Source organism: Actinomycetospora sp. TBRC 11914 (assembly GCF_012933465.1).
In the GTDB taxonomy this organism is placed as follows: Bacteria; Actinomycetota; Actinomycetes; order Mycobacteriales; family Pseudonocardiaceae; genus Actinomycetospora.
On the sequence record NZ_JABBND010000009.1, the window covers coordinates 113,992 to 228,211 of the forward strand.

The 114,220-nt window shown below is 74.4% G+C and carries 111 protein-coding genes and 1 tRNA gene (2 of these 112 running past the window's edge); 49 read left to right on the forward strand and 63 right to left on the reverse strand.

Annotation, left to right across the window (positions count from 1 at the left end; all coding sequences use genetic code 11):
• The 5 genes from HH311_RS15745 to HH311_RS15765 all read right to left on the reverse strand — a co-directional run.
• Positions 1-242, reverse strand: the start of a protein-coding gene (locus HH311_RS15745) for an MFS transporter (protein ID WP_169184620.1). The gene continues 1,396 nt to the left of window position 1, outside the view; only the first 242 of its 1,638 coding nucleotides appear in the window; it begins with the start codon at positions 240-242; its stop codon lies beyond the left edge, outside the window.
• A gap of 88 nt (positions 243-330) precedes the next feature.
• On the reverse strand, positions 331-1,533 hold the full coding sequence (locus HH311_RS15750; protein WP_169184621.1) for a THUMP-like domain-containing protein: 1,203 nt from the start codon (positions 1,531-1,533) through the stop codon (positions 331-333).
• A 70-nt stretch (positions 1,534-1,603) separates the two neighbouring features.
• Complete coding sequence (locus tag HH311_RS15755) at positions 1,604-2,551, reverse strand: class I SAM-dependent methyltransferase (protein WP_169184622.1); 948 nt, start codon at positions 2,549-2,551, stop codon at positions 1,604-1,606.
• A gap of 2 nt (positions 2,552-2,553) precedes the next feature.
• Positions 2,554-3,333, reverse strand: coding sequence for an enoyl-CoA hydratase/isomerase family protein (locus HH311_RS15760; protein WP_169184623.1), 780 nt, complete (start codon positions 3,331-3,333; stop codon positions 2,554-2,556).
• A gap of 26 nt (positions 3,334-3,359) precedes the next feature.
• Positions 3,360-4,136, reverse strand: coding sequence for an ABC transporter ATP-binding protein (locus HH311_RS15765; protein ID WP_169184722.1), 777 nt, complete (start codon positions 4,134-4,136; stop codon positions 3,360-3,362).
• A gap of 156 nt (positions 4,137-4,292) precedes the next feature.
• Between HH311_RS15765 and glgX the strand changes: the two genes are divergently transcribed.
• Both glgX and HH311_RS33355 read left to right on the forward strand, forming a co-directional pair.
• Positions 4,293-6,371 (forward strand): glycogen debranching protein GlgX, encoded by a 2,079-nt coding sequence (gene glgX / locus HH311_RS15770; protein ID WP_169184624.1) that lies wholly within the window; start codon positions 4,293-4,295, stop codon positions 6,369-6,371.
• Between the two features lie 302 nt (positions 6,372-6,673).
• Positions 6,674-7,414 carry a DUF559 domain-containing protein gene (locus tag HH311_RS33355; RefSeq protein WP_312030179.1) on the forward strand — a complete coding sequence of 247 codons (741 nt, stop codon included), beginning with the start codon at positions 6,674-6,676 and terminating at the stop codon, positions 7,412-7,414.
• Between the two features lie 59 nt (positions 7,415-7,473).
• On the opposite strand, the gene glgP is transcribed toward HH311_RS33355, so the two are convergent.
• Positions 7,474-10,011, reverse strand: coding sequence for an alpha-glucan family phosphorylase (gene glgP, locus HH311_RS15780; protein WP_169184625.1), 2,538 nt, complete (start codon positions 10,009-10,011; stop codon positions 7,474-7,476).
• 1,598 nt (positions 10,012-11,609) lie between these two features.
• Between glgP and HH311_RS15790 the strand changes: the two genes are divergently transcribed.
• From HH311_RS15790 to HH311_RS15820, 7 genes are all read left to right on the forward strand, one after another.
• Entirely contained in the window at positions 11,610-13,721 is a 2,112-nt protein-coding gene (locus HH311_RS15790; RefSeq protein ID WP_312030193.1) for an alpha-1,4-glucan--maltose-1-phosphate maltosyltransferase, read from the forward strand.
• Positions 13,722-14,048: 327 nt separating this feature from the next.
• Positions 14,049-14,594 carry an FxsA family protein gene (locus HH311_RS15795; protein WP_211190321.1) on the forward strand — a complete coding sequence of 182 codons (546 nt, stop codon included), beginning with the start codon at positions 14,049-14,051 and terminating at the stop codon, positions 14,592-14,594.
• An 18-nt stretch (positions 14,595-14,612) separates the two neighbouring features.
• Positions 14,613-16,427, forward strand: a complete 1,815-nt coding sequence (gene treS, locus HH311_RS15800; RefSeq protein ID WP_248292639.1) for a maltose alpha-D-glucosyltransferase — start codon at positions 14,613-14,615, stop codon at positions 16,425-16,427.
• On the forward strand, positions 16,424-17,851 hold the full coding sequence (locus HH311_RS15805; protein WP_169184627.1) for a maltokinase N-terminal cap-like domain-containing protein: 1,428 nt from the start codon (positions 16,424-16,426) through the stop codon (positions 17,849-17,851). Before treS ends, HH311_RS15805 begins: the two co-directional genes overlap by 4 nt.
• A 103-nt stretch (positions 17,852-17,954) precedes the next feature.
• The gene (gene glgB / locus HH311_RS15810; RefSeq protein ID WP_169184628.1) at positions 17,955-20,237 is read left to right on the forward strand and encodes a 1,4-alpha-glucan branching protein GlgB; all 2,283 of its coding nucleotides are present in this window, start codon (positions 17,955-17,957) and stop codon (positions 20,235-20,237) included.
• A 66-nt stretch (positions 20,238-20,303) separates the two neighbouring features.
• On the forward strand, positions 20,304-21,662 hold the full coding sequence (locus HH311_RS15815; RefSeq protein ID WP_169184629.1) for a neutral zinc metallopeptidase: 1,359 nt from the start codon (positions 20,304-20,306) through the stop codon (positions 21,660-21,662).
• A gap of 6 nt (positions 21,663-21,668) precedes the next feature.
• Positions 21,669-22,376: a YoaK family protein gene (locus HH311_RS15820; RefSeq protein WP_169184630.1), complete on the forward strand. Its 708-nt coding sequence runs from the start codon at positions 21,669-21,671 to the stop codon at positions 22,374-22,376.
• 20 nt (positions 22,377-22,396) lie between these two features.
• Here HH311_RS15820 and HH311_RS15825 read toward each other — a convergent pair whose 3' ends face one another.
• Together HH311_RS15825 and HH311_RS15830 are read right to left on the reverse strand one after the other, a co-directional pair.
• On the reverse strand, positions 22,397-23,389 hold the full coding sequence (locus tag HH311_RS15825) for a tetratricopeptide repeat protein (RefSeq protein WP_169184725.1): 993 nt from the start codon (positions 23,387-23,389) through the stop codon (positions 22,397-22,399).
• A gap of 86 nt (positions 23,390-23,475) precedes the next feature.
• Complete coding sequence (locus HH311_RS15830; protein ID WP_169184631.1) at positions 23,476-23,811, reverse strand: thiamine-binding protein; 336 nt, start codon at positions 23,809-23,811, stop codon at positions 23,476-23,478.
• Positions 23,812-23,867: 56 nt separating this feature from the next.
• Between HH311_RS15830 and HH311_RS15835 the strand changes: the two genes are divergently transcribed.
• Positions 23,868-24,371: a MarR family winged helix-turn-helix transcriptional regulator gene (locus HH311_RS15835; RefSeq protein WP_169184632.1), complete on the forward strand. Its 504-nt coding sequence runs from the start codon at positions 23,868-23,870 to the stop codon at positions 24,369-24,371.
• A 94-nt stretch (positions 24,372-24,465) separates the two neighbouring features.
• Here the strand turns inward: HH311_RS15835 and cydC are convergent, their stop codons facing one another.
• The 3 genes from cydC to HH311_RS15850 are packed head-to-tail and all read right to left on the reverse strand — an operon-like array spanning position 24,466 to position 30,145.
• Positions 24,466-27,696: a thiol reductant ABC exporter subunit CydC gene (gene cydC, locus HH311_RS15840; protein WP_169184633.1), complete on the reverse strand. Its 3,231-nt coding sequence runs from the start codon at positions 27,694-27,696 to the stop codon at positions 24,466-24,468.
• The gene (gene cydB / locus HH311_RS15845) at positions 27,693-28,679 is read right to left on the reverse strand and encodes a cytochrome d ubiquinol oxidase subunit II (RefSeq protein WP_169184634.1); all 987 of its coding nucleotides are present in this window, start codon (positions 28,677-28,679) and stop codon (positions 27,693-27,695) included. The genes cydC and cydB overlap by 4 nt, the downstream gene beginning before the upstream one ends.
• A gap of 14 nt (positions 28,680-28,693) precedes the next feature.
• Positions 28,694-30,145 carry a cytochrome ubiquinol oxidase subunit I gene (locus HH311_RS15850; RefSeq protein ID WP_169184635.1) on the reverse strand — a complete coding sequence of 484 codons (1,452 nt, stop codon included), beginning with the start codon at positions 30,143-30,145 and terminating at the stop codon, positions 28,694-28,696.
• Positions 30,146-30,253: 108 nt separating this feature from the next.
• On the opposite strand from HH311_RS15850, the gene HH311_RS15855 reads away from it, so the two are divergent.
• Both HH311_RS15855 and HH311_RS15860 read left to right on the forward strand, forming a co-directional pair.
• Positions 30,254-30,640: a BlaI/MecI/CopY family transcriptional regulator gene (locus tag HH311_RS15855; RefSeq protein WP_312030180.1), complete on the forward strand. Its 387-nt coding sequence runs from the start codon at positions 30,254-30,256 to the stop codon at positions 30,638-30,640.
• A 32-nt stretch (positions 30,641-30,672) separates the two neighbouring features.
• Positions 30,673-31,596 (forward strand): M56 family metallopeptidase, encoded by a 924-nt coding sequence (locus HH311_RS15860; RefSeq protein ID WP_169184636.1) that lies wholly within the window; start codon positions 30,673-30,675, stop codon positions 31,594-31,596.
• Positions 31,597-31,644: 48 nt separating this feature from the next.
• On the opposite strand, the gene HH311_RS15865 is transcribed toward HH311_RS15860, so the two are convergent.
• Positions 31,645-31,791 carry a hypothetical protein gene (locus HH311_RS15865; RefSeq protein ID WP_169184637.1) on the reverse strand — a complete coding sequence of 49 codons (147 nt, stop codon included), beginning with the start codon at positions 31,789-31,791 and terminating at the stop codon, positions 31,645-31,647.
• A gap of 75 nt (positions 31,792-31,866) precedes the next feature.
• Positions 31,867-32,838 carry a methylmalonyl Co-A mutase-associated GTPase MeaB gene (gene meaB, locus HH311_RS15870; protein WP_169184638.1) on the reverse strand — a complete coding sequence of 324 codons (972 nt, stop codon included), beginning with the start codon at positions 32,836-32,838 and terminating at the stop codon, positions 31,867-31,869.
• A 123-nt stretch (positions 32,839-32,961) separates the two neighbouring features.
• Between meaB and mce the strand changes: the two genes are divergently transcribed.
• The 3 genes from mce (at position 32,962) to HH311_RS15885 (ending at position 36,153) form a co-directional block, all read left to right on the forward strand.
• Positions 32,962-33,414, forward strand: a complete 453-nt coding sequence (mce, locus tag HH311_RS15875) for a methylmalonyl-CoA epimerase (protein WP_169184639.1) — start codon at positions 32,962-32,964, stop codon at positions 33,412-33,414.
• An 88-nt stretch (positions 33,415-33,502) separates the two neighbouring features.
• Positions 33,503-34,834 (forward strand): crotonyl-CoA carboxylase/reductase, encoded by a 1,332-nt coding sequence (gene ccrA, locus HH311_RS15880; protein ID WP_312030194.1) that lies wholly within the window; start codon positions 33,503-33,505, stop codon positions 34,832-34,834.
• A gap of 206 nt (positions 34,835-35,040) precedes the next feature.
• A complete protein-coding gene (locus HH311_RS15885; RefSeq protein WP_169184641.1) occupies positions 35,041-36,153 on the forward strand; it encodes a DivIVA domain-containing protein in 1,113 nt (370 codons plus the stop codon).
• Positions 36,154-36,157: 4 nt separating this feature from the next.
• On the opposite strand, the gene HH311_RS15890 is transcribed toward HH311_RS15885, so the two are convergent.
• The 7 genes from HH311_RS15890 to HH311_RS15920 form a co-directional block, all read right to left on the reverse strand.
• The gene (locus HH311_RS15890; RefSeq protein WP_169184642.1) at positions 36,158-36,418 is read right to left on the reverse strand and encodes a hypothetical protein; all 261 of its coding nucleotides are present in this window, start codon (positions 36,416-36,418) and stop codon (positions 36,158-36,160) included.
• 76 nt (positions 36,419-36,494) lie between these two features.
• On the reverse strand, positions 36,495-38,273 hold the full coding sequence (locus tag HH311_RS15895) for a 3-hydroxyacyl-CoA dehydrogenase family protein (RefSeq protein ID WP_169184643.1): 1,779 nt from the start codon (positions 38,271-38,273) through the stop codon (positions 36,495-36,497).
• A 100-nt stretch (positions 38,274-38,373) separates the two neighbouring features.
• Positions 38,374-39,903 carry an aldehyde dehydrogenase family protein gene (locus tag HH311_RS15900; protein WP_169184644.1) on the reverse strand — a complete coding sequence of 510 codons (1,530 nt, stop codon included), beginning with the start codon at positions 39,901-39,903 and terminating at the stop codon, positions 38,374-38,376.
• A 27-nt stretch (positions 39,904-39,930) separates the two neighbouring features.
• Entirely contained in the window at positions 39,931-40,389 is a 459-nt protein-coding gene (locus tag HH311_RS15905; RefSeq protein WP_169184645.1) for an HIT family protein, read from the reverse strand.
• 92 nt (positions 40,390-40,481) lie between these two features.
• Entirely contained in the window at positions 40,482-41,141 is a 660-nt protein-coding gene (nucS, locus tag HH311_RS15910; RefSeq protein ID WP_169184646.1) for an endonuclease NucS, read from the reverse strand.
• Between the two features lie 16 nt (positions 41,142-41,157).
• Complete coding sequence (gene atpF / locus HH311_RS15915; protein WP_169184647.1) at positions 41,158-41,646, reverse strand: F0F1 ATP synthase subunit B; 489 nt, start codon at positions 41,644-41,646, stop codon at positions 41,158-41,160.
• A 56-nt stretch (positions 41,647-41,702) separates the two neighbouring features.
• The gene (locus tag HH311_RS15920; protein WP_169184648.1) at positions 41,703-42,776 is read right to left on the reverse strand and encodes a hypothetical protein; all 1,074 of its coding nucleotides are present in this window, start codon (positions 42,774-42,776) and stop codon (positions 41,703-41,705) included.
• A gap of 211 nt (positions 42,777-42,987) precedes the next feature.
• On the opposite strand from HH311_RS15920, the gene HH311_RS31005 reads away from it, so the two are divergent.
• Genes HH311_RS31005 through HH311_RS15935 form a run of 4 tightly spaced genes read left to right on the forward strand, consistent with a single transcriptional unit; the run spans position 42,988 to position 47,521 of the window.
• Complete coding sequence (locus HH311_RS31005; RefSeq protein ID WP_211190322.1) at positions 42,988-43,770, forward strand: hypothetical protein; 783 nt, start codon at positions 42,988-42,990, stop codon at positions 43,768-43,770.
• Between the two features lies 1 nt (position 43,771).
• On the forward strand, positions 43,772-46,096 hold the full coding sequence (locus HH311_RS15925) for a bifunctional polysaccharide deacetylase/glycosyltransferase family 2 protein (RefSeq protein WP_312030181.1): 2,325 nt from the start codon (positions 43,772-43,774) through the stop codon (positions 46,094-46,096).
• Positions 46,041-46,580: an NUDIX domain-containing protein gene (locus tag HH311_RS15930; RefSeq protein ID WP_396027445.1), complete on the forward strand. Its 540-nt coding sequence runs from the start codon at positions 46,041-46,043 to the stop codon at positions 46,578-46,580. The genes HH311_RS15925 and HH311_RS15930 overlap by 56 nt, the downstream gene beginning before the upstream one ends.
• A 53-nt stretch (positions 46,581-46,633) precedes the next feature.
• Positions 46,634-47,521 (forward strand): hypothetical protein, encoded by an 888-nt coding sequence (locus tag HH311_RS15935; RefSeq protein WP_169184649.1) that lies wholly within the window; start codon positions 46,634-46,636, stop codon positions 47,519-47,521.
• 89 nt (positions 47,522-47,610) lie between these two features.
• Here the strand turns inward: HH311_RS15935 and HH311_RS15940 are convergent, their stop codons facing one another.
• Positions 47,611-49,674: a protein meaA gene (locus HH311_RS15940; RefSeq protein WP_169184650.1), complete on the reverse strand. Its 2,064-nt coding sequence runs from the start codon at positions 49,672-49,674 to the stop codon at positions 47,611-47,613.
• Positions 49,675-49,794: 120 nt separating this feature from the next.
• Here HH311_RS15940 and HH311_RS15945 point away from each other — a divergent pair, with 120 nt between their 5' ends.
• The gene (locus tag HH311_RS15945; protein ID WP_312030182.1) at positions 49,795-50,079 is read left to right on the forward strand and encodes a hypothetical protein; all 285 of its coding nucleotides are present in this window, start codon (positions 49,795-49,797) and stop codon (positions 50,077-50,079) included.
• Position 50,080: 1 nt separating this feature from the next.
• Here the strand turns inward: HH311_RS15945 and murA are convergent, their stop codons facing one another.
• Positions 50,081-51,388 (reverse strand): UDP-N-acetylglucosamine 1-carboxyvinyltransferase, encoded by a 1,308-nt coding sequence (murA, locus tag HH311_RS15950; protein WP_169184652.1) that lies wholly within the window; start codon positions 51,386-51,388, stop codon positions 50,081-50,083.
• A gap of 97 nt (positions 51,389-51,485) precedes the next feature.
• On the opposite strand from murA, the gene HH311_RS15955 reads away from it, so the two are divergent.
• Positions 51,486-52,070 (forward strand): cob(I)yrinic acid a,c-diamide adenosyltransferase, encoded by a 585-nt coding sequence (locus HH311_RS15955; protein ID WP_169184653.1) that lies wholly within the window; start codon positions 51,486-51,488, stop codon positions 52,068-52,070.
• Positions 52,071-52,233: 163 nt separating this feature from the next.
• On the opposite strand, the gene HH311_RS15960 is transcribed toward HH311_RS15955, so the two are convergent.
• From HH311_RS15960 to argS, 26 genes are all read right to left on the reverse strand, one after another.
• Positions 52,234-52,704 carry a DUF2550 domain-containing protein gene (locus HH311_RS15960; protein WP_312030183.1) on the reverse strand — a complete coding sequence of 157 codons (471 nt, stop codon included), beginning with the start codon at positions 52,702-52,704 and terminating at the stop codon, positions 52,234-52,236.
• 39 nt (positions 52,705-52,743) lie between these two features.
• Positions 52,744-53,130, reverse strand: a complete 387-nt coding sequence (locus HH311_RS15965; protein ID WP_169184654.1) for a F0F1 ATP synthase subunit epsilon — start codon at positions 53,128-53,130, stop codon at positions 52,744-52,746.
• A 73-nt stretch (positions 53,131-53,203) separates the two neighbouring features.
• The gene (atpD, locus tag HH311_RS15970) at positions 53,204-54,634 is read right to left on the reverse strand and encodes a F0F1 ATP synthase subunit beta (protein ID WP_169184655.1); all 1,431 of its coding nucleotides are present in this window, start codon (positions 54,632-54,634) and stop codon (positions 53,204-53,206) included.
• A 6-nt stretch (positions 54,635-54,640) separates the two neighbouring features.
• On the reverse strand, positions 54,641-55,630 hold the full coding sequence (locus HH311_RS15975) for a F0F1 ATP synthase subunit gamma (protein ID WP_169184656.1): 990 nt from the start codon (positions 55,628-55,630) through the stop codon (positions 54,641-54,643).
• A gap of 8 nt (positions 55,631-55,638) precedes the next feature.
• Positions 55,639-57,321, reverse strand: a complete 1,683-nt coding sequence (atpA, locus tag HH311_RS15980; RefSeq protein ID WP_169184657.1) for a F0F1 ATP synthase subunit alpha — start codon at positions 57,319-57,321, stop codon at positions 55,639-55,641.
• Positions 57,322-57,417: 96 nt separating this feature from the next.
• On the reverse strand, positions 57,418-58,245 hold the full coding sequence (locus tag HH311_RS15985) for a F0F1 ATP synthase subunit delta (protein WP_169184658.1): 828 nt from the start codon (positions 58,243-58,245) through the stop codon (positions 57,418-57,420).
• Positions 58,245-58,853 carry a F0F1 ATP synthase subunit B gene (locus HH311_RS15990; protein ID WP_169184659.1) on the reverse strand — a complete coding sequence of 203 codons (609 nt, stop codon included), beginning with the start codon at positions 58,851-58,853 and terminating at the stop codon, positions 58,245-58,247. Before HH311_RS15990 ends, HH311_RS15985 begins: the two co-directional genes overlap by 1 nt.
• Positions 58,854-58,885: 32 nt before the next feature.
• Positions 58,886-59,173 (reverse strand): F0F1 ATP synthase subunit C, encoded by a 288-nt coding sequence (locus tag HH311_RS15995; protein ID WP_169184660.1) that lies wholly within the window; start codon positions 59,171-59,173, stop codon positions 58,886-58,888.
• A 77-nt stretch (positions 59,174-59,250) separates the two neighbouring features.
• On the reverse strand, positions 59,251-59,985 hold the full coding sequence (gene atpB / locus HH311_RS16000) for a F0F1 ATP synthase subunit A (protein WP_312030184.1): 735 nt from the start codon (positions 59,983-59,985) through the stop codon (positions 59,251-59,253).
• The gene (locus HH311_RS16005) at positions 59,982-60,395 is read right to left on the reverse strand and encodes a hypothetical protein (protein ID WP_169184661.1); all 414 of its coding nucleotides are present in this window, start codon (positions 60,393-60,395) and stop codon (positions 59,982-59,984) included. Before HH311_RS16005 ends, atpB begins: the two co-directional genes overlap by 4 nt.
• 1 nt (position 60,396) lies before the next feature.
• Positions 60,397-60,603, reverse strand: coding sequence for an AtpZ/AtpI family protein (locus HH311_RS16010; RefSeq protein WP_169184662.1), 207 nt, complete (start codon positions 60,601-60,603; stop codon positions 60,397-60,399).
• Between the two features lie 269 nt (positions 60,604-60,872).
• Positions 60,873-62,018, reverse strand: coding sequence for a glycosyltransferase family 4 protein (locus tag HH311_RS16015; RefSeq protein WP_211190356.1), 1,146 nt, complete (start codon positions 62,016-62,018; stop codon positions 60,873-60,875).
• Positions 62,019-62,117: 99 nt separating this feature from the next.
• On the reverse strand, positions 62,118-63,407 hold the full coding sequence (glyA, locus tag HH311_RS16020; protein WP_169184664.1) for a serine hydroxymethyltransferase: 1,290 nt from the start codon (positions 63,405-63,407) through the stop codon (positions 62,118-62,120).
• Positions 63,408-63,553: 146 nt separating this feature from the next.
• Complete coding sequence (gene tsaD / locus HH311_RS16025; RefSeq protein ID WP_169184665.1) at positions 63,554-64,564, reverse strand: tRNA (adenosine(37)-N6)-threonylcarbamoyltransferase complex transferase subunit TsaD; 1,011 nt, start codon at positions 64,562-64,564, stop codon at positions 63,554-63,556.
• Positions 64,561-65,805: an L-threonylcarbamoyladenylate synthase gene (locus HH311_RS16030; protein WP_169184666.1), complete on the reverse strand. Its 1,245-nt coding sequence runs from the start codon at positions 65,803-65,805 to the stop codon at positions 64,561-64,563. The genes tsaD and HH311_RS16030 overlap by 4 nt, the downstream gene beginning before the upstream one ends.
• A gap of 42 nt (positions 65,806-65,847) precedes the next feature.
• On the reverse strand, positions 65,848-66,342 hold the full coding sequence (gene tsaE, locus HH311_RS16035) for a tRNA (adenosine(37)-N6)-threonylcarbamoyltransferase complex ATPase subunit type 1 TsaE (protein ID WP_169184667.1): 495 nt from the start codon (positions 66,340-66,342) through the stop codon (positions 65,848-65,850).
• A gap of 38 nt (positions 66,343-66,380) precedes the next feature.
• A complete protein-coding gene (locus HH311_RS16040) occupies positions 66,381-67,025 on the reverse strand; it encodes an L-threonylcarbamoyladenylate synthase (protein WP_169184668.1) in 645 nt (214 codons plus the stop codon).
• Positions 67,026-67,364: 339 nt separating this feature from the next.
• Positions 67,365-68,207, reverse strand: coding sequence for a peptide chain release factor N(5)-glutamine methyltransferase (gene prmC, locus HH311_RS16045; RefSeq protein WP_169184669.1), 843 nt, complete (start codon positions 68,205-68,207; stop codon positions 67,365-67,367).
• On the reverse strand, positions 68,204-69,322 hold the full coding sequence (prfA, locus tag HH311_RS16050; protein WP_169184670.1) for a peptide chain release factor 1: 1,119 nt from the start codon (positions 69,320-69,322) through the stop codon (positions 68,204-68,206). The genes prmC and prfA overlap by 4 nt, the downstream gene beginning before the upstream one ends.
• 141 nt (positions 69,323-69,463) lie before the next feature.
• A complete protein-coding gene (gene rpmE, locus HH311_RS16055) occupies positions 69,464-69,682 on the reverse strand; it encodes a 50S ribosomal protein L31 (protein WP_169184671.1) in 219 nt (72 codons plus the stop codon).
• A 161-nt stretch (positions 69,683-69,843) separates the two neighbouring features.
• Positions 69,844-72,066: a transcription termination factor Rho gene (gene rho / locus HH311_RS16060; RefSeq protein WP_169184672.1), complete on the reverse strand. Its 2,223-nt coding sequence runs from the start codon at positions 72,064-72,066 to the stop codon at positions 69,844-69,846.
• Positions 72,067-72,432: 366 nt separating this feature from the next.
• The gene (gene thrB, locus HH311_RS16065; protein WP_169184673.1) at positions 72,433-73,350 is read right to left on the reverse strand and encodes a homoserine kinase; all 918 of its coding nucleotides are present in this window, start codon (positions 73,348-73,350) and stop codon (positions 72,433-72,435) included.
• Between the two features lie 13 nt (positions 73,351-73,363).
• Positions 73,364-74,380 carry a threonine synthase gene (thrC, locus tag HH311_RS16070; protein ID WP_211190358.1) on the reverse strand — a complete coding sequence of 339 codons (1,017 nt, stop codon included), beginning with the start codon at positions 74,378-74,380 and terminating at the stop codon, positions 73,364-73,366.
• 80 nt (positions 74,381-74,460) lie between these two features.
• A complete protein-coding gene (locus HH311_RS16075; protein WP_169184674.1) occupies positions 74,461-75,876 on the reverse strand; it encodes a homoserine dehydrogenase in 1,416 nt (471 codons plus the stop codon).
• Positions 75,877-77,334: a diaminopimelate decarboxylase gene (gene lysA / locus HH311_RS16080; protein ID WP_169184675.1), complete on the reverse strand. Its 1,458-nt coding sequence runs from the start codon at positions 77,332-77,334 to the stop codon at positions 75,877-75,879. It lies immediately after the preceding gene.
• 7 nt (positions 77,335-77,341) lie between these two features.
• Positions 77,342-78,994 carry an arginine--tRNA ligase gene (gene argS, locus HH311_RS16085; protein WP_169184676.1) on the reverse strand — a complete coding sequence of 551 codons (1,653 nt, stop codon included), beginning with the start codon at positions 78,992-78,994 and terminating at the stop codon, positions 77,342-77,344.
• A gap of 302 nt (positions 78,995-79,296) precedes the next feature.
• On the opposite strand from argS, the gene HH311_RS16090 reads away from it, so the two are divergent.
• From HH311_RS16090 to HH311_RS16115, 6 genes are all read left to right on the forward strand, one after another.
• Positions 79,297-79,989, forward strand: a complete 693-nt coding sequence (locus tag HH311_RS16090) for a DUF3105 domain-containing protein (RefSeq protein WP_312030185.1) — start codon at positions 79,297-79,299, stop codon at positions 79,987-79,989.
• Positions 79,986-80,714: a DUF305 domain-containing protein gene (locus HH311_RS16095; protein WP_312030186.1), complete on the forward strand. Its 729-nt coding sequence runs from the start codon at positions 79,986-79,988 to the stop codon at positions 80,712-80,714. The genes HH311_RS16090 and HH311_RS16095 overlap by 4 nt, the downstream gene beginning before the upstream one ends.
• Positions 80,715-80,893: 179 nt before the next feature.
• Positions 80,894-80,968, forward strand: a tRNA-Arg gene (locus tag HH311_RS16100).
• Positions 80,969-81,173: 205 nt separating this feature from the next.
• Positions 81,174-81,344 (forward strand): hypothetical protein, encoded by a 171-nt coding sequence (locus tag HH311_RS16105; RefSeq protein ID WP_169184678.1) that lies wholly within the window; start codon positions 81,174-81,176, stop codon positions 81,342-81,344.
• A 38-nt stretch (positions 81,345-81,382) separates the two neighbouring features.
• On the forward strand, positions 81,383-81,850 hold the full coding sequence (locus HH311_RS16110; protein WP_169184679.1) for a DUF6328 family protein: 468 nt from the start codon (positions 81,383-81,385) through the stop codon (positions 81,848-81,850).
• 111 nt (positions 81,851-81,961) lie between these two features.
• Positions 81,962-82,441 carry a hypothetical protein gene (locus HH311_RS16115; protein WP_169184680.1) on the forward strand — a complete coding sequence of 160 codons (480 nt, stop codon included), beginning with the start codon at positions 81,962-81,964 and terminating at the stop codon, positions 82,439-82,441.
• A 7-nt stretch (positions 82,442-82,448) separates the two neighbouring features.
• Here HH311_RS16115 and HH311_RS16120 read toward each other — a convergent pair whose 3' ends face one another.
• Positions 82,449-82,784: an STAS domain-containing protein gene (locus tag HH311_RS16120; RefSeq protein ID WP_169184681.1), complete on the reverse strand. Its 336-nt coding sequence runs from the start codon at positions 82,782-82,784 to the stop codon at positions 82,449-82,451.
• Positions 82,781-84,382: a SpoIIE family protein phosphatase gene (locus HH311_RS16125; RefSeq protein WP_169184682.1), complete on the reverse strand. Its 1,602-nt coding sequence runs from the start codon at positions 84,380-84,382 to the stop codon at positions 82,781-82,783. Before HH311_RS16125 ends, HH311_RS16120 begins: the two co-directional genes overlap by 4 nt.
• A gap of 192 nt (positions 84,383-84,574) precedes the next feature.
• Here HH311_RS16125 and HH311_RS16130 point away from each other — a divergent pair, with 192 nt between their 5' ends.
• Positions 84,575-85,003 (forward strand): DUF805 domain-containing protein, encoded by a 429-nt coding sequence (locus HH311_RS16130; protein WP_169184683.1) that lies wholly within the window; start codon positions 84,575-84,577, stop codon positions 85,001-85,003.
• Between the two features lie 88 nt (positions 85,004-85,091).
• On the opposite strand, the gene HH311_RS16135 is transcribed toward HH311_RS16130, so the two are convergent.
• Together HH311_RS16135 and HH311_RS16140 are read right to left on the reverse strand one after the other, a co-directional pair.
• Complete coding sequence (locus HH311_RS16135) at positions 85,092-86,660, reverse strand: hypothetical protein (protein WP_169184684.1); 1,569 nt, start codon at positions 86,658-86,660, stop codon at positions 85,092-85,094.
• Between the two features lie 168 nt (positions 86,661-86,828).
• Entirely contained in the window at positions 86,829-87,122 is a 294-nt protein-coding gene (locus HH311_RS16140; protein ID WP_169184685.1) for an STAS domain-containing protein, read from the reverse strand.
• Positions 87,123-87,550: 428 nt separating this feature from the next.
• Here HH311_RS16140 and HH311_RS16145 point away from each other — a divergent pair, with 428 nt between their 5' ends.
• The 14 genes from HH311_RS16145 to hypE all read left to right on the forward strand — a co-directional run bounded on the left by HH311_RS16145 (position 87,551) and on the right by hypE (position 99,144).
• Complete coding sequence (locus HH311_RS16145) at positions 87,551-88,030, forward strand: MarR family winged helix-turn-helix transcriptional regulator (RefSeq protein ID WP_169184686.1); 480 nt, start codon at positions 87,551-87,553, stop codon at positions 88,028-88,030.
• Complete coding sequence (locus HH311_RS16150) at positions 88,027-89,415, forward strand: chloride channel protein (RefSeq protein WP_312030187.1); 1,389 nt, start codon at positions 88,027-88,029, stop codon at positions 89,413-89,415. Before HH311_RS16145 ends, HH311_RS16150 begins: the two co-directional genes overlap by 4 nt.
• A gap of 167 nt (positions 89,416-89,582) precedes the next feature.
• The gene (locus HH311_RS16155; protein WP_169184734.1) at positions 89,583-90,590 is read left to right on the forward strand and encodes a hydrogenase expression protein HypE; all 1,008 of its coding nucleotides are present in this window, start codon (positions 89,583-89,585) and stop codon (positions 90,588-90,590) included.
• A 14-nt stretch (positions 90,591-90,604) separates the two neighbouring features.
• Positions 90,605-92,407: a nickel-dependent hydrogenase large subunit gene (locus HH311_RS16160; RefSeq protein ID WP_169184687.1), complete on the forward strand. Its 1,803-nt coding sequence runs from the start codon at positions 90,605-90,607 to the stop codon at positions 92,405-92,407.
• Positions 92,404-92,943, forward strand: a complete 540-nt coding sequence (locus HH311_RS16165; RefSeq protein WP_211190326.1) for a NifU family protein — start codon at positions 92,404-92,406, stop codon at positions 92,941-92,943. The genes HH311_RS16160 and HH311_RS16165 overlap by 4 nt, the downstream gene beginning before the upstream one ends.
• The gene (locus tag HH311_RS16170; protein ID WP_169184688.1) at positions 92,940-93,590 is read left to right on the forward strand and encodes a DUF5947 family protein; all 651 of its coding nucleotides are present in this window, start codon (positions 92,940-92,942) and stop codon (positions 93,588-93,590) included. The genes HH311_RS16165 and HH311_RS16170 overlap by 4 nt, the downstream gene beginning before the upstream one ends.
• Complete coding sequence (locus HH311_RS16175; RefSeq protein WP_169184689.1) at positions 93,587-94,255, forward strand: DUF6084 family protein; 669 nt, start codon at positions 93,587-93,589, stop codon at positions 94,253-94,255. The genes HH311_RS16170 and HH311_RS16175 overlap by 4 nt, the downstream gene beginning before the upstream one ends.
• The gene (locus HH311_RS16180; RefSeq protein ID WP_312030188.1) at positions 94,252-95,583 is read left to right on the forward strand and encodes a hypothetical protein; all 1,332 of its coding nucleotides are present in this window, start codon (positions 94,252-94,254) and stop codon (positions 95,581-95,583) included. The genes HH311_RS16175 and HH311_RS16180 overlap by 4 nt, the downstream gene beginning before the upstream one ends.
• Positions 95,580-96,113 carry a hydrogenase maturation protease gene (locus HH311_RS16185; protein ID WP_169184690.1) on the forward strand — a complete coding sequence of 178 codons (534 nt, stop codon included), beginning with the start codon at positions 95,580-95,582 and terminating at the stop codon, positions 96,111-96,113. Before HH311_RS16180 ends, HH311_RS16185 begins: the two co-directional genes overlap by 4 nt.
• Complete coding sequence (locus HH311_RS33730) at positions 96,110-96,211, forward strand: DUF6893 family small protein (RefSeq protein WP_396027446.1); 102 nt, start codon at positions 96,110-96,112, stop codon at positions 96,209-96,211. Before HH311_RS16185 ends, HH311_RS33730 begins: the two co-directional genes overlap by 4 nt.
• Positions 96,212-96,218: 7 nt before the next feature.
• Positions 96,219-96,575: a hydrogenase maturation nickel metallochaperone HypA gene (locus HH311_RS16190; protein WP_169184691.1), complete on the forward strand. Its 357-nt coding sequence runs from the start codon at positions 96,219-96,221 to the stop codon at positions 96,573-96,575.
• Entirely contained in the window at positions 96,576-96,851 is a 276-nt protein-coding gene (locus tag HH311_RS16195) for a HypC/HybG/HupF family hydrogenase formation chaperone (RefSeq protein WP_169184692.1), read from the forward strand.
• A 5-nt stretch (positions 96,852-96,856) separates the two neighbouring features.
• Complete coding sequence (hypD, locus tag HH311_RS16200) at positions 96,857-98,005, forward strand: hydrogenase formation protein HypD (protein WP_169184693.1); 1,149 nt, start codon at positions 96,857-96,859, stop codon at positions 98,003-98,005.
• Positions 98,006-98,070: 65 nt separating this feature from the next.
• The gene (hypE, locus tag HH311_RS16205) at positions 98,071-99,144 is read left to right on the forward strand and encodes a hydrogenase expression/formation protein HypE (protein ID WP_248292678.1); all 1,074 of its coding nucleotides are present in this window, start codon (positions 98,071-98,073) and stop codon (positions 99,142-99,144) included.
• 44 nt (positions 99,145-99,188) lie between these two features.
• Here the strand turns inward: hypE and HH311_RS16210 are convergent, their stop codons facing one another.
• Genes HH311_RS16210 through HH311_RS16230 form a run of 5 tightly spaced genes read right to left on the reverse strand, consistent with a single transcriptional unit; the run spans position 99,189 to position 103,356 of the window.
• Positions 99,189-99,851 carry an SIS domain-containing protein gene (locus tag HH311_RS16210; protein ID WP_169184695.1) on the reverse strand — a complete coding sequence of 221 codons (663 nt, stop codon included), beginning with the start codon at positions 99,849-99,851 and terminating at the stop codon, positions 99,189-99,191.
• Complete coding sequence (locus tag HH311_RS16215; protein ID WP_169184696.1) at positions 99,848-100,459, reverse strand: SIS domain-containing protein; 612 nt, start codon at positions 100,457-100,459, stop codon at positions 99,848-99,850. Before HH311_RS16215 ends, HH311_RS16210 begins: the two co-directional genes overlap by 4 nt.
• A complete protein-coding gene (hypF, locus tag HH311_RS16220) occupies positions 100,452-102,731 on the reverse strand; it encodes a carbamoyltransferase HypF (protein WP_169184697.1) in 2,280 nt (759 codons plus the stop codon). The genes HH311_RS16215 and hypF overlap by 8 nt, the downstream gene beginning before the upstream one ends.
• Positions 102,728-102,943, reverse strand: a complete 216-nt coding sequence (locus HH311_RS31855; RefSeq protein ID WP_169184737.1) for a HypC/HybG/HupF family hydrogenase formation chaperone — start codon at positions 102,941-102,943, stop codon at positions 102,728-102,730. The genes hypF and HH311_RS31855 overlap by 4 nt, the downstream gene beginning before the upstream one ends.
• 32 nt (positions 102,944-102,975) lie before the next feature.
• A complete protein-coding gene (locus HH311_RS16230; RefSeq protein WP_169184698.1) occupies positions 102,976-103,356 on the reverse strand; it encodes a helix-turn-helix transcriptional regulator in 381 nt (126 codons plus the stop codon).
• A gap of 193 nt (positions 103,357-103,549) precedes the next feature.
• Between HH311_RS16230 and HH311_RS16235 the strand changes: the two genes are divergently transcribed.
• Positions 103,550-104,764, forward strand: a complete 1,215-nt coding sequence (locus HH311_RS16235; protein WP_169184699.1) for a S1C family serine protease — start codon at positions 103,550-103,552, stop codon at positions 104,762-104,764.
• 130 nt (positions 104,765-104,894) lie between these two features.
• Positions 104,895-105,248 carry a hypothetical protein gene (locus tag HH311_RS16240; RefSeq protein ID WP_169184700.1) on the forward strand — a complete coding sequence of 118 codons (354 nt, stop codon included), beginning with the start codon at positions 104,895-104,897 and terminating at the stop codon, positions 105,246-105,248.
• Here HH311_RS16240 and HH311_RS16245 read toward each other — a convergent pair.
• Positions 105,245-106,102 carry a CbtA family protein gene (locus HH311_RS16245; protein WP_169184701.1) on the reverse strand — a complete coding sequence of 286 codons (858 nt, stop codon included), beginning with the start codon at positions 106,100-106,102 and terminating at the stop codon, positions 105,245-105,247. The genes HH311_RS16240 and HH311_RS16245 overlap by 4 nt on opposite strands.
• A complete protein-coding gene (locus tag HH311_RS33360) occupies positions 106,102-106,314 on the reverse strand; it encodes a CbtB domain-containing protein (protein WP_169184702.1) in 213 nt (70 codons plus the stop codon). Before HH311_RS33360 ends, HH311_RS16245 begins: the two co-directional genes overlap by 1 nt.
• A 265-nt stretch (positions 106,315-106,579) precedes the next feature.
• Between HH311_RS33360 and HH311_RS16255 the strand changes: the two genes are divergently transcribed.
• Complete coding sequence (locus HH311_RS16255) at positions 106,580-107,287, forward strand: DUF5134 domain-containing protein (RefSeq protein WP_169184703.1); 708 nt, start codon at positions 106,580-106,582, stop codon at positions 107,285-107,287.
• 4 nt (positions 107,288-107,291) lie between these two features.
• Here HH311_RS16255 and HH311_RS16260 read toward each other — a convergent pair whose 3' ends face one another.
• The 4 genes from HH311_RS16260 to HH311_RS16275 are packed head-to-tail and all read right to left on the reverse strand — an operon-like array spanning position 107,292 to position 111,158.
• Positions 107,292-107,918, reverse strand: coding sequence for a DNA-3-methyladenine glycosylase (locus tag HH311_RS16260; RefSeq protein ID WP_169184704.1), 627 nt, complete (start codon positions 107,916-107,918; stop codon positions 107,292-107,294).
• Positions 107,915-108,535, reverse strand: coding sequence for a response regulator transcription factor (locus HH311_RS16265; RefSeq protein WP_312030189.1), 621 nt, complete (start codon positions 108,533-108,535; stop codon positions 107,915-107,917). Before HH311_RS16265 ends, HH311_RS16260 begins: the two co-directional genes overlap by 4 nt.
• Positions 108,514-109,641, reverse strand: a complete 1,128-nt coding sequence (locus HH311_RS16270) for an ATP-binding protein (protein WP_312030190.1) — start codon at positions 109,639-109,641, stop codon at positions 108,514-108,516. The genes HH311_RS16265 and HH311_RS16270 overlap by 22 nt, the downstream gene beginning before the upstream one ends.
• Entirely contained in the window at positions 109,638-111,158 is a 1,521-nt protein-coding gene (locus tag HH311_RS16275) for an AMP-binding protein (RefSeq protein WP_211190327.1), read from the reverse strand. Before HH311_RS16275 ends, HH311_RS16270 begins: the two co-directional genes overlap by 4 nt.
• Before the next feature lie 106 nt (positions 111,159-111,264).
• Between HH311_RS16275 and HH311_RS16280 the strand changes: the two genes are divergently transcribed.
• The 4 genes in view from HH311_RS16280 to HH311_RS16295 are tightly spaced (at most 42 nt apart) and all read left to right on the forward strand, a layout consistent with a single transcriptional unit that may run on beyond the window.
• Complete coding sequence (locus HH311_RS16280) at positions 111,265-112,746, forward strand: hypothetical protein (protein WP_169184706.1); 1,482 nt, start codon at positions 111,265-111,267, stop codon at positions 112,744-112,746.
• Positions 112,743-113,267 (forward strand): SCO family protein, encoded by a 525-nt coding sequence (locus HH311_RS16285; RefSeq protein ID WP_169184707.1) that lies wholly within the window; start codon positions 112,743-112,745, stop codon positions 113,265-113,267. Before HH311_RS16280 ends, HH311_RS16285 begins: the two co-directional genes overlap by 4 nt.
• A 41-nt stretch (positions 113,268-113,308) precedes the next feature.
• On the forward strand, positions 113,309-113,791 hold the full coding sequence (locus HH311_RS16290) for a MarR family winged helix-turn-helix transcriptional regulator (RefSeq protein WP_312030191.1): 483 nt from the start codon (positions 113,309-113,311) through the stop codon (positions 113,789-113,791).
• A gap of 42 nt (positions 113,792-113,833) precedes the next feature.
• A protein-coding gene (locus HH311_RS16295) for an alcohol dehydrogenase catalytic domain-containing protein (protein WP_169184708.1) crosses the window boundary here: on the forward strand, positions 113,834-114,220 show its beginning. The gene runs 516 nt beyond the window's last position; the window shows 387 of its 903 coding nt (coding positions 1-387); its start codon is at positions 113,834-113,836; its stop codon lies beyond the right edge, outside the window.

Genomic DNA, 114,220 nt, shown 5'->3' on the forward strand with positions numbered 1-114,220 from the left:
AGGTCGCCGAGCACGCCGAAGGTCAGCTCGAGCAGCGTCACCGGCACGAGGAACGCGTCGGAGATCCACGTCAGTTGCGACGAGGTGGTGTGCAGGTCCTCCTGGAAGAGCCCGTTGAGCACGGCCGGGATGGCGAGGCCGACCTGGGCGACGAGCACGGCGAAGGTGGTCGCGACGCGGGTGCCCGTCGTCAGGGACGGGGTGTGGACGGCGACCCGGGCCGGGGCGGTGGGCGCGGACATGGTGAGCAGTGTCACGATCGGGTGGGTGGCGGCCCACGGCCCTTCCGGTGACCGGAAGCACTATCCGGGATCCTGATCGTTGCAGACGCTATGCGGGCTCGCAGACGTACGCCCGGGCGCCCCGACCCACGCGGGCGAGCACGACCGTGGCGGCGCGGGGGCCGGCGAGCTTGAGGCTCGGCCGGAGCCGGTCGGGGTCGACGTCGAGGCCGCGGACGAGGATCTCGACGCGGCCGACCCCGCGGCGGCGCAGCGCCCGGCGGAGCTGCTTCTCGCCGTACGGCCCGTGCTCGAGCACCCGGAACGCGCGGCCGACGTCAGGCGGGTGGTCGCCGGTGAGGTAGGCCAGGTGCGGGTCGAGCTGCCCGAGGCCGTGGCGGGCGGCGAACTGGCGGACGAGCCCGGCGCGCACGACGGCCCCGTCGGGGTCGACGAGCCACTCCCCGACCTCGCGGGTGGGGCAGGTGTCGTCGTCGAGGTCGGTCAGCCCGTAGCCGGCGCCGTCGGTGCGCAGCACGGTGGCCCGGCGCCGGGGCCCATCGGGGTCGAGGAGGCCGGCCGACCACAGCGCCGCCTCGCGCACCCGGCCGTCGAGGGAGACGAGCTCGACCTCGCGGGCCCACGGGACGAGCGCGGGGTCGAGGCCGGGTGCGGTGGAGACGACGAGGTCGGTGTCAGCGGTGTCGCATCGCAGGCGTTCAGTGTCCGGAAATCCACACTCACGCCTCCGCGCCAGCACGTCCAACGGCGGCGTCATCTCCTCCGGACGGCGTACGCGACGGCCGCTCGGCGTCCGGCGGGCCGGGTCGGCCACGAGCACGGCGCCGGGCGGCAGGGGCGGGGCCAGCGCGTCCGCCCGGATCAGCCGCGCCCCCGGCACGTTGGCCCGCGCCATGGCCAGCCGGACCGGGTCGAGGTCGGCGCCGACCACCCGGTCCAGGGCCGCCGACAGTACCGCCGTCTCCACGCCCACCGAGCAGGTCACGTCGGCCACCACGCGGTCGGCCGCCACCGCCGCCAGCCGCGCCGCCCGGTGCTCCGCGACCGGGAGCGCCGTCGCCTGCTCCAGCGCGTCCGCGGTCCAGAGCCAGCCGTCGGGGAAGCGGCCGGCCGCCCGGGCCCGCAGCAGCGCCGTCTCCAGGAGCGCGCCCGCGTGCTCCTCCCCGGCCAGCCGACGCGCCGCCGCCACGTCGCGCAGCCGGTCCCCGCTCGGGGCGAACGCCGTGAGGGCCGCGACCCCGGCACCCGACGTCAGGAACCCGACGTCGGGAACCGTGAAGGAGAACGCCACCCGGCCCTCCGCGACGGTGTGCCGATACGGACACTGAACGTCAGCGATGCGACACCGCTGACACCGGGCCCTACAGCGCCACCGGCGGCGCCGGCTTCACCCCGGTGACCAGTGCGTTGTAGAAGAGCCCGCGCGGGACGACCTTCGAGAGCACCGTCTCGTCGAGCCACGACAGCCGCTGCCAGGACCGGTAGGCGAACATGGCCCACGGGAAGCCGAGCTTCTCCGGGGGCACGGCCGCCTCGAACGTCCGCACCGGCCAGCCGAACAGCGCCGCGGCGAGCTCCTCGGTCACGCACCGCACGTCGACGGCGCCCGCCGCGAGCGCGAACCGCTCCAGGCGCTCGGGGGTGAACGTGTGCTGGTCGACGACCGCCTCCAGCGCCGCCGCCCGGGACGACTCGTCGAGCTCGGCCTGCGGGCGCCGCCAGGACCGCAGCGGGCCGAGCCGGGTCAGGTTCGTCGTCGCCCACCACGTGGCCTGGCCGAGCTTGCGGGCGTACCAGTCGCCGAGCGTCGTCGGCTCGCCCGCGAACACGAACCGCCCGCCGGGCCGCAGCACCCGGAGGATCTCGCGGAACGCCTGGTCGAGGTCGGGGATGTGGTGCAGGACGGCGTGCCCGACGACGAGGTCGACCGACGCGTCGGGCATCGGGATCGTCTCGGCGTCGGCGACGCGGCCCTCGACGTCCAGACCCAGCCCCTCGGCGTTGCGGACGGCCACCTCGACCATGCCGGGCGAGAGGTCGGTGACGGTGCCCTTCTTCGCGACGCCGCCCTGCATGAGGTTGAGCAGGAAGAACCCGGTGCCGCAGCCGAGCTCGAGGGCGTGCTCGAAGGGGCCGGGGTCCGGGGACACCGCGCGGAAGCGGTCGACCGCGAAGGTGATGCAGCGCTCGTCGTACGAGATCGACCACTTCTCGTCGTACGTGCCCGCCTCCCAGTCGTGGTAGAGCACGTTGGCGAGCTTGGGGTCGTCGAAGGCCGCGTCCACCTCGGCCTGCGTGGGGTTCACCATCGTCAGCGCCCCAGGAACTGGGCCTTGCCGGGCCCGTTCTCGACGAAGCTGCGCATCCCGATGACCTGGTCCTCGGTGCCGAAGAGCGCTGCGAACACCTCGGACTCGAAGTCGAGGCCGTCGCGCAGATCCATGCCCAGCCCGCGGTCGACGGCGTTCTTGGCGGCGGCGAGCGCCCGGGTGGGGCCGTTCGCGAACTGCTCGGCCCAGGCGCGGGCCCGAGTGTAGACCTCGTCCGGCGGCACGATCTCGTCGACGATCCCCAGCTCCAGGGCCTCCGGCGCCTTGACGAAGCGGCCCGAGAAGATCAGGTCCTTGGCCTTGGCCGGGCCGATGAGCCGCGCGAGCCGCTGGGTGCCGCCGCCGCCGGGGATGATGCCGAGCAGGATCTCGGGCAGGCCGACGGTGGCGTTGTCGCCGGCGATCCGGCGGTCGCAGGAGAGCGCGATCTCGAACCCGCCGCCCAGCGCGTAGCCGGTCAGCGCGCAGACGGTGGGCTTGGGGATCTCCGAGACGGCGCCGAAGCCGTGGGAGAGCTCGCGGGAGCGGGCCGCCATCTGGGAGTAGGAGAGGTCGGCCATCTCCTTGACGTCGGCGCCCGCCGCGAGGACCTTCTCGCCGCCGTAGACGACGACGGAGCGCACGTCCTCGCGCTGCGCCGCCTCCGACGCGATCTGCGCCAGCTCCACGTTCACCTGCCGGTTGACCGCGTTCATGGGCGGCCGGTCCAGGCGGATGGTGCCGACGCCGCCGTCGACCTCGAGGCGCACGAACTCCGTCACTGTGTCTCCTTCGTCGCCGTGTGCGGCTAGTACTTGCGGTAGGCGGTGAACCGGCCGCGTCGGCTGAGCAGCTCGAGCGGCTGGTCGAACGCCACGGAGAGGTTCTCCGAGGTCATGACGTCGTCCAGGAGCCCCTGGGCGACGATCCGGCCCTCGCGCAGCAGCATGGCGTGCGTGAAGCCCGGCGGGATCTCCTCGACGTGGTGGGTGACCATCACCATCGTCGGGCCGTCCGGGTCGGCGGCGAGCGCGGTCAGCCCGGCGACCAGGTCCTCCCGGCCGCCGAGGTCGAGGCCCGCGGCGGGCTCGTCGAGCAGCAGCAGTTCCGGATCGGTCATCAGCGCCCGCGCGAGCAGCGTCCGCTGGCGCTCGCCGGAGGACAGCGTCCCGTACTCGCGGTCGGCGAGCTGGAGGGCGCCGAGCACCTCGAGCATGGCCTCGGCGCGCTCCTCGTCGATCGCCTCGTAGCTCTCGCGCCAGCTCCCGAGGACGCCGTAGCCCGCGCTGCGGACGACGTCGCGCACCGGTTCGTCGGACGGCACGCGCCCCGCGAGGCTCGACGACGCGAGCCCGATCCGTTCCCGCAGGTCGAACACGTTGACCCGGCCCATCCGCTCGCCGAGCAGGTCGACGGTGCCGGTGGTGGCGTGCATCTCGGCGGCGGCCAGCCGCAGCAGCGTCGTCTTGCCCGCCCCGTTCGGGCCGATGACGACCCAGCGCTCGTCGAGCTCCACCGACCACGTGATGTCCGCGAGCAGCGTGTTCCCTCCGCGACGCACCGAGACGTCGCGCATCCGGACCATCTCGTCGGCGTGCGGGCGGTCGTCCGGCGGGGTCGTCGGGGCGAGTTCGAGGTGCGCGGGCGGCACCGGACGCGGGGCACTCACGTGGCCATCCTCTCCGATCCGTTCCGTCGCGGGCCGTGTGGGCCGGGTACGGATCCGGCACGATCGATCGTCATGCGCCCCACCAGCCAGGGGACCGTCGAGCCTGCGGCGGCCCTCCCGACCGACACGCCCGCCGGCGCCGTCCTGCGCGCCGACGGGGTCCTCGCCGTCGCCGTCCCCGCCGCCGCGAGCGCCGAGGCGGTGGAGCTCTGCCTGCTCGCCGGCGAGGGCGGCGAACGTCGGGTCGAGCTGGCCCGCGACGCCGCCGACGGCTGGTGGCGCGGGTCGATCCCGGGCGTCGCCGCTGGTCAGGGCTACGGGCTGCGGGTCCACGGGCCGTGGTCGCCGCGGACGGGTGTGCGCACCGACCCGGCCAAGCTGCTGGTCGACCCGTGGGCGAAGCGGGTCGGCGGCCGGTTCACCGACCTGTCCGCGGCCCTCGCACACGCCGGCGACGACCCGTTCGGGCCGCGCTCGGGGGTCGACTCGGCGGGCTCGGTCCCCTTCGCGGTGGCGACGGGGCCGGTGGCGCCCGCGGCGGTGGAGCGGCCGGCCGTGCCGTGGCGCGACACCGTCCTCTACGAGACCCACGTGCGCGATCTCACGATGCGCCACCCCGAGGTCCCCCCGGAGCTGCGCGGGACCTACGGGGGCGTCGCGCACCCGGCCGTCGTCGACCACCTGCGCCGCCTCGGCGTCACCACCGTCGAGCTGCTGCCGGTGTTCGCCAACGCCCCCGAGCCGTCGCTGATGACCCGCGGGCGGCGCAACCACTGGGGCTACTCGACGCTGGCCTACCTGGCCCCGGAGCCGCGGTACGCCGCGGTTCCCGGACAGGAGGTCGCCGAGGTCCGGGCGATGGTCGACGCGCTGCACGCCGCCGGGCTCGAGGTGGTGCTCGACGTCGTGTTCAACCACACCTGCGAGGGCGGGGTCGGCGGGCCGTCGCTGTCGTGGCGAGGGCTGGACGCCCCGTCGTGGTACCAGCTCTCGGCCGACGGCCGGGACATCGACCTCACCGGCTGCGGCAACACCCTCGACGCCGGGTCGCCGCTGGTGGCACGGCTCGTCCTCGACTGCCTGCGGTACTGGGTCACGACGATGGGCGTGGACGGGTTCCGCTTCGACCTCGCCTCGACGCTGGGGCGCCCGGGCGGGTCGGCGTTCTCCCCGCACGCGCCGCTGCTCACGGCGATCGCCGAGGACCCGGTGCTCGCGTCGGTCAAGCTGATCGCCGAGCCGTGGGACGCGACCGGGGAGGGCTACCAGGTCGGCGGGTTCGGGCCGGCGTGGGCGGAGTGGAACGGGCGCTACCGCGACGGCGTGCGCGACTTCTGGCGGGGCCACGGGCCGGTGAGCGAGATCGTCACCCGGTTCGCGGGCTCGTCGGACCTGTACTGGCCGGCGCGGGGCCCGGCGGCGTCGGTCGACTTCGTGACCGCCCACGACGGCTTCACCCTGCGCGACCTCGTCTCCTACGACCACAAGCACAACGCGGCCCACGGCGAGGACAACCGCGACGGCACCGACGACAACCGCTCGTGGAACAGCGGGGTCGAGGGGCCGTCGTCCGATGCGGCCGTCGAGGCTCTGCGCGGGCGCCGGATGCGCAACCTGCTCGCGACCCTCGGGCTCTCGGCCGGCACGCCGATGCTGCTCGGCGGTGACGAGCTCGGGCACACCCAGCTCGGCGACAACAACGCCTACTGCATGGACGACGAGACGTCGTGGCGGGACTGGTCCGACCGGTCGATGGTGCCCTTCGTGGAGCGGGTGTTCGCGCTGCGCCGGTCGGTCCCGGAGCTGCGCCGCGACGACTTCTACTACGGCCACTCCGGGCTCGCCGAGGGCGAGGTGCCCGACATCGTGTGGCTCTCCGAGACCGCCCGGGAGCTCGGGCCGACGGACTGGGCCGACCCGCGGCGCACGCTCGTGGTCCGGGTCCGCTCGGCGTCGTCGCTGCTGGTGGTGCTGCACGCGGGGCACGAGCCGGTCGACGTGGTGCTGCCGTCCCGGTTCGGGGACACGGCGTGGACGCCGGTGCTCGACTCCCGCTCCCCCGACGGCGAGCCCGCCGACCCCGCCGCGCTGGCCGCCGGCTCGCGGACCGTGGTCCCGCCGCACACGTTCCTGGCGTTCCGCTCGACGTAGGTGGAGCCGGGCGCCGCCGGAGTCAGCGGCACCGCGCACGCCCGGGTGCGCGCCGTGCCACTGACATCGTGGCCGGTGCAGGACGTGGGAGCCGCCGCGGCCCGCGGGGCGTCGAACCCCCGTGAGCACCCTCCCCGCCGGCGCCGCACGGCTCCGGGCGCAGATGCTGGACCAGGACGGCGTGGCGACCGTCCGGCAGGCGAAGGACGCGGGCTAACTCCCGCGCCGCGATCGCCGGGAAGGTCCGGCGCGGCGAGTGGGAACGCCCGGCCCACGGCGTCCTGCGCACGACCGAGCACCCGGTGACGCCACGGTCGCGCATCCGCGTCGCCATGCTCTCGATCGGACCGGACGCGACGCTCGTCGGGCGGTCGGCCGCGTACTGGTGGCAGATGACGGACACCGCACCCGTCGACGTGGAGATCGCGGTGCCGCAGCGGAACCAGCCACGTCCGCGCCCGGGCGTAACGGTGACGCGGCGGGCCGTCCCCGACCGGGACCGCGTCGCCGTCGACGGGCTCCTCGTCACCAAGAAGGCCGCCACCGTGCTCGCCACCGTCGCCGCCCTCGGCGTGGTCGCCGGGGCGAAGCTGATGGACCGGGTCCTGCAGCGCGGGATGGTCGCGCTCGACGCCCTGCGGGAGGTGCACGAGCGGACGCGGCACCGCTACGGCGCGGTGGTCGGCGGCGTCCTGCTGGCCCTGGCGGCGGGCGGGGCGCGCTCCGAGGCCGAACGGCTGGCGCACCGGGCCCTGCGCGGGGCGGGCATCACCGGGTGGCTCGCCGACCACCGCGTGGTGCTCCCCCGCCACGGACCGGCCCTGCTCGACCTCGCGTTCCTCGAGCAGCGGGTCCTCGTGGAGATCGACGGCTGGGCCTACCACCGCGATCTCCGGGCCTTCCTGCACGACTCCGCCCGCCAGAACGCCCTCGTGCTCGCCGGGTGGGTGGTGATCCGCACGAACTGGCACGAGCTGACGGAGCGCCCCGAACGGTTCGTCGGCACCGTGCGGGATGCGCTGGCCGAGCGCGCCCGCTCCTGATGTCAGTGGCAGCCCGCACGGGCGGTGCAGCGCCGTGCCACTGACTCCGCGGACCGGCCCTACGCGGGGAGGACCACCTTCCCCAGCTCCACCGGCGAGGCCAGCAGCCCGTTCGAGGGCAGCACCCGCACCGTGTAGCCGAGCACCCCCGCGTGCGGGAGCGGCATCGTCGCCTCGAACCGCTCCTGGCCGCCCGAGCCGCCCACGTGCGCCATCGGCGACACCACGGTCCCGGTGAGCTCGTCGGCGTCGTCGGCGCGCCCGACCACGGCCTGCACGAGCACGTCGGAGGTGTCCAGCCCCCCGAGCTCGACCGAGGCGCGCACCGTCATCGGCGCGCCCAGCACCGGCGTGTCCGCGGCCCCTGAGGCGTCGACCTCGGCCACCCGGACCGACGGCCAGGCCGCGTCCAGCCGGGCCCGGAACTCCGCGAGCTCCTTGGCGCCCGCGAACCCGTCGCCGGAGACCTGACGGGCCGCGGCCGCCGCCGGCGCGTACCAGTCCTGGACGTAGTCCTTGACCATCCGCGAGGCCTGGACCTTCGGCGAGAGCGTCGCGAGGGTGTGGCGCACCAGGGCCGTCCAGCGGTCCGGGACCCCGTCGGCGCCCCGGTCGTAGAACAGCGGCGCCACCTGGGTGGTGAGCAGGTCGTAGAGCGCGTTCGCCTCGATGTCGTCGCGGCGGTCGGGGTCGTCGACGCCGTCCGCCGTCGGGATGGCCCAGCCGTTGCGGCCGTCGTAGAGCTCGTCCCACCAGCCGTCGCGCACCGAGAGGTTGAGCCCGCCGTTGAGCGCCGACTTCATCCCCGAGGTGCCGCACGCCTCGAGCGGGCGCAGCGGGTTGTTCAGCCAGACGTCGCAGCCCCAGTAGAGGTAGCGGGCCATCGACATGTCGTAGTCGGGCAGGAAGACGATGCGGTGGCGGACGGCCGGGTCGTCGGCGAAGCGGACCATCTGCTGGATGAGGCTCTTGCCGGACTCGTCCGCGGGGTGCGACTTGCCGGCGATCACCAGCTGCACCGGCCGCTCGGGGTCGAGCAGCAGGGCGCGCAGCCGCTCCGGGTCGCGGAGCATCAGCGTGAGCCGCTTGTAGGTCGGGACGCGGCGGGCGAAGCCGATGGTGAGCACCGACGGGTCGAACACCCGCTCGGTCCAGCCCAGCTCCGGCTCGGACGCGCCGCGCTCGAGCCAGGACGCCCGCACCCGCCGCCGGACCTCCTCGACCAGCCGCGCCCGCAGGGTGCCGCGCATCTCCCAGAGCAGGGAGTCGGACACCCCGAACAGCTCCGGACCCGCGCCCGCCGCCGCGGCACCCGCCGTCAGGCCCGCGATCTCCCGGGCGGTCCAGGTCGGGCCGTGCACACCGTTGGTCACCGAGCCGATCGGCACCTCCGGCGCGTCGAACCCGCCCCACAGCGACGAGAACATCCCGCGGGAGACCTCGCCGTGCAGCTGCGAGACGCCGTTGGAGCGCTGGGCGAGGCGCAGGCCCATGTGGGCCATGTTGAACATGTCGGTGTCGGGCTCCCGGCCCAGCGCGAGCACCCGCTCGGTGGAGATCCCCGGCAGCAGGTCGGCGTCGAAGTAGTGCTTGACGAGCCCGATCGGGAAGCGGTCGATCCCGGCGGGCACCGGGGTGTGGGTGGTGAAGACGGTCCCGGCGCGCACCGCCGCCAGCGCCTGGTCGACGTCGAGGCCCGCGGTGGTCACGAGCTCACGCATCCGCTCGAGCCCGAGGAACCCGGCGTGGCCCTCGTTGGTGTGGAAGACCTCCGGCGCCGGGTGACCGGTCACCGAGCAGTACGCGCGCACCGCCCGCACGCCACCGACCCCGACGAGGATCTCCTGGCGGATGCGGTGCTCGGCGTCGCCGCCGTAGAGCCGGTCGGTGATCTGGCGCAGGTCGGCGTCGTTGTCCTCGATGTCGGCGTCGAGCAGCAGCAGCGGGACGCGCCCGACCGCCGCGACCCACACCCGCGCCCGCAGCACCCGGCCCTCGGGCATCGCGACGTGCACGAGGATCGGCGCCCCGTCCGCGTCGGCCAGCAGGTGCAGCGGCAGGCCCTGCGGGTCGAGGGCGGGGTAGTGCTCCTGCTGCCAGCCGTCGAGCGAGAGCGACTGCCGGAAGTAGCCGGAGCGGTAGAGCAGCCCGACCGCGATGAGCGGGACGCCGAGGTCGGAGGCCGCCTTGAGGTGGTCGCCGGCGAGGATGCCGAGGCCACCGGAGTAGTTCGGCAGCACCTCGGAGACGCCGAACTCCATGGAGAAGTAGCCGATCCCGGCGGGCAGCCCGGAGCCGCCCTTCTCCTGGTACCAGCGGGCGCCCGTGAGGTAGTCGCGCAGGTCGTCCGCGGCCTCGCGCACCCGCCCGACGAACGCCTCGTCGGCGGCGAGCTCGGACAGGCGCGACGGCGGCACCTCCCCGAGCAGGCGCACGGGGTCCCCGCCGGAGGCGCGCCAGGCCCCCTCGTCCACCGCCGCGAAGAGGTCCTGCGTGGGCCCGTGCCAGGTCCAGCGCAGGTTCGTCGCGAGGTCCTGCAGCGGCGCCAGCGGGGCCGGCAGCTGGGCTCGGACGGAGAATCGGCGCAGAGCTCTCACGCCGCACAAGCCTAGGCACACCCTCCCGACGCGCCGTCATCGCCCGTCCCCCCTGGATCGATTCCACCACTACGCTGCGTCGCGTGAGCGTGCTGGGGAAGTGGTGGGGGTCCGGACGACGCGCCGAGGACGCCCCGGACGGAGATCTCGAGGACCAGGGCGAGCCGACGACGGGCCCCGCGAGCGGCGGATTCGACCTCCTGCCGCACGGGTCAGAGGAGGCCTCCCGACGGCGGACCGGCCCCTGGAGCGGACGCTTCCGGGCCGTCCTGACCGGCCAGCGCGACGAGGGTCCCGACGACGCCGGGCGCAGCCCGGCCGCCGAGCCGGCAGGCGGTCCCGCCGAGGCTCCCGCGGCTCCGCGCGCCGGGGACCTCCCGCCGCGCTACGACCCGCGCCAGCCCGCCCACCGGGGCCCGCTGCCGGGGTGGGGCTCGGCGCGCGACGTCGAGCTCGGCCCGCCCCCGCCGCCCGACGCCCCGGTGAACCCGGGCTCGCCGTCGGGACCCATCCCCGTCATCGGGCGCACCTCCCGGTCGTCGGTGGCGTTCGCCGACGACGCGGCGGCGCCGGACCGCCCCGACCTCGAGGCCTCCATCGCGGCCGGCCCGACGATCCCCTCCGCGCCGATCCCGCCGGTCGCCCGCCAGACCCCGCGCCCGGCGCGCCCGACCTCCCCCGCGGGCCCGGCCGGCCAGGGCCCCGCGAACCGCTCCGCCGGCACGTCCGACGCCTCCGGGCCCGCCGCGCCGGCCTGGTCGCGGTCGAGCCCGACCGGCGGCTTCCGCGCCGTCGTCCCGCCGTGGCGCCGGCCCGTGGTGCCGCAGTCCGCGGCCGAGCCGCCCACCGCGCAGGCCCGGACCACCGCCGTGGAACGGCCCTCCCCCGAGGACGCGCCGACCGCGCTCACCGGTCGTCCGAGCGCTCGGTCGGCATCGAACACGGCCACATCGGGTAGGGCGCCCGACATGACCTCGTCCGCTGACCGGCCGACCGACGACCACGGGACGTCCACGCCGGACGGTCCCGCGGCCGACTCGTCCCACGAGGCGCCGACGGCGACCACGGCGACCACGGCGGCCGCCGGGCGGCACGCGCGCTCCGCCACCGCGCTCGGCGCGGTGGAGCCGGTCGCCCCCGTGGCCCCGGTGCGCGCCGCCGACCCGGTGGAGCCGGTTCGCGCGGCCGACCCCGTGGAGCCGGCGCGCGCGGCCGACCCCGTGGAGCCGGTGCGCGCCGCCGACCCCGTGGAGCCGGTGCGCGCCGCCGACCCCGTGGAGCCGGTGCGCGACCCCGACCCGCTGGACCCGTCGACCCCGGCCCCCACCAGCACCTGGGAGCCGTTCCCCCCGGCCTCGTCCGCTCTCTCCCCCGAGCCGGTGGAGGACGCCCCCGTCACCGCCGACGAGCCCGCCCCGGCCGCGGAGGACACCCCGGCGGTCGAGGAGCCCGAGGTGGCCACCCCGACCGTCGACGAGACCGGCACCGCCACCCCCGCCCCCGGCACCCCGCCGGCGTCCACCACGGCGGCGGCGCTCGCCCAGACCGACCCCACACCGAACGCCGACCGGCCGACGCCCAGCCCCGCCACCGAGCCGATCGCCTCCGAGCGCGCCCGGCTCGCCCAGGGCCGCCTCGGCATCGACGACGTCACGCCCGAGGTGTCGGGCGGGCGGTTCCCGTCGAAGGCCGTCGTCGGGGAGGTCGTCCCGGTGCAGGCCACGGTGTGGCGCGAGGGGCACGACGCCGTCGCCGCGACGCTGGTCTACCAGCGCTGCGCCGACGTCGACCACGCCGACGCCCAGGCCGTCGCGATCGCGCCCACGGTCGGCGAGGAGCGCACCGTGCGCATGGCCGGCCTCGGGCCGGAGACCGACCGGTTCGCCGCGAGCCTGGTCGCCGACACCGAGGGCCTCTGGCGCTTCCGGGTGGACGCCTGGAGCGACCCGTGGGCGACGTGGCGCCACGCCGTCGAGGTCAAGGTCGCGGCCGGCCAGGGTCCGGCCGAGCTCGCGAACGACCTCGAGACCGGGGCGCGCCTGCTCGAGCGCGGCGCGGCCCAGATCGAGGACCGGGCGAGCGCGTCCGACGTCGCGGAGCAGCGGGTCACCGACTCGACCACCCCGATCGACATGCCGCCCACGCTGGTGTTCGCGACGGAGCTGCGGGACGCCGCGGGCGCGCTGCGCGACACCGACAAGGGCCTGCCCGAGCGGCTCGCCAAGGCGCTCTCGGAGCCGGTGGGGCGCACGATGGTCGAGCGCCCGGTGCGCGACCTCGTGACCCGCGGCGCCGACCACCACGTGCTCGTCGAGCGGGCCCGGGCCCTCGACGGGGCCTGGTACGAGTTCTTCCCGCGCTCGACCGGCGGATGGGACGACGAGGGCCGTCCGGTGCACGGCACGTTCGCCACCGCGCAGCGCGAGCTCGAGCGGGCCGCGGCGATGGGCTTCGACGTCGCGTACCTGCCGCCGATCCACCCCATCGGCGTGGTGAACCGCAAGGGGCCGAACAACACGCTGACCCCGGGTCCCGACGACGTCGGGTCCCCCTGGGCGATCGGCTCGGCCGACGGCGGGCACGACGCGGTGCACCCGCAGCTGGGGACGATCGACGACTTCGACGCGTTCGTCGCACGGGCGACCGAGCTCGGGCTCGAGGTAGCGCTGGACTTCGCGCTGCAGTGCGCCCCAGACCACCCCTGGGCGGCATCGCACCCGGAGTGGTTCACGGTGCGCCCCGACGGGACGATCGCCTACGCCGAGAACCCGCCGAAGCGCTACCAGGACATCTACCCGGTCAACTTCGACACCGACCCCGAGGGCATCTACCGCGAGTCGCTGCGGATCGTCCTCTACTGGCTCTCGCACGGCGTGCGGATCTTCCGGGTGGACAACCCGCACACCAAGCCGGCCGACTTCTGGTCCTGGCTGATCGCCAAGGTCCACGAGGTCGACCCCGGCGTGGTGTTCCTCGCCGAGGCGTTCACCCGCCCGGCGCGGCTGTTCGGCCTGGCCAAGGCCGGGTTCAGCCAGTCCTACACGTACTTCACGTGGCGGACCGGCAAGGACGAGATCCGCGAGTTCTTCGAGATGCACCGCGACCGGCTCGACGAGTGCCGGCCGAACTGCTTCGTCAACACCCCGGACATCCTCCACGAGTCGCTGCAGGTCGGGGGCCCGGGCATGTTCGCGATCCGGGCGACGCTGGCCGCGACGCTGGCGCCGTCGTGGGGGGTCTACTCGGGGTTCGAGCTGTTCGAGTGGCAGCCGGTGCGCTCGGGCAGCGAGGAGTACCTGGACTCGGAGAAGTACCAGCTGCGCCCGCGCGACTTCGACCGTGCGCTCGCCGAGGGCCGCAGCCTGCAGCCCTGGATCACGCGGCTCAACGAGATCCGGCGGGCGCACCCGTCGCTGCGCCAGCTGCGGACGCTGCGGTTCCACGACGTCGACAACGACGCGCTGCTCGCGTACTCCAAGACCGACCCGGTCACGGGCGACACGACGCTGTGCGTGGTGACGCTCAACCCGTTCGGCGCCGAGGAGGGCACGGTGCGCCTCGACATGGCCGCGCTCGGCCTCGACCCGTTCGCGCGGTTCGGCGCGTTCGACGAGGTCAGCGGCCAGGTCTTCGACTGGGGCCAGGCCAACTACGTGCGCCTCGAGCCGTGGCGGGACGTCGCGCACGTGATCTCGGTTCAGAAGCGGTAGTTCGGACCCTCCGGCACCGTACGAACGGCCGGTTCGTGACCTTCGAAGGTCATGGACCGGCCGTTCGTGCGTTCGGGGGAGGCGCCCGCTCACGCCGGGGCCGGGCCACCACGGGCGAACGGCGCCGTCCTCGCATCCAGCGCGAGCAAGGTGCCATTGCCGGCACGAGACGGCGCCGGCCCGCCATGGGTGAACGGCGCCGTCCTCGCATCCAGCGCGAGCAAGGTGCCATTGCCGGCACGACCACGACCGCGACCACGACGGCGGCCGCGGGCACTTTCCCGGCCGCCCGCGCGTTGGAGAGGGTGAGACACCCTGGAGGTCCCCGTGCCCGTCCTGCTCGCCCTGCTGGCCTACGTCGCCCTCGAGATCTGGGTCCTGGTCCTCGTCGGCCAGGCCGTCGGGTTCCTCGGGCTGCTGGGCCTGCTCGTCGCCTCCGCGCTCGTCGGCGCGTGGGCCCTCAAGCGGGAGGGCCGCCGCTCGGTCGCCGACCTCGGCCGGGCCGTGCGCTCGGGCCGCCCGGCCGAGGCCGAGGTGGCCGGCGGGATGTACCTCGCGCTCGCGGGGGTCCTGCTCGTCGTGCCGGGCCTGCTCTCCACCCTCGCCGCGCTGGTCCTGCTGGTGCCCCCGGTCCGCCGCGCCCTCGCCCGCCGGGCCGCGGCGCGGGCGGTCCGCGCGGGCAGCGCGCGGATGGGTCCGTCGATCACCGTGGTGGGCGCGGGAGCACCCGGCGGGTACGGCCCCCGGGGCCCGGCCGGCCCGCGGGATCCGTGGCACGGAAGGGTCATCGAGGGGCACGTCATCGACGCCCCCGCACCCGACGACGACCGTCCGGACGGGGAGGGCCCCGGTCGCGCGCGCCACGGGGGCTGACCACTAGCGTGACGCCTGATGAACGAGGGGATCGGGGCGGTCCGCACTGGCGCGACCGACACCAGCACGACCGGCAACGCCCCCGCGCCACGGGGACCCGAGGAGACCGTGGAACCGCTGGTCGAGCCCTCGTCCGACGACTTCCGCAGCGCCCGCCAGCTCCCGGTCGAGGAGGGCTGGTACAAGCGGGCGGTCTTCTACGAGGTGCTGGTCCGCGCGTTCGCGGACTCCAACCGTGACGGCTTCGGGGACCTGCGCGGCCTCACCGACAAGCTCGACTACCTGGCCTGGCTCGGGGTCGACTGCCTGTGGCTGCCGCCGTTCTACGACTCCCCGCTGCGCGACGGCGGCTACGACATCCGGGACTACCGCAAGGTGCTCGGCGAGTTCGGCACCGTCGAGGACTTCGTGGAGTTCCTCGACCAGGCGCACGCGCGGGGCATCCGCGTGATCACCGACCTCGTCATGAACCACACCTCGGACTCCCACCACTGGTTCCAGGAGTCGCGCCGCGACCCGGAGGGGCCCTACGGCGACTTCTACGTCTGGTCCGACGACGACACCCGCTGGTCGGAGGCCCGGGTCATCTTCGTCGACACCGAGTCGTCCAACTGGACCTACGACACGGTCCGCGGCCAGTTCTACTGGCACCGCTTCTTCTCCCACCAGCCGGACCTGAACTTCGACAACCCGGCCGTGTGCGAGGCGATGATCGACGCGCTGCGCTTCTGGCTGGACCTCGGGATCGACGGCTTCCGGCTCGACGCGGTGCCCTACCTCTTCGAGCGCGACGGCACCAACGGCGAGAACCTGCCCGAGACCCACGCGTTCCTGCGCCGCGTGCGCAAGGTCGTCGAGGACGAGTACCCGGGCCGGGTCCTGCTCGCCGAGGCGAACCAGTGGCCGGCGGACGTCGTCGAGTACTTCGGCGACGCCGAGGTCGGCGGGGACGAGTGCCACATGGCGTTCCACTTCCCGCTGATGCCACGCATCTTCATGGCGGTGCGGCGCGAGTCCCGCTTCCCGATCTCGGAGATCCTGGCCCAGACCCCGGAGATCCCCGAGAACGCGCAGTGGGGCATCTTCCTGCGCAACCACGACGAGCTCACGCTCGAGATGGTCACCGACGACGAGCGCGACTACATGTACGCGGAGTACGCCAAGGACCCGCGCATGAAGGCCAACATCGGCATCCGCCGGCGCCTGGCCCCGCTGCTCGACAACGACCGCAACCAGCTCGAGCTCTTCACCGCGCTGCTGCTCTCCCTGCCCGGCTCCCCCGTCATCTACTACGGCGACGAGATCGGGATGGGCGACAACATCTGGCTGGGCGACCGCGACGGCGTCCGCAGCCCGATGCAGTGGACCCCGGACCGCAACGCCGGGTTCTCCACCTGCGACCCCGGGAGGCTCAACCTGCCGGTGGTGATGGACCCGGTCTACGGGTACCAGGCGGTCAATGTCGAAGCCCAGTCGAACTCCACGGCCAGCCTGTTGCACTGGAACCGTAGGATGATCGAGATTCGCAAGCAGCACCCGGCGTTCGGGCTCGGCGACTTCCACGAGCTCGGCGGCTCGAACTCCAGTGTGCTGGCCTACGTGCGCGAGTTCGTCGACGAGGAGGGCACCCGGGACGTCGTCCTGTGCGTCAACAACATGTCTCGCTTCCCCCAGCCCGTGGAGCTCGACCTCATCGCCTGGAAGGACTGGACCCCCACCGAGCTGACCGGGGGCGTCCCGTTCCCGGCGATCGGTGAGCTGCCCTACCTGTTGACGCTTCCCGGCCACGGCTTCTACTGGTTCTCGATCCACCCGGCCCAGGAGCGGGGATGACGGGGCCGCAGGGAACGCCGACCGGGACCGCCCCGGCGCTGGAGGCCCTGCTGCCGGGGATGGTCGACTGGCTGCCCACCCAGCGGTGGTTCGCCGCGAAGGGGCGCGACGTCGCCGGGGTGCGCCTCGTCGGCCACCAGGACGTCACCGCGCCGGACGCCGAGCCCGCGGTCGCGCACGCCGTGATCGCCGTGGAGTTCGCCGACGGCGGCCCGGAGGACTGGTTCCAGCTGCTGCTCGGGTCGCGGACCCGGGTGTCCGGGGACCTCGAGTACGCGGTGATCGGCACGTCCGGGGACCGGACGGTGTACGACGGGCTGGCCGACGGCGAGATCAGCCGGCTGCTGCTGTCGATGATCGTCTCCGACACGTCGGTCGGGTCGCTGCGCTTCGTCCCGGAGCCGGGCACCGAGCCGCCGATCGTCGGGCCGGGGCGCCCGCTGCTCGGCGAGCAGTCGAACTCGTCGGTCATCTACGGCGAGCGCGCCATCCTCAAGCTGTTCCGCCGTGCCACCGCCGGCCTGAACCCGGACCTCGAGCTGCACCGGGCCCTGGGCTCGCAGCACTCGCGGGAGGTGGCCCCGCTGCTCGGGGCGATCGAGGGTGAGCTGTCGGACGGCGCCGGGGGCACCGTCCCGATGACGGTCGCGATGCTGCAGGACTACGCGTCGAACTCCGCCGACGGCTGGTCGATGGCCCTGACCAGCGTGCGCGACCTGCTGGCCGAGGGCGACCTGCGTCCCGACGAGGTCGGGGGCGACTTCGCGGGTGAGGCCACCCGGCTCGGCCGCACGGTGGCCGCGGTGCACACCGAGCTCGCCCGCGCGCTGGGCACGGCCCTCCTCGACGCCGACGGCGTCGCCGCCGTCGCGGACTGGATGCTCGCCCGGCTCGACCACGCCGCCGAGGCCGTCCCCGAGGTCGCCGAGCGCCGTGCCGCCATCGCCGAGGTGCTCCGCGGCGTCACGTCCGCCGACGGCCTGCTCGTCCACCGCATCCACGGCGACCTGCACCTCGGCCAGGAGCTGCGCACCCCGCGCGGCTGGCTGGTCATCGACTTCGAGGGCGAGCCCTCGCGGCCGCTGACCGACCGGGTGCGCCCCGACTCGCCGCTGCGCGACGTGGCCGCGATGCTGCGCTCGTTCGACTACGCCGCGTTTCACCAGCTCGCCGAGTGGGAGACCGGCAGCGAGGCCCCGGGCTACCTGCAGCGCCGCGCGCAGGAGTGGGCCGACCGCAACCGGTCCGCGTTCTGCGACGGCTACACCGAGATCGCGGGACACGACCCCCGCGCGGACCTCGCGGTGCTGCGGGCCTACGAGCTCGACAAGGCCGTCTACGAGGTGCTCTACGAGACCCGCAACCGGCCGAACTGGTTGCCCATCCCGCTCCGCTCGATGGAGCGTCTCCTCCGGAGCGTCTGAGCCCGTGTGACCCGCCCCGCCGACGGGGTAGGAGACTCGTACTGCAGTCGAGCGTCTAGCCCGGACGCTGGACGACACCCCCGATCCCGGAGTCGTACCGCCGATGACCCGCTCCACCCCGTCGCCGTCGAAGGGCCCGCTCCCGGTCGCGCCCGGGGAGCTCGACACCTACCTGCTGCTCGAGGGCTCGCACCGCGACCCCCACGGCGTCCTGGGCCCGCACCGCCGGCCGGACTCGCCGGGCACCGTCGTCGTCCGGACCCTGCAGCCCGGCGCCGACGAGGTGGACGTCGTCATCGAGCAGGGCCCGACGGCGGGGCGCTACCCGCTCTCGCCGGTCGGCTCGGACGGGCTGTTCGCCGGGACCGTGCCCGGCCCGCTCCCGCACTACCGGCTCGCGGTCCGCCACGGCGCCGACCTGGGCGGGGAGACGACCGAGACGATCGTCGACGACCCGTACCGCTTCTCCCCCGTGCTCGGCCCGGTCGACCTGCACCTCATCGGCGAGGGGCGCCACGAGCGGCTGTGGGAGGCCCTCGGGGCCCACTTCCGGTCCTGGCCGACGCCGTCGGGGCCCGTCGAGGGCACCTCGTTCACGGTGTGGGCGCCGAACGCCCGCGGCGTGCGCGTCGTCGGCGACTGGGCGCCCGAGCGGGGCAGCTGGGACGGCGTCGCCACGCCGATGCGTGCCCTGGGCTCCGGCGTCTGGGAGATCTTCCTGCCCGGGGTCGGCGTCGGGACCCGGTACGGCTTCCGCATCCTGACCCCCGACGGGCACTGGCTGGACAAGGCCGACCCGATGGCCTTCGCCGCGGACCTCCCCCCGACGCCCGCGTCCGTCGTCACCACCTCCACCCACGAGTGGGCCGACGCCGCGTGGATGACGCGGCGCGCGTCCTCGCACCCGCACGCCGAGCCGATGAGCGTGTACGAGCTGCACCTCGGCTCCTGGCGGTACGGCGCCACCTACCGGGAGCTGGCCGACGAGCTCGTCGACTACCTCACCGCGCGGGGCTTCACCCACGTCGAGCTGCTCCCGGTCGCCGAGCACCCCTTCGGCGGCTCCTGGGGCTACCAGGTCAGCTCCTACTACGCGCCGACCTCCCGGTTCGGCACCCCGGACGACTTCCGCTACTTCGTCGACACCCTGCACGCCGCGGGCATCGGCGTGATCGTCGACTGGGTGCCCGCGCACTTCCCGCGCGACGACTGGGCGCTCGCCCGCTTCGACGGCACGCCCTGCTACGAGCACGGCGACCCGCGCCGCGGCGAGCAGCACGACTGGGGCACGCTCGTCTTCGACTTCGGTCGCTCCCAGGTCCGCAACTTCCTCGTCGCGAACGCGCTCTACTGGCTCGAGGAGTTCCACGTCGACGGGCTGCGCGTCGACGCCGTCGCCTCGATGCTCTACCTGGACTACTCGCGCTCGGACGGCGGCTGGGTGCCCAACAAGTACGGCGGGCGGGAGAACCTCGAGGCGGTGTCGTTCCTCCAGGAGGTCAACGCCACCGTCTACAAGAACCACCCCGGCGTCGTCACCATCGCCGAGGAGTCCACCGCCTGGCCCGGCGTCACCCGGCCCACCCACCTCGGCGGCCTCGGGTTCGGCATGAAGTGGAACATGGGCTGGATGCACGACACGCTCGACTACGTCATGCGTGACCCCGTGCACCGCGGCTACCACCACAACCAGATGACGTTCTCGCTGACCTACGCGTGGTCGGAGAACTACGTGCTGCCCTTCAGCCACGACGAGGTGGTGCACGGCAAGGGCTCGCTGTGGACCCGCATGCCCGACATGGGCCGCGGCGACCACGGCAAGGCCGCCGGGCTGCGCGCGCTGCTGGCCTACATGTGGGCCCACCCCGGCAAACAGCTGCTGTTCATGGGGCAGGAGTTCGGGCAGGTCCGCGAGTGGTCCGAGGAGCGCTCGCTGGACTGGGAGCTCCTCGACGACCCGCGCCACGCCGGCCTCGCCCGGCTGGTCACCGACCTCAACGCGGTCTACCGCGACCACCCCGCCCTGTGGACGCTCGACACCGACCCGGCCGGGTTCTCCTGGATCGACGCGAACGACGCGGTCGGCAACGTCTTCTCGTTCGTGCGCTCCGGTCCCCCCGGCACGCCGGACCTGGTGTGCGTGGCCAACTTCGCCGGGATCGTGCACGACCGCTACCGCGTGGGGATGCCCCGCGCCGGCCGGTGGCGCGAGGTCGTCAACACCGACGCGGAGATCTACGGCGGCGACGGGGCCGGCAACTACGGCTCGGTGTTCGCCGCGTCGGTCTCGACCCACGGACGGCCCGCGTCGGCGGAGATGACGCTGCCGGCCTCGGGCGTGCTGTGGCTGGTGCACGACGGCGGGGAGCCGCTGCCCGGGGAGTGAGCCCGGGCGGGGCGGAATCCCCGCGTTCGGCCACCACACGCCGCGCCGGTCCACCACACTGGACGGGTGCACAGGACGGCGCTGGTGGTGGCGGTGTGCGCGGTCGTGGCGCTGCTCGCCTCCGGGTGCGCCGCGTCCGTCGACGGGCAGGCGTTCGCGTCGGCCACGGTGACCGCGGGGATCGACCCCGGCTTCGTGCACGGCACCGACGGCGGCGACGACGACCGGCTGGCGGCCGCCGTGCTGCGCGACCTCGAGACGTGGTGGGGCGGGCAGTTCCCGGCGCTCGCGGGCGGTGCCCGCTTCACCCCGCTCAAGGGCTACTTCTCGGTGGACTCCTCGCGCGACGGCCCCGGCCCGCCGTGCACCGACTCGGCGTCGGACGTCGAGGGCAACGCGTTCTACTGCCCGCGCGCGGACATCATCGCTTACGACCGCGCGGCCCTGCTGCCGGTGCTGCGCCAGAAGTTCGGGGACTCGGCGGTCGTCGTCGTGCTCGCCCACGAGTTCGGCCACTCGGTGCAGCAGCGCCTGGAGTCGACGTCGCGGACCTCGGCCGGCCTCGACTCCGGCGCGCCGACGATCCTCTCGGAGGGCCAGGCCGACTGCTACGCGGGCACCTTCCTGCGCGCGGTGCACGACGGCGACCTGCCCGACCTGCGCACCGACGACCGCGGGATCGACGGCGCGATGAGCGCGCTGATCACCTTCCGGGACCCGGTGGGCACCGACGCCGCGGACGACCGCGCGCACGGCAACGCCTTCGACCGCGTCTCCTCGTTCCAGGACGGCTACGACGGCGGCCCCCCGGCGTGCGCCGGCATGACGCTGCAGAACCGCAGCTTCACCCAGCAGTCCTTCGCCAGCCTCTCCGACGCGCAGAGCGGCGGGAACCTCCCCCTGCCCGACCTGCTCAAGGCCATCGGCACCGACCTCGACCGCTACTTCGGTGGGCTCGTCCGCCAGCGGGGCGGGCAGTGGACCCCGCCCGCGATCCGCGAGAACGCCGCCGGGTGCGGGAAGGACGCCGTCGACCTGTGCGCGGGGACGCCCCCCACGCTCGCGGTGGACGACCGGGCGCTGGCCCGCGTCCACGACGGCATCGGCGACTACGCCAGCGGCACCGTCGTCGCCTCCCGCTACGCGCTGGCCGCGATGGCCGCGCTCGGGCTCCCGACGACGGGCGCGCAGGCCGGCACGACGGCGCTGTGCCTCGCCGGGGCCTACACCGGCGACGTCGGGAAGCCCGGGTCCGACTTCACCCTCTCCCCCGGCGACCTCGACGAGGCCGTCGGACTGCTCGAGCGCGACGACTCGGCCGCGCGCAGCACCGACGGTGCCGCCCCGGCGGGCGGCGCCTACGCGCGCATCGAGGACTTCCGGCGCGGCGTCGGCGGCGGCGCGACGAGGTGCCTGGCAGGCTGACCGGGGGTGGCGGTCAGCCTCCGCAACCGGCCCGAGACGGTCCCGGTCGGCCTCCTGCTCTCCGCGGTCGGCGGGTTCCTCGACGCCTACACCTACGTCGGCCACGGCGAGGTGTTCGCCAACGCGCAGACCGGCAACGTCGTCCTGCTCGGGGTCGGGCTGGTCCGGGGCGACGTCGGCGGGGCCCTGCGCCACCTGCCGCCGCTGCTCGCGTTCCTGGTCGGGCTCGGGGCCGCCGAGTCGCTGGCCCGGGTCCCGCGGCGCCCACCCACGCCGCGGCCGCTGCGGCGCCCGACGCGGGTGGTGCTCGCCGTCGAGGCGCTCGTGCTGGCGCTGTGCGCGGCGGTGCCGCTGCCCGACGTCGTCGTGACCGTCGCGGTCGCGTTCGTCGTGGCGCTGCAGGTCTCGACCTTCAAGTCCGTCGGCGACGTCCCCTACAACGCGACGGTGACCACCGGCAACCTGCGCAGCCTGGTCGCCGAGATCGCGCGCTGGGCCGGCGACCGGGCACCCGACGCGGGACGCCGCGCCGGGGTCCTCGGCGGCATCGTGCTGTCGTTCGCCGCCGGAGCCGCGGTGGGGGCCGCGCTCACGGTGACGACCGGCCGCTACGCCGCGGTGGTGGCGGCCGCGGCGGTCGTCGTCGTGCTGGTCGCGATCGTCGTCGAGACCCGGCGCCGCGACCGCGCGCAGCCCGACGCGACGGCTCAGTAGACGACTCAGTAGAGGACGACTCAGTAAAGGGCGCGGGCGAGGGCTCGCCGGGCGCTGGTGACCCGCGGGTCGTCGGCCGCGAACAGCTCGAACAGCCCGACGAGGTGCTCGCGGGCGGCGTCGCGGTCGTCGCCGCCGGTGCGCTGGACCGTCTTCACGAGCCGGTCGAAGGCCGCCTCGACCCGCCCTGCCGCGAGCTCGGCGTCGGCGGCCGCCTTCTGGGCGTCGACGTCGTCGGGGGCGGCGTCGGCGCGCGAGACCGCCGTCGGGTCGGCCTGCTCGGCCCGCGACATGAAGCGGACCTGGGCGAGCGCCGCCGCCGCCTCGGTGTTCGCGGGCTCCTCGGCGAGGATGCGCTCGTAGGCGGCCACCGCGGCGTCGTAGTCGCCCTGCTCGAGGGCCTCCTCGGCGGCGGTGAAGCGCGGGTCGTCCGGCTCCGGCGCGGGCTCGGCGCCGTCCTCGGAGCCCCCTGCGGCGGCGCGGGCCTCGGCCTCGGCGATGCCCGGCATCCGGTCGCGGAGCGCGTCGAGGATCTGCCCGATCCAGCCGCGGAGCTCGTTCTCCGGCTGGACCCCCGAGAACGACGTGACCGGCTGCTGCGCCACCACCACGTACACCGTCGGGATCGACTGCACCTGGAACATCTGGGCGATGCGCGGGTTCGCGTCGACGTCGACCTTGGCGAGGATCCACGCCCCGCCGCCCTCGTTCGCCAGCTTCTCCAGCGTCGGCGAGAGCTGCTTGCAGGGCTGGCACCAGTCGGCCCAGAGGTCGACGACGACGGGCACCGTCATCGACCGCTCGAGGACCTCGGTCTGGAAGGTGTCCTCGGTGACGTCGATGACGTACGCACCGGCCGGCGGGGGTGCCCCCTCGACCACCGGCGCGCCGTCACCCCCCGCGGGCGCCTGCGGGGCGCCACCGGCGGGCGGGCCACCGGCGGGACCGCGCTGGGCGGAGCCGCGCTGCTCCGCGCGGGCCTTCAGCCCGGACAGGTCGACGGCGCCGGCCATGGCCGAGGACAAGGCCGCCTGCGCGGCCTGCTGACGGGGATCGGGACGTGCCACGACCCCAATCCTGCCAGCCGTCGGGGAACCCGTCAGGCCAGGTCCCGGCCCAGGTGCTCCTCCACGCGCGCCACCTTCGCGGCCAGCTGTCCGGTCCACCCCGGGCGGATGTCGGCCTTGAGGACGAGCGACACCCGCGAGCCGTAGCGACCGGCGGCCTCGGTGGCCCGCTTGACCACGTCCATGACCTCGTCCCACTCCCCCTCGACCGAGGTGAACATCGACGACGTCTCGTGCGGCAGCCCCGACTCGCGGACCACCCGGACCGCGGCGGCGACGGCCTCGCTCACGGAGTCGGACACCTGGCCCGGGGACTCGTGGCTGTCGGGGGCGGGGCCCGAGGGCGCGACGCTGAAGGCGACGATCATCGTCCCAGCCTGCCAGGGCCCCTCCCCCGGCCGCGGCTTGCTAGATTCCGGGCCTGATGGCCGCGTCCGATCCTCTCCCGTTCGACCCGATCGCGCGGGCCGCGGACATCTGGTCGGCCAAGATCGGTCCGTCGTCGGCGATGGCAGCGGTGACCAGCGTGTTCCGGGTCCAGCAGGTCCTGCAGCAGGCCGTCGACGCCGCGCTGCGCCCCCACGAGCTCACCTTCGCCCGCTACGAGGCGCTCGTGCTGCTGCGGTTCTCGCGCTCGGGGGCGCTGCCGATGAGCCTCATGGGGCAGCGGCTGCAGCTGCACCCGACGTCGATCACCAACATCGTCGACCGCCTCGAGGGCGCCGAGCTGGTCCGTCGCCGGCCCCACCCCACCGACAAGCGCACCACCCTCGTCGAGATCACCGAGGCGGGGCGCCGCCGGGGCGAGGAGGCGACGGCGTCGGTGACGGCGGTCGACTTCGGCCTGGTCGGGCTCTCCGACGACGAGGTCACCGCGCTCACGGCGCTGCTCGCGAAGGTCCGCCGCGCCGCCGGCGACTTCAGCTGACCGCTCCCCCACCCGCGCGAGGGGAACCCTCGTGCGGATAGAGCGACCGGATCCTCCCCTCGCGCCGCCCGCCCTCGCACCGCGAGGGGAGGATTCAGCCCACGAGAGCGACCGAGGGTTCCCCTCGTGCGGTGTCGACGAGCCGGCCGTCCTCGAGGTGCAGGACGCGGTCCACGCGGTCGAGCCCCTCGGGCCGGTGGGTCAGGAGCAGGACGGTCGCCGGGGTGTCGAGCAGGTCGGCCATCAGCGCCTCCGCGGTCTCGACGTCGAGGCCCTCGGTGGGCTCGTCGAGCACCCGGACCGCGGGGTCGGCGAGCAGGAGCCGGGCCGCCGTGAGACGCCGCCGTTCCCCACCGGAGACCGTGTCCGGGCCGATCACGGTGTCCAGCCCGTCCTCGAGCCCGGAGACCCACCCGGCGAGCCGGACCCGGCGCAGCGCGTCGAGCAGGCGGGCGTCGTCGGCGTCGGGCGCGGCCAGGAGCAGGTTGGCGCGCACGCTCGCGGTGAAGACGTGGTCGTGGTCGCCGAGCAGGCCGATCCGGCGCCGGACGTCGTCGCCGGAGAGCTCGCCGAGCGGCACCCCGCCGAGGGTCACGCTCCCCGCCGCCGGGTCGAGCAGCCGCAGCAGCACCGCCGCGAGGGTCGACTTGCCCGACCCCGACGCGCCGGTCACCGCGACCCGGGCGCCCGCGGGCAGGTCGAGGTCGACGCCCTGCAGCGCCGCCGAGCCCGCCCAGCCGGCGGTGAGCCCGCTGGCCCGCAGGTCGCTGCCCGCGGGCAGGGGCCGGGGCCGGGCCGGTTCGACGGCGGGTTCCGGGGCCTCGGCGAGCACGGCGAGCCGGCGCCGGGCCTGACCGCCCCGCACGGCCGCCCGGGCGGCCCCCGGCAGGGCCAGCACCGTCGCGGCCAGGGCGGTCGGGAGGAGGACGACGATCCCGACGAGCCCCGGCGCCGCCCCGCGCAGCCCGGCGGCGGCGAGCGCGGCGCCGAGGGTGGCGACGGCCAGCGCGAGGTGGGCGGCGGCGTCGGCGAGTCCCTCGTGGCGGGCGGCCCGCCGGCGGGCGGCGCCGAGCGCGGCGGCGCGGTCCCGCACGACGGCGAGGGCGACGTCGCGGTCGCGGGCGGCGAGCTCCTCGCGGGCGGCGAGGGTCTCGCCGACCGCGGCCCCGAGCCGCTCGCCCGCGGTGTCGAGCGCCGTGCCGTCGCGTCGGGCGGCGCGGGCCGCCAGCGCGGGGACGACGAGCACCGCCGCGCCGAGCCCGCCGGCGAGCGCGGGCAGCGTCGTCGGGACCGCCGAGAAGGCGACGGCGAGCACCACCGGCACGACGACCGCCGCCACGAGCAGCGGCTGCCGGCCCCGGACCAGGCCGTCGAGGCGGGTGTCGACGTCGTCGACCGCGCGGGCGAGCAGCTCGCCCCGCCGCCCGGCGACCGCGCCCGGGACCCGGTCGACGAGCACGGCGACGAGCGCGCGGCGCCAGCCCGCCACCCGGGCGAGCGCCCCGTCGTGCACCACGAGCCGCTCGAGGTGGCGCAGCAGCGGCCGCAGGATGGCCGTGGCCCGCACGAGCACGACCGCGATCGAGAGGGTGAGCACCGGGGGCCGGGCGTCGGCGCGCACGATCAGCCAGGTCGAGACCGCGGTGAGCAGGAGCCCGGCGAGCACCGCGCCCGCGCCCAGCGCGACCCCGGCCGCCGTCGTGCCCCTGCGGGGCTCCGCGGGCGCCGCGGCGTCCGCGCTCGGCCGCGGCTCGACGGGCCGCTCGCTCGCGTCGGTGGGCGGGCGCCGCAGGGTGACGACCCGGTCCGCCGCCGCGAGGGCGGCCGGGCGGTGGGCGACGAGCAGGACGGCCGCGCCGCGGTCGGCGGCCGCGCGCAGCAGCCCCAGCACCCGCGTCTCGGTGGCGGGGTCGAGGTGGGCGGTGGGCTCGTCGAGGAGCACCGTCGCGTGCGGCGCGTCGGAGAGGGCGAGCAGGACGCGGGCGAGCGCGAGCCGTTCCCGCTGCCCCGCCGAGACCGAGCCGCCCTCCTCGGCCAGCGCATCGTCGGGGTCGAGGGGCAGGTCGAGGGCGGCGAGGACGGCCCGCATCCGGGCGCGCGGGACCTCGCCGAGGGCGTCGGCGACGCTGCGGGCGTGCGGCAGCGTCGGGCGCTGCGGCAGCACGAGCACGGGGTCTCCGACGGCGACGGTGCCCGCGTCGGCCCGGACGGCACCGGAGAGCACCCGCAGCAGCGTCGTCTTGCCCGCGCCGGACTCCCCGGCCAGCGCGACGAGCTCGCCGGGCGCGACGGCGAGGTGGTCCAGCGCGAGCGCGTCGGCGCGGCGGCCCGGGTAGCGGACGCGGACACCCGAGGCGCGCGCGCCAGGTGAACGAACGTGGTCGCCGGGACGACCGAATCCGTTCACGTGGTCGGCGACCACGCCGGCCTCGGCCGTGTCGTGGAACCGCGCACCGACCTCGCGGATCGGGCGGTACGCCTCGGGCGCGAGCAGGATCGCGACGAGCGCCGGCGCCAGCCCGAGCGACCCGTCGACCACCCGCAGCCCGGCCGACACCGCGACGAGCCCGACCGACACCGTCGCGACGAGATCGAGCGCCGTCGTCGACAGGAACGCCACCCGCAGCACCGAGCCGGTCGCGCGCCGGTGGGCCTCCCCGACGCGGGCCACCTCGTCGACCTGCCGCCGCGCCCGGCCGAACAGCCGCAGCGTGGCGAGGCCGGTGACGACGTCGAGCACGTGGCCGGCCAGCCGCTCCCCCGCCGCCCACTGCCGGGCCGCGCGGGCCCGCGTCGCCCAGCCGACCAGCGCCGCGAACACCGGCAGCAGCGGCAGGGTCAGCAGCACGATGAGCGCGGAGGTCGGGTCGGCGACCGCGAGCCCGACCAGGACGAGCGGCGGCAGCACGACGGCGAGGACCAGGGCCGGCAGGTAGGCGGTGAACCACGCCCGCAGGTCGTCGATCCCGCCGGAGGCGAGCGCGCGCCGCACCCGGGCCCCCGGGTCCCGGCGCTCGGCGTCGGGGTCCCGCGCGTCCAGCAGCCGCTCCCGCAGCGGCTCGACCACGCGGTCCGCGGTCCCCGCGGCGACCCGCGGCGCCACGCCCGCGACCAGGGCCCGCACGACGAGGGCCGCGGCCAGCGCGGCGAGGGTGGCGCGCGGCGACGTGCCGTCCACCAGCGCGGCGACCAGGAGGCCGGCCGCGACGAGGGCGGTGGCGTCGGCGAGGGCCCCGACGACGCCGAGCACGACCTGGCCGGCGACCCGCGGCAGCGCCGGACGGGCGAGGCGGAGCAGGCGGGGGTCGACCGGGCCGGCACTCATGCCGTGACCTCCCGCCCACTCGCCACCCGCCGCCGGAACACCCAGTACGAGAACGCCTGGTAGGCGAGGACGCCGGGCAGGATGACGATCCCGCCGATCGTGATCACCTCCAGCGCCACCGGCGACGCGGCCGCCCCGGCCACGGTGAGCGACCACGCCGGGTCGAGGGTCGAGCGCAGCACCACGGGCAGGTGCGCCGTGAACGCCGCGACCACGCCGCCCAGCACGGCCAGCGAGGCCGCCGCGAACGCGAGGGCCTCCCGACGACGGGCCGCGGCGAGTCCGGCGCCGACGGCGAGCACCGCGACCGGCGCCGCCGCGGGCGTGGTCGTCCCGGCCGTCACCGCGGCGCCGACCGCCACCAGCCCCGCCGTCGTGACCGCCACCCACCGCGCCCGGACCCGCACCGGCCCCGTCGTGCGCAGCCCGAGGAACGCCGCGCCCTGCAGCAGGGCGGCCAGCACCCCGGCCAGCGCCCCGGCGAGGGCGGGCCAGGTGGCCAGCGGCGCCAGCGAGCGGGTCAGGCCCGAGCCGGCCACGGCCGCGTCGGGACCCAGCGCGAGACCCGTCGTCGCCAGCGCGACCACCGCCCCGAAGCCCGCCGCGCTCACCAGCGACGACACCCCGAGCACGAGGTCGCAGCGCCGCCGCCAGGCCGCGGTGTCGACCTTCCCGCGGAACTCGAGCGCGACGCCGCGCGCCGCGAGCGCGAGCAGGACGACGACCACGGGGAGGTAGAGCCCCGAGAGGAGCGCGGCGTACCAGGCGGGGAAGGCCGCGAACGTCACGCCGATCGCGGCGACCAGCCACACCTCGTTGCCGTCCCACACCGGGCCGACGGTGCGGACGGCGGCGCCGCGCTCGTGCTCGTCGCGGCCGAGGAGGCCGGCGAGCATGCCGACCCCGAAGTCGAAGCCCTCGAGCACGGCGAAGAGCACCCAGCAGAGCACGACGAGGGCGAACCAGAGCATCGCGAGATCCATGACCGGCCTCCGAATCAGTAGCTGGGCTCGGGGACGGCGAGGTCCTCGTCGGACGCGGCGGGCCCCGGGACGTGCAGGTCGACGAGGTCGGCCCGGGACACGTGGAGCACCAGGCGCACCCAGACGACCGCGAGCACGCCGTAGACCAGCGCGAAGCCGGCGAGGGACGCGACGAGCTCGACGGGGGTGAGCGTCGGGGACACGCCGTCCGCGGTGCGGAAGAGCCCGAAGACCAGCCAGGGCTGGCGCGCGGTCTCGGTGAAGAGCCACCCGACGGTCGCCGCGAGCGCGGGCAGCGCCGGGACGACGGGCAGGAAGCGGACGAGCCAGCGGTCGGCGAGAGCGAACCACCCGCGGCCGGCCGGGTCGAGGTCGCGGCCCTTCCGCGTCCGCCACAGCACCCACGCCGCGACCGCGGTCGCGAGCACGCCGAACCCGATCATCAGGCGGAACGTCCAGTAGGCCACCGGGATCCACGGGGTGTAGTCCCCGGCACCGAACTGCGTCGCGTACTGGGCCTGCAGGTCGTCGATGCCCCGCACCGTCGCGGTCGGGTCGCCGGTGGCGAGGAAGGAGAGCAACCACGGGATGTCGAGCGAGACCGGCTGGGCCTGCCCGGGCAGCTGCACGGCGAAGATCGAGAACGGGGCGTGGGACGTCGTCTCGTAGAGCGCCTCGGCCGCGGCCATCTTCATCGGCTGGACCTCGGTCATCACCTTGCCCAGCACGTCCCCGCTCAGCGCGACCGCGACGCCGCCGACGAGCGTGGTCCACGCCCCGACCCGGGCGACCAGCCGCCACACCGGGCCCTCGTCGCCGGCGTCGGCCTTCCACCGCCGCCACACGCCGAGCGCCAGGAGCAGCGCGCCGCCGGCCATGAACGCGCCCGCGATGGTGTGCGGGAAGGACGCGACGACGACCTCGTTGCTCATCAGCGCGCCGAAGCTGCCCAGCCGCGCCCGGCCCGTCGTCGGGTCCAGGGCGACCCCGACCGGGTGCTGCATGAACGCGTTGGCCGCGAGGATCACGTAGGCCGAGATCAGGGTCCCCACGGCGACGACCCAGATCGTCGCGAGGTGCACCGCCGGGCGCAGCCGGTCGCGGCCGAACCACCACAGCCCGAGGAAGGTCGCCTCGAGGAAGAACGCGAGCATGCCCTCGATCGCGAGGGTCGGCCCGAAGACGTCGCCGTAGTACTGCGCGAAGGCCGACCAGGAGAGCCCGAACTGGAACTCCTGGACCAGGCCGGTCACGACGCCGACCGCGAACGTCGCCAGGAGCAGCTTCCCGACGAGCAGCGTCGCGCGGCCGAGCCGGGCGTCCTCGCGCCCCGCGCGGCGGCGGCGCCACCACGCCGTCTGCAGGCCCGCCGCGAGCGCCGAGAGCGAGATCGACAGCGGGACGAACAGGTAGTGGTAGACGGTGACGACGGCGAACTGCAGTCGTGAGAGCTCCAGTGCGGTCACGACGCCTCCCTTCGCGGGGCGAGGTCCACGACGCCTCGTAGTACCTACGACAAAGGGTAGTACGACATTCTTCGTTGACACACCGTGTCGCTGGGTACACTCACCCGCGTGGCCCTCGGAGAGCTCGAACGCGCGGTCATGGCACAGCTGTGGTCGGCCGACGCGCCGCTCACCGTGCGGGACGTCCACGACCGGCTCGAGCGCGAGCTCGCCTACACCACCGTCATGACGGTGCTGGGGCGGCTGGCGAAGAAGGGCCTGGTCCGGCAGGAGCGCGACGGCAAGGCATACCGCTACGCCGCCGCCTCCAGCCGTGAGCAGATGGCCGCCGAGCTCATGCTCGACGCCCTGGGCGACGTCGGCGAGGACCGGACGGCCGCGCTGGTCGCGTTCGTCGACCGCGTGGGCCCCGAGGAGGCCGAGGCCCTGCGCCGCGCGCTGGACAACCCGGCCGAGATCTCCCCGCCCACCACGCCGCGATCACCCGAGTCGTGAGAAGGGCCATAGACGCGCCACACTGACCTGTCATGGCGTCGGTGTGGTTGACGGGGCTCGCCCTCGTGCTCGCCGGGCCCGTGCCTGCCCTGCTCGCGCGCGCCCGGTGGCCCCGCGCCGTGCCCCGGGCCGCCATCGTCCTCTGGCAGGCCGTCGCGGTCGCCGCCGTCCTCGCCGCCGTCGGGAGCGCGCTGGCCGCCCCCGAGGCCCTGCTGACCCTCCTGACCCACCCCCAGGAGCGCACCGGCGTGCCGCTGGTGATCGCCGTCGGGGTCGCCGCCCTGCTCGCGTCGCTGATCGTCGCCCGACTGCTCGGCGTGCTCGTGCTGCTCGCCGTCCGCACCCGCGTGCGCCGGGCCCGCCACCGCGACATGGTCGACCTGCTCGCGCGGGCCGAGCAGAACGACGCCGTCGGGTCGCTGCGCTCCGGGACGGTGCTCCGCGTGCTCGACGGAGCCGTGCCGTTCGCCTACTGCGTGCCGGGCCGGGTCGGGCGCGAGGGCCGGGTGGTGGTCACCGGCGCGACGCTGGACACCCTCTGCCCGGACGAGCTCAGCGCGGTCATCGCCCACGAGCAGGCCCACCTCGCCGCGCGCCACGACCTCGTCCGCGAGGGCTTCACCGCCCTGCACAAGGCCTTCCCCGTGGTGGCGCGCAGCCGCGAGGCCCGCGACGCGGTCGCGCTGCTGCTGGAGATGCTCGCCGACGACGCCGGGCGCCGGCGCCACGGCGACGACGCCATGGCCGGCGCGCTGGACGCGTTCGCCTCGAGCGCCGCGCCGGGCGAGGGCGACGACGTGGTGCAGCGCCGCGACCGCATCCGCGCCCACGTGCGCGGCACGCCGGCCCTCGCCGTCGGGACCTACCTCGCCGCGGTCGCGCTCGTCGTCGTCCCGACCGTCACGATCGTCATCCCGTGGCTGGTCGACGCCCTCCCGGTGGTGGGGGTCCGGTAGGCCGGAGGCCATGTGAACGAATCTGGTCGTCCCGACGACCACGTCCGTTCACATGGGCGTGTCCCCCGGCCAGTCCCGCATCGCCCCGCCCTCGCGCCCGCGGTGCGCCCCGCGGCGGCGCCGGCGCCGGAACCGTCCCGCGAACCCGGCCGTCTCCAGGAGCGCCAGCGCCCCGACCACCCACCAGCACAGCATCGCCGTCTCCTCTCCGCACGAGAGCAGACGCTATGCACTCACCAGGCGTCCACCCGGCAGCGACACGCCGCTGAGTCAACCCTCGTCGACGGCGGCCCCGCGCAGTCGGTCCGCCGCCGCGAACGGGTCCAGCCCGCCGGCGGCCACCTCCTCGGCCAGCCGGTCGAGGGCCGCCGACCCCGACACCGCCCGCAGCTGCGCGCGCAGGTCGGCGAGCGCGATCGCCTCGATCTCGGCCCGGGCCCGACGACGGCGGCCCTCGTCGCCGCGGCCGTGCTCCACCATCCAGGCCCGATGGGAGTCGATCGCTGCGAGCAGCTCGTCCAGACCCTCGCCGGTCGACGCGACGGTGCGCACCACCGGCGCCCGCCACCCCGGCCCGCTCTCCCGCCGCGTCATCGCCATGGCGTTCTGCAGCTCGCGCACGGTCGCGTCGGCGCCCTCGCGGTCGGCCTTGTTGACCCCGAAGACGTCGGCGATCTCCAGGACCCCGGCCTTCGCCGCCTGCACGCCGTCGCCCATGCCGGGGGCCAGCAGCACCACGGTCGTGTCGGCCAGCGCCACCACCTCCACCTCGGACTGCCCGACCCCGACCGTCTCGACGAGCACCACGTCGCAGCCCGCCGCGTCGAGCACCCGCAGCGCCTGCGGGGCCGCCGCCGCCAGCCCGCCGAGGTGGCCGCGGGTGGCCATGGACCGGATGAAGACGCCCGGGTCCGTCGCGTGCTCGCCCATCCGGACCCGGTCACCGAGCAGCGCTCCCCCGGAGAACGGGGAGCTGGGGTCGACCGCGAGCACCCCGACGCGACGGCCGTCGGCGCGCAGCGCACCGACCAGGGCCGACGTCGTCGTCGACTTCCCGACGCCGGGCGGTCCGGTCAGCCCGACGACGACGGCGTGCCCGGCGTGCGGCGCGAGGGCCGCGGCGAGGTCCCGCACGCGCGGGCTCTGGTCCTCCACGAGGGAGATCAGCTGGGCCACCGCCCGCGCGGAGCCGTCGCGGGCGCGCGTGACGAGGTCGTCCAGGTCCGTGCGTGCAGTCGCCATCGGGGCGCATCCTGGCATTCCGGGCCCGCCGACCGGCCCGCTCGGAGGGGCTCACCCGTCCGGGGTCGGGGTGGCGGCCGTCACCTGCGAAGCGTTTCGATTCAGTCGCTTACTGTCCCAAGCATGACTGCACTGGTGGACGCGAGCGTCGGCATCGTGGGCGTGGACCACGTCGGGATCGCCGTGCCCGACCTGGACGCGGCGATCGACTGGTACGCCCGGACCCTCGGTCTCGAGGCCACCCACACCGAGACCAACGAGGAGCAGGGCGTCCGGGAGGCGATGCTGCACGCTCCCGACGACGAGACCGGGGCGGCGGTCCAGCTGCTGGCGCCACTGCACGAGTCCTCGACCATCGCCAAGTTCATCGACCGCAACGGCCCGGGTCTGCAGCAGGTGGCCTATCGGGTACGCAACGTCGAGGCGGCCGCGGCGGCGCTGCGGGAGAAGGGCGTGCGCCTGCTCTACGAGAACGCGCGGCGCGGCACCGCCGACTCGCGGGTGAACTTCGTGCACCCGAAGGACGCCGGCGGGGTGCTCGTGGAACTGGTCGAACCCGCGGCCACCGCCCACTGACCGACCGACACCCGTCACAGCCACTTCTCCGCCGTACCTACCCGTCGGTAGCCTGCTGGGCCAACCCGACACTCCGGAGGCATTGACCGTGCAGGAAATCCGCGACGCCATCCTCGCCGACGAGACCGCCGCGCTGGCCGGGATCACCGTGCCCGAGTCCTACCGGGGCATCACCGTCCACGCCGACGAGGCCGAGATGTTCGCCGGCATGGCCTCGAAGGAGAAGGACCCGCGCAAGTCGCTGCACCTCGACGAGGTGCCGACGCCCGAGCCCGCCGCCGGTGAGGCGCTGGTCGCCGTCATGGCCAGCGCGATCAACTACAACACCGTCTGGACCTCGATCTTCGAGCCGGTCTCGACCTTCGGCTTCCTCAAGCGCTACGGGCGCATCTCGCCGCTGGCCAAGCGCCACGACCTGCCCTACCACGTGGTGGGCTCGGACCTCGCCGGCGTCGTCCTCAAGACCGGCGAGGGCGTGCAGATGTGGAAGCCGGGCGACAAGGTCGTCGCGCACTGTCTGTCGGTCGAGCTCGAGAGCCCCGACGGGCACGACGACACGATGATGGACCCCGAGCAGCGCATCTGGGGCTTCGAGACCAACTTCGGCGGCCTGGCTGACGTGGCGCTGGTCAAGACCAACCAGCTGATGCCGAAGCCGGACCACCTGACCTGGGAGGAGGCCGCCTCCCCCGGGCTGGTCAACTCCACCGCCTACCGGCAGCTGGTCAGCCACAACGGCGCGAACATGACGCAGGGCGACGTCGTGCTGATCTGGGGCGCCTCGGGCGGTCTCGGGTCCTACGCCACCCAGTTCGCCCTCAACGGCGGCGCGACCCCGGTCTGCGTCGTGTCCTCGCCCGAGAAGGCCGAGCTATGCCGCAAGATGGGCGCCGAGCTGATCATCGACCGCTCCGCCGAGGGCTACAAGTTCTGGTCCGACCCCGAGACCCAGGACCCCCGCGAGTGGAAGCGCTTCGGCTCGAGGATCCGCGAGCTGACCGGCGGTGACGACCCCGACATCGTCTTCGAGCACCCGGGCCGCGAGACGTTCGGCGCCTCGGTCTACGTCGCCAAGCGCGGCGGCACGATCGTCACCTGCGCCTCGACGTCGGGCTTCATGCACCAGTACGACAACCGCTACCTGTGGATGAACCTCAAGCGGATCATCGGGTCGCACTTCGCGAACTACAAGGAGGCCTACCTGGCGAACCGCCTGGTGGCCCAGGGGAAGATCCATCCCACGGTCTCGAAGACCTACCCGCTCGCCGAGACCGGTGAGGCGGCCAACGACGTCCACCACAACAGCCACCAGGGCAAGGTCGGCGTGCTGTGCCTCGCGCCCGAGGAGGGCCTCGGCGTCACGAACCCGGAGCTGCGCGAGCAGCACCTCGAGGCCATCAACCGCTTCCGCGGCGAGTAGGCCTGCCGGCCCCCACGGCTTCTCGGACGAACGGCCGGTTCGGCACCCACGAGGGTGACGGGCCGGCCGTTCGTGCGTGTGGCCCGGGGCCCCGGGGCGGGGTGACCGGACTCACGACCGGCGTGACCGGGAGCGTTCCGGGCGGCGACGGCGTGTCCGTCACCCGTCCGTGGCCGTGTCGCACACAGCCCTAGTAACCTGGGCCGATGCCGTCTGGCGACCGTGATCTGCTGCCTCTGGGCACCGGCTTCGACGTCGTGCGCCGCGGGTACGACCGCGGGCAGGTCGAGGAGCACCTCGACCGGGTCGAGGCCGATCTGCGCATCCTCACCGCCGACCGGGACGCCGCGGTCGCCCAGGCGTCCGAGCTCGCCCGGGCGCTGGACCGCACCCGCGCCCACGTCGAGGAGCTCCGGGCCCAGATCGACCGGCTGGCGGCGCCACCGGACTCCATGGAGGGGCTCTCCGAGCGGCTGCAGCGCATGCTGCGGCTCGCGCAGGACGAGGCGCGGGAGATGCGCTCCAGCGCCGAGCAGGCCGCGCGACGGACCCGTGAGGAGTCCGACGAGCGGGCCCGCACCACGGTGGCCGACGCGGAGGACCAGGCCCACCGCACGATCACCGAGGCCGACGAGCACGCCCGGCGGACGGTCGCCGAGGCCGACGAGCAGGCCCGCACCACCATCGACGAGGCCCGCCGGCACGCGCGCGAACTGCTCGAGGCCGCCGAGGCGGAGGCCGCCGAGGTCCGCACCCGGTACGACGCCGGGCTCGCGGACAACGAGCGCCGCCGCGGCGACATGGAGGACGAGCACCGCACCACCATGGAGGGCGCCCACGCCGAGGCCGCCCGCATCCGGGCCGAGGCGGAGGCCGAGCGGCGGCGTCTCGACGAGGAGTCCCGGGCCCGCCGGGTGCAGATCGAGGAGGACTTCGAGATCGCGATGGCCTCGCGGCGCACGGAGTCCATGCGCGTGCTCGCCCGCAACGAGGCCGACGCCCGCACCCGCGCGGAGACCCAGCTGCGGGACGCCGCCCAGGAGTCGAGCCGGCGGCTGCGCGAGGCCGACGCCGAGGTCGCGGAGGTCCGCCGGCTGCGCACGCGCGTGACCAACCAGCTGGCCGCGCTGCGCGAGTCCCTGGCCGAGCTGCCGGGCCTGGACGCGTTCCCCGAGGAGTCGCCCGACGCGACGCACCCGATGCGCACGGCCGGCCCGGCGGCCACCGCCGCCCCCGAGCACCGCGAGGCCCACGACGACGACCGCGACGCGGGCCGCGCCTACGGCGCCCGCAGCGCCGCGGCCACGTCGTCGTCCTGACGGGTCAGCGGCGCCGCCAGCACCCGGTGTGCCAGTGGCGGCGCTCGTCGCCGCCGCCGATCTCGTCGACCGGCCAGGCGACGACGTGCGCCGTGCCCGGCCGGATCTCCTGGTTGCAGCCCGGGCAGCGGTAGGACTTCGTCGCCGCCGAGCCGCTGACGGCCCGCACCGCGTACCGGCGCCCGCCGCGCTCGACGTGCGAGAGCGCACCACCGAACAGCGGACGGGATTCCCCGCCCGCTGTCCGCCGGTTCTTCCTGGCCATGGTGAGGTGCGCTCCGCGCCCGTGAGCACTAAGTGCCGCTATACCGACATTTAGTGCTCACAAGGCCGCAGGCCACCTAGCTGTAGTCCCGGAACCCGTGCCCGGTCTTGCGGCCGAGGCGGCCCGCCGTCACCAGGTGCTCGAGCAGCGGCGCGGGCGCGAACCCGGGCACGCGGAACTCCTGGTAGAGCGAGCGCTCGATCGCGAGCGACACGTCCAGGCCCACGACGTCGAGCAGCGCGAACGGCCCCATCGGCAGCCCGCAGCCGTTCTTCATCGCCGAGTCGATGTCGTCGACGGTCGCGTAGTGCGCCTCGAGCATCGCCACCGAGTCGTTGAGGTAGGGGAAGAGCAGCGCGTTGACGATGAACCCGGCGCGGTCGCCGCAGAGCACCGGCGCCTTCCGGATCTTCGCGCACAGGTCGCGCACGGTCGCCGTGACCTCGGGCGACGTGGTGATCGGCGAGACGACCTCGACCAGCTTCATCACCGCGGCCGGGTTGAAGAAGTGCATCCCGATGACGTCCTCGGGCCGCGAGGTGGCGGCGGCACACTCCACGACGGGCAGCGACGAGGTGGTCGTCGCGAGGATCGTGCCGGGCTTGCAGACCTCGTCGAGGGCCGAGAACGCCGCCTGCTTGACCCCGAGGTCCTCGGCGATGGCCTCGACCACGAGGTCGCACTCGGCCAGGCCGGAGAAGTCGACGGTCGTGGTGATCCGGCCCAGCGTGGCGTCGCGGTCGGCCTCGGAGAGCTTGCCCTTGACGACGGCCTTCTCCAGCGACTTGCGCACCGCGGCGACCGCGCCGTCACCCTTGGACTCCGAGCGGCCGCGCACGACGACGTGGTAGCCCGCCTTGGCGAACACCTCGGTGATGCCGGTGGCCATCGTGCCGGTGCCGACCACGCCGACCCGGCTGACCGGCCGCAGCGCGGAGTCGTCGGCGCCGGGCGGCGGCGGGGTGAGGCCGTCGGCCACCACCTCCGAGGACCCGGGCTCGGCGTAGGTGTAGAAGCCCCGCCCGGTCTTCCGGCCGAGCAGGCCCGCCGTGATCATCTGCTTGAGGACCGGGGCCGGCGCGTGGCGCTGGTTGCGCGACTGCCGGTACATCTCCTCGAGGATCTCGTACGCGGTGTCGAGGCCGATGAGGTCCATCAGCGCGAGCGGGCCCATCGGGTAGCCGCAGCCGAACTTCATCGCGGCGTCGAGGTCCTCGCGGCCGGCGTAGTGGGACTCGAACATGCCCACGGCCTGGTTGAGGTAGGTGAACAGCAGCTGGTTGGCGATGAAGCCGGCGCGGTCACCGCAGACGACCGGCGACTTCCCCAGCCGCACCGCGAGCTCGCGCACGTCCTCGACGACCTCGGGCTCGGTCACCACGGTGCGCACCAGCTCGACCAGGGCCTGGACCGGCGCCGGGTTGAAGAAGTGCATCCCGACGACGCGGCCGGGCCGCTCGGTGCGCACCGAGAGCTCGGTGATCGAGAGGGACGAGGTGTTCGACGCGAAGATCGTGTCCGGCCCGCAGATGCCGTCGAGGGCCGTGAACACCTGCGCCTTGAGCTCGAGACGCTCGGGCACCGCCTCGACGACGAGCGCCACGTCGGCGAGGTCGGTCAGGTCGGTCGTCACGCGGACGCGCTCGAGCAGCGCCGTGCGGTCGGCCTCGTCGAGCTTGCCGCGGGAGACGGCCCGCGCCGTCGAGTTCTCGACGTGCTCCCGGCCGTGGGCGGCCGCGGCCTCGTCGACCTCGACCGCGACGACCTCGATGCCCGCGCGGGCGAACACCTCGACGATGCCCGCCCCCATCGTGCCCAGACCGACCACACCCACCCGGGCGAACTCGCGCGCCACGTCGTCATCCCTTCGTCGCCATCAGCGTCGCGCGATCCTGACACGGCCCGGCGCCGCGCGGATCCCTCGTGACGGACAGCATGCCTACTGGGGGGTAGCTTTACCGGTTCCGCCGGTAGATGAGGCCGGCGAGCACCGTCATGGCCTTCACGACCCAGCCCGGCCGGTCGAACGTCATGACGTTGATGCTCTTGAAGCGCCGCTCGGAGACCGCCAGCGCGCGGGTGAACTCCCGCAGTCCGTCGCGGCCGTGGATGCGCCCGAACCCGGAGTCCCCGACGCCGCCGAAGGGCAGCGAGGGCATCGCCGCGAAGGCGATGACGCCGTTGACCGAGACCATCCCGCAGCGCAGGCGCCGCGCGACCTCGTAGCCCCGCTGCTTCGCGAACACCGAGCCGCCCAGGCCGTACCGCGACGCGTTGGCCCGCTCGACGGCCTCGTCGATGTCGCGGACCCGGTTGACGACCACCGTCGGGCCGAACGTCTCGTCGGTGACCGCCGAGGAGTCCTCGGGGACGTCGGCGAGCACCACGGGGTCGACGTAGGGCGCCCGCACCGAGTCGCGGCCCCCGACGACGGCCCGTCCCCCGCGGGAGAGGGCGTCGTCGATCTGGGAGGAGATGATCCCGAGCTGGCTCGGCATCGTGATCGGCCCGTAGATCGAGCGCGGCTCGCCGCCGGGGCGGATCTTCGCCGCGCGCTGGGCGATCTTGTCGAGGAACGCCTCGGCGACCGAGTCCACGACGTACACCCGCTCGACCCCGACGCAGGTCTGCCCGGCGTTGGACATCGCGCCCCAGACGGCCGCGGCGGCCGCGTCGTCCAGGTCGGCGTCGGCGTCGACGAGCAGCGCGTCCTTGCCGCCGCACTCGACGAGGACCGGGGTGAGCGACTCCGCACAGGTCGCCATGACCTTCTTCGCGGTGGCGGTCGAGCCGGTGAAGGCGACCTTGTCCACGCCCGAGCGGCACAGCGCCGCGCCGGTCTCGCCCTCGCCGGTGACCAGGCCGAACACCGCGTCGGCGCCCTCGGTGTGCGGGTCGGTGCCGCGCAGGGTCTCGGCGAAGGTGTCGACGAGCCAGCGCCCCACGCCCGGCGTCAGCTCGGAGGGCTTGAAGACGACGGCGTTGCCCGCGGCGAGCGCGTAGACGATCGAGCCGCAGGGGGTGAAGACCGGGTAGTTCCACGGGCCGAGCACGCCGATGACGCCCAGCGGCCGGTACTCGACCGTGGCCTTGTGGTTGACCATGAGCGCGCCGGCCTCGGAGCGCCGCCGCCCGAGCGCGGCCTTGGCGTGCTTGCCCGCCCAGTGCAGGTGGTCGATGACGAGGACGACCTCGATGCGCGCGTCGTCGAGCGGCTTGCCGGTCTCCCTGCTGACCAGGGCGGCCAGCTCGTCGGTCCGGGCGATCAGCAGCCGGCGCCACGCGGCGAGGCGGCTGCGGCGGCCGTCGAAGCCGAGCTCGGCCCACCAGTCGGCGACACCGCGCGCCCGCCGGACCACCTCCGCGACCTGCTCCGGGGTGTGCCGGGGGAAGGAGGCGACGACGGAACCGTCCCGCGGGTCGAGGGAGTCGAACGTGTCAGCGCCGGATCGGGTGGCCGCGGGCTTCGGTGCCGTGCTCGTCATGCCGGTTGACGTTACCGGCGGGTACACCTACGGCGCGAGGGGGAGCGACGCGCGCAACCGGGTCGCGACGGCGTCCAGCGCGCCCCGTGGCACCAGGTGGAAGCGGTCGTCGAGCCGCAGGCCGTCGCCGGGCGTGCGCGGCAGGACGTGCAGGTGGGCGTGCCAGACCTCCTGGCCGGCCGCCCGCCCGTCGGCGAGGAAGAGGTTCACCCCGTCCGCGAGACCGGCACTGCGGGCGGCGGCCGCGACGGCGCGCCCGAGCTCCCACACCGCGGCGCCCTCGTCGGCGGTCAGGTCCGCGAGCGCGTTCGCATGCCGGCGGGGGACGACGAGGGCGTGTCCGGTGACGGCGGGCTGGACGTCGAGGAACGCGGTCGCGAGCTCGGTGGTCGCGACGAGGCTCTGCTCGGCCCGGCCGGCGACGATCGCGCAGAAGACGCACTCGCCGTCGACCTCGGCGGGCAGGGCGACACGCCGCCTGGCCATCCTGAGAGGCGGACGTCGGCGGATCGGCGGGAACGGCATCGTCAGTGTGCGTTTCCGGACGTCCAGCGTCTGCGATGCGACACCGCTGGCACTCAGAACAGCCGGAACTCGTCGGACTCGATGCCCCGCAGGGCGTCGTAGTCGAGGGTGACGCAGCGGATGCCGCGGTCGGTGGCGAGCACCCGCGCCTGGGGCTTGATCTGCTGCGCGGCGAAGATGCCCGCGACGGGGGCCAGCAGCGGGTCGCGGTTGAGCAGCTCGAGGTAGCGGGTGAGCTGCTCGACCCCGTCGATCTCCCCACGGCGCTTGATCTCGACGGCCACCGAGCTCCCGGAGTCGTCCCGGCAGAGCAGGTCGACGGGGCCGATGGCGGTCGGGTACTCCCGCCGGACGAGCGTCCAGCCCTCGCCGAGGGTGTGCACGTGCTCGGCGAGCAGCTCCTGCAGGTGCGCCTCGACGCCGTCCTTCACGAGCCCGGGGTCGACCCCGAGGTCGTGCTGCGAGTCGTGCTGGATCTCCTCGAGGGTGATCGTCAGCGTCTCGTCGGCCTTGTTCCGGACCGTCCACGAGCCCGGTTCCTCGGTGAGCCGGCACGGCGGGCTCATCCAGTTCAGCGGCTTGTAGGCGCGGTCGTCGGCGTGGACGCTCACCGAGCCGTCCGCCTTCACCAGCAGGAGGCGCACCGCACTGGGCAGGTGCGCGGTCAGGCGGCCCGCGTAGTCGACCGTGCAGCGGGCGATGACGAGACGCACGTCGTCGTCGGCGAGATCAGTTCGAGGAGACCGAGCGCTGGAGCTCGTCGATGAAGGAGTCCACCGACTCCTTCTTCGCCTGGTCGGACTCGAGCTCCTGGCGCACGAGGCGGCTCGCGAGCTCCGTGGAGTGGTGGCCCAGCTCGGCCTTCAGCTCGCGCACCACCTGGGAGCGGGCGTTCTCGAGGGCCTCCTCGCCACGGCGGCGGAGGCGCTCGACCTCCTGCTCGGCCTTCTCGCGCATCTCGTCGGCGATGCGCTGGGCGTCGGCCCGCGCGTCGTCGCGGATGCGGGCGGCGTCGTTCTGGGCGTTGTCGACGGCCTCGCGGTACGCGGCCTCGGCCTGCTCCAGGCGCTCGCGGGCCTTGCGCGCGTCCTCGACCTGCTGGGCGATCTCCTTCTCGCGCTTCTCGGTCATCTGCTTCAGCGGCGGCACCACGTAGCGGTAGATCACGTAGATGACGATCAGGAAGGCGACGATCTCAGCGATGATGGTGCTGACCATGTGCTCTGCCGTGCTCCCGTTCCGCGATGACCGGTCTCGTCCTGCTCGCGCGGAGCCTAGCAAGGGTCGGGCGACGACGGCTGTTCGGCCGACGACGGTTCCCCCGACGACGTTCCTCCCGACGACGGTTCCCCCGACGACGGGCGCGGCCGGGACACGATGATCTGCGCGATGCCCACGAACAGCACCCCGAGCGTCAGCAGCCGCTCGGTCGGCGGCAGCTCGCGCACGTAGCCGTAGATCTGGATCGCGACGGCGGCCACCTGCGCACCGAGCGGGAGGATGATCGCGGGCCAGCCGGTGATCTCCCGGGCGGGCTGCGGGCCCGCCGGGATCCGGGTCGAGCCCACGGCGATCGCGAGCGCGCCGGCGCTCCACAGGAAGTCGTACGGCCCTTCGTGCGACACCGTGTCGGTCGCGGCGACGCTGTAGACCGCGTCGGCCACGGTGAGACAGATCAGGCCCACCGCCACCCACGGCCAGCTGCCGTGCAGCCGCCACGACAGCAGCGGCAGGCTCCCGAGGAGGGCCCCGAGCAGCAGGACGTCCCCGACGGGGTAGGCCACGTCCACGACCAGCCCGAGGGGATCGATCGGCGAGGCCTGCAGCACCGGGACGATCACCAGCGCGACGCCCGGGGTCGCGACGATGAGGACGACGACGAAGCCGTCGAGCCACCGGTGCCACGGGACCCCGATCACCCGGGCCCGCACCATGAGCACGAGGCCCGCCATGAACAGCGGGTAGGTCGCCAGGTAGAGCACGTCGGTCGGGTTGGGGGTCGGGACGATGCCGCCGCGGGAGTAGAGCTCCCCCCACGTGATCTCGGCGATCGCGAAGAGCAGCAGCGCCACGGCGAAGCACCACCACGCCCCCCGCGCCGGGCCCGGCCCCCGGCGCACCGCGCCCCGCGCACAGACGGCGCTCGAGGCGAGGATGAGCCCGGCGTGCAGCCAGTCGTCGATCGGCGCGAAGTCCGGGGCGTCGTTGCCCGCGGCGATCTGGTGGACCGCCTCGACCACCAGCCCGACCCCGAGCACCGCGACGACCAGCCGCGACCATCCCGGCCGGGCAGCGCCGGACCGGCCTGTGGGCTCGCGGCGCTGCGCGAGCCGGCGCGCGTGGGACACGGCCCGCCTCCCCGGTGCCGACGCCTGGAACGTACCGCGACCGGGACGGCTCGTCGCGGAACGGAGAGGAGCCGACCACCCACCCGGTGCGTTTCACCGTATCGGGTGATGCTCGAGCCCGTAGCGGATCTACCTATGGTGACGATCTCCCGGTGTGCGGCGTCCCGTCCGGGGCAGCCGGGCCCGGCTGGGTGTCTGTGAGGGGATCGTCATGGCGGGTGCGCATCGGGCAGTGGCCTCCGGGTCGTTCGGCGGCGTCCCGGTCTTCGTCGACGCGAGCGGCCGCCGCCGGCGCACGCTCACCCTCGTCGGGTGGCTCGGCGCCGCGGTCTGCGCCGCGTACGTCGCCGCCTTCGGGGTCACGCTGACCACCAGCGTCGGCGCGCTCGGCGAGGTCACCGGCTCGACGCTCACGCCGACTCCACTGCCCCCCGACGACGACGGCGACGATCCCGGCACGCCCGACGCGACGGGCCCCGACACCGCGGCGGCGCCCGTCGTCGTCGCGACCCCCGCCACCGCCGCGCCCGCCCCGGCCGCCGCGGCCGTCCGCCCGGTGGCCGCCTCGCAGCCGCTCGCGACGACCCGCTCCGGCACCGGCCTCGTCGAGCTCCGCCGGCGCGAGGCCGCGCCGGCCACCCGAACGGTGCCCCTCGTGCGGCGCTCCCCCGCGGCGGTCGCGGCACCGCGCCGGGCCGCGGCGCCCGCCGCCACCCCGGCCCGCGCCGCCACGCCGGCCCGCGCGGCCACCCCGGCGACGACGACCGCCCCGGCCGCCCCGGCGACGGGGGGCACGACGACGCCGCGTACCGGCACCGGCACCGGCACCGGCACCGGGACCTCGATCGGGACGGGCACCGGCACCGGCACCGGCACGCCGACCACCCCGACCACGACCGCCACACCCCCGACCACCACACCCCCGACCACCACGCCCGCCGTGCCCCTCGACGCCGCCACCTCCGGCGTCTCCACCCTCTCCGGGACGGCCTGACGTGGCCCGCCACAGCGCCGCGCCCTCGCGCGCCGGCTGGCGTGCCCGGCCGGCGTCGTCGGGACCGCGCGGACCGCGCCGCCGCCGCTGGCTGCCGCGGCCCGGCGTCGTGCTCGTCGTGGTCGCGCTCGTGATGTTCGGCTGCCTGCTGCTGGTCAACGGGCTGGCCCACTCCGAGGTCGGCGTCGACGCCGAGGGCGGGAAGGTGACCGACACGACGAACATGGACGAGGTGCCGCGCAGCGTCACCGACGGCGGTCCGGTGCTCGACACCCGCGGCGCGGAGCCCCGCAGTGCCGCGATGCCGGCGAAGACGATCGCCCTGACCTTCGACGACGGCCCCGACCCGACCTGGACGCCGCAGATCCTGGCGGTGCTCGCGAAGCACCACGTGCCCGCCACGTTCTTCGTGGTGGGCTCGCGGGCCGCCAGCAACCCCGGTCTGCTGCGCCAGATCCGCGCCGCCGGCTCCGAGGTCGGGATCCACACGTTCACCCACCCCGACCTCGGGCAGGTCTCGACCCTGCGGATCGACCGCGAGCTCGCCGAGACCCAGCTCGTGGTCAACGGGGCGACCGGCCAGACCAGCTACCTGCTGCGCCCGCCGTACTCCTCGACCGCCAACGCCGTCGACAACGACGCCCTGCGCTCGTTCCGCGAGACCGGCGCCGACGGCTACGTCACCGTGCTCTCCGACGTCGACAGCCGCGACTGGGAGCGGCCGGGGGTCGACGCGATCGTCCGCAACGCCCAGCCCGCCGGCACCGCCGGGGCGATCGTGCTGCTCCACGACGCCGGTGGCGAGCGCTCGCAGACCGTCGCCGCCCTCGACCGGCTCATCCCGGACCTGCAGGCCCGCGGCTACCGCTTCACCACCCCCGAGGCGGCGGTGGGCCTGCCGGCCGACAACCAGCCCGCGTCGGCCCCCGCCCACGCGATGGGTGCCACGATGATCGGGCTGGTCGCGGTGGCCGGCGGTGTGGTCGACGCCCTCGCGTGGCTGCTGCTCGTGGTGGGCGTGCTGGTCGTCGTCCGGCTGGCCCTCATGCTCGCCGTCGCGTGCCGCCAGCACCGTCGCCGCCACCGGCCCGGCTTCTCCTGGGGGCCGACGGTGCGCGCCCCGGTCTCCGTGGTCGTCCCGGCCTACAACGAGAAGGAGAACATCGCCGCCACGGTGCGCTCCCTCGTCGCGAGCGAGCACCCGGTGGAGGTGCTCGTGGTCGACGACGGGAGCACCGACGGCACCGCCGACATCGTCGAGGCGCTGCGCCTGCCGAACGTCCGGGTGCTGCGCCAGGCCAACGGCGGCAAGCCGAGCGCGCTCAACGCCGGCATCGCCCACGCGCGCCACGACCTCATCGTCATGATCGACGGCGACACGGTGTTCGAGCCGGCCACCGTCGGGCGGCTCGTGCAGCCCTTCGCGGACCCGTCGGTCGGCGCGGTCGCGGGCAACGCCAAGGTCGCCGCCCCCACCCGTCTGGGGTTCTGGGCCGGCCTGGTGTCGCGCTGGCAGCACATCGAGTACGTGATGGGCTTCAACGTCGACCGCCGCGTCTACGACGTCCTGCGGTGCATGCCGACCATCCCCGGCGCCATCGGCGCGTTCCGGCGCGCGGTGCTGCTCGAGGTCGGCGGGGTCAGCCACGACACCCTCGCCGAGGACACCGACCTGACCATGGCGATCTGCCGCACCGGGTGGCGCGTGGTCTACGAGGACTCGGCGCGGGCCTGGACCGAGGCCCCGGGCACGCTCCCCCAGCTCTGGCGGCAGCGCTACCGGTGGAGCTACGGGACCATGCAGGCGATGTGGAAGCACCGCCGCGCGGTGCTCGACCGCGGCGCGTCGGGCCGGTTCGGCCGGCTCGGGCTCGCCCACCTCGCGGTCTTCCAGATCCTGCTGCCGCTCCTCGCGCCGCTGGTGGACATCTTCCTGGTCTACGGCCTGGTCTTCCTCAACCCGGTGACGACGCTGCTGCTGTGGGCGGCCGTGCTGGCGATCCAGGTGCTGGCCGCGGTCGTCGCGTTCCGGCTCGAGCGGGAGCCGCTGCGTGTGCTGTGGCTGCTGCCGCTGCAGCAGGTCGTGTACCGCCAGCTGATGTACGCCGTGCTGATCCGCTCCACCGTCACCGCGCTGGGCGGCATCCGGCTGGGATGGCAGAAGCTGCGGCGGGTCGGCGGCCTCGATGCCCTGCTCGCGGCGCCCCCGGACGGGCATGCGGCGGGTCCCCTGGCTCCCCGACGTGACGGGGCCGGGCATGATCGGGCCCGTGGAGACGCTCTCGAGCCGGCAGGTGTACGAGAACCCCTGGATGACCGTCCGTGAGGACACCTTCCGGCGGCCGGACGGCTCCGAGGGCATCTTCGGCGTCGTCGACAAGCCGGCCTACGCCCTGGTCATCGCGCTGGACGGGACCGGCCCGTCGGCGCGGGTGATGCTGGTCGAGCAGTTCCGGTACCCGGTGGGCCGCCGCAGCTGGGAGTTCCCGCAGGGGACGGCTCCCGACCGCGACGAGATGGAGCCCGCGGCCCTGGCGGCGCGGGAGCTCCGCGAGGAGACCGGCCTGCGAGCGGGGCGCTGGGAGCCCCTCGGCCTCCTCCACATCGCCCCCGGCCTGTCCTCGCAGCGCGGGCAGGCCTACCTGGCCACCGACCTCACCCAGGGCGAGCCGGAGCGGGAGGAGACCGAGGCGGACATGCGCACCGCCTGGGTCACCCGCGCGGAGTTCGAGGACATGGTGCGGTCCGGCGACGTCACCGACGCCCAGTCGATCGCGGCGTACGGCCTGCTCCTGCTCGCCGGTCACTGAGAGCGCCGAGATCGGTACCGCGGGTCCCTCGTGATCGAGGGAAGACTGGATCCATGCCGCTCGTGCGCCTCGGTCCGCTGGCCGTCCCCACGCCCTCCGAGGTCCTGGGGTGGACGGCCGACCTCGTCGACGTCGGGTCCCGGCTACCGGCCCGCGTGGACGGGCTGCTCGACGAGGTCACCCGGCTGCTCGGCGCCCTCGGGCGGATCGCGGACCGCGTCGACGGCCTCGTCGACCGGGCCGAGGGCATCGTCGGCGACATCGAGGGCGTGATCGGCGAGGCCCGCGGGATCACCTCGGGGGCCGCGTCGGTGGTCGACGAGGCCCGCGGGATCACCGGGGGCGCCTCGGAGGTCGTCGAGTCCGCCCGTTCCATCACCACCGGGGCCGACGGCGTCGTCACCGAGGCCCGCGCGATCACCCGCGGCGCCTCGGCCGTCGTCGACGAGGCCGGGACGATCACCAAGGGCGCCCGGTCCGTCGTCGACGAGGCCGGGAGCATCACGACGGGTGCCGCGTCCGTCGTCGAGGACGCCCGGGGGATCACCCGGGGCGCCGCCGAGGTCGTCGACTCGGCCCGCACGATCACCTCCGGCGCCGACGACGTGATGTCCTCCGCCTCGATCACCAGCCGCCACGCACAGGAGCTGCTCGACCTCTACCGGCCGATGCTCGAGCGCGCCGCGCCGCTGACGCGGAAGTTCGTCGACGACCTGGCGCCCGAGGAGATCGACGCCGCGATCCAGCTCGTGGACGAGCTGCCGGCGCTGGCCCACCACCTGTCCGAGGACATCCTCCCGATCCTCGAGACCCTCGACCGGGTCGGGCCGGACCTCGCCGAGCTGCTCGACGTCACCAAGGACCTCCGCCGCGCCATCGACGGCATCCCCGGCTTCTCGTTCCTCAAGCGCCGTGGGGACGCCAAGGCCGACGAGCAGTAGGCGCGCCGCCCACCGGGTGGACCGCTACGGCTCCCGCACCGACCCTCAGAGTCCACTCGACCCCGTCGGGATGGCGATGAACTCCGTCCTCAGGCCGGAGCCTGCTCGCGCTCCAGGCCGTGGGCCTCGCGGACGACGTCGACGAACTCCCCCATGATCCCGGTGAGGGAGTAGGACTTCGGCGTCACCACCCGGTGCACCCCGAGACGCTGCAGCTGCTCGGCGTCGGCCGGCGGGATGATGCCGCCGACCACGACCGGGATGTCGGCCGCGTCGGCGCGCGCGAGCCCGTCGAGCACCGCGGGGACCACCTCGAGGTGCGAGCCGGAGAGCACCGAGAGGCCCACGACGTGGACGCCCTCCTGCACCGCCGCCGCGACGATCTCGGCCGGGGTGAGCCGGATGCCCTGGTAGATGACCTCGAAGCCGGCGTCGCGGGCGCGCACGGCGATCTGCTCGGCGCCGTTGGAGTGCCCGTCGAGCCCCGGCTTGCCGACCAGCATGCGCAGCGCCGGCACCCCGAGGTCGTCGGCGGTGCGCCGGACCCGGTCGCGGACGGCGTCGAGGTCGCTCGGCTCGCCGTCGTGGCCCGCGTCGGGTCCGGCTCCCGACGACGAGGCCGCGGTCACCCCGGTCGGGGCGCGGTAGGAGCCGAACACGTCACGCAGCGCGCCGGCCCACTCCCCCGTCGTCACGCCCGCCCGGGCGCACTCGAGGGTCGCGTCCATGAGGTTCTCGCTGGTGCCGGCCGCCTCGGTGAGCCGGCCCAGGGCCGCCTTCACGGCGTCCTGGTCGCGGTCGGCCCGCCACGCGGCGACCGCCTCGCGGGCCTGCTCCTCGACCTCCTTGTCGACCACGAAGATCGCCTCGGCGCCCTCGGCCTGCAGCGGGCTCGGCTCGGTGGAGGTGAACTTGTTGACCCCGACGACGACGTCCTCGCCCGACTCCAACCGCATCCGCCGCGCGGCGAGCGAGGACACCAGCTGGGACTTCATGTAGCCCGAGTCGACCGCCTCGACCGCGCCGCCCATCTCGGCGACCTTGGCGATCTCCGCGCGGGCGCCCTCGACGATCGAGGCGGTCTTCGCCTCCATGACGTGCGACCCGGCGAAGACGTCTTCGTAGTCGAGCAGGTCGGTCTCGTAGGCGAGCACCTGCTGCATGCGCAGCGCCCACTGCTGGTCCCAGGGGCGGGGCAGCCCGAGGGCCTCGTTCCACGCCGGGAGCTGCACGGCGCGGGCGCGGGCGTCCTTCGAGAGCGTCACCGCGAGCATCTCGAGCACGATGCGCTGGACGTTGTTCTCCGGCTGCGCCTCGGTGAGCCCGAGGGAGTTGACCTGCACGCCGTAGCGGAAGCGCCGCATCTTCGGGTCGGTGACGCCGTAGCGCTCCTGGCATAGCTCGTCCCAGAGCTGCGCGAACGCCCGCAGCTTCGCGATCTCCTCGATGACGTGCAGCCCGGCGTTGACGAAGAACGAGATGCGCCCGACGACCGTGCCGAACTCGGACTCCGGCACCTGGCCGGAGTCGCGGACCGCGTCGAGGACCGCGATGGCCGTGGAGATCGTGTAGGCGACCTCCTGCGTCGGCGTCGCCCCCGCCTCCTGCAGGTGGTAGCTGCAGATGTTGATGGGGTTCCACTTGGGGACGTTCGACACCGTCCAGGCGATCGTGTCGGTGATCAGCCGGACGCTCGGCGCGGGCGGGAACGCGTAGGTCCCGCGCGAGAGGTACTCCTTGACGATGTCGTTCTGCGTGGTGCCGGCGAGCTTCGCACGCACCGCCCCGACGTCCTCGCCGGCGGCCTGCGCCTGCTCGTCGGCCACCGTCACGTAGAGCGCGAGCAGCCACATGGCCGTCGCGTTGATCGTCATCGAGGTGTTGGCCTCGTTCAGCGGGATGCCGTCGAAGAGCGCCCGCATGTCGCCGATGTGGCTGACCGGCACGCCGACCTTGCCGACCTCGCCGCGGGCGAGCTCGTCGTCGGGGTCGTACCCGGTCTGCGTCGGGAGGTCGAAGGCGACCGAGAGCCCCGTCTGCCCCTTGGCCAGGTTGCGCCGGTAGAGCTCGTTGGACGCCTTCGCCGACGAGTGGCCGGCGTAGGTCCGCATGACCCAGGGGCGGTCACGGGAGTCGTCGGTCGGGTACGGCATCAGCTACCTCCGCGCAGGGGCCGGACCCGCTGAGGTTACCGACGGGTCGGCCCGGGACCCATCCGTCGCGGCCATGCCGCTTTTCACAGGATCGGTCAGGATGGGGTCATGGTGGGGTCGGTGGGTGAGATCTTCACGGCGCTGGCGGTGGTGGTCCTGCTCGCCGGCGTGCTGCGCTGGACGTTCGGCACCGGACCGAAGGGCGCCGTGCCGAGCGACGACGGCGACGTCGGGCTGCTCGAGACGGTCGCGACGGCGCCGACCCGCGAGGCCGCCGAGGTCCTGGCCGCCCGGCTGGCCCGCGAGAAGGTGCGGTCCACGATCGCCCACGGCGAGGCCGGCTGGAACGTGCTCGTCTTCCCCGGCGACGTCGACGACGCGAAGGTCGCCCTGCGCGCCGGGTGACTCACCGCTGGGGCGGGGCGTGGACCCGGTGGACGTCGCCGCCGAGCGCGGTGAGGTTCTCGACGAAGCCCGGGTAGCCGCGGTCGATGTGGGCGACGTCCCACACCTCGGTCTCACCGTCGGCCACCAGCCCGGCCAGCACCAGGCCCGCGCCGGCCCGGATGTCCGAGGCCCACACCGGCGCCGACGAGAGCCGCTCCACCCCGCGCACGACCGCGTGGTGCCCGTCGGTGCGTGCATCCGCGCCGAGGCGGACCATCTCCTCGACGAAGCGGAACCGGCCCTCGAAGACGTTCTCGGTGATCATGGAGGTGCCGTCGGAGACCGCGGAGAGCGCGATCGCCATCGGCTGCAGGTCGGTCGCGAACCCCGGGTACGGCAGCGTCACCCAGTCCACCGAGCGCGGCCGCCCGCCGGCGCGGACCCGGAAGGCCGGGGCGCCGTTGCCCGCCTCCGGTGCGGGGGTCACGGTCTCGGTGGTCGCGCCGGCCTGGGTGAGCTTGTCGAGCACCAGGTCGAGGTGGTGCGGGTCGACCCCGCGCACGGTGACGTCGCCCCCGGTCATCACGGCCGCGAAGGCCCAGGTGGCGCCGACGATGCGGTCGCCGATGACGCGGTGGGTGGTCGGGGTGAGGTCGGCACCGCCGTGGACGGTGAGCGTCGACGTCCCGCCGCCGGAGATCTTCGCGCCCATCTCCTGGAGCATGCGGACGAGGTCGACGATCTCCGGCTCGCGCGCGGCGTTGTCGATCACCGTGGTGCCCTCGGCGAACACCGAGGCCATGAGGATGTTCTCGGTGGCGCCCACGGAGGGGAAGTCGAGCCAGATCTGCGCGCCGCGCAGCGCCACGCCCGGCCCGTCCGCCTCGGCCACCACGCAGCCGTGCGAGATCTCCGACCGGGCACCGAGGAGCCGCAGGCCGGCCTGGTGCATGTCGAGTGGCCGCGAGCCGATGGCGTCGCCGCCGGGCAGCGGCACCACCGCGCGCCGGCAGCGGGCCACCAGCGGGCCCAGGACGCAGACAGACGCGCGCAGCCGCGACACCGAGCGGTAGTCCGCCTCCGGGTTCAGCTCGGCGGGCACGTCGATGACGACGACGTCGCCGTCGACCGACACGTCGCACCCCAGGCTGCGCAGCACGTCGCCCATGAGCGGCACGTCGAGGATGCGGGGGCAGTTCGTGATCGTCGTCCGGCCCTCGGCCAGCAGCGCGGCCGCCATCAGTTTGAGCACGCTGTTCTTGGCGCCGACCACGTCGACGGCACCCTCGAGGGGTCCCGCCCCCCGCACGACGAAGTGCTCGTTCACGCTCGGCGACGCTACCGGCCGCGCTCCGGCCCCCTGACCCCGGCCGCCCCCGGCCGAGCGGCGCCGCGGCGGGCGGGTGCGCCCCTAGACTGGCCACGTGGCCGTTCACCTCACCCGCATCTACACCCGCACCGGTGACGACGGGACGACCGGTCTCTCCGACTTCTCGCGGGTGCCCAAGACGCACCCCCGCCTCGACGCGTACGCCGACTCCGAGGAGGCGAACGCCGCGATCGGCGTCGCCCTCGCCGTCGGGGACCTCTCCGAGCGGCTCGCGGCGCCGCTGCGCCAGATCCAGAACGACCTGTTCGACGTCGGGGCCGACCTCGCCACCCCGATCGTGGAGGCTCCGGAGTATCCGCCGTTGCGGGTCACCGAGGCGCAGGTCGAGCGGCTCGAGGGGTGGTGCGACGAGTTCAACGAGGAGCTGGCGAAGCTCGACTCGTTCATCCTCCCCGGTGGGACACCGGGCGCGGCGTACCTGCACGTGGCGCGGGTGGTGACGCGCCGGGCGGAGCGCGCCACGTGGGCGGTGATCGAGGCCGACCCGGAGCGCACGAGCGTGCTCCCGGCGCGCTACCTCAACCGGCTCTCGGACCTGCTGTTCATCTTCGGGCGCGTCGCCAACCCGGGCGGGGACGTCCTGTGGGTCCCCGGCGGCCCCGAGGCGCAGCAGGGCTGACCGCGCCGACACCGCTGCCCGCCTCGAGCGAAGGGCACCGTCGCTCGTTCTATCCGCCCACGGGCGCCCATCGCCGGAATCCCGGTCGGCCCGCTGTGGTGACCGAAGGGCACCGTCGCTCGATCCAGCCGATCGAAGGTGCCCTTCGCTCGGAGCGGTGGGACTAACTCGCCTGGCGGTACCCGGTCGAGCGGCCGGGCGGGATCGACTCCAGCCAGGAGGAGAAGCCGGTGAGGACGTCGGCGCCCATCGCCAGCTCGTAGGTGCCGGTCGACGTCCGACATCGCAGGACCGTGGCCCCCGGCGCGTGCAGCTCGGTCGGCCGCGGGGGCCGGCGGTCGACGATCTCGACGTCCAGCCGGTCGAGGACGACGTTCGGCCCCGAGCGCAGCCCGCTGACCCGGTACCAGCGGAACTGGTCGCCCCGGTAGCGGGCGATCCCGGAGTGCCAGCCGCGCTGGTCCTCGGCCGGCGACGGCGCGGCGTCCGACGTGGCCGGGGCACCCCGCAGCGCGACGTCCACCCCGCCGCGGCGCAACTGCTGGATGCGGCGCAGCGCGACCAGGGCGAGCAGGAGCAGGACCGCCGCGACCACGACGAGCACGATCTCCACGACCATCCCGGAGATCGTCACGCCCGTCGCTCCCGCACGCGCCCCTGGTCCGCCGTCCCGCTACTCGGAGCCCTGGCCGGCGGCCGCGAGCCGGGCCTCGGCCCGGGCCTTGGCGGCGCGTCCCTCGGCGTCGTCCTCGTTCGCCGAGTCCCGCGCCTGCTGGGCGGCGGACACGTCGATCTCGTCGCCCAGCTCCGCCTCCTCCGCGAGGATCGTGAGCTTCTCGCCGTCCATCGACAGGAACCCGCCGAAGACGGCCGCCCGGACCGACTCGCCGTCGGTCGGGTCGATCCGGACCATGCCCGCCTCGGTGAGCTGGGCGATGAGCGGCTCGTGACGAGGCAGGATGCCGATCTCGCCGACGCTCGTGCGGGCGAAGACGAACTCGGCGGTGCCGGACCACACCTGCCGCTCCACCGCGACGAGGTCGACCTGCATCTCGGCCACTGGGTGACGTCCTTTCGTCGAACAGGACCCGGGCGGGGCGCGCGCACGCGCCCCGCCCGGGACTCACGGAGGATCAGTCGTTGAACTGCTTCTGCTTCTCCTCGACGTCCTCGAGGCCACCCGCCATGGTGAACGCCTGCTCGGCGTAGTCGTCGTACTCGCCCTTGGCGATCTTGTCGAAGGCCTCGACGGTGTCCTTGACGTCGACGAACGACCCGGGCTCACCCGTGAACTGCTCGGCGGCGTACATGTTCTGGCCGAGGAAGCGCTCGATGCGGCGCGCGCGCGCCACGGTGAGCTTGTCCTCCTCGGAGAGCTCGTCGATGCCGAGGATCGCGATGATGTCCTGCAGGTCGTTGTACTTCTGCAGGATCCGGATGACCTCGCGCGCGACGCGGTAGTGCTCGTCGCCGACGTACTGGGGGTCCAGGATCGTCGAGGTCGAGGTCAGCGGGTCCACCGCCGGGAAGATGCCCTTGGCGAAGACGTTGCGGGAGAGCTCCGTCGTCGCGTCGAGGTGGGCGAAGGTGGTGGACGGCGCCGGGTCGGTGTAGTCGTCCGCGGGCACGTAGATCGCCTGCATCGAGGTGATCGAGCGGCCGCGCGTCGAGGTGATGCGCTCCTGGAGCTCACCCATCTCGTCCGCGAGCGTGGGCTGGTAGCCCACCGCCGAGGGCATGCGGCCGAGGAGGGTCGAGACCTCCTGGCCGGCCTGGGTGAACCGGAAGATGTTGTCGATGAAGAGCAGCACGTCGACGCCGACCTCGTCGCGGAAGTACTCCGCCATGGTCAGGCCCGACAGGCCGACCCGCATGCGGGTGCCCGGCGGCTCGTCCATCTGGCCGAACACGAGCGCGGTGTCCTTGAGGACGTCCGCGTCGGTGAGCTCGGTGATGAGGTCGTTGCCCTCACGGGTCCGCTCGCCCACGCCGGCGAACACCGAGGTGCCACCGAAGTTGCGGGCGATGCGCTGGATCATCTCCTGGATGAGGACCGTCTTGCCCACGCCCGCGCCGCCGAACAGGCCGATCTTGCCGCCCTGCACGTACGGGGTGAGCAGGTCGACGACCTTGAGGCCCGTCACCAGCATCTCGGTGCGGCCCTCGAGCTGGTCGAAGGGCGGCGGGTCGCGGTGGATGGACCAGCGCTCGCCGTCCTGGCCGTAGCCGGGCTCGTCGAGGCAGTCGCCGAGGGCGTTGAACACGTGGCCCTTGACCTGGTCGCCCACCGGCACCGTGATCGAGTGGCCGCTGTCGTGGACCTCCTGGCCGCGGACGACGCCGTCCGTCGGCTGCATGGCGATGGTGCGCACCTGGTTGTCGCCCAGGTGCTGGGCGACCTCCAGGGTCAGCGTCTTCGTCTCGCCGTCGAGCGTGACGTCGAAGGTGAGCGCGTTGAAGAGGTCCGGCACGTGGTCGCGCGGGAACTCCACGTCGATGACGGGACCGAGCACGCGGGCGATCCGCCCGGTGCCGGTCTTCTGCTGCTCGGGTGCCTGCGTCATGGTGTCTCAGTCACTCCCCTGCGAGGCGAGGGCGTCGGCACCACCGACGATCTCGCTGATCTCCTGCGTGATCTGGGCCTGACGCGCCTGGTTGGCCTCGCGGGTCAGGTTGTCGATGAGCTCGTTCGCGTTGTCGGTCGCGGCCTTCATGGCCCGGCGCCGCGCCGCGGACTCGGACGCGGCGGCGTCCAGCATCGCCGCGAACACCCGCGTGCGGAGGTACTTCGGCAGCAGGACGTCGAACAGCTGCTCGGCGTCGGGCTCGAAATCGTACTCCGCCTCGCTGTCGCCGCCCTCGTCCGACGAGTCGTCCGAGTCCCCGGAGTCGAGCTCCTCCAGCGACAGCGGCGCGATCTGGCGGGCCTCCGGCGTCTGGGACAGCATCGTCTCGAACGCGGTGAACACGATGTGGATCTCGTCCACCCCGTTCAGGCCCCGCATCTCCTCGGGGGCGATGACCGGCGGGTCCTCGTCCTCCTCGGGGCCCTCGATGGTCCCCTCGCCGCCGACGAGGAACGCCGAGGCGAGCGAGTCCGCGACCTCGACCGCGTTCTCGTAGGCGGGCTGCTCGGAGAAGCCCGTCCAGCTCTGCACGACCTCCCGGCCGCGGAACCGGAAGAAGTCCCGGCCCTTGCGGCCCACGACGAACAGCACCGGCTCGTGCCCGGCGTCGGCGAGCTCGGTCAGCCGATGGTTGGCCAGCCGCAGCGTGTTGGCGTTGTAGCCGCCGGCGAGGCCGCGGTCGCTGGTGATGACCAGGACCCCCACCCGCGACACGTTCTCGCGCGCGACCAGGAGCGGGTGGTCCGTGGCCGCGGCCTTCGCGGCCTGGGCCAGGACGTTGGTGAACTCCCGCACGTAGGGTCGGGAGTTCTCCACCCGCGCCTGGGCCTTGGAGATCCGCGACATCGCCACGGTCTCCTGCGCCTTGGTGATCTGGGCGATGTTGCGGGACGACCGGATGCGTCGCCGCAGTACGCGCAGTTGGGCCGGCATGCGCTACCTCAGCTCTCGCCGGAGCCGTCGTCGGACCCGGACGAGTCGGACCCGGACGAGTCGGACCCGGACGAGTCGGACCCGGACGAGTCGGACCCGGACCGCGACTGCTCCGCGTCGTCCCCGGACTCCTCCACCGAGGACCCGTCGGTCGTCTCGAAGGACTTCTTGAACTCGGCGACCGCGTCGGCCAGCCGCTTCTGGTTGTCCTCCTCGAGCTTCCCGGTGTCCCGGATCTCCGAGAGGATCTCCGAGCCGTTGCGCTGCAGGTGCTCCAGGAACTCGCTCTCGAAGCGGCGGACGTCCTCGACCGGCACCGAGTCCAGGTGACCGAAGGTGCCGAGGAAGATCGCGGCGACCTCCTGCTCCACCGGGTACGGCTCGCCCTGGCCCTGCTTGAGCAGCTCCATGAGGCGCTGGCCACGGTCCAGCTGCGCCCGCGAGGCGGAGTCGAGGTCCGAGGCGAAGGCCGCGAACGACTCCAGCTCGCGGTACTGCGCGAGGTTCACGCGCAGCGACCCGGCGACGGACTTCATCGCCTTGATCTGCGCGTCACCACCGACGCGCGAGACCGAGACACCGACGTTGATGGCGGGGCGCTGGCCCTGGTTGAACAGGTCCGACTCGAGGAAGCACTGCCCGTCGGTGATCGAGATGACGTTCGTCGGGATGTACGCCGAGATGTCGTTGCCCTTGGTCTCGATGATGGGCAGACCCGTCATCGACCCCGCGCCGAGCTCGTCGGAGAGCTTGGCGCAACGCTCGAGCAGCCGCGAGTGCAGGTAGAAGACGTCGCCCGGGTACGCCTCACGGCCCGGCGGGCGGCGCAGCAGCAGCGAGATCGCGCGGTAGGCCTCGGCCTGCTTGGACAGGTCGTCGAAGATGATCAGGACGTGCTTGCCCTGGTACATCCAGTGCTGGCCGATGGCCGAGCCGGCGTAGGGCGCGATGTACTTGTAGCCCGCGGGGTCGGAGGCCGGGGCGGCGACGATGGTCGTGTACTCCATCGCGCCCGCGTCCTCGAGCGCCGCCTTCACGCCGGCGATCGTCGAGCCCTTCTGGCCGACCGCGACGTAGATGCAGCGGACCTGCTTCTCCGGGTCGCCGGTCTCCCAGTTCTCACGCTGGTTGATGATCGTGTCGGTGCAGACCGCTGTCTTCCCGGTCTTGCGGTCGCCGATGATCAGCTGGCGCTGGCCGCGACCGATCGGCGTCTGGGAGTCGATCGCCTTGATCCCGGTCTGCAGCGGCTCGCTGACCGACTGGCGCTGGACGACCGTGGGCGCCTGCAGCTCGAGGACGCGCCGCTCCTCGCTCTCGATCTCGCCGAGGCCGTCGATCGGCTCCCCGAGGGGGTTGACGACGCGCCCGAGGAAGCCGTCGCCCACCGGCACCGAGAGGACCTCCTCGGTGCGGCTGACCTGCTGGCCCTCCTCGATCTGCGAGTAGTCGCCCAGGACGACGACACCGATCTCGCGCTCGTCGAGGTTCAGGGCGAGACCGAGCGACCCGCTCTCGAACTTCAACAGCTCGTTGGTCATCGTCGACGGGAGACCCTCGACGTGGGCGATGCCGTCACCCGTGTCGACGACGGTGCCGACCTCCTCGCGGGACGACTCCGCCGAGAAGGACGACACATAGTTCTCGATCGCGCTCTGGATCTCGTCCGAGGAGATCGTCAGCTCCGCCATGGTTCCCTGCTATCTGTTCTCACGACTGCGTGGTCTGGGGGATGGGGCGGCCCGCGCCGGCCCGGGGAGTCACCCGGGCCGGGGCGGGCCGCGCGCTCACGTCGGGAAGGCGTCGGCGGCACCGCGCAGGTGACGGGCGACGCTGCCGTCGAGCAGCTCCCCCCCGACCTGCACGACCAGGCCACCCAGGATGTCCGGGTCGACGTCGGACTGCACCGAGATCGAGCGGCCGTACAGGCGGGAGAGCACGTCGCCGAGCTTCTCCTCCTGCTCGTCGGTCAGCGCGATCGGGGCGACGACCCGGGCGATCGACCGGTCCCGCCGCGCCGCCGCCGCATCCGCCAGGCGCTCGGCCGCGTGGTCGAGCGCCTTGGAGTACGGGTGGCGCACCGCCTGCGCGAGCAGGCGGTGGGTGGTCGGGGTGACCTTGTCGCCGAGCACCTGCGAGAGCAGTTCCTCCCGCTTGTCGACCGGTGCGGTGGAGTCCGCCAGCAGCGTCCGCAGGCGCGGCTCGCGCTGGAGGATCCGGCCGAAGCGGAACAGCTCGTCCTCGGTGTCCGAGAGCGTGCCGTCCTTCTCCGCCGACGCCAGGGCGGCGGTGCGCCCCAGGATCTCGACGGCCTCGACCAGGTCGGTCGGCGAGGTCAGCCGCGTCTCCACCAGGGTGGTGAGCAGCTGGACCGTCGTCCGGTCGACCTTGTCCGAGAAGAGGTTCTCGACGAGGTTGCGGCGCAGCGACGCCGACCCGGTGGGGTCGACGAGGTGACGGCGCAGCTCGATGTGCTCGCCCAGGACGGCCGCGACGGAGTAGAGCTCGTCCGACACCCGCGCGAGGTGGTCGGCGGTGCCCGACTGCTGGTCGGAGACCACCTGCTCGAGCTGCTCGACGGCGTTGTCGAGGGCGGCCTGGCTCGCGCTGTGCATCAGCCCTCCCCCGTCCCGGACCCCGACGAGCCCGCCGCGACCGTGCTCGTGCCGGCCCCGTCAGCGGACGACCCCGACGTCGTCCCGGCCGGCTCCGACGAGCCGATCGAACCGACGTAGGAGTCGATGGTCGAGCGGGCGGACGTCTCGTCCGAGATCGACCGGCCGAGGATGCGCTCCGCGAGGGTGCGCGCGAAGTCGGGCAGCCGCTGCTGCAGGTCGCCCCGTGCCCGGGACCGCTGGTCCTCGAGCTCGCGCTCGCCCCGCTGCCGGACGTCCGAGATCTCCCGCTCCGCCTGCGCGCGCTGCTCGGCGGCCTGCTCCCGGGCGGTCGCGCGGGCCTCGTCGCGGATGGACGAGGCCTCGTTGCGGGCCTCCGAGAGCACCTCCGCGTGACGGCGCTCCGCCTCCTGGTACTTCTCGTCGGCCTCCTCGCGGTCCCGCTGCAACTGGCGGACCCGCTCCGCGCGCTCCTCCATCGCCCGCCGGATCGGCGGCACGACGAACTTCGCGAGCAGGACGAAGACGACGACGAACAGGATGAGTTCGAAGAAGAACGTGCCGTTGGGGAGCAGGAAGTTCTGGGAACTGCCCCCCTGCGCCAGCACGGCTTCCGTGCTCGGCAGTCCGGCCACGTCGATCACCCGCTGCCGAGGACGAAGACGAACAGCGCCATGAACGCCAGGTTGATGAAGTACATGGCCTCGACCAGACCGACGGTCAGGAAGAAGATGTTGAACAGGCGGCTCTGCGCCTCCGGCTGGCGGGCGACGCCGGCGATGGTCTGCGCACCGACGAGACCGTCACCGATGGCCGCGCCGATCGCGCCGCCGGCGAGGGCGATGCCACCGCCGATGAAGGCCCCACCGGACTTCAGCCCGGTTGTGGGGTCTCCGCCCTGGGCCAGGACGGACTGCACAAGCGACATGACGCTCCTTCTGAGCTCGTTGGGTTGGGGAACGAGAGGCCGGCCGACCGCCGGGTGCGGTCGGCGGCGAGGGCGACCTAGTGGCCTTCCTCGCTCACGGCCGGGCCGAAGAACTGCATGATGGTCAGCAGCGCGAAGATCAGGGCCTGGATGGCACCGATGAACAGGTCGAACAGCTTCCACGCCGCGTTCGGGATCCACAGACCCCACCACGGGATCAGCGCGATCACGCCGATCATGATCGTGCCGGAGAGGATGTTGCCGAACAGTCGCAGCGAGAGCGAGATCGGCTTGGCGATCTCCTCGATGATGTTCAGCGGCGCGAGAGCGGCGTAGGGCTGCACGAAACGCCGCAGCGTCCCGACACCCTGCTCGCGGAAGCCCCACACCCAGGCCGAGATGAACACGAACACCGCGAGGGCGTAGGCGGTGTTGACGTCCGCCGTCGGCGGGCGGAGGTACTCGGGGTGGCCGCTGGGGATCACGCCGAGCCAGTTGCAGAAGAGGATGAACGCGAACAGCGCGATGGTCAGTGGGGCGAGGTACTCGGCGGGACGTCGTCCCATCCGGCCCTGCACCTGCTCGATCATGTAGCCGGTGAGTGCCTCGTAGGCCATCTGCACCTTGTTCGGGACTTCCGACGTCACCCGGGACCGGACGTAGAAGCCCGCACCCACGACGATGACCGCCGCGATGGTGGAGGCCCACATGGTGTCGCCGTTGAAGGTCATGCCGAGGAACTCGAACTGGCCGACGTGCTCGCTCGGCGAGATCGAGCTGCCACCCTCGGCGGCGAGGAATCCGGTCGTCACTTGCGGAGCTCCTTGAGCGCAGGCACGGATCCGACGATCGTGTTGATGACTTGGAACAGGGCGAGCCCGAGGAACGTGCCCAGGCCCACCGGGAAGAAGAAGTACGCGAGCGCGACCGCCACCACCGTCACGACGGCGAGGCGCGCTCCGACGCCGCGCACGAGCGCGGCCTTGCTGGGCAGGTCCGCCGCCGAGGCGCGCAGGACCGAGCGCTGGACCATCAGCGCGTTCGACGCACCGAGCACCAGGCCCAGGCAGCCGAACGCGGCCATGGCCGCCACGCCGAACAGCGCGCCGAGCACGAGCCCGAGGACCCCCACCACCAGCGCGACGATCAGGGAGAGCCGGAACGCCTCACGCGTGGCCCCGGGAACAGTCAGCATCGGCGCGTGTCCGAGGGGTTCGTTCACATCAGCTCCCGAGGAACTTCCGCATCTCCGTGTAGGCCAGCCTCGCGGCCGCCACGATCCCGAGCACCAGCCCGATCAGGAGGAAGATCGGGAAGGTACCGGCAAAGTGGTCCACCAGCCACCCGAGCAGCGTCGGTCCGATCAGGCAGCCCGCCAGCGTGGTGCCCAATCCGAGGAGCGCCCACCCATCCGCGCGTTGGTCCGCCATGCCAGGTCGCCGACCCTCTCATACGGGACGCAGGGCTGACACGATCATGGTCAGTCCTCCTCGACGACGACCGGCGAACACGCGGAGCAGCCCGGCGCCACGTTCCCGTGCCGTCCTCGGGCGGCCCGGTTCACTCATCTGGACCACTCGATTTGCCCCGTTTCGGCGGGACGCGAGAAACCTATCACAGGCCCTACGACGACCTGTCGTCGTCGGTGAACCGCACTTCAGGGGCCGTGTCGTGATCGTCCGCGGGCCGTGATCGCCGATCATCGCGCGCGCAATCGGGGGATGGCGGAGGCCAGGACGGCGACGAGCAGGCCGACCGCCACGACCCCCACCACGAGGAAGACGTCGGTGATCAGCGCGAGGGCCACCGCCCCGAACGCGAACACCCCGGCCCAGAGGTAGATGAGCAGGACGGCCCGGCGCTGCGAGTGCCCGATCTCGAGCAGCCGGTGGTGCAGGTGCATCTTGTCCGGCGCGAACGGGCTGCGCCCGGCGCGGGTGCGGCGCACGACGGCGAGGGCGAGGTCCAGCAGCGGGACCAGCACGACGGCGGCGACGACGACGATCGGGGCGAGCAGAGCCAGGGCGTTGCGCGGCGCGGAGTCGGCGTAGGTGATCCGGCCGGACGCGCTCGTGGTGGCCGCGGCGAGCATCAGCCCGATGAGCATCGAGCCCGAGTCGCCCATGAAGATGCGGGCGGGCTGGAAGTTGTGCGGCAGGAAGCCCGCGCAGGCCCCGGCGAGCACCGCGGCGATGAGCGCCGGCGGGTAGGCGGTGACGTCCCCGCCGCGCTGCTCGAGCAGGCCGAGCGAGAACGCCAGCACCGCGGCCGACGCGATCAGCCCGATCCCGGCGGCGAGCCCGTCGAGCCCGTCGACGAAGTTCACCGCGTTGACCAGCACCACGCAGAGGAACACGGTGAGCACGACGCCCTGGTTGGGGTCCAGGATCAGCAGCGTCCAGCCCGAGCCCCCGGAGCCGTCGGGGATGGGCAGCACGAACCACTGCACGCCGAGCAGCACCAGCACGCCCGCCGAGGTGGCCTGCCCGGCGAGCTTGGTGAGCGCGTCGATGCCGAAGCGGTCGTCGAGCGCGCCGACCAGCACGATGAGGCCGCCCGCGACCATGACCGCGCGGGTCTCCGAGGAGTAGTCGAACGCGCGGCGCAGCACCGGCAGCTGCGAGGCCACGAACACCCCGGCGAGGACGCCGATGTACATGGCGACCCCGCCGAGGCGCGGGATGGGCACGGTGTGGACGTCGCGCCCGCGCGGGACCGCGATGGCGCCGGCGCGGATCGCGAGCCGCCGCACGATCCCGGTGACCAGGAACGTCACCACCGCCGCGCAGAGGCCGACCAGGAGGTACTCCCGGATCGGCAGCCCCTGCGGGGCGAACGGTGGCAGCGGGCCCACGACGGTCAGGTTAGACGGTCGTTCTCAGGAACCTCGCACGCCAGCGCTCCTCCCTCGCGCCGTCGTGCGACCTCCGCAGACGTGGTGGCGTCAGCCCCTCGGGTAGGCGGGGAAGCGTGCGACGAGTGTCCCGACCTCGTCGCGCACGTCGGCGAGCGTCCGCTTGCCGTCCTCGGTGGTCTCGTCGGCCGTGATCGCGGCGGCGATGAGGCGGGCCACCTCTCCCATCTCGGCCGGCGTCATCCCCTGGGTGGTGATCGACGGCGAGCCGACGCGGATGCCCGACGCCGTCATGGGGGGCTGCGGGTCGTACGGGATCGCGTTCTTGTTCAGCGTGATCCCGGCCAGCCCGCTGCGGGCCTCGGCCTCCTTGCCGGTGACGCCCAGCGGCTGCAGGTCGAGCAGCGCGAGGTGGGTGTCCGTGCCGCCGGAGATGGCGCGCATCCCCTGGTCGACCAGCCCGGACGTGAGGGCCTGCGCGTTCTCGATGACCGTGCGGGCGTACTGCTGGTAGGCCGGGGTGGCCGCCTCGGCGAGCGCCACCGCCTTGCCGGCGACGGCGTGCATGAGCGGGCCGCCCTGCAGGAACGGGAACACCGCCTTGTCCAGCGCCTTCGCGTGCTCGGCCCGCGACACGAGCATCCCGCCGCGGGGGCCGCGCAGGACCTTGTGCGTGGTGAAGGTGACGACGTCGGCGTAGGGCACCGGGCTCGGGATCGCCTGGCCGGCCACGAGGCCGATGAAGTGCGCGGCGTCGACCCAGAGGATCGCGCCCGCCTCGTCGGCGATCTCGCGGAACCGCGCGAAGTCGATGAGGCGCGGGTAGGCGGTGGCCCCCGCGACGATCATCTTCGGCCGGTGCTGCAGGGCCAGGTCACGGACCTGGTCGTAGTCGATGAGGTGGTCGTCCTCGCGGACGGTGTAGGGCACCGGCTCGAACCACTTGCCCGAGAAGCTGACCTTCGCGCCGTGGGTGAGGTGCCCGCCGTGCGGCAGGCTCATCGCCAGCACCTTGTCGCCGGGCTGGCAGAACGCCGCGTACACCGCGAGGTTGGCGTTCGCGCCCGAGTGCGGCTGCAGGTTGGCGTGCTCGGCGCCGAACAGCGTCTTCGCGCGCTCGATGCCGATCTCCTCGGCGCGGTCGACGACCTCGCAGCCGCCGTAGTAGCGGCGGCCGGGGTAGCCCTCGGCGTACTTGTTGGAGAGCGTCGAGCCCAGCGCGGCGAGCACGGCGGGGCTGGTCAGGTTCTCGCTCGCGATGAGCTGGAGGCCGCCGCGCAGCCGGGCGAGCTCGTCGTCGACGACCTGGGCGATCTCGGGGTCGACGGCGGCGAGGGCCTGGTAGTCGGGCCCCCAGAAGTGCTCGTTCGTGGCTGCCACGGTGGTTGACCTCACTCCGATCGGGATGGACCGACGGATCGGCGCCCCCGGAGTGGGACGACACCGTCGATCCGGAACCGGGGTTCGAGGTTACCGGTCCCCCGGGTCGGGCCGAGGGTCGATGGTGACCCGTCACACCTCCCGCGTCACCAGTCCGCGATGGTCAGCGAGGTGTCCGGGCGCGGGCGGTCGTCGAGGCCACGGGCCAGGTAGTCCCAGGCCGCGAGCCCGATCATCGCGCCGTTGTCGGTGGACCAGCGCAGCGGCGGCAGGCACAGCGACACCCCGGCCTCGTCGCACAGCCGCCCGGCCGCCGCCCGCAGCTGGGGGCTGGCCGCGACCCCGCCGACGACGACGAGGCAGCGGCTCGGGTAGCGCTCGAGCGCCTTGCGGCACTTGGCGACGAGCACGTCGAGGCAGGCGTCCACGAACGAGGCGGCGACGTCGGCGTGCGGGTGGTCGGGGTTCGCCGCGAGGAAGCGCGACACCGACGACTTCAGCCCGGAGAAGGAGAAGTCGAGCTCCAGGTCCCGGGCCGGCCGCGGGAACGCGACGTCGGCCGTGCCCTCCTTCGCCAGCCGGTCGATGGCCGGCCCGCCGGGGTAGGGCAGCCCGAGCATGCGGGCGACCTTGTCGTAGGCCTCCCCCACCGAGTCGTCACGGGTCGAGCCGACCAGCTCGACCTCGCCCGGCCCGGCGAGGTGCGCGAGCAGCGTGTGCCCACCGGAGACCAGCAGCACCATCGCCGGGTACTCCACGCGGCGCTCGTCGAGGTCGGCGCTGCGCAGGTGCCCGCGCAGGTGGTTGACCCCGTACACCGGCAGGCCCCACCCGTCGCCGAGCCCGACGGCGCTGTTGGTCCCCACCACGAGCGACCCGATGAGGCCCGGCCCGCGGGTGACGCCGATGGCGGTGAGGTCGGCGGGGCGCAGGTCGGCGTCGGTGAGGACCTTCCGGACCGTCGGGAGGATCGCGTCGACGTGCGCCCGGCTCGCCATCTCGGGGTAGACGCCGCCGTAGCGGTCGTGCAGCTCGACCTGGGAGGCGACGGCGGCCGCCACCACCTCGCCGCCGGGACGCACCACCGCGACGCCGGTGTCGTCGCACGAGGTCTCGATGCCGAGCATGATCCCGTCGTCGGGAAGCACCGCGGTCATTGGTGGAGCACCCTCTCGATCTCCTCCGCCGGGACCGCGCCCTCGCGCTCGATCCGAGGCGTGTCCAGGTGGCAGTTCACGACCGTCGACGGCACCCCGGAGCGCACGCCCCCGTCGACGACGGCGTCCGGGCGTCCCGCGAGCTGGTCCAGGATCGGCCCGGGCGCCTGGGCCGTCGGCTCGCCGTGGGCGTTCGCGCTGGTCACGAGCAGGGCACCCACGTCGGAGAGCAGCGCGCGCAGGTCAGGGTCGGAGGGCACGCGCACCCCGATCTCCTCGCGGCCCGCGAGCCACGCCGGCGCCACGGCGGGGTCGACGCCCATCGCGACGGTGATCGGCCCCGGGGAGAACGCGGCGAGCAGCCGGCGGGCCTGCTCGGTGACCTGCACGCCGAGGGCGGGGAGCTCGTCGGGGGTGGCGACCATGATCGGCAGCTCGCGGGTGCGCGGCCGGTCCTTGAGGGCGAACAGCGCGTCGATCGCGTCGGGACGCCGCGGGTGCACGGCGAGCCCGTAGACGGTGTCGGTCGGCACCAGCGCCACCCCGCCGTCGAGCAGCGCCTCCCGCGCCGCGGTGAAGGCGTCGCCGCGGAACCGGACCGACGACTCGGTCAGCGGGGCCGCGCTGACCACCGCCGGCTCGTGGTCGCCGGCGCGCAGGCGGACGGTGAGGGCGTCGACGTCGGGGGCGTCGAGCCCGGTGTCCCGCGCGGCGAGCCCGTGCTCGGCGAGCAGGGCCGCCGCCGGCCCGCGCCGCGCGCCCGCCAGCGCCACCGTCACCCCGGACCCCTCGCCGATCCGCTCGGCGAGCTCCTTGACCACCACGTCGAGCTCGCCGTGGCGCAGCACCACGTGGCCGTCCGCGCCGGTCAGCGACGCGTAGACCGCGGCGCCGCCCGCGGGGCGCAGAACCAGGGCCGGGAGGTGGCCGGTCTGCGTGGTCAGCAGCGAGAGCGAGTCGATCGCGACGACCGGGACGCCCCGGGCGAACGCCACGGCGTTGACGTAGGCGATGCCGGCCCGCACCGAGGCGAGGTTGCCGGGCCCGACGTCGACGGCGAGCCGGTCCAGGTCGGTGACCGACCGCCCGGCGTCGCGGATGACCCCGCCGGCCAGCACCCCGACGTCGACGAAGCCGGGGTCGCCGCGGTCCGCGCTCGCCCGGGCGACGACGCGGTCGTCGTCGAGCAGCGCGGCGCCGTAGACCCGCGAGGAGGTCTCGACGGCGAGCGTGAGGGTCATGCCTGCTCCGTGCGTGCTCGTGCCGGGCTGTGCTGGGTGTGCTCAGGGGGTGGTGCTGCTGGGCGCGGGCGCGGCCAGCGCGTCGAGCGCCGGCGCCCACCGGGCGCTGCCGCGCACCGTGATGCGCCGGGCCGCGGCGTCGTCCGGGTCGGCGGCCAGGTGCATCCGCAGCGGGTCGACGAACTCGCCGGCCACCAGGTCGCCCCACTCGACGAGCGCGATGACCTCGTCGAGGTACTCGTCGAGGCCGAGGTCGCGGAACTCGGTGAGGTCGTCGAGGCGGTAGGTGTCGACGTGCAGGACCCGCGGCCCCGGGGTCGCGTAGAACTGCGCGAGCGAGAACGTCGGGCTGGACACGGCCGCCTGCGAGCCGAGCGCCGCGACGAGCGCCGACACGAACGTCGTCTTGCCCGCGGCGAGCTCGCCGGTCAGCAGCACCGCGTCGCCCGCCCGGAGGTGGGGCGCCAGCGCCGCCGCGACCCGCGCGGTGCCCTCGGGTCCGTCCGCGTGCAGCACCGTCTCCACCTGCTCGTCCATCGCCTCCCCATGATAGGAGGCCCGCCGCGGCCGCCCGGTCACGCGGTCGCCGGGGTGCGGCCCAGCACCTCGGCGATCGCCGCGGCGCTCACCGCGCCCTCGCGCCGGATGACGGGCTCGGGGCCGGTGAGGTCGACGATGGTGGACCCGGCGTCGGCCGCGAGCGGCCCGCCGTCGAGGTAGACGTCCACGGCCTCGCCGAGCTGGGCGTACGCGTCGCCGCAGTCGTGCGGGACCGCGCCGCTGTCCGCGTTCGCGCCGGTGATGGCCATCGGGCCGCACTCCCGCAGCAGCTCCAGCGCGACGGGGTGCAGCGGCATCCGGAGCACGACGGTGCCCCGGGTGCGCCCGAGGTCCCACGCCAGCGAGGGCGCGTGCGGCAGGACGAGCGAGAGGCCGCCGGGCCAGAACGCCTCGACGAGCTCCCGCGCGGTGCTCGGCACGACCGCGACCAGGCCGTCGATCGTCGACCAGCTCCCGACCAGCACCGGGACGGGCGTCTCCGGGCCCCGGCCCTTGGCGGCGAGCAGCGCGCGGACCGCGGCCTGGTCGAACGCGTCGGCGCCGACGCCGTAGGAGGTGTCCGTCGGCACCACGACGAGCCGGCCCGCCCGGACGGCGGCCGCCGCGGCGGCGAGCCCCGCGGCCCGGGTGTCGGGGACGCGGCAGTCGAAGGTCGTCACGCGGGCGAGGGTAGGCCGCGCGGTCCGTGCGCCGCGGCCGGGCGGGCGAGGGGCGCGGGCGGCGGCGCTGGCCGGCCCGACGAGGGGCACACAGTGCAGCCTTGCGGGCGTCCGGACCTACCCCATGTGCCCGTGATCATGGCCGCGCACGCGAGCGGCAGTGGCCCGCCCGACGAGGGGCACACCACCCAGGCCCGCTGGCTCTTGGGCCTGCCCCACGTGCTCGTGATCATGGGCGGCCGGCCCGGCGCGATGCGCGAACGGCGCCGTTCTCCCGCTGTACGCCAGGAATGTGCCATTGCTCGCACGGAGGCGGAGGCACCGAGGCGGAGGAAGAGCTCAGGCCCGACGGCGGGTCCCGACGGACATGCGCGGGCGCCCCGCGAGGTCGGCGCGGGTCCCGACGTCGGCGAAGCCCGCGCCCTCGAGGACCTCGCGGACCTGTTCGGCGTGCGACTCGTCGTGCTCGACCGCGACCCGCCCGCCGTCGCGCAGCAGCCGCGCGGCGGTCGTCGCGAGCGGGCGGACGACGGCGAGGCCGTCGGGCCCGGCGAAGACGGCCTCGTGCGGGTCGTGGTCCACCTCGGGGGCGACCGGCGTCCCCTCCGGCACGTACGGCGGGTTGGCGACGACGACGTCGACGCGGCCCTCGAGCGTCGCGAGGGTGGCCGGGTCGGTGACGTCGGCCGCGGTGAGCCGCACCCCGGAGCCGTCGAGGTTGCGGCGGGCCCACGCGAGCGCGCCCGGGTCGAGCTCCACGGCGTGGACCTCGGCGTCCGGGCGCGTCGTGGCGATCGCGAGCGCGAGGGCGCCGGACCCGGTGCACAGGTCGACGATCCGTGGCTCACCGATGCCGCGGACGGCCGCGACCGCCTCGGCGAGCAGCAGCTCGGTCTCCGGCCGGGGCACGAACACCCCCGGGCCCACGGCGACCGACACCGGCCCGAGCACCGCGCTGGAGACCAGGTGCTGCAGCGGTTCGCGGGCCGCGCGGCGCGCGACGAGGGCGTCCAGCCGGGCCTCGGCGTCGTCGTCGAGGTCGGGGGCGAGCACCAGGCGGGTGCGCGGGACGCCCAGCACGTGAGCGGCGAGCAGTTCGGCGTCGACGCGGGGGCTCTCGACGCCGGCCTCGGCGAGCCGGGCGGCGGCGTCGGCCACGCGGGTGCGGGTCGGTGCGGTCATCGCACACCTCCCTCCTGGCCGGCGTCCTGCGCGGCCTCGGCGAGCCGTTCCTCGCGATCCGCCGCCCGGAGGGCGTTCAGCACGCCGTCGAGCTCACCGTCGAGTACCCGGTCGAGGTCGTACGACTTGTAGCCGATGCGGTGATCGGAGATCCGGTTCTCGGGGAAGTTGTAGGTGCGCACACGCTCGGAGCGGTCGACGGTGCGGACCTGGCTGCGGCGGTCGGCGGACGCCTCCGCCGCCTGCTTCTCGTCGGCCAGTGCCTGGAGGCGCGACCGGAGCACCTCCATGGCGCGGGCCTTGTTCTGCAGCTGCGATCGCTCGTTCTGGCAGGACACGACGATGCCGGTGGGCAGGTGGGTGATGCGCACCGCGGAGTCGGTGGTGTTGACGCCCTGCCCGCCCTTGCCCGAGGAGCGGAAGACGTCGATGCGCAGGTCCTTCTCGTCGACGTCCACGGTCTCGGCGACGTCCTTCTCGGGGTACACGAGGACGCCGGCGGCCGAGGTGTGGATGCGGCCCTGGGACTCGGTGACGGGCACGCGCTGCACGCGGTGCACGCCGCCCTCGTACTTCAGCCAGGCCCACACACCGTCGGGCTCGCTGCCGGGCGCGGTGACGGTGACGGTGACGTCCTTGAACCCGCCGAGGTCGGACTCGGTGCCCGAGAGCACCTCGACCTTCCAGCCGCGCCGCTCGGCGTAGCGGGAGTACATCCGCAGCAGGTCGCCGGCGAACAGCGCCGACTCCTCGCCGCCCTCCCCCGACTTCACCTCCACGACGACGTCGTTCGCGTCGGCCGGGTCGCGCGGGATCAGCAGCTCGCGCAGGCGCTCCGACAGGGTGGCGACGGTGCCCTCGAGGGTCCGGGCCTCCGCGGCGAACGCGGGATCCTCGTCGGCGAGCTCGCGGGCGTCGGCGAGGTCGGCCTCGGCGCGCTCGAGCTCGCCGGCGGTCGCGACGATGGGGGCCAGCTCGGCGTACCGGCGTCCCAGCCGGCGGGCCAGCGCCTGGTCGGCGTGCACCTCCGGCTCGGCGAGCCGCGCCTCCAGGCCGGCGTGCTCCTCCACGAGGGCGCGCACCGAGTGCGCCGATCCGCCTGCCACCTGGGTCATGCTTCCTCCTCGCGCCACGGTGGCGCTGGGTCGCCGCTCGTCCCTCGCGCCGCACCAGCGTCCACCGGCCCGCCTGACACTCCGAACGCACGAACGCCCGCCGTCGCCACCCGGGGGCGGCGACGGCGGGCGTCGTGGGAGCTACTTGCGGCCGGCGCGCTTGCCGTACCGGGCCTCGAAGCGGGCGACCCGACCGCCGGTGTCCATGATGCGCTGCTTGCCCGTGTAGAACGGGTGGCAGGCCGAGCACACCTCGACGTTGATCACGCCGTTCGTCTTGGTGCTGCGCGTGGTGAAGGAGCTGCCGCAGCCGCAGTTGACCTGCGTCTCGACGTACTCGGGGTGGATGCCCTGCTTCATGTGGCTGGTTCCTCTCGTTCTCGGCCGCCGGGTCCCCGTGTCGTCCGTCGGGGTGAACCGGAGGCAGCTGTGCCACGGGACATTCTCTCAGGAACGTCCACTGACCCCGTCAACAGCCCCGGCGACCGGGATGTTCCCGGCCGCCGAGGGCGACGGAAGGCCTAGTCTTCCTCTTTGCCGGGGGTCGTCTTGGCCACCTGCATGAGGAACTCGATGTTGGTGCGCGTCTTGCGCAGCCGGTCGAGCACCAGCTCGATCGCCTGCTGCGGGTCGAGCGCGGCCAGCACGCGGCGCAGCCGGTGCATCACGGCCATCTCGTCGGGCGAGAGGAGGAGCTCCTCCTTGCGCGTGGACGACGAGTCCGGGTCGATCGCCGGGAAGATGCGCTTGTCGGCGAGCTTGCGGTCGAGCTTGAGCTCGGCGTTGCCGGTGCCCTTGAACTCCTCGAAGATCACCGTGTCCATCGTCGACCCGGTCTCGACCAGCGCCGTCGCGAAGATCGTCAGCGACCCGCCGTCCTCGATGTTGCGCGCGGCGCCGAGGAAGCGCTTGGGCGGGTAGAGCGCCGTCGAGTCGACACCGCCGGACAGGATGCGGCCCGACGCCGGCGCGGCCAGGTTGTAGGCCCGGCCGAGGCGGGTGATCGAGTCGAGGAGCACGACGACGTCGTGGCCCTGCTCGACGAGCCGCTTGGCCCGCTCGATCGACAGCTCCGCCACCGAGGTGTGGTCCGACGGCGGCCGGTCGAAGGTCGAGGCGATGACCTCGCCCTTCACCGTGCGCTGCATGTCGGTGACCTCCTCCGGCCGCTCGTCGACGAGCACGACCATGAGGTGGACCTCGGGGTTGTTCGTGGTGATCGCGTTGGCGATCGACTGCAGCACCATCGTCTTGCCGGCCTTGGGCGGCGAGACGATCAGCGCGCGCTGCCCCTTGCCGACCGGCATGACCAGGTCGATCACGCGGGTGGACAGCAGGTGCGGCTCGGTCTCGAGGCGCAGCCGCTCGTTGGGGTAGAGCGGGGTGAGCTTGGTGAACTCGGGCCGGCGCTTCGCCGCCTCCGGGTCGAGGCCGTTGACGGTGTCGACCCGCACCAGCGGGTTGAACTTCTGCCGGTTCTGCTCGTTCTCGCGCTGCTGGCGCACCTGGCCGGTGACGGCGTCGCCGCGGCGCAGGCCGTGCTTGCGCACCAGCGAGAGCGAGACGTAGACGTCGTTCGGGCCGGCCATGTAGCCCGAGGTGCGGACGAACGCGTAGTTGTCCAGCACGTCGAGGATGCCGGCGACCGGGATGAGGACGTCGTCCTCGCGCACCTCCGGCTCGCCGCCGCCCTGGCCGCCGCCCTGGCCGCGCTCGCCGCGGTTGCGGCGGCGGTCGCGGAACCGGCGCCCGCGACGCCGGCCGCCGCCGGCCTCGTCGTCGTCCTCGTCGTCGGGGCCGTTGTCGCGGTTCTGCTGGCCGCGCTGCTGGCCGCCCTGGTCGGAGTTGCGGTCGCGCCCGTCCTGGTTGCGGTCGCGCTGGCTGCCGCCGCCCTGGTCCTGACCCCGGCCGCCCTGGTTCTGGCCGCCCTGGCCGTTGCGGTTGCGGCGGCCACCGCGGTCGCCGTCGCCGTCGCGGTCCTGGTCGCCGTCGGCGGTGTCCGGGCCGGAGCCGCCCTGGTCCTGGTTGCCCCGGCCCCGGCCGTTGCTGCGGCCGCCGTCCTCGCGGGGCCCGCGCTCGGGCGCCTCGGCCGGCGCGGCGGCGGGGGCCTCGACCGAGCCGGTCGGCTCGTCGGGGGTGGACTCCGGGGCGGAGTCCGCGCCGGGACCGGCGTCGCGGCGGGCGCTGCGGCGCTGGCGGCGCGGCGCGGCGGGCGCGTCGGTGGCGGCCGTCCCGGTGGTCGTGTCCGCGGCGGCGGCCGTGTCGGCGTCGGCGGCGGGCGCGTCGGTGGTGGCCGTGACCTCCTGGGCGACCGACGAGGCGGCCTCCGGGGTCGCGGTGCGCGCCGCCGGGTCGGCCGCCGTCTCCTCCGGGGTCACCGCCTTGCGGCGGCTCGCGCGACGGCGGGCCGGCTTGGCCGCGGCCTCGTCGTCGCCCGCGGCGGCCGCCGGCTGCCCGCCGGACGGGGCCGCGGCGTCGTCGCCGAGCGGGAGCTGGGCCGCGCCGCTGCCCAGGTCGCCGGACTGCCGCTTCTTGATCTCGGCGATCAGGTCCCCCCGGCGCATGCCGGTGGTGTCGGTGACGCCGAGCGTCCCGGCCAGCTCGCGCAGCTCGGCGAGCACCATGCCGGACACACCCCCGCGGCGGCGCCGTTCGGTGCCGCCGGAGCCGGAGGACGGGGCGTCCTCACCCCGGGCCTCCGACGAGGAGGCGACATCGGTGGAGATGACGTCGGTTTCGGTCACGCAGGTCCTTCCTGACCGGTCCGGGTCGTGATACCCGGGCCAGCGGACGTGTCCGCACGGCTCGTGGTGCGTACGGATCCGCCGCAACGAACGGGCGCCGGCGGGCTCACGGAAGGAGGTTCGGTGGCCCGGGAACTCGATGCGCTGCGGAACATACGGGGCCAACGACCACGCGTGGAGCCGTCCGAGAACGCCGACCCGCCTGCACCGCCGGGCGGATGCGGGACCGGAGCGGGGAAGACCATCCCGGAGAATCCGGGACGTGGTACCGGCGCGGATCACGCTGGTCGCTGTCGCCGCCCAGGGTAGACCCCCCCACGACCGGCGGCAACAACCGGGTGCTCCCCGGCGCGCCCCGGTCCGCGATCACCCGACGGCGACCGCGCCCTGCTCGTCGATCGGCAGCGGCATCGTCGTGAAACCGCTGGTGGGGAGATCGTCGGGGAGGGCGTCGCCGGTGGTGAGCGCCAGCACCGTCGGGCCGGCGCCGGACACCACCGCGGGCACGCCCGCGCGGCGCAGCGCGTCGACCAGCTCGGCCGTGGCCGGGTAGGCGGGCCGGCGGTAGGGCTGGTGCAGCCGGTCCTCGGTGGCGGCGAGGAGCAGCTCCGGCGCGCCGGTCAGCGCGTGCACCAGCAGCGCCGAGCGGGCCGCGGTGAAGGCCGCGTCGGCGTGCGGGACGCGGTCGGGCAGCAGCCCGCGCGTGGCCTCGGTGGAGCTGGAGTGCTCGGAGACGAACACGACCGGCGCCACCTCCGGGTGCGTCGTGAGCCGGGTGCCCCGGAACGAGCCGCCCTCGCACCAGGTGACCACGAGACCGCCGTACAGGCAGGCCGCGACGTTGTCGGCGTGCCCGTCGAAGCGGGCCGCCAGGTCGAGCACCGCCGCGTCGTCGGGCGCCTTCCCCGGCCCCAGCAGCGTGCAGGCGGCGACGATGCCCGCCACCGCCGCCGACGCCGAGGACCCCAGCCCACGGCTGTGCGGGATGGCGTTGTGGCAGGTCAGGTGCAGCGGCGGGCGGGCGACGCCGGCCAGCTCGTAGGTCGCGCAGGCGGCCTTGAGCACGAGGTGGCGCTCGTCGCGCGGGACGCGGCCGGCCCCTTCCCCGTGGACGTCGACGACGCTCGGGCGACGGTCCTTCCCCGTCGCTGCGCTCGCCAGGTCCTCGAGCTCGGTGAGCTCCACGTGGTCGTGCAGGGCCAGCGCGAGACCGAGCGTGTCGAAGCCGGGACCGAGGTTGGCCGAGGTGGCGGGGACGCGGACACGCACCCCGGGGCCACCCATCAGCGCCGGCCCATCAGACGAGGCCCAGCGCGTCGGCGACCGCGTCCACGCGCTCCGGGACGACGACGGGCTCGGGCACGTCGGCGAGCGCGGTGCCGGGGTCCTTGAGGCCGTGGCCCGTGACGGTGCAGACGACGAGGCGGCCCGGCGTCAGCTCCCCCGCCGCGGCGCGCGCGAGCAGGCCCGCGACCGACGCGGCCGACGCCGGCTCGACGAACACGCCCTCCCGGGAGGAGAGCAGCCGGTACGCGGCGAGGATCGCGTCGTCGTCGACCTTGGTGATCCGGCCGCCGGACTCGTCCCGCGCCGCGATCGCGCCGTCCCAGGACGCGGGCGACCCGATGCGGATCGCGGTCGCGAGGGTCTCCGGCTGCGTGACCGGCGCCCCGTCGACCAGCGGCGCGGCCCCGGCGGCCTGGACCCCGTGCATCTCGGGGGTGGCCCCGACGACGCCGTCACGGTGGTACTCGACGTAGCCGCGCCAGTAGGCGGTGATGTTGCCGGCGTTGCCGACCGGCAGCACGTGCAGGTCCGGCGCGCGGCCGAGCTGGTCGCAGATCTCGAACGACGCCGTCTTCTGGCCCTCGATGCGCGCCGGGTTCACCGAGTTGACCAGCGCGATCGGGTGCTCCTCGGCCGCCTTGCGGGCGAGCTCGAGGCAGGCGTCGAAGTTGCCCTCGAGCTGCAGGATCCGCGCCCCGTGGGCGGTGGCCTGGGCGAGCTTGCCGAGCGCGATCTTGCCCTGCGGGACGAGGACCGCGCAGGTCATGTCGGTGCGCGCGGCGTAGGCGGCCGCCGAGGCCGACGTGTTGCCGGTGGACGCGCAGATGACGGCCTTCGCGCCGCCGGCGGCCGCCTCGGTCATCGCGACCGTCATGCCGCGGTCCTTGAACGACCCCGTCGGGTTCGCGCCCTCGATCTTGAGGTGGACCTCGCAGCCGGTCAGCGACGACAGGTGCGGCGCCGGGAGCAGCGGCGTCCCGCCCTCGCGGAGGGTGACGACGTCCCAGCCGTCCTTCACCAGCGGCATGCGGTCGCGGTAGGCGCGGATGACCCCCGGCCACTCGACGCGGTGGGCGAGGGCGGCTGCCCGGTCGAGGATGGGGCGGCTCACTGGGCTCCTCCGAGGGCGTGCACGGGGCGTCCGAGGCCCTCCACGCGCAGGACGCTGGCCACCCCGCGGACCGACTCCAGCCCCGACAGGGCGTCCACGGTGGCCCGCAGGGCCGCGTCGGGGGCCTCGTGGGTCACGACGACCAGTGTGGCGTCCGTCCCCTGCCCGCCGCCATGATCCGCGTCATCCCCGGTGGTCGCGGAGTCGTCGGCCTCCCGGCCGCCCTCCTGCTTCACCGTCGCGATCGAGACCCCGTGCTCGGCGAACACCGAGGCCACCGCGGCGAGCACGCCCGCGCGGTCGTGGACGTCGACGTTGACGTGGTAGCGGGTGCGGACCTCGCCGATCGGCTGGATCGGCAGGTGCGCGTAGGCGGTGTCGCGCGGCCCGCGACCGCCGATGACGCGGTTGCGCGCGGCGGCGACGAGGTCGCCGAGGACGGCGCTGGCGGTCTGGGGGCCGCCCGCGCCCTGGCCGTAGAACATCAGCGGGCCGGCGGCGTCGGCCTCGACGAACACCGCGTTGAAGGCCCCCGAGACCGAGGCCAGCGGGTGCGACTTCGGGATCATCGCGGGGTACACCCGCGCGGACACCGAATCGCCGTGCCCCTCGGCCTCCCGGCTGTCTCCCGCGACCTGCTCGCAGATCGCCAGCAGCTTCACCGTGCAGCCGAGCGCGCGGGCCGAGGCGATGTCGGTGGCGGTGACCTCGCGGATCCCCTCGCGGTGCACGTCGGCGGCGGTCACGCGGGTGTGGAAGGCGAGGCTCGCCAGGATCGCGGCTTTGGAGGCCGCGTCGTAGCCGTCCACGTCCGCCGTCGGGTCGGCCTCGGCGTAGCCCAGCCGGCCGGCCTCCTCCAGCGCGTCGGCGTAGCCCGCGCCGGTGGACTCCATGGCCGAGAGGATGAAGTTCGTGGTGCCGTTGACGATGCCCGCGACGCGACGGATGCGGTCGCCGGCCAGCGACTGCTGGATCGGGCGCAGCAGCGGGATCGCGCCGGCCACGGAGGCCTCGTAGTAGAGGTCCGCGCCGGAGTCGCGCGCCGCCGTCGCCAGCGCCTCGCCCTCCTCGGCGAGCAGCGCCTTGTTGGCGCTGACCACCGAGCGGCCGGCCTTGAGCGCGTCGAGCAGCAGGTCGCGGGCGGGCTCGATGCCGCCCATGAGCTCGACGACGACGTCGACGTCCGGGCGGGCGACGAGTCCCGCGGCATCGGTGGTGAGCAGCTCCGCGGGGACGTCGGGGTGGCGCTGGGGACGCCGCACGGCGATGCCGCCGATCTCGATCGGCACGCCGACCCGCGCGGTCAGCTCGTCGGCCTGCTCGCGCAGCAGCCGCACCACCTGGGAACCGACCACCCCGCACCCGAGCAGTGCCACGGTGATGCGGTCCTTGGCCGTCTGGTCGACCGACACCTACACCTCCAGCCGCACGAGGTCGTCGAGGGTCTCGCGCCGCAGCACGGTGCGGTCGGCGCCGTCGGCCACGGCCACCACGGCCGGCCGCGGCACCTTGTTGTACGCGCTGGCCATGGCGTAGCAGTAGGCCCCGGTCGCCGCGACCGCGACGACGTCGCCGGGCGCGAGGTCGGCCGGCAGCCAGCAGTCGCGGACCACCACGTCGCCGGACTCGCAGTGCTTGCCGACCACCCGGCACAGCGTCGGGACCCCGCTGCCGCCCGCGTCGGCGCCCGCGGTGGCGGCGGGCACGGCGGAGCGCGAGACCAGGCGGCAGTCGTAGGACGCGTCGTAGAGGGCGGTGCGGATGTTGTCGCTCATCCCACCGTCCACCGAGACGTAGCGCCGCCGCGCTCCCCCGCCGAGCTCGACGTCCTTGATCGTGCCCACGGTGTAGAGCGTGACGGTGCCGGGGCCGGCGATCGCGCGGCCGGGCTCGACGGCGATGCGCGGCACCGGGATCCCGGCCCGCTCGCACTCGCGGTGCACGATCGCGCGCAGCTCGTCGGCCAGCCACGACGGCGAGCGGGGCTGGTCGGCGGTGGTGTAGGCGATGCCCATCCCGCCGCCGAGGTCGATCAGCGCGGAGGCGTGCTCGGCCCGCTCGCCGTGCTCGGCGCGGATCTCGGCGAGCAGCCCCACCACGCGCCGCGCGGCGAGCTCGAACCCGCCCGAGTCGAAGATCTGGGACCCGATGTGGCTGTGCAGCCCGACCAGGCGCAGGTTCGCCGACTTCAGCACCCGGCGCACCGCCTCGGCGGCGTCGCCCCCGGCCAGCGAGAACCCGAACTTCTGGTCCTCGTGCGCGGTGGCGATGAACTCGTGGGTGTGGGCCTCGACCCCCACCGTCACGCGGACCATGACGTCGGCGACGACGCCGCGGCGGCGGGCGGCGTCGTCGAGCCGGGCGACCTCGGCGAACGAGTCGAGCACGACCTTGCCGACCCCCGCGTCGAGGGCCGCCTCCAGCTCGGCGGGCGACTTGTTGTTGCCGTGCACCGCGATCCGCTCGGCGGGGAACCCGGCCCGCAGCGCGACCGCCAGCTCCCCCTCGCTGCACACGTCGAGCCCGAGGCCCTCGTCGGCGACCCAGCGGGCCACCTCGGTGCACAGGAACGCCTTCGCCGCGTAGTGCACGAGGGAGGGGTCGCCGAACGCCTCGGCGTGGTCGCGGCAGCGCGACCGGAAGTCGGCCTCGTCGACGACGAAGAGCGGGGTCGCGTGCCGCTCCACGAGGTCGCGGACGTCGACGCCGGCCAGGCGCACGATGCCGTCGTCGCCGCGCCCGGCGTGGCGGGGCCAGACCGCGGGCGGCAGGGCGTTGAGCGCGGCTCCGTCACGGGGGACGGGACCGGGCGCGTCGTGGGCGGGCAGGACGTCGGCGTGACGGGGCCCGGCGGGGTGGGCGCGGGTCATGGGGGATCTACATCCGTTCCGGGGCGGAGACACCGAGGAGGCCCAGGCCGGACGCGAGCACGGTGCGCGTCGCGTCGCAGAGCGCCAGTCGGGCGACGTTGACCGGCTGCGCCGTGTCGTCGCCCTGGGGCAGCACCCGGCAGGTGTCGTAGAAGCGGTGGTAGGTGCCGGCGAGCTCCTCGAGGAAGCGCGCCACGCGGTGCGGCTCGCGCAGCTGCGCGGCCGACGAGAGTACCCGCGGGAACTCCCCGAGGGTGCGGATGAGGTCACCCTCGCGGGGGTGGGTCAGCAGGCCGAGATCGGGCTCGGCGGCGCTGACCCCCAGGTCCGCGGCGTTGCGGGCGAGCGCCGAGAGCCGGGCGTGTGCGTACTGCACGTAGAACACCGGGTTCTCGTTGGTGCGCCGGCTGATCAGGTCCAGGTCGATGTCGAGCACCTGGTCCACGCTCGAGCGGGTCAGGGTGTACCGGGCCGCGTCCACGCCGACGGCGTCGACGAGGTCCTCGAGCGTGATGATCGTGCCCGCCCGCTTGGACATCTTCACCGGCTCGCCGTCGCGCAGCAGGTTCACCAGCTGCCCGATGAGCACCTCGACGCGGGCCGGGTCGTCCCCGAACGCCGCCGCGACCGCCTTGAGCCGGTGGATGTAGCCGTGGTGGTCCGCGCCGAGCATGTAGATGGCAAGGTCGGCGCCGCGGGCCCGCTTGTCGCGGTAGTAGGCGATGTCACCGGCGATGTAGGCGGGCGTGCCGTCGGACTTGATGACGACGCGGTCCTTGTCGTCGCCGTGGTCGGTGGAGCGCAGCCACCAGGCCCCGTCGGCGAAGTAGAGCGCGCCGTCGTCCTTGAGCTTCTGCACGGACTGCTCGACCGCGCCGGACGCGTGCAGCGCGAGCTCGGAGGACCACACGTCGAAGTGGGTGCCGAACCCGTCGAGCGACTCGCGCATCTCGTCGAGCATCACCGCGACGCCGAGGCGCCTGAACGCGGCCAGCTTCTGGTCCTCCGGCTGGTCGAGCACCCCGGGCTCGGTCTCGACGACCCGCGCCGCCACCTCCGCGACGTAGGCGCCGCCGTACCCGTCGTCGGGCACCGGGCGGCCCTCCGCGGCGGCGATGAGCGACGCGGCGAACCGGTCGATCTGCGCCCCGGCGTCGTTGACGTAGTACTCGCGGACCACCGCGGCGCCCTGGGCCTCCAGGACCCGGCCGAGCGCGTCGCCGACGGCGGCCCAGCGGGTGCCGCCGAGGTGGATCGGCCCGGTGGGGTTCGCCGAGACGAACTCCAGGTTGATCGTCTGCCCGGTGAGCGCGTCGGTGTGGCCGTACCCGTCGCCCTGGGCGAGGACGTCGGCGACGATGCCCGCCTGGGCGTCCGCGGCCAGGCGCAGGTTGAGGAAGCCCGGGCCCGCCACCTCGGCGCTGGCGATGCCGTCGGTGTCGGTGAGCCGCACGGCCAGCCAGTCGGCGAGGTCGGCCGGCTTCACGCCCGCCTTCTTGGCGCTGCGCAGGGCGACGTTCGTCGCGTAGTCGCCGTGCTCGGGGTTGCGCGGCCGCTCGACGGTGACCTCGTCCGGCAGGGCCGCCGTGTCCAGCCCGCGCTCCGTCAGCACGTCGACGGCGACGGCGTGCAGGAGGTCGGCGAGCGCAGCGGGGGTCACGGTGTCCGAGTCTAGGGAGCCGCGCGGACGGCCCGACGCGGCGGGCGGACGGCCGTCACCCGTCCGTACGCCGTCCAGGGCAGGACGTGGGCACGCTCGGCTCATCCCTACACTCCGCGACCATGGCGAGTGGACGCTCGACGGGCTCGACGGGCACGCCCCGGCGACCCCCGGCAGGTGGACAGCGGCGTGCCGGAACGACCTCCGCTCGCGGCGGGAGGCCGCCGCAGCGCGGCAAGAACCCCGTCGCCGGGGCGCGGCGACGGTCGTCGTCGGGACGCTCGTCCGGGGGCGGCCGGCAAGTGCCGTGGCTCGCGATCGGCGCGATCGTCGTCGTGCTCGCCCTGATCGGCGGCATCGGGTGGTTCCTGCTCGCCCGGAACTCGCAGGTCAGCCCGTGGCGGCCCTCCGAGGACAACAAGGACCCGTCGCTGGCGATCCCCGGGATCGCGACGACGACCTACGAGGGCCAGCACCACGTGCTGCCGACGCAGCGCGTCGCCTACGACAAGACCCCGCCCTACGGCGGCCCGCACGACGGCTACTGGGCGGCCTGCAACGGGCAGGTCTACCCGCAGGCGGTGCGCAACGAGAACATGGTGCACGCCCTCGAGCACGGCGCCGTCTGGATCGCCTACGACCCGGCGCGGATCACCGGCGCGGCCCTCGACTCGCTGACCGCGAAGGTGCGCGGCCAGAACCAGATGATGATCTCGCCCTACCCCGGCCTCGACCAGCCGATCTCGCTGCAGTCCTGGGGCCACCAGCTCAAGGTCGCCGACGCCGCCGACCCGCGGATCGACGAGTTCATCACCTCGCTGCGCGGCAACCCGAACACCTACCCGGAGGTCGGCGCGAGCTGCGACGCCCTCGGGCCGGGCCAGTTCGACCCGCAGAACCCGCCGCCGTTCGACCCGCCGCCCTACCCGAAGAACGCACTGCCGATGACCTACCAGGGCACGTCGGGCAGCGGCGGGATGGGCGGCACCGGGTGAGCGCCGGGCCGGTGGGGTCGGTGGAGTCGGTGGAGTCGCCGCCCGAGCCCCCGGACGTCGACGACGGGGTCGACGATGGCGGGGGTGACGACGGCGGGTGGTGGTCGCGCAGCCCGGGGTGGGCGCGCGGCGTCGTCGTCGCGGGTGTGGTGCTCGTGCTGCTGCTGGCCGGCGGGATCGGCGGGCTGGTGCTCGGGCAACGCACGGCCCCGTCGTACGGGCCGCCCCCGGGGGCGATCGACACCGGGTTCCTGCAGGACATGACGGTGCACCACGCGCAGGCCGTGCAGATGGCGGTGTGGGAGCGCTCGAACACCACCGACCCGGCGCTGCGCCAGCTGGCGTTCGACATCGAGTCCACGCAGAACCAGCAGCTCGGCATGATGCAGGGCTGGCTGCGCCTCTGGGGCCTGCCGACCGAGGCGACCCCCGGGCAGTACATGGGCTGGATGGGGATGCCCACGGCGCAGATGCCGGGGATGGCCTCCGACGCGGACCTCGCACGGTTCCGCTCGCAGACCGGCCCGGCGATGGACGTGGCGTTCCTGCAGCTCATGCTCCGCCACCACCGCGGCGGGCTGTCGATGATGCAGGAGGAGGCGGCCCACGGGTCCGTGGACGTGGTCACCCAGCTGGCCCGCTCGATGGTGGCGTCGCAGACCGCAGAGGCGGACACGATGACGCAGATGCTGGCGCAGCGGGGGGCGGCGCCGCTCCCGTCGTGAGGGGTGCCTGGTTGCCTGGGTTGCCAGCGGAGCGTCGTTGCTTGCATCCAGTGGCAGGAAAGCCCCGTCGTCGGACCAGCGGAGGGCCGTCGCTGACACCTGACGTCACGATGGACCCGTCCTGACACAGCCCGCCGCCGGACGATCACGGGCCATGCGTTACGCTCGTCCACGGTTTCGCCCCCGTAGCTCAGGGGATAGAGCACCGCCCTCCGGAGGCGGGAGCGCAGGTTCGAATCCTGCCGGGGGCACCACACGCCGAGCACCGACCTGGAGTCGGTGGGGCGTTCCCGGAGATCCTCGTCGTGGTCCCGCCCGGCGAACTCACACTCACCCCTCCCCGCACGCTCGGGCAGCCTCCTCGGCATGTCGCGTTCACCCACACGCGCCCCACGTGTCACTCTCGGTCGCTCGTTCCGGGACGGCGTCCTCGCCGTCGGGAGACCAGGGGGTGGCCACGTGGACTGGCTCCTCGCCGTCGTCGTCCTGCCGCCGACGATGATCGTGACGACGTTGGTGCTCGCGGGCATCGAGCGCCGGCTCCTGCACGGCGGGCGGCCACCGCGGGCCCCGGCGCGCCCACCCGTTCCCCGCCCCTCCGGCGAGCAGGCGGTGGTGCACCGCGAGTAGGAACTCCCCAGGGCCGGTGCTCGCGGTGGAGGTGGCGGATGGCCGAGGACCACGACCAGCGGGTCAACCGGGAGCTCGGCGAGCTGCTCAACGAGCTGCGGGTCGCCCTGCCGGGCGTGCAGGTCCTGTTCGGGTTCCTGCTGACCACGCCGTTCCAGGTCGGGTTCTCCCGGATCACCGCGTTCGAGCGGGACGTCTACTTCTCGACGCTGCTGTCGACGGCGGCCGCGACGGTGCTGCTGGTCGCGCCCGCGGCGCAGCACCGGCTGCTGTTCCGGCAGCGGGACAAGGAGCGGATGCTGCTGCGCTTCAACCGCTACGCGATCGGCGGCCTGGTCTTCCTGGGTGCCTCGCTGTGCGGGGCGACGCTCCTGGTGACCTCGCTCCTGTTCGCGGTGCCCGCGGCGGTAGCGACCTGCCTCGTCGTCGCCGTCGGGATCACGTTCCTGTGGCTGGTGCGCCCGCTGTTGATCCGTGCCCGCGAGAAACCGCACGACGCGGCATGATCCCCGGGACCGTCAGCCCACCGCTCACCGTTCGCGCCTCCCTGGTCGCCCGTCGTGTTGCCACCGATCGGACGCTCGTGGCGACGGCTCCCGGCACACGAAGGTGGGCGCATGGGGGTACGCGACGACGAACGGTGGCGTGGGGTGACGCCACGATCGTCCTGGGGTGACGTGATCGGGTGGTGGGTCGACGCGCTGAGCCCGGCGCGCTGGGCGCCGAGCACCCTCACCCAGCCGATCCTCCCCGGGTGGAGCTTCGGCCCGAGTCTGGTGATCAACGAGGGGAACTCCGCGTCGCCGACCACCGAGGTGGCGGTCCTGCGCGAGCAGAGCTACGGACGTCAGCTGGGACGCCTCGGCGACGCCCTGGAGGCGGTCGTCGAGGCGGTCGGTCCCACCGCCGACCACCGGGTGGAAGAGTTCCTCGCGATGCAGCAGCGGATCGCCGCCATCAAGGAGGAGGCCGCCCAGGAGGAGGTCGCCCGGCTGCGCGCGGCGCTCGACCGCGTGCGGAGGACCCAGCCCGAGGCGTTCGAGGCCCTGCTCCGGGACCTCACCGACGGACCGGGCTCGGTGAACGGGACCGCATAGGTGCGGCCTACGAGGCAGCCGTGCGCTTCGGGTCGAGCGCGACGATGGCCTCGAAGCCCGAGAGCTCCAGCACCCGGCGCGCCAGCGAGCCGATCGGCGCGACGACCTGGAGCTCGATCTGCAGCACCTCGAGCCGCGCGGCCAGCGCGAACAGGATCCGCAGGCCGACGCTGTCGATGTAGTCCAGCCCGGAGAGGTCGAGGGTCACCGCGCTCAGGTGGTTCGGGATCGCGGCCGCGAGCTGCTCCTCGACGCTCGCGGCGTTCTCGAGGTCGATCTCCCCGCCGAGGTCGATGCGCACCCGCGAGTGATCGGGGCTGACCAGGACGGTCGCCTTCGTCATCCCGCCTCCCTCACCAGCCGGCGGCGCAGGGTGACCGTCGTCCCGGCCACCCCCGTCGTCACGTCCACGTCGTCACAGCACTGGCGCATCAGTGTGGTCCCGCGCCCCCGGCCCTCGCCACGGGCCGAGCGCCACTGGCCGTTGTCGCGCACCGTCGCCGTCACCTCGCCGCCCTCCAGCACGGCCCGGACCGCGACGGTCCCGCCGCCCGGGCCGTAGGCGTGCTCGACGACGTTCGAGCACGCCTCGCCGCAGGCGACGAGCAGGTCGGCGGTCGCGTCGGCGGGCGCCTCCGCGGCGACCAGCCAGCGGCGCAGGGCGGACCGCACCTCGGCGAGCGAGCGGGGGACCGCCGGCAGCACGACGTCGAGCGGCACCACCCGCTCGCCGGGGAGCCGGCGGGCGACGAGCATCGCGACGTCGTCGGTGACGTGCTCGCTGCCGACGAGCCGGCCGAGCACCGTGCTGCAGACGGTCTCCACCTCGTCGACCGTGACCGCGTCGGTGAGCAGGTCCAGGCCGACGTCGAGGGAGCGTCGCCGGCGCTCGACGAGGCCGTCGGTGTAGAGGAACAGCAGCCCGCCCGGCGGGAGGTCGACCACGGTGGTCCGGCGCGGGGGCCCGACCGACACCCCCACCGGCAGGTCCACCGGGACCTCGAGCAGCGCCGCGTGGTCGGACGGCGACGCCACGACCGGCGGGAGGTGCCCGGCCGTCGACAGCGCCAGGCGCTCCATGGACGGCTCGAAGACGGCGTACAGCACCGTCGCCATCACGCCGTCCTCGAAGTGCTGCACGTTCCCGTCGAGCCGTTCGAGGACCTCCGCCGGGTCGTCCTCCTCCAGCGCGAACGCCCGCAGCGCGCTGCGGAGCCGGCCCATGACGACGGCCGCCTGCAGCCCCCGCCCGACGACGTCGCCGATCACCACGCCCACCCGGCCCGAGGGCAGCGTGAAGACGTCGTACCAGTCGCCGCCGAGGCCGCCGGCGTCGCCGGGGATGTAGCGGGCGGCGAGCTCGAGGCCCGGGACGGCGGGCAGCGTCCCCGGCATCAGGCTGCGCTGCAGGGCCGCGGCGGTCGCGCGGTCCAGCTCGGTGAGGTGCGTCCGCGTCATCGACGCGATGCGGTCGGCCGCCAGCTGGAGCAGCTCGGCGTCCTCGTCGACGAACGTCCTCGTGGTGAGGGTGCCGACGTGCAGGACCCCGAGGACCGTGCCCTCGGCGATCAGCGGCACTCCCAGCAGGGAGCGGACCGCCTTCTCCCGCAGGATCGGGTTGAGCACGTTCGCGTGGTCGACCTGCTCGATGACGACCGGCCGCCGCTCGGCCGCGATGCGGCCGGCGAACCCCTGGCCGAGGGGGATGCGCACGCCCTGGCGCACCTCCTCCTCGATGCCCCGCGCCGCCGTCGCCACCAGGTGGGTCGACGACGGGTCCAGCAGGAGGACGGCCGCGGTGTCGGCGTGCAGGAGGGAGCGGACCCGTTCGAGCAGCTCGTCCAGCAGGTCCTCGACGGCCAGGTGCGCGAGCGCCGTGTCGGTCACCAGCTCGATCCGACGCAGCCGGTCCTCGCCCGAGGACACCTCAGTCCCGGTCACGCGCCAGCACGCTAGTCGGCGCCCGCATCAGGGCCTAGGACCCGCCCGGGCCCACCGCCGGATAACACTTCGGAACCATCCGGTGATGAGTGTTCTTCACCACTAGTGACATCGCTACTCTCTTCGAGTCGAACCAACCGGGCGATCAGCGCCCGACGACGACGCTCCGTGAGAGTTCGAGAGGTGGCCGCCGTGCAGTGGTACCTGAAGGCGCTCAGGCAGTACGCCGACTTCGGCGGTCGAGCGCGCCGCACCGAGTTCTGGATGTTCGTCCTGGTCAACCTCGTCATCTCGATCGTGCTGGGGATCATCGACTCGGCGATCGGCACGGCGAACTTCTACGCCTCCGGCGGGATGGCCGCCTACAGCCCGGGCATCCTGGGGACCATCTACGGCCTGGCCGTCCTGATCCCCTCGATCGCGGTGACGGTGCGGCGCCTGCACGACACCGACCGGTCGGGCTGGTGGTTCCTCATCCAGCTCATCCCGATCGTGGGCAGCATCGTGCTGCTGGTCTTCGTCTGCCTCGAGGGCACGCGCGGCCCCAACCGCTTCGGCGCGGACCCGAAGCTCGAGGCTGCGGCGGGCCAGCAGCCCCAGAACCCGCCCATGCCGGTCTGACCCCGGACGTGGAAGAGCCCGGAGCCGCCAGGTCGGGGGTCCGGCGGTCCGGGCTCTGACGGTTCCTTCGCTCCCGCCCGCCCCGGCGTTACACGGCCGGGACGAGCACGATCCGGAACGGCGACCCGGTCTGCGGGCTGGTGACCCACCAGGTGTGGAGCACCCCGGCCGGCGTCGGGTCGGCGCCGCGGACGTAGCGCAGCCGGTAGGCCGGCCGCGGCGCCGCGACGTCGGGCCGGTGGCGCCAGTTGAGGCGCAGCACGGCGCGGCTGAGGTGACCGCCCAGGTCGTAGCGGTGGTCGAGCAGCGGCCGGGCGTCGGCGCGGGCGGAGAACTGGTCGACCATGTCGCAGCGGCACCCCCACGTGATCGCCCCGATCTCGCCCGGCGGCGCCACCGACACGTCACCGACCAGGGCCGGGAGCTCGTGCCCGATCCGCAGGTAGGCCGCCGGGTCGGTGAAGTTGGAGTTCATGTCCGCGGCCGTCCACGGCAGCCCGCCCTGCCCGGCCACCGCGAGGGCGACGGCGCAGTAGGCGGCCGTCCCCCACCCCGCGAGGGTGCGGACGCGCCGCGGACCGGCCGCGAGGGCCACGGCCACCGCGAGCGCGGACCCGGCCACCAGGGGGCCGTAGTACCAGGCCTGCGGGTAGGCGTTGATCGCCATCAGCGCGGCGAGGTGCACGGTGCCCGAGGCGGCGAAGGCGACGACGAGCCGGCCCGGCGCCGTCCGGCCGGGCGACCACGGGCGCGGCCACGCGGTGCGGGCGGCCCGCAGCCGGGCGGCCACCGCGAGGGCCGCGAGGACCCAGGCGGCCACGACGGTGATCCCGACGACGGCGACCGCCACCGGCGTCCGCGACCAGTAGAGGGCGTCGAACTCCGCGATGATCGACGGCAGGTGCCCGGCGGCCGGGTTGGTCTTGAAGGAGAAGGTGTCGGGGACGAAGCCGCCCAGCTCGTACCAGGCCCAGAGGTGCCACGGCAGGGCCACGACGACCGCGGCGGCGCCCGCCCGCAGCAGGCCCCGCAGCCGCGTGCGGAGCAGCGGCGGGCGCCACAGCACCAGCAGGAGCACCAGGGCCGGGACGGCGTAGTCCGGGCGCACGAGGACGGCGACCCCGCCCAGGGCCCCGGCGGCGCCGGGGCGGCCGGCCACCGCGGTCGCGGCGAGGGCCACCACGACCGCGACGCCCAGGTAGGTCTCCAGGCCGATGGTCGAGACGAGCAGCGGCGAGGTGGCGAGCAGCGCCATCGCGGCCAGGGGCAGCACCGGCCCGGGCGCGGCGACGCGCGCGAGGCAATGCGTCGCCGCCCCGATCACGGCGAAGGCCAGGGCGAGCACCAGCCCGACGGCCCCGGTGACGGTGCCCGTCAGGCCCAGCCCCGCGGCGAGCAGCCACACGTTCAACGGGCTCGTCGCGGTGTTCGCCGTGCGCCCGGGGACCAGGCCCCACTGACCGTGCTCCACCAGCGTCCGGGCGTAGTCCAGCGAGATGTAGGAGTCGTCGCCCAGCGCGCCCCGAGCCAGGGCCGTCAGCGCGGCCGCGACCAGGACGCCGACCCCGGCGTACAGCCACGTCGACGCGCGGCGGACCGGCCGCGGCGGCGGCGCCGGCGGTGCCGGCGCCGTCACCGACCGCTGGGTCGGGACCACCGCCACACCAGGCGTCACATCCGCCACATCAGTCACAGGCGTACCGTGCCGCGACCGGCGCTCACCCGGTGGTATGACGCGCCGGTGGACGCGCGGAAAAGGTGGCCGACACGCGGACGGCGCCGCCCCGGGAGCCGGGACGGCGCCGTCGGCGCGGTGGGGACTACGTCAGAGGAGTCCGGCCTCGGTCAGCCACTCGCGCGCGTCGGGGTGCCCGAGGTCGGCCAGGCGCAGCTCCGTCCCGGTGGCCTCGGCCCGCTCCCGGACCAGCCCGAGCACGTGGCGGCCGGTGTGGTCGCAGGACGGCACCCGGCTGAGGTCGACCACGAGCAGGGCGGGCTCCGACTCGAGCTGGGCGTGCAGGCACCGGCTCAGCAGCGCCGCCTCGCGGTCGCCGATCGCGCCGGACACGGAGATGACGACGCCGTCAGCCGCGGTCACCGACCGGACCTGCACGGTCATCGCAGATCCGGGGGTGGTCGGCACATCGTGGGTGGGGCGGGGCGCGACGGCGGTCATGGGGTCTCCCAACGAGCTCGGGAGGCTGAATGCTCAGCCCGTGGGCAGGACTACCCGACGTGCACGCCCCGTACACCATCGAGTGGTCGCGGTCGGGTGGCGGAAACCTCCCCGCGGTGGTCCAGCCTCGTCAGGAGCAGGGGCGGCGCTTCCCGCGGCTCCTCCCCGAGCTCCGTCCGGACGACGTCGGCGCGGGAACGCTCCGTGACCGTCGCGGGCGTGGTGTCGGTGTTCGGGGAGACCCGGACGAGGACGTCGCCGACGGGTCCCCCTCGGTAGATCGCTCGCGCGGACGGTAGCGGCGTGTGGCCGACCCGACAATCCGGCCGGTCCGGGTTGCCCCGCCACTTGCCCAGGGCAACGATTGCTCCATGCAACAGTCCGAGGAGCCCGGCGACGACCTCGTCGACGCGGTGATGACGGCGAGCCGGGCGCTGCTGGCCGTCGTCGTCCGATCGTTGGCCGCGGTCGACGAGGACGTGACGCTGCCGCAGTACCGGGCCCTGGTGGTGCTCGCCCAGCGCGGCCGGGTGCGCCCCGCCGAGCTCGCGGCGGCCCTGGCGGTGACGCCCCCGACGTGCACGCGCATGTGCGGCCGGCTCGAGGCCAAGGGCCTCGTCGTGCGGGAGCGGCCGGCCGGGGACCGTCGCGCGGTCGACGTCTCCCTGTCGCCGGCGGGCCGGGATCTGGTCGACGACGTGAGCCGGCGCCGGCGCGACGAGCTCCGGACCCTGCTCGCCGGGGTGCCGACCGGGCGACGCGCCGCCGTCGTCGAGGGCCTGCGGTCGCTCGCCGAGGCCGCCGGCGAGGTGCCGGAGCCCGACTGGGCCGTGAGCGGGGTGGCCCGGTGACCGCCGAGGTCGAGGCCCGGGCGGAACCGTCCTGGCGCGCGCGCCCGGCCCGGGCCGGCCGCGCCGCGCACCGCTGGCTCACCGACAGCAGGCCGGGCCTCGTCGGGCTGGCCCTGATCATCGGACTGGGCGCGGGCCTCGGGGCCGTCGCGTTCCGCTACCTCATCATCGGCATCACGTGGCTCGTCACCGGCCGCCAGGACTACTCGGACGCCGGACGGGTGGCGAGCACCCACCTCGCCGCCCTGGGACCGTGGTTCCTGCTCCTCGCCCCGGTGGTCGGCGGCCTGGTCTACGGGCCGCTGGTCACCCGCTTCGCGCCCGAGGCGCGGGGCCACGGCGTGCCCGAGGTGATGGTCGCCGTCGCCCGCCACGGCGGACGCATCAAGGCCCGCGTCGCCGCGGTCAAGGCGCTCGCGTCGGCGCTGTGCATCGGGACCGGCGGGTCGGTGGGACGGGAGGGCCCGATCGTCCAGATCGGGTCGGCGCTGGGCTCGTCGATCGGCCAGGCGCTGCGGGTGCCCGCCGGGCGGCTGACCCTCATGGTCGCCTGCGGCGCGGCGGGCGGGATCTCCGCGACGTTCAACGCGCCCATGGCCGGCGTCGTCTTCGGACTCGAGATCATCCTGCGGGCGTTCTCGGCCCAGTCGTTCGGCATCCTGGTGATCTCGTCGGTCACCGCCAACGTCGTCGCGCGGTTGCTCGTCGGCGACGACACGATCCTGCACCTGCCCCACTACGCCCTCGGCTCCACCGCGGAACTACCGCTCTACGCCGTCCTCGGCCTGCTCGCGGGCCTGCTCGGCTGGGCCTTCGCGCGGGTGCTGTACGCGATCGAGGACGGCTGCGACGCGGTCTGGCGCGGGCCGGAGTGGCTGCGCCCGGCCGTCGGCGGCGTGCTGCTGGGCGGCGTGCTGCTGGCGCTCCCCCAGCTCTACGGCGTCGGCTACCCGGTGCTCCAGGGCGGCCTGGCCGGGCAGTACGCGGTCGGGTTCCTGCTCCTGCTCGCCGTCGGCAAGATGCTCGCGACCAGCCTCACGATCGGCATCGGCGGGTCCGGCGGGGTGTTCGCGCCGTCGCTGTTCCTCGGCGGCATGGCCGGCACCGCGTTCGGGACGCTCGCCGCGGCCCTGTTCCCCGCCCTGCACCTCTCCCCCGGCGCGTTCGGGCTGGTGGGGATGGCGGCGGTCTTCGCCGGCGCCGCGCACGCCCCCATCACCGCGGTGCTCATCGTCTTCGAGCTGACCGGCGACTACGCCGTGATCCTGCCGCTCATGGTCGCGGTGGTCCTCGCGACCGGGCTCAGCCACCTCGTCTCGAGGCAGAACATCTACACGCTGAAGCTGCTGCGGCGGGGCATCGACATCGACGCCCCGGCGGGGTGAGGTCAGTGCGCGCGTGCCCTACGTGACGCACTCACTTACCGCCCCGCGATCACGCTGCCAGCCTGTTCCCCTCCGCTGGTGCCACCACTCGGGCGCGCCCGAACCCGCTGGGGGAATCCGTGACGACCACTGCTGCGCCCGAGGACACCACGGTCCACATCCTCTGGATGAATGCGGGACTCTCGTGTGACGGCGATTCGGTCGCCCTCACCGCCGCGACCCAGCCCTCGATCGAGGAGATCGCCCTCGGGGCCCTCCCGGGCCTGCCGACGGTGGCCGTGCACTGGCCGCTCATCGATTTCGAGTGCGGCCCGGACAAGGGCGCGGACACGTTCATCGAGTGGTTCTTCAAGGCCGAGCGGGGCGAGCTCGACGGGCCGTTCGTCCTCGTGGTCGAGGGGTCGGTCCCGAACGAGTCGATCAAGCGCGAGGGCTACTGGTCGGGGTTCGGGAACGACCCGCAGACCGGCCAGCCCCGCACCACGAGCGAGTGGATCGACCGGCTCGCCCCGAAGGCCGCGATCGTCCTCGCCGTCGGCACCTGCGCCACCTACGGCGGCATCCACGCGATGGCGGGCAACCCGACCGGCGCGATGGGCGTGGCCGACTACCTCGGGTGGGACTGGAAGTCCACGCTCGGCATCCCGATCGTCAACGTCCCCGGCTGCCCCGTGCACCCCGACAACCTCTCCGAGACGATCCTCTACCTGCTCTACCAGGCCGTCGGAGCGGCCCCGATGATCCCGCTCGACGAGGGCCTGCGGCCGACGTGGCTGTTCGGGGCGACCGTCCACGAGGGCTGCGACCGGGGCGGGTACTACGAGCAGGGGCAGTTCGCGACCGAGTACGGCCGGCCCGAGTGCATCGTCAAGCTCGGGTGCTGGGGCCCCGTCGTGAAGTGCAACGTCCCGAAGCGCGGGTGGATCAACGGCGTGGGCGGCTGCCCGAACGTCGGCGGCATCTGCATCGGCTGCACCATGCCCGGCTTCCCCGACAAGTTCATGCCGTTCATGGACCCGCCGCCCGGCAGCCGGGTCTCGGGCGCCGCCAGCGGCGCCTACGGCGGGGTCATCCGGACCCTGCGCAACATCACGAAGAAGACCGTCGACGCCGAGCCGCGCTGGCGGCACAAGGGCCGCACGCTCGACACCGGGTACCAGCCCGTCGCCTTCTGAAAGGTCGTGGACCGATGACCGCCACCGCACCGAAGGCCACGACGGGGCAGAAGACCGACCTCGTCGAGATGGCGTGGGACCCGATCACCCGGATCGTCGGGAGCCTCGGGATATATACGAAGATCGATTTCGGGGCGAGACGCGTCGCGGAATGCCATTCGACGTCGTCGATCTTCCGTGGCTACTCCCTCTTCATGAAGGGCAAGGACCCGCGGGACGCGCACTTCATCACCAGCCGGATCTGCGGCATCTGCGGCGACAACCACGCCACCTGCTCGGTCTACAACCAGAACATGGCCTACGGGGTGCGCCCGCCCCACCTCGGGGAATGGATCATCAACCTCGGCGAGGCCGCCGAGTACATGTTCGACCACAACATCTTCCAGGAGAACCTGGTCGGGGTGGACTTCTGCGAGAAGATGGTCTCCGAGACGAATCCCGGGGTGCTCGAGCAGGCCAACCGCACCGAGTGCGCGCACGCCGCCGAGCACGGCTACCGCACCGTCGGCGACATCATGCGGGCGCTCAACCCGTTCACCGGTGAGTTCTACCGCGAGGCCCTGCAGGTCTCGCGCTACACGCGCGAGATGTTCTGCCTGATGGAGGGCCGTCACGTCCACCCGTCGACGCTCTACCCGGGCGGCGTCGGCACCACCCCCACCATCCAGCTCTTCACCGACTACCTCTCCCGGCTGATGCGCTACGTGGAGTTCATGAAGCGGGTCGTGCCGATGCACGACGACCTCTTCGACTTCATGTACGAGGCCCTGCCCGGGTACGAGGAGGTCGGCCGGCGCCGGGTGCTCCTCGGCTGCTGGGGATCGCTGAACGACCCGGAGGCGTGCGACTTCGACTACCGCACGATGACGAACTGGGGACGGAAGATGTTCGTCACCCCGGGCGTCGTCGTCGACGGGAAGCTGGTCACCACCGATCTCGTCGAGATCAACCTGGGCATCCGGATCCTGCTCGGCAGCTCCTTCTACCGGGGCTGGGGGGACCAGGAGAAGTTCGTCGACACCGACCCGCTGGGCAACCCGGTCTCGCAGGACCACCCCTGGAACCAGCACACGATCCCGGCGCCGCAGAAGCGCGACTTCGACGACAAGTACTCCTGGACGATGTCGCCGCGCTGGTTCGACGGCACGGACCACCTGCCCCTCGACACCGGCGGCGGCCCCCTCGCGCGGCTCTGGGCCACGGCCCTCGCGGGCCTCGTCGACACCGGGACGATCAGGGCCACCGGGCACAGCGTGGAGATCCACCTGCCGCGCACCGCGCTGCGGCCCGAGCGCAGCTTCACCTGGACCCCGCCGACCGACCGCAACGGGGCGCCGCTGTCGAACGCCATCGAGCGCGACCGCGCCCGCACCTACTTCCAGGCCTACGCCGCGGCGGCCGCGCTGTACTTCGTCGAGAAGGCGATGGCCGAGGTGCGCGGCGGTCACTCGAAGACCTGGGAGAGCTTCGTCGTGCCCGACGAGGCCATCAGCTGCGGGTTCACCGAGGCCGTCCGCGGGGTGCTCTCCCACCACATGGTCATCCGGGGCGGGAAGATCGCCAACTACCACCCGTACCCGCCGACGCCGTGGAACGGCAGCGTGCGGGACTCCTTCGGCACCCCCGGCCCCTACGAGGACGCGGTGCAGAACACGCCGATCTTCGAGGAGAACCGGCCGGACGACTTCAAGGGCATCGACATCATGCGCGCGGTCCGCAGCTTCGACCCGTGCCTGCCGTGCGGGGTGCACATGTACCTCGGCGACGGCAAGCAGCTGCACCGCGAGACCTCGCCGACCCAGCTCAACCTGCCGTGACCGCCGGCGAGACCCCCGACCCGCAGCAGCTCGCCGCCACGATCGAGGAGCTCCTGGGCGAGCTCGCCGCCGCCGGCGAGGGTCCGGCGCGGGCCGGGGAGGATCTCGTCCGCGCCCTCATGCGGTTCTACGGCGCGGGGCTCGAGCAGGTCGTGTCCGTGGTGCGCGTGGCCGGCGGAGAGGACCTCGTGCACCGGCTCGGCGCCGACCCGCTCGTCGCGGCCCTGCTGGCGCTGCACGACCTGCACCCGGTCGACCTGCCGACCCGCGTGGGGCACGCGCTCGACACCGCCCGGCGCCGGCTCGGGAGCCACGGCGCGGGGATCGCCCTCGAGGGCCTCGAGCTCGACTCCGGCACCGTCCACGTGCGGCTCGGGAGCGGATGCGGCGCCGGCGGGACGGTGCGCGACGTCGTGCGGCGAGCCGTCGGCGAGCTGGCCCCGGAGATCGCGGCCGTCGAGTTCGTGACGGAGCCGGCGGGACCGGCCCTCGTCCAGATCGGGATGCGGCCGCCCGAGCTCGCGGCGGGGTCGTGACCACGGCGGGCGTCGCCGGGCTGCGGCGGTTCCTGACGGCCCGCGCGAGCGAACCGGACCCCGAGCGCTGCGACCTGTGCGCCGCCGCGATCCCCGACGGGCACCCGCACCTCGTGCGGCCCGGCGAGCGGTCGCTGCGCTGCGCGTGCCGCCCCTGCGCGCTGCTCTTCTCCGGCGACCGCGCCGGCGCCGACGGCGCCTTCGTCGCCGGGTACCGGACGGTGCCCGACCGCTACCGGCGGGACCCCGGCTTCACCCTCACCGACGCCGCATGGGACGCCCTGCGGATCCCGGTCTCGACGGCGTTCTTCCTCGTCGACTCCACCCGCGACGGCGTCCTCGCCTGCTACCCGAGCCCGGCGGGCGCCACCGAGAGCGAGCTCGACCTCGCGCACTTCGGCGAGGGCGTGGGCGCGAGCCGGCTCGCCGCGCTGCTGGAGCCCGACGTCGAGGCCCTGCTGGTGCGCCGACCGCGCGGCGAACGCACCGAGTGCTTCCTCGTCCCGGTCGACGCCTGCTACCGCCTCGTCGGGCTGGTCCGCAGCACGTGGAAGGGGTTCGACGGCGGCGCGGCGGCCTGGGCGGCGATCGACGGGTTCTTCGACGACGTCCGCGCGCGCGCCCGGGACCTGGAGGGCGCCCCGTGACGCTGCCCTTCCCCCGCTCCTCGCCGGGCCCGGCGCTGCACTTCGCCGTCGCCTCCGCCGACCACGACCCGTACGCGATGGGCCCGACCCTGCGCCTGCACACCCGGATCACCGACGCCACCGCCACGACGGTGCACACGATCGCGCTGCGCACCCAGGTGCGCATCGAGCCGCAGAAGCGCCGCTACGACGAGGCCGAGCAGCGCCGGCTCGTGGAGCTGTTCGGGGAGCCCGGCGACTGGGCCCGCTCGTGCCGGCCGATGCAGCTCGCCACCGTCACGACCCTCGTCGGCTCGTTCACCGGCGAGACGACCGTCGACGTGGAGGTGCCGCTGACCCACGACGTCGAGATCGCTACGACCCGCTACTTCCGGGGCCTCGAGCGCGGCGAGGTCCCGCTCGTGCTGCTGTTCAGCGGCACCGTGTTCTACCGGTCCCCGCAGGGGGTGCAGGTCGGGCTCGTCCCGTGGCACGAGGAGGCGACGTACCGGCTCCCGGTCGCGGTGTGGCGGGACATGGCGGCCGCCCACCACGCCGGCACCGGCTGGCTCACCCTGCCCGCGCACACGATGGACCGGCTCACCGCCTTCCGGGCCGCCCACGCGCTGCCGAGCTGGGAGCAGACCGTCGACGAGCTGCTCCGCCGCGCGGAGGGATCGTCGTGACCACCTCCCTGGACGACGCCGCCGCCGTCGCCGACGCCGTGCTCTTCGAGGGCTACCTGCTCTACCCCTACCGGGCCTCGGCGCAGAAGAACGCCCTGCGCTGGCAGTTCGGCGTGCTCGTGCCGGCGGGCTCCGGCGGCGGCGAGCCGTCGAGCAGCCGCACCGAGTGCCTCGTCGAACCCCGGCCCGGCGCGCGGCTCGCCCTGCGGCTGCGGTTCCTGCACCGGCAGCGCCGCCGCCTGCACGACGCGGCGGGAGCACCGTGCGAGCGGCTCGAGGTCGACGGCGTCCCGCACGTCGCGTGGGAGGAGGGCCTGCCCCGGGAGGTCGACGCCGAGATCGGGCTCGACGAGCTGCGCGCGGGCCCGGTGACCGTCCCCGTCGACGTCCCCGGGGGCCTCGAGGAGGAGCCGATCCGGGACGCGGCCGGAGCCCGGCGGGGGACCCGGGTGCGGGAGACCGCGTCGCTGCGCGGGCGGCTCGTCGTCGGGCTGGCCCCGGTGCCCGGGCCGTACGGCGCGGCCCGGCTGCGCGTCGACGTCGTCAACGACGCCGAGGCGGGTGGAGGCGAGCACGGCGGACGCGACCGCGTGCTCGACCGCTCGCTGATCGCCGCGCACACCGTCCTGGCGCTCGACCGCGGCGCGTTCGTCTCGGCCACCGACCCGCCCGAATGGGCCGCGCCCGCCGTCCGGGAGTGCGTGAACGAGCACAGCTGGCCGGTGCTCGCGGGACCCGAGGGCGCCACCTCGGTGCTGCTCGCGACCCCGATCATCCTCGCCGACCATCCCCAGCTGGCGCCCGAGAGCACCGTCGATCTCTTCGACGGCACCGAGAACGACGAGATCCTGGTGCTGCGCACGGCGGCCCTCACCGACGCCGAGAAGCGCGAGGCCCGCGCGACCGACCCGCGGGCCGCCGACCTGCTCGACGCGGTCGAGGCGATGGGCCCGGCGATGGTCGAGCGGCTCCACGGGGCCATCCGCCCCGGCGGCCGGGCGCCGGATGCGGTCCCCACGCTCACGGTCCCCGAAGCACCGTGGTGGGACCCGGGCGCCGACGCCGCGGTCGACCCGTCGTCGGACGCGGTCCTGGTCGGGGACGTCGAGGTCCGCGCGGGCAGCGCCGTCGTGCTGTGGCCGCGGCCCGGCGGCGACGCGCAGGACCTCTTCCTGCGCGGGCGTTCCGGGGTGGTGCAGGCCGTCCTGCACGACGTCGACGGCCTGGTGCACGTGGCCGTCGCGCTCGACGACGACCCCGCCGACCTGCAGACCGCGCACGGCCGCTTCCGCTACTTCGCGCCCGACGAGCTGGCGGTGGCGCCGTGAGGATCCTCGTGGTGGGCATCGGCAACGTCCTGTGCTCCGACGACGGCTTCGGCTCCGAGGTCGCGGCGCGCCTGCTCGCCCGGCCGGACCACCTCCCGGAGGGCGTCGAGGTCCTCGACGTCGGCATCCGCGGGCTGCACCTGGCCCACCGCCTGCTCGACGGCTACGACGTGCTGCTGGTCGTCGACACCACCCACCGCGACGGGCCGCCCGGCGCGCTCTACCTGCTCGAGCACCACCTCCAGGACGCGGCACGGGCCGAGCTGGACCCGCACGGCATGTCCCCCGACGCCGTGCTCGGGCTGCTCGACGGGCTCGCGCGCGACACCGGGGCGGGCGGGGGCGCGGGGGACGTCGTCGGGCGGGTGCTGGTGCTCGGCTGCGAGCCGGCGGACCTGGAGCCGGGGCTCGGGCTGAGCGCGCCGGTGGCGGCGGCCGTCGACGAGGCCGTCGCCGCGGTGGGGCGGGTGGTCGACCGGCTGCTCGCCGGGCAGGACTTCGAAACCAGGGACGAGGAGGTGGCTCGATGATCAAGCTGCTGGTGCTGGCGGCGCTGGCCGGGATCGGGTGGGCGGTCTACGACTCGCGCGAGGACGTCCGGCGCTACCGGCGCATCCGGGCGATGTGAGGCCGGCGTGCACGAGTTCGGCGTGGCGGCCGGCGTCCTCGACCTCGTGGAGGCCCGCGCCGCCGGGCGCCCGGTGCGCGCGGTGCGACTGCACGTCGGGGCGCTCCACCGCCTCGACCGCGACGTCTTCGACACCGCCTTCGCGCTGATGGCCGAGGGCGGTGTCGCGGACGGCGCGGAGATCGAGGTCGTCGAGGTCGCCGTGACGGTGCGCTGCGCGTGCGGCGCGACGACGACCGCCGACGAGCTCGTCGTCGCGTGCGGGCGGTGCCACGCCCACGACCTCGAGCTGCTCGCCGGCGACGACCTCGTCCTCGAGTCGATCACCGTGACCGACACCCCGACCGCCCAGGAGGTGGGCTAGATGTGCCTCGGCATCCCGGGTGAGCTCGTCGAGCTGCCCGACGACGACACGGACCTCGCGCTGGTGACCGTCAGCGGGGTGCGGCGCAAGGTCAACCTCGGCCTGCTGCGCGGGGAGGAGGACCTCGCCGTCGGCGACTGGGTCCTCATCCACGTCGGCTTCGCGCTGGCGAAGATCGACGAGGAGGAGGCCGACGCCGCGCTGCGGACCCTGCGCCAGCTCGGCCCCGCCTACGACCAGGAACTGCAGGACTTCGCGACCACGGACGTGGGGTGAGCCCGATGCGCTTCGTCGACGAGTTCCGCGACCCCGAGGCCGCCCGTCACCTGGCGCGGAGCATCGCCGAGCTGTGCGAGCCCGGCCGGCGGTACGCGTTCATGGAGGTGTGCGGCGGGCACACGCACACGATCTACAAGCACGGGCTCGAGGACCACCTGCCCGAGACGGTCCGCCTGGTGCACGGCCCCGGCTGCCCGGTCTGCGTGCTGCCGATGGGACGCGTCGACGACGCGATCGCCATCGCCGAGCACGACGACGTCATCATGACGGCATTCGGCGACATGATGCGGGTGCCCGGCGGGCGCGGGTCGTTCTTCGACGCCAAGGCGGCCGGCGCCGACATCCGGATGGTGTACTCGCCGCTCGACGCGCTGAAGATCGCGCGGAACCACCCCGACAAACGGGTGGTGTTCATGGCGATCGGCTTCGAGACCACCGCCCCGTCGACGGCGATGACGGTGCTGCGGGCGCAGGCCGAGGGGCTGGAGAACTTCGCGGTCTTCGCCAACCACGTCACGATCATCCCGGCGATCAAGGCCATCCTGGACTCGCCCGACCTGCGCCTCGACGGGTTCCTCGGCCCGGGCCACGTGTCCACCGTGATCGGGTGCCGGCCGTACGCGTTCATCGCGCGCGACCACGGGAAGCCGCTGGTCACGTCGGGGTTCGAGCCCCTCGACATCCTGCAGTCGGTGCACTGGCTGATGCGCCAGCTCGCCGAGGGCCGCTGCGAGGTGGAGAACCAGTACACCCGCGTCGTGCCGTGGGACGGCAACCGGCGGGCGCTAGAGGCCATCGGCCGGGTGATGGAGCTGCGGCCGTGGTTCGAGTGGCGCGGGCTCGGGTTCATCTCGCACTCGGCGATGCAGCTGCGCGAGGAGTTCGCGGCGTTCGACGCCGAGCGGCTCTACGACGTGCCCGGCGTGCGGGTCGCCGACCCCAAGGCCTGCCAGTGCGGCGAGGTGCTCAAGGGCGTGCTCGAGCCGTGGGAGTGCAAGGTCTTCGGCACCGCCTGCACCCCGGAGACGCCGATCGGGACCTGCATGGTGTCCTCGGAGGGGGCGTGCGCGGCGTACTACAACTTCGGGCGCTTCAGCCGCTCCCGCGTCCGGGAGGCGACGCTGCTCGCGGACCCGGTGGTGCGGCGATGACCTCCGGGACGCGCGGCGCGTCCTGGGCCGAGGACGCCGTCGCCGCGCACGCCGGCGCCGAGCACCTGCGCAGCGAGGAGGCGGTCCTCGAACGGATCGAGCGGGCCCGCCGGCGTCGCCCGCGGGTGCGCGAGGAGCGGATCACGCTCGCCCACGGCGCGGGCGGCAAGGCGACCGCCACGCTGATCGAGGCGGTGTTCGTCGACGCGTTCCGCAACCCCGAGCTGGAGCGGCTCGGCGACGCGGCGGTCGTCGGGGTCGGGGACGCCCGGCTCGCGTTCACCACCGACTCCTACGTCGTCTCCCCGCTCTTCTTCCCCGGCGGGAACATCGGCGACCTGGCGGTCAACGGCACCGTCAACGACCTCGCCGTCGCCGGCGCCCGGCCCCAGCACCTCTCGGCGGGCTTCGTGCTGGAGGAGGGCTTCCCGCTCGCGGACCTGCGGCGCATCGTCGACACCATGGCCGCGGCCGCCGCGGCGGCGGGCGTGCAGATCGTCACCGGCGACACCAAGGTCGTCCAGCGCGGGAAGGCCGACGGCTGCTTCGTCACGACGGCGGGCGTCGGCCTGCTCGACCGGACCGTGGTGCTGGACGCGGGCGCGGCCCGGCCCGGCGACGCCGTGATCGTGTCCGGGCCGATCGGCGACCACGGCGTGACCGTGATGCTCGCCCGCGGCGACCTCGACGTGGAGTCCGACCTCGTCTCCGACACCGCGCCGCTGCACACGCTGTGCGCGGCGATCCTCGACGCCGGCGGCCGGGGCGTCCGCGTGATGCGCGACGCCACGCGGGGCGGGGTCGCCACGATCCTCAACGAGGTCGCGCGGGCGTCCGGGGCCGCCGTCGTCGTCGACGAGGCAGCCGTCCCGGTCCGCCCCGAGGTCACCGGGGCCGCGGAGCTGCTCGGGATCGACCCGCTCTACGTGGCGTGCGAGGGGCGGCTGGTGGCGGTGGTCGCCGAGGAGGTCGCCGAGGAGGTGCTCGCGGCGGTGCGGGCGCACCCCTCCGGCGACGGGGCCGCGGTGATCGGGCGGGTCGCCGACGACCCTCCCGGGCTCGTGCTCCTGCGCACGGCCTTCGGCGGCACCCGGATCGTCGACCTGCTCGTCGGTGATCCGTTGCCGCGGATCTGTTAGGTGCCCTCCGGGCTCGTGAGCACTAACTGTCGGTATAGCGACAGTTAGTGCTCACGAGCGCGAAGCGCGCCCCGGACGAGTTCGGCGAGCACCTGGTAGACGGTCGTCTGCGCCTCCTGGATGCGGTGCACCGACGACGACGGCATGACGAACAGGTGGTCGACGGTGCCCGGCTCGGCCATGGCGCCCCCGTCGCCCCCGGCCAGCCCGACCGTGGTCATCCCGACCCGTCGCGCGGCCGCGAGCCCGGCCAGCACGTTGCGCGACCCGCCGCTGGTGGAGAGCGCGACCGCGACGTCGCCCGGGCGTCCCGTCGCGGCGATCGGCCGGGCGAAGACGACCTCGAACGAGACGTCGTTGGAGAGCGCGGTGAGCACCGCGACGTCGGCGGTCAGCGCCACGGCGGGCAGGGCGGGGCCCGGGGCGCCCGGTGCGGTGAAGCACGCCGCGACCGCCTGCGCGTCGGTGCTGCTCCCCCCGTTGCCGAACGCGACCAGCCGCCCGCCCGCCGCGAACGACGCCGCCACGTCCCGCGCGCAGCGGGCGATCCCCTCGGCGTGCTCGGCGGCGACCCGGCTCCGGACCGCCTCGATCTCGGCGACCTTCTCGCGGGTGGAGGTGGTGACCTCGGCGAGCACCCGCTCGCCCGACCCGGCGTCGACCGAGCCGGGGTAGAGGAACGGGTAGAGCGACTCGAGCCCGCTCACGCGGCGCCCTCCCCCAGCGAGTCGGGGTCGTCGAGGAAGACGTGCACCAGTTCCCAGAGCACGTGGTAGACCGTCACGTGGATCTCCCTGACCACCGCGGGATCCGGCGAGCGCGCGACGACGAGGTGGTCGACGTCGGCCGACCCGGCGAGCCGCCCGCCGTCGCCGCCGGCGAGCGCGACGGTCAGCAGCCCGCGGGCGCGCGCGACGGCGAGGCCACGCTCGACGTCCGCGCCGTTCCCGTCCGGCGACAGCCCCAGCGCGATGTCCCCGGGCACCGCGAGGCAGCGCAGCGGCGCCGCGAAGACCTCGTCGGGTCCCTCGGCGGCGAGCACCGCGGTGAGCGTCGCGGGGTCGTTCACCAGCGACAGGGCCGGGAGGGCCCGCTTGCCGACCAGCACCGGGTGGACGAACTCGACGGCGAGGTGGGCGGCGTCCGCGGCCGCGGCGCCGCTGCCGAAGGTGAGCAGCCGCCCGCCGGCGTGGAACCGGCGCGCCATCGCCCGGCACGTGAGGGCCACCGCCCCGGCGTCGTCGGCGAGGGACGCGGTCGCGGCGCGCCGCCGGTCGAACGCCGCCCGGACCGACGACGCCGTCACCTCACCCATGGCCTCCCCCGATCTCCCGCGCCGCCGCCACCGCGACCTGGCCGAGGCTGATCCCACCGTCGGTGCACGGCACCCGGGTCGGCACCAGTACCGCGAGGCCCAGCGCCTCGAGCCCGGAGCGGACCCGCTCGAGCAGCACCTCGTTGACGAACACCCCGCCGGAGAGCACCGCGGTGCGGACGCCGCGCTCCGCGGCCGCCGCGCCGGCCGCCCGCACCGTGGCGTCGGCGAGACCGTGGTGGAAGCGGGCGGCGATCCGCCCGGGCGCCACCCCGCGGCGCAGGTCGTCGGCCGCCGCGCGCACCAGGTCGATGCCCGCGATCAGCCCGCCGTCGACCGCGGCCGGGTAGGCCCCGCGCTCCCCCGGGTCGACCAGCTGTTCGAGCTCGACCGCCGCCTGGCCCTCGTAGGTCACCGTGTCGCGGACCCCCACCAGGGCGGCCACGGCGTCGAAGACCCGACCGGCGCTGGACGTGGGCGGGGAGGCGACCCCGGAGCGGGCCATCGCGGTCACCGCGTCCCAGGCGTCCCCGTGCCGGTCCCGGACGGCGAGGCCGGGCTCGTCGGGCAGGTACGCGGCGGCCATCCGCCACGGCTCGCGCACGGCGGCCGCCCCGCCGGGCAGCGGGACGTAGGCCAGGTGCCCGAGCCGTTCGCAGCCGGCGAGGTCGGCCAGCAGCAACTCACCGCCCCAGACCGCGCCGTCGAGCCCGAGCCCGGTGCCGTCGAAGGCCACGCCGAGCACCGGCGGGTCCTCGGGGGTGCGGCCGTGCTCGGCGAGGCACGCCGCGACGTGCGCGTGGTGGTGCTGCACCCCGACGAGCTCGACGCCGTCCCCCGCCTCCTCGCGCTCCACCGCCTCCTTCGTCGACAGGTAGTCGGGGTGCAGGTCGTGGGCGAGCACCGCCGGCTCCACCCCGAAGAGCCGCGCCAGGTGCCCCGTCATGTGGCGGAACGCGCGCCACGCCTCGGGGTTGGTCAGGTCGCCGAGGTGCGGGGAGAGGACGGCGCGCCGCCCGCGGAGCAGGCAGACGGTGCTCTTCACCTCGGCGCCGAGCCCGAGGACCGGCCGGGGGGCGCCGAAGCCGAGCGCGATCGGCTCCGGCGCGTACCCGCGGGCACGGCGCACCGGCAGCTCGGCGCCGCGGTGCATCCGGACCACCGAGTCCTCGGCACGGACGTGGATCGGGCGGTCGTGGACGAGGAAGCCGTCGACCAGCGGCCCGAGCCGGTCCCGGGCGTCGTCGTCGGCCACGGCGATCGGCTCGTCGGAGAGGTTGCCGCTGGTCAGCACGAACGCGGCGCCCAGCTCCGTCGCGAGCAGGTGGTGCAGCGGGGTGTAGGGCAGCATGACGCCGAGGTCGCGGTTGCCCGGGGCGACCGCGTCGGCGACCGGGGCGCCCGGCCGGCGGCGCAGCAGCGTGATCGGTCGCCGCCGCGACGACAGCACCGCCGCCGCGGCCTCGTCGACGACGACGAGCCCGCCCGCGGCCGCGAGGTCGGCCACCATCACCGCGAACGGCTTCTGGTCGCGTCGCTTGGCCGCCCGCAGCCGCGAGACGGCGGCCGCGTCGTCGGCGCGGGCCGCGAGGTGGTAGCCGCCGAGCCCCTTGACCGCGAGGACGGCGCCGTCGGCCAGGGCCGCGGCGGCGGCCCGCACCGGGTCGTCGTCGGGACCCCCGAGGCCGGTCAGCCGCAGCGTCGGTCCGCAGGCCGGGCAGCAGGTGGGCTGGGCGTGGAAGCGCCGGTCGGCCGGGTCGTGGTACTCGGCGGCGCAGGCCGCGCACATCGCGAACCCGGCCATCGTCGTGGTGACCCGGTCGTAGGGGACGTCGCGGACGATGGTGAAGCGGGGCCCGCAGTGCGTGCAGTTGGTGAAGGCGTAGCGGTGGCGGCGGTCGGCCGGGTCGGACACCTCGGCCAGGCAGTCGGCGCAGGGGGCGGTGTCGGCGGAGACGAGCGCGTCGCGGTGCCCGGTGACCCGGCTCGGGCCGATGACGAAGGTGCTCTCCCCGCACGGCGGCAGGGCGGCGACGCTGACCGTGTCGACGACGGCGAGGGCCGGCGGCCGCTGCCGGAGGGTGGCGACGAACGCGTCGACGCCCTCGGGCGAGCCCTCGACCTCGGCGACCACCCCGGCGTCGTCGTTCCCGACGAACCCGCCGAGGTCGTGCGCCGCCGCCAGCGCGTGCACGAAGGGCCGGAAGCCGACGCCCTGCACGATCCCGGACACCCGTACCCGTACCCGCGTCCGGGCGGGGGCGGCGGTCATCGGTCCACGGGCGACGGCGCCGGGGCCCCGGCGGGCCCGAGGCGGGCGATCGCCTCCTTGGCGTGGACCAGCACGACGTCCCCGACGGCGGCGTCGACGAGCGCCACCGAGACCTCCTCGACGCCGCGGCCGTTGTCCACCCGGGCCAGACCGTCGTCGCCGAGCGCCAGCACGGTGACGGGGACGGCCTCGTCGGAGCAGGTCACGCACACCTCGCCGTCGCAGTGCGGCACCTCCGCGGGGCTCACGGGCCGGTCCCCGGCCGCCGTGGGCCCTCGCCGCCGACCGTCGACACCAGCGACGCCTCCCCGCAGCGCGCCAGGAACAGGTGCACGAGGTGGTGGGTGACCTCGAGGAGCTCGATCTGGTGGCGCAGGCACTGGGTGCCGGCCACCGTCAGCGAGTAGGTGCGCCGGGCGGGGCCCGAGCCCGAGGTCGTCCACGTCGACCGGACGAGCCCGTCCCGCTCGAACGCGCGCAGCGTGCGGTAGACGCCGCCGGGGTCCAGGTCGTCGATGAACGCGGCGTGCAGCCGCTCGACGAGGTCGTACCCGTGGGCGGGGCGCTCCCGGAGCAGGAGCAGCAGGCAGGGGCGGATGAAGTTCCGCGGTTCGCACTCGCCCATCGCGATGCCCCAGGCCGACCCGGATGTGTCGCCGACAACGATCCCGCCGTCGGGTGCGTCCGATCAGGGCCGTTGGGCCCCGGCGGTGAGGCCGAGCGGCCTTCTCAGCACAGCTCGGCCGACTTCACAGACGACTCTTCGGTTCCGCGCGTAATCCCTGGTACGAGGGCCGAGGGCCCAGCCGAGGTGGACCATGGACACGCAGCAGACCGACCCTTCCCGACCGCGCCCGCCGCACCGTGCCGCGCGCCGGCGCCGGGCCCTCGTCGTCGGGGCCGTCGCCCTCGCCCTCACCGTCGGCGCCTCGACCGGCGCCGCGCTCGACGCGATCGCCTCCCCGACGACGACGGCGGCCGCGGTGCCCGACCGGCACGGCGTCGGCGGCGGGCAGGGCGGCGACGGGCAGTCCCAGCAGACGGGGACCCCCGCGACCGCCCAGGAACAGACCGGCGTCGTCGACGTCGACACCGTCCTCGACTACGGCACCGGTGAGGCCGCGGGCACCGGCATCGTCCTCACGGCCGGCGGCGAGATCCTGACCAACAACCACGTCGTCGAGGGCTCGACGGCCATCCACGTCACCGACGTGACCAGCGGGAGGACCTACACCGCGACGGTCGTCGGGACCGACGCCACCGACGACGTCGCCGTCCTGGCGCTGCAGGGCGCCTCCGGCCTGACCCCCGCGACCCTCGCGTCCGCCGACGCGCAGGGCGCGGTCCGCGCCGGCACCGCGGTGACCGCCGTCGGCAACGCCGGGGGCACCGGCGGGACCCCCTCGGCCGCGCCGGGGACCGTGCTCGCGCTCGGGCAGACCATCACCGCCTCCGACGAGACGTCCGCGTCCGACTCGGAGAACCTCGCCGGGATGATCGAGGTCGACGCGGCCGTCCAGTCAGGCGACTCCGGGGGGCCGCTGTACGCCGACGGCGCCGTGATCGGCATCGACACCGCGGCGTCGGCGTCGTCGGGACCGGGGTACCGGACCGCGGCGGACGAGCAAGCCGCGGCCCCGACGACCGGCTACGCCATCCCGATCGGGAAGGCCCTGCAGATCGCGCAGCAGATCACCTCGGGCGTCGACGACGGCACCGTCCACCAGGGCTACCCGGCGTTCCTCGGCGTGCAGGTCGCGTCGCAGGCCGTGGAGCAGACCTCGGAGGGTGCGGGCGCCGCGGACGGCGCGCCGCTCACCGGGGTCGTGTCCGGCTCGCCCGCCGCCTCCGCCGGGCTGGCCGCCGGCGACACCGTGACCGCCGTCGACGGGCAGAGCACCGCGTCCGCGGACCAGCTCTCGTCGGCGCTCGCGGGCCACCACGTCGGCGACCGGGTGCAGGTCAGCTGGACCGACCAGGCCGGCACCTCGCACACCGCCACGGTCACGCTCGCGGCCGGCCCGGCCGCCTGACCCCAGCGCAGCACCGAGTGGGCTCCCACGGCTGCCCCCGCGACCGTGGGGGTCCACTCGGCGACGCCGGGCCCGGCCGGGTTGGGTCCCGGCACGACGGGTACCCCGCCGACCTTGGGGGTAGCGACGGATGCCACGGAACGAGCACGGTCAGGACCGGCGTGACGTCGGCCTGCCCGGCCGCCGCGGCGCCGGGGGCCGGCCGGTGGACGTCGCGTTCGCGCCGTCCGCGGCGACGTTCCGCCCGGCGGCCCCGACGGGGTCACGCCCCGAGCCCGCCCACGCCCACCGGCCCGCGACCGCGCGGAGCCTCCGTCCCGTCCTGCTCGGCCTGGCCACGACCCTCGTCGTCTTCGCCCTCGCCGTCGCCCTCGTCACGGTGCTCGAGGTGGTCGTGGACCACCCGCTCTCCGGCGGTGACCCGGGCGCGACCACGCTCGGCGAGCTCATCCACCCGCGCCTCGCGCCGGGGGTGACGCGCTAGGCCGGCGTCGACACGGGCACGGACCCGGCGTCGTCCCGGGAACGTGCCGTGGCCCGCTCGGCCAGCGCGCCGAACACCAGCCCCAGCACGCCCCACAGCAGGAGCTGCGCGGTGACGGAGGACAGCCGGAAGGCGTAGAGCAGGTCGGCGTCGAAGCCGGGGAACACGATCCGGCCCGCCGCGTCGCGCAGCGGCTGGGGCGTCTCGCCGACCGCGGGGCCGTAGGTGGCGACGTTCGTCGCGAGCTCGCCGAGCGAGGGCAGCACCGTCATGAGGATCCCGGCGAGCACGACGTACACGGCCCCGCCGACCAGCGTCGCGCTCCACGTGCCCAGGCGCGCCGACAGCCGGCGTCCGACGAGCGTCGCCACCACGAGGAACACCACCGAGCCGAGCAACATCGCCAGGTAGAGCGCCGACCGGTCGCCGATGGTCTCCTCGTGCCCGACGGCCGGCGGGTCGGCCGGGTACTTGACGAACGGCGTGGCGTAGACGGTCAGGAAGCCCGCGCCGGCGACGGCGAGCGCGAGCACCCGGGGCCGCCAGGTGACGTGCGGCTGGGCGAGCGTGTAGACGACGGCGAACAGCAGGCCGAGCGCGACGCCGGCCAGCACGGTGCCGGCCCCGAGGCCGAGGGTGCCCTGCACGGTCCGGCTGAAGATCTCGGCGCCCGTGTCGTGGCCCGGCTGCCCCGCCGCCGCGGCGAGCGCGTCCTCGGCCTCGCCGCGGCCCTCCTCGTAGTCGACGGCCCGGCCGATCAGCGGCTCGGCGACGACCCGGGCGACGCCGAACGCGACGAGCCCCCCGATCCCGCCGGCCAGGGCGGCCCGCGGGATCACCGCCTTCGCGGGCATCAGTGACACGGGAAGCCCAGGACGTGGCGCGCGTCGTGCACGAACTCGTGGACGACCATCGTGTTCCCGAAGAGCGACGTCGCACCCTCGTCGAACCCGAGGACGTAGAAGAGCAGCAGGCCGACGACGAGCGCACCGACCAGGTACGGCAGGTTGCCGACGGCGGTGGTCGCAGTGGCGCGGGCGCGCGCGGTGGCACGGGCAGTGGTCACGAGGTGTCCCTTCACCGGAGCCTGACGCCCGGGGACGCTACGGAGGGCACCGCGACAGGTCAATGCCTCAGCACCTGATGAAGTGTCGCACTGAGAACGACGTTCCTCCCGACGGCGAGGCCTGGTAGGCCGTCCGCCGCATCCCGACGACGGCGGGCGCTCGGGCGCGACCGCCGGGCGAGGCCCCCCGGCCCGGGTTCTCAGGACCGGCCTCGGCCGCACCGGCCGCCTCCTAGCGTCCTGGCGACCCACGGAAGGGGTGCGTGTGTTCCCGTCGACGCTGTCCTGGACCTTCACCGTCGTGTTCACCCTGACCGGCGTGTACTCGCTGGTCCGTCTGACCGAGCTCGCCAGCGGGATGGACCGCACGGGCAGCCGGCTCACCGAGCTGTCGCACCTGCTCATGGCGCTCGCGATGATCGCCATGGCGTGGGGGTGGACGGGGGAACCGGCGGCCGCGACCGGGGTCCTGCAGATCCTGGTGTTCGGCCTCTTCGGCATCTGGGCCCTGGCGCGGCTCACCGTTCCGGAGGGCGGTCACTCCCGCGCGACCGAGGGCTACCACCTCGTCGCGAACGCGGCGATGGTGTGGATGGTCGCGGCGATGCCGCTGATCATGCCGTCCGCCCCGTCCGCCCCGGTGGCGACTCACCACGAGATGGCGGGCATGGGCGCGATGCCGATGCCGGGCTCCGAGGCCGCCCCGGCAGCGTCGACGCCCACCTGGGTGGTGGCGGTGACCGTGGCCTTCGCGGTGCTGGTCCTCGCCGGGGCCGCGCTGTGGGCCTCGCGGATCGTGCGGCCGGTCGGCCCGGGCTGCTGCGCCGACGGCACCCCGGAGATCGCGTCCGGCGGCTCGGTCGCCGTCGCGGTCGCGCCGGCCCGGACCCGCAGCACGAGCGGCCGCCTCGACGCCTGCTGCCACGTGCTCATGAGCGTCGGGATGGCGGGCACGCTCCTCGCGATGCTCTGAGGTGTCACGGCCCGGGCGCCTGGCCGAGCACGGCCCAGCAGTACCAGGCGGCGACGGTGCGGTGGGGGCGGAAGACCTCGCCCAGCCCGTCGAGCTCGCGGGCGCTCGGCACGGGTACGCCCCACCCCGCCGCGTAGCCCTTGCGCACCGAGAGGTCGCCGGTCGGCCAGACGTCGAGCCGGAGCAGCTGCAGCATCAGGAACATCTCCGCGGTCCACCGCCCGACGCCGCGGACGGTGGTGAGCTCGGCGACGACGGCCGCGTCGTCCCGGGTCGCGAGGGCGGCACCGTCGAGGACCACCGTGCCGTCGTCGACCTTCACCGCCAGGTCCCGCAGCGAGCGGACCTTCGCCGCCGACATTCCGACGCGGCGCAGCTCGTCGTCCGACAGCGACAGGACCCCGCAGGCGGTGATCTCGCCGCCGAGCGCGTCCCGCAGCCGCCCCAGGATCGCGTCGGCCGAACGGTTCGAGAGCTGCTGGTGGGTGATCGCGCCGGCGACGAACGCGAAGTCGGTCCCGGTCGGGTGGACGAAGGTCGGGAGGCCGTAGCGCTCGGCCAGGCGCGCGATCGTCGGCTCCCGCGCCGCCAGCTCCGCCGCCGCGACCCGGTGCGGCTCCGACAGGGTCACAGCAGCCCGTGGGCGCGGGCGTTCGTGATCACCTGGGCGCGGTTGCGGGCCTCGAGCTTGCGCATGACCTGGTGCAGGTAGGTCTTCACGGTGTTGGGCGAGAGCCGGAGGGCCTCCCCGATCTCGCCGTTGGTGTGGCCGGTGGCGACCAGCCGCAGCACGTCGTACTCGCGCGGGGTGAGCGGCGCGTCCGCCGCCGACGGGACTCCGCCGCGGTAGCTCCCGCGGCGGGCGACCTCGCGGATCGCGTCGCCCAGCGCCACCCCCGAGGCGTCCTTCACCAGGAGCCCGACCGCGCCCGCGGCCAGCGACGGCGCGACCGCCGAGTGCTCCGGGAACGCGGTGAACAGCAGCACCCGGCTCGACGGCGAGACCGCCCGCAGGCGGGGGACGACGTCGGCGGCCAGCCCGTCGGGCAGGCGCAGGTCGAGCAGGACGACGTCGGGGCGTTCCCGGGCGCAGGCGGCCACGGCCCCGGCGCCGTCCGCGGCGTGGCCGGCGACCTCGATGTCGCTGTGCCGGCCCAGCTGGCCCACCACGCCGTCGCGGACCACGGGGTGGTCGTCGACCACCAGCACGCGGATCACGCCGGTGCTCAGCACAGCTCGAGCCGCCACGTCGTGCCGCCGTGCGGGTCCGAGCGCACGCGCACCGTGCCGCCGAGCCGCTCGACCGCCTCCGTCGTGCTCGTCAGGCCGACACCGGGCACGTGGTCGGGCGCCAGCCCGGCGCCGTCGTCGGTGACCGCGACGACGAGGCCCCCGCCCGGCCGGCACGCGACGCTCACGACGACGGCCGCCGCGTGTGCGTGCTTCTCGACGTTGAGCAGCGCCTCGCGGACCGCGGTGAGCACGACCTCGGTGCGCGAGGGCGCCAGCGCGGGCGGCTCGTCGTCGAGCATCACCAGCTCGGCCGGGGTCCCGGTGCGGTCGCTGAAGGCCGCGCAGTCCGCGCGCAGCGCGACCGAGAGCGCCAGGGCCGCCGGCGAGGCGCGCAGGGTCCGCAGCGAGTCCCGCAGCGCCGCCGACGCCTCGCCGGCCTGCTCCTGCAACCGCGCGAGCCGGGCCGCCACCTCGGGGTCGTTCCCGAGTGCGTCCGACAGCCCGGCCACTCCCGAGCCGATCGCGAAGAGCAGCGCACCGACGCTGTCGTGCAGCTCCGCGGCGAGCCGGCTGCGCTCCTCGTGCACCGCGACCTCGCGCGCCAGCCGGGCGCGCTCGGCGACCGCGACGGCGAGCGCCACCTCGTCGGCGACCGCCTCGGCGTGCGCGGCGGCCCGGCCGCCGAACGTCCCCGCCGACCGGGCCCCGACGGCGAGCACCCCCAGCAGCCGGTCGTCGTGGCGGACCGGCACGGCGAGCAGCCGCTGCACTCCCTCGAGGTCGATGACGCGGTCGAAGGTGTGGGTGATGTCGGCGGCGGCGAAGTAGTCGTCGACCCACGACGGCGTCCCCGACGCGTGCACCTTCCCGGTCAGGCCTGCGCCGCGCGGGACGGCGAGCCCGCGGAGGAGGCCCGTGTGGTCCCCGGTGAGCTGCGCGAGCGTGAGCTCGGCGGCCTCGCCGGCCGGCTCGGCGACCCACGCGACGTCACCCTCGGTGCGCAGGAGGTCCAGGGCCGCGCGGACGGCGGCGCGGCGGTCGAGCAGGCCGACGAGCTCGGCGTGCTCCCGCGCGATCCCGTCCACCCGGTCATCCAACGCCCGCGTCCGCACCGCTGTCACGGGGTGAACTGCTTGATCAGTTCCCGTCGCATGATCTTGCCGGTCGAGGTGGCGGGCAGGGTGTCGACGAAACGCACCATCCGGGGGCGCTTGTAGGCCGCGAGGTGCTCCCCGGCGTAGGCGATCAGCTCCTCCTCGCCCGGGTCGGTCCCGGCGGCGCGGACGACGTAGGCGCAGGCCAGCTCGCCCCGGACGTCGTCGGGCACCGGCCCGACGGCGACCATCGCGACCGCCGGGTGCCCGGCGAGGACGCGCTCGACCTCGGCCGGGTAGACGTTGTACCCGCCGGTGATGATCATGTCCTTGCGCCGGTCGACGACGAAGACGTGCCCGGTCGCGTCCATGGTCGCGACGTCGCCGGTGTGCAGCCAGCCGTCCGGCTCGAGCACCTCGGCGGTCGCCTCCGGATTGCCGTGGTAGCCGAGCATCACGATCGGCCCGCGGACCATGAGCTCGCCGGGGGTGCCGGCGGGCGCGTCCCGGGCGGTGTCGGCGAGGTCGGCGATCCGCAGCTCGATCCCGGGCAGCGCGACGCCGATCGAGCCCGGCACCGGTGGCGCGTACAGCGCGTGGGTGCTGCCGAGGCCCGCGACCTCGGTCATCCCCCACAGCTCGATCAGCGGTGCCCCCGACCGCTGCTGCCAGCGCTCGATCGTCGAGATCGGGATGGTCTGGCCGCCGACGGTACAGCGGGTCAGCGACGAGAGGTCGGCGTCGGGGAGACCGGGGTCGGCGAGCAGCATGGCGTACATCGCGGGGACGCCCTCGAAGAGCGTGGCCCGGTGCTCGGCGATCAGCCGCAGCGCCTCGCCGGGGGCGAACCGCTCCATCAGGACGACGCGGCCGCCGGCCAGGAACGTCCCGTTGACCACGACGTTGCCGTACACGTGCGGCGCCGGCAGGGCGGTCACGACGACGTCGTCCTCGCGCCGGCCGTGCATCGTCGCGGTCAGGGCGCAGTTGAGGAGCACCGCGCGGTGGCTCTGCACCGCGCCCTTGGGGTGCCCGGTCGTCCCCGAGGTGTAGCCGATGGTGCAGGGCGCGTCCGGGTCGGTGGCCACCTGCGGGACCGGCTCGTCGCGGGACAGGAGCGCGTCGAACGGCAGCGCGCCCGCCGGCGTCTGCTCCCCGAAGGCCACCACGGTGCGCAGCTCGGGGAGGTCGCGGGTGAGCTCGAGGACCGTTGCGGCCTGCTCGGCGCTGGTGAACACCGCCGCCGCCCCGCAGTCGCGCAGCACGAACGCGAGCTCCTCCGGCGTGAGCATGACGTTGACCGGGTTGACGACGGCGCCCGCCTTCAGCGCGCCGTGGTAGGCGACCACCCACTCCCACCGGTTCTGCGCGTACAGCGACACCGGCTGCCCGACCCGGACCCCGCGCGCCGCCAGCCCGGCCGCCACCCGGTCGCTCAGGGCGTCGAGCTCGGCGTAGGTCAGCGTCCGCGTGGCGGTGACCAGCGCCGGCTCGTCCCCGTACCGCGCGCCCGCCGTCCGCAGGATGTCCCCGGGACCGTCCACGTGTGCCTCCTCCTCGCAATGGCGAGGAGGACACCGCACCGGGGCGCGGCGCGGCACACCCGAACGGGTGTGGTGGCGGGGCGGCTGCTGCGTAGCGTCGAGGCGCATGACGACGCCGTCGGTGCTGGACGAGGCGCAGCTGGGCCACCTGCGCCACTGGGACGACCTGTCCCGGCGGCTGCCCCACGACTGGTCGGGGATGCAGGGCAAGGGCGCCGGCGAGGACGACTTCGGCAGCTACCGCTTCCAGCTCGCCTACATGGTCTACGGGCTCGCCCTCGCCCACCGCCACCGGTTGCCCGCGGCTCCCGGGCTCTTCCGCCCGACGATCCAGCGGCTCATCGAGAAGCTGCTCATGCCCGACGTCTGGCTCTACTGGCGCGACGTGTCCCGCGGCGGCATGGTCATGAACGCGCATCTCTCGGAGGGCTACCACGAGGAGTGGGACCCGGTGGTGCGCGACAACATCATGTACTCCGCGTACGTGCAGTCCTGCGCGCTGCTGCACGACCACCTCTTCGCCGACGACCGCTACGCCGCGCCCGGCGCGCTGACGTTCGCGCACTGGTCGTTCTTCTGGGGCGGCGAGGAGAAGCGGTTCGAATACGACCGGGACTCGCTCAACGAGCACCTCTACTGGCAGATGGTGCAGAACGGCTACCTCGGGGTGGCCTGCGAGCCCAACTGCGTGTTCCAGATCTGCAACCAGCCCGCCATCCTCGGCTTCCGGCTCCACGACGTGATCACCGGCGGGGACCGGGCGACCGAGGTCGTGGCCGGCTACGAGAAGGCGTGGGCCGACTTCGGGCGGCTCGACGACGCCGGCCACTACAACCAGATGGTCCTCGAGGACTCCCGCGTCGTCGCGCCCAACGCGCTGCGGGCACCCTGGGTCGACGCCTGGTGCGGGGCGCTGATGAACACGTGGAACCACGACTTCGTCCACGAGCACTACCCGCGCCAGGTGCGCGACTTCCTCGTCCCCGGCCCCGACGGCACGATCGCGGTGCGCTCGACCCCCGCGATGAACGTCATGGGGCAGACCGTCGTGACCGACACCTGCGACACCGGGTGGGTCGCCGCGTGGGCCGCGGAGATGGGCGACCGGGCGACCCTCGACGGGATCCTCGCCCACGCCGACCGCTACATGGGCCCGACCCGGCGCGACGGCGCACTCTTCTACCCCCGCAACGACACCCCCACCGACGCCGACGGCCACCGCACCGAGATCGAGCCGATGACGGGCAACGTCCTGCTCGGCTACGCCCGCCTCGACGTCCCCGACGGGCTCCACGAGCTCTACCAGCACCCGTGGGGGCCGGAGCACTTCGCCGAGCCGGCCCTCACCGAGGTCGGGCGCGACGTCGAGGTGAGCCGCGCCGAGGTCGTCGACGGGGTGCTGCACGGACGGCTGCGCTGCCGGGGGCGCTCCGGAGGTGACGACGACGGGTCGGTGCTGGTCGGCCGCGTCCCCGACGGCGCGCGGCTGCGGCTCGACGGCCAGGAGGTCGCGGCGCGGCCGGTCCCCGGGGGCCTGTGGGTCGACGTGCCTCCCGGCCCGGCGCACGACCTGGAGCTGGTGCCGTGAGCGCCCCGACCGACGTCGCCTTCTCCCTCGTCGACCACGACGGCCGGCCGGTCGACGCCGGGTCCTGGCCCGGCCGGTGGCTGCTGGTGCAGTTCGGGTTCACGTCGTGCCGGGTGGTCTGCCCGCGGGCGCTGACGAAGCTGACCGAGGCGCTCGACGCGCTCGGGCCCGCCGTCGCCGACCGGGTCCGCCCGCTCTACGTCAGCGTCGACCCGGAGCGGGACACCCCGGAGGTCATGCGCGCGTTCCTCACCGCCTCATACCCGTGCTTCACCGGCCTGACCGGCACCCCGGTGCAGGTCGAGGCGGCCAAGCAGGCGTTCCGGGTGTTCGCCCGCCGCCGCCCCGACCCCGAGGACCCCGACGGCTACGCCGTCCCGCACACCGCGATCACCTACCTCGTCGACCCCGGCGGGCACCTCGCCCGGCACTGGCCCGACACCGCCGACGCCCCGACGCTCGCCGCGGACCTCACCGCCGTCGTCGAGGGAGGCCGCGTCTCTCCCACCGCCCCGTCGTGAACCGCGTCCGACCCGTCGTGGATCTGCGAGCCTCTGGGGTCGTGTCCTCTCCTCCCGGCGGCTGGTTGGACGACGACCAGCAGCGCGCGTGGCTGGCCTTCATGCGACTGCAGCTGCGGATGTCGTACGAGATGAACCGGCAGCTGCAGGCCGAGACCGCGCTCTCGCTGCCCGACTACCACGTGCTCAACGCGCTGGCGTACGCCGACGAGGACTCGATGTCGGTGTCGGCCCTGGCTGCGGCGATCGGCTGGGAGCGCAGCCGGACGTCGCACCACGCCAGGCGGATGGCGACCCGGGGACTGGTGGCGATGGCGGCGTCGGCCGACGACCGGCGGGTGACGAGGGTGTCGATCACCGGGGAGGGGAGGGACGCCCTCACCGCGGCCGCCCCAGGGCACGTCGAGGTGGTGCGCCGGCTGTTCTTCGACGGGCTCGACCCGGACGTCGTGCGGCGCCTCGCCGAGACGCTCGACACCGTGTACCGGAACGTCCTGGAACAGGGAGCTACGCTCGGTCGTTGAATGCGTGACATGTCACGCAACTGCGTCTCCGAGGAGAGCCCCATGTCCCGAGCGGTCACCATCTCCGGCTACGGCCCCCCGTCGGTCCTGCACCTCGAGGAGGTCGGGATCCCCGCGCCGGGCCCGCACCAGATCCGGGTGGCGGTGCGGTACGCGGGGGTCGGGCCGACCGATCTCGCCGTCCGGGCCGGACACCTCGACGCCGTCTTCCCCGTCCGTCCCGGCGGGGTCCTCGGGTTCGAGGCGGCCGGAACGGTGGAGGCCGTCGGCGACGAGGTGACCGACGTCGTCGTCGGTGACGACGTCGCGGTGCACCTGCCCGGCTCTCTCGGCGGCTACGCCGAGCTCGTCGTCGCCGACCTCTGGGTTCGCAGGCCGAGCGGATCGTCGTGGACCGTCGCCGCGGCGCTGCCGGCGTCGGCGGAGGCC

Coding starts and splice junctions, on each gene's coding strand:
- treS (WP_248292639.1), top strand. CDS start 14,613: ATGAACGAGGGGATCGGGGCGGTCCGCACTGGCGCGACCGACACCAGC.
- HH311_RS33730 (WP_396027446.1), top strand. CDS start 96,110: ATGATCAAGCTGCTGGTGCTGGCGGCGCTGGCCGGGATCGGGTGGGCG.
- HH311_RS15985 (WP_169184658.1), bottom strand. CDS start 58,245: ATGCACAGCGCGAGCCAGGCCGCCCTCGACAACGCCGTCGAGCAGCTC.
- HH311_RS15755 (WP_169184622.1), bottom strand. CDS start 2,551: ATGGTGAACCCCACGCAGGCCGAGGTGGACGCGGCCTTCGACGACCCC.
- HH311_RS15995 (WP_169184660.1), bottom strand. CDS start 59,173: ATGTCGCTTGTGCAGTCCGTCCTGGCCCAGGGCGGAGACCCCACAACC.
- HH311_RS15890 (WP_169184642.1), bottom strand. CDS start 36,418: ATGGCCAGGAAGAACCGGCGGACAGCGGGCGGGGAATCCCGTCCGCTG.
- tsaD (WP_169184665.1), bottom strand. CDS start 64,564: ATGACCGCGGTGCTTCCCGACGACGGGATCATGCTCGGCATCGAGACC.
- HH311_RS15830 (WP_169184631.1), bottom strand. CDS start 23,811: ATGATCGTCGCCTTCAGCGTCGCGCCCTCGGGCCCCGCCCCCGACAGC.
- prmC (WP_169184669.1), bottom strand. CDS start 68,207: ATGACCGCACCGACCCGCACCCGCGTGGCCGACGCCGCCGCCCGGCTC.
- mce (WP_169184639.1), top strand. CDS start 32,962: ATGACTGCACTGGTGGACGCGAGCGTCGGCATCGTGGGCGTGGACCAC.
- HH311_RS15905 (WP_169184645.1), bottom strand. CDS start 40,389: ATGGCCAGGCGGCGTGTCGCCCTGCCCGCCGAGGTCGACGGCGAGTGC.
- lysA (WP_169184675.1), bottom strand. CDS start 77,334: ATGACCCGCGCCCACCCCGCCGGGCCCCGTCACGCCGACGTCCTGCCC.
- HH311_RS15935 (WP_169184649.1), top strand. CDS start 46,634: ATGCCGCTCGTGCGCCTCGGTCCGCTGGCCGTCCCCACGCCCTCCGAG.
- HH311_RS16245 (WP_169184701.1), bottom strand. CDS start 106,102: ATGCCCGCGAAGGCGGTGATCCCGCGGGCCGCCCTGGCCGGCGGGATC.
- atpA (WP_169184657.1), bottom strand. CDS start 57,321: ATGGCGGAGCTGACGATCTCCTCGGACGAGATCCAGAGCGCGATCGAG.
- HH311_RS15940 (WP_169184650.1), bottom strand. CDS start 49,674: ATGCCGTACCCGACCGACGACTCCCGTGACCGCCCCTGGGTCATGCGG.
- cydB (WP_169184634.1), bottom strand. CDS start 28,679: ATGGATCTCGCGATGCTCTGGTTCGCCCTCGTCGTGCTCTGCTGGGTG.
- thrC (WP_211190358.1), bottom strand. CDS start 74,380: ATGCCGCTGGTGAAGGACGGCTGGGACGTCGTCACCCTCCGCGAGGGC.
- HH311_RS16195 (WP_169184692.1), top strand. CDS start 96,576: ATGTGCCTCGGCATCCCGGGTGAGCTCGTCGAGCTGCCCGACGACGAC.
- HH311_RS16235 (WP_169184699.1), top strand. CDS start 103,550: ATGGACACGCAGCAGACCGACCCTTCCCGACCGCGCCCGCCGCACCGT.
- HH311_RS16120 (WP_169184681.1), bottom strand. CDS start 82,784: ATGACGAAGGCGACCGTCCTGGTCAGCCCCGATCACTCGCGGGTGCGC.
- HH311_RS15825 (WP_169184725.1), bottom strand. CDS start 23,389: ATGGCCGGCGCCGTCGACCTGTCCGGGCTGAAGGCCCGCGCGGAGCAG.
- HH311_RS15975 (WP_169184656.1), bottom strand. CDS start 55,630: ATGCCGGCCCAACTGCGCGTACTGCGGCGACGCATCCGGTCGTCCCGC.
- HH311_RS16215 (WP_169184696.1), bottom strand. CDS start 100,459: ATGGGTGAGGTGACGGCGTCGTCGGTCCGGGCGGCGTTCGACCGGCGG.
- HH311_RS16140 (WP_169184685.1), bottom strand. CDS start 87,122: ATGACCGTGCAGGTCCGGTCGGTGACCGCGGCTGACGGCGTCGTCATC.
- HH311_RS15860 (WP_169184636.1), top strand. CDS start 30,673: ATGGCGTCGGTGTGGTTGACGGGGCTCGCCCTCGTGCTCGCCGGGCCC.
- HH311_RS16160 (WP_169184687.1), top strand. CDS start 90,605: ATGACCGCCACCGCACCGAAGGCCACGACGGGGCAGAAGACCGACCTC.
- cydC (WP_169184633.1), bottom strand. CDS start 27,696: ATGAGTGCCGGCCCGGTCGACCCCCGCCTGCTCCGCCTCGCCCGTCCG.
- atpF (WP_169184647.1), bottom strand. CDS start 41,646: ATGGTCAGCACCATCATCGCTGAGATCGTCGCCTTCCTGATCGTCATC.
- atpD (WP_169184655.1), bottom strand. CDS start 54,634: ATGACGCAGGCACCCGAGCAGCAGAAGACCGGCACCGGGCGGATCGCC.
- HH311_RS15900 (WP_169184644.1), bottom strand. CDS start 39,903: ATGACGAGCACGGCACCGAAGCCCGCGGCCACCCGATCCGGCGCTGAC.
- HH311_RS15835 (WP_169184632.1), top strand. CDS start 23,868: ATGGCCGCGTCCGATCCTCTCCCGTTCGACCCGATCGCGCGGGCCGCG.
- HH311_RS15865 (WP_169184637.1), bottom strand. CDS start 31,791: ATGCTGTGCTGGTGGGTGGTCGGGGCGCTGGCGCTCCTGGAGACGGCC.
- HH311_RS16240 (WP_169184700.1), top strand. CDS start 104,895: ATGCCACGGAACGAGCACGGTCAGGACCGGCGTGACGTCGGCCTGCCC.
- HH311_RS16280 (WP_169184706.1), top strand. CDS start 111,265: ATGACGACGCCGTCGGTGCTGGACGAGGCGCAGCTGGGCCACCTGCGC.
- HH311_RS16110 (WP_169184679.1), top strand. CDS start 81,383: ATGGCCGAGGACCACGACCAGCGGGTCAACCGGGAGCTCGGCGAGCTG.
- rpmE (WP_169184671.1), bottom strand. CDS start 69,682: ATGAAGCAGGGCATCCACCCCGAGTACGTCGAGACGCAGGTCAACTGC.
- hypD (WP_169184693.1), top strand. CDS start 96,857: ATGCGCTTCGTCGACGAGTTCCGCGACCCCGAGGCCGCCCGTCACCTG.
- meaB (WP_169184638.1), bottom strand. CDS start 32,838: ATGGCGACTGCACGCACGGACCTGGACGACCTCGTCACGCGCGCCCGC.
- prfA (WP_169184670.1), bottom strand. CDS start 69,322: ATGACCCAGGTGGCAGGCGGATCGGCGCACTCGGTGCGCGCCCTCGTG.
- HH311_RS15885 (WP_169184641.1), top strand. CDS start 35,041: ATGCCGTCTGGCGACCGTGATCTGCTGCCTCTGGGCACCGGCTTCGAC.
- tsaE (WP_169184667.1), bottom strand. CDS start 66,342: ATGGACGAGCAGGTGGAGACGGTGCTGCACGCGGACGGACCCGAGGGC.
- glgX (WP_169184624.1), top strand. CDS start 4,293: ATGCGCCCCACCAGCCAGGGGACCGTCGAGCCTGCGGCGGCCCTCCCG.
- HH311_RS16155 (WP_169184734.1), top strand. CDS start 89,583: ATGAATGCGGGACTCTCGTGTGACGGCGATTCGGTCGCCCTCACCGCC.
- glgB (WP_169184628.1), top strand. CDS start 17,955: ATGACCCGCTCCACCCCGTCGCCGTCGAAGGGCCCGCTCCCGGTCGCG.
- HH311_RS16030 (WP_169184666.1), bottom strand. CDS start 65,805: ATGACCCTCACGCTCGCCGTCGAGACCTCCTCGCGGGTCTACGGCGCC.
- HH311_RS15805 (WP_169184627.1), top strand. CDS start 16,424: ATGACGGGGCCGCAGGGAACGCCGACCGGGACCGCCCCGGCGCTGGAG.
- HH311_RS16010 (WP_169184662.1), bottom strand. CDS start 60,603: ATGGCGGACCAACGCGCGGATGGGTGGGCGCTCCTCGGATTGGGCACC.
- hypF (WP_169184697.1), bottom strand. CDS start 102,731: ATGACCGCCGCCCCCGCCCGGACGCGGGTACGGGTACGGGTGTCCGGG.
- HH311_RS15765 (WP_169184722.1), bottom strand. CDS start 4,136: ATGGTCCGGATGCGCGACGTCTCGGTGCGTCGCGGAGGGAACACGCTG.
- HH311_RS16145 (WP_169184686.1), top strand. CDS start 87,551: ATGCAACAGTCCGAGGAGCCCGGCGACGACCTCGTCGACGCGGTGATG.
- HH311_RS16115 (WP_169184680.1), top strand. CDS start 81,962: ATGGGGGTACGCGACGACGAACGGTGGCGTGGGGTGACGCCACGATCG.
- HH311_RS16230 (WP_169184698.1), bottom strand. CDS start 103,356: ATGGGCGAGTGCGAACCGCGGAACTTCATCCGCCCCTGCCTGCTGCTC.
- thrB (WP_169184673.1), bottom strand. CDS start 73,350: ATGGGTGGCCCCGGGGTGCGTGTCCGCGTCCCCGCCACCTCGGCCAAC.
- HH311_RS31005 (WP_211190322.1), top strand. CDS start 42,988: ATGGCGGGTGCGCATCGGGCAGTGGCCTCCGGGTCGTTCGGCGGCGTC.